Origin of the sequence: Streptomyces bugieae, assembly GCF_036352915.1 — a bacterium.
GTDB lineage: Bacteria > Actinomycetota > Actinomycetes > Streptomycetales > Streptomycetaceae > Streptomyces > Streptomyces endophytica.
Genome location: NZ_JAZBJP010000003.1, coordinates 1 through 112,339, shown reverse-complemented (window position 1 = coordinate 112,339; position 112,339 = coordinate 1). Strand labels below are relative to the sequence as shown.

General features: G+C 73.5%; 105 protein-coding genes and 1 pseudogene (1 of these 106 cut by a window edge). 60 read left to right on the top strand and 46 right to left on the bottom strand.

What is annotated here, in order from left to right; translation table 11 throughout:
* A protein-coding gene (locus V2J85_RS10685; RefSeq protein ID WP_330821476.1) for a zinc-binding dehydrogenase crosses the window boundary here: on the bottom strand, positions 1-882 show its 5' portion. It extends 39 nt beyond the left edge of the window; 882 of the gene's 921 nt are visible here — the first part of the coding sequence; its start codon is at positions 880-882; its stop codon lies beyond the left edge, outside the window.
* A 152-nt stretch (positions 883-1,034) separates the two neighbouring features.
* On the opposite strand from V2J85_RS10685, the gene V2J85_RS10680 reads away from it, so the two are divergent.
* Positions 1,035-1,985, top strand: coding sequence for a LysR family transcriptional regulator (locus tag V2J85_RS10680; RefSeq protein ID WP_330821475.1), 951 nt, complete (start codon positions 1,035-1,037; stop codon positions 1,983-1,985).
* 58 nt (positions 1,986-2,043) lie between these two features.
* Positions 2,044-2,940 (top strand): IS982 family transposase, encoded by an 897-nt coding sequence (locus V2J85_RS10675; RefSeq protein ID WP_330821474.1) that lies wholly within the window; start codon positions 2,044-2,046, stop codon positions 2,938-2,940.
* Between the two features lie 30 nt (positions 2,941-2,970).
* On the opposite strand, the gene V2J85_RS10670 is transcribed toward V2J85_RS10675, so the two are convergent.
* Positions 2,971-3,717: a TetR/AcrR family transcriptional regulator gene (locus tag V2J85_RS10670; protein ID WP_261952712.1), complete on the bottom strand. Its 747-nt coding sequence runs from the start codon at positions 3,715-3,717 to the stop codon at positions 2,971-2,973.
* 112 nt (positions 3,718-3,829) lie between these two features.
* Between V2J85_RS10670 and V2J85_RS10665 the strand changes: the two genes are divergently transcribed.
* Positions 3,830-4,912 carry an alpha/beta fold hydrolase gene (locus V2J85_RS10665; RefSeq protein ID WP_261952713.1) on the top strand — a complete coding sequence of 361 codons (1,083 nt, stop codon included), beginning with the start codon at positions 3,830-3,832 and terminating at the stop codon, positions 4,910-4,912.
* A gap of 58 nt (positions 4,913-4,970) precedes the next feature.
* Here V2J85_RS10665 and V2J85_RS10660 read toward each other — a convergent pair whose 3' ends face one another.
* Positions 4,971-5,819 (bottom strand): helix-turn-helix transcriptional regulator, encoded by an 849-nt coding sequence (locus V2J85_RS10660; RefSeq protein ID WP_261952714.1) that lies wholly within the window; start codon positions 5,817-5,819, stop codon positions 4,971-4,973.
* A gap of 148 nt (positions 5,820-5,967) precedes the next feature.
* Here V2J85_RS10660 and V2J85_RS10655 point away from each other — a divergent pair, with 148 nt between their 5' ends.
* The 4 genes from V2J85_RS10655 (at position 5,968) to V2J85_RS41280 (ending at position 9,336) form a co-directional block, all read left to right on the top strand.
* A complete protein-coding gene (locus tag V2J85_RS10655) occupies positions 5,968-6,729 on the top strand; it encodes an SDR family oxidoreductase (RefSeq protein ID WP_330821473.1) in 762 nt (253 codons plus the stop codon).
* 238 nt (positions 6,730-6,967) lie between these two features.
* Positions 6,968-7,795 carry a glycoside hydrolase family 16 protein gene (locus V2J85_RS10650; RefSeq protein ID WP_261952716.1) on the top strand — a complete coding sequence of 276 codons (828 nt, stop codon included), beginning with the start codon at positions 6,968-6,970 and terminating at the stop codon, positions 7,793-7,795.
* Between the two features lie 78 nt (positions 7,796-7,873).
* The gene (locus tag V2J85_RS10645) at positions 7,874-9,082 is read left to right on the top strand and encodes a 4-hydroxybenzoate 3-monooxygenase (RefSeq protein ID WP_261952717.1); all 1,209 of its coding nucleotides are present in this window, start codon (positions 7,874-7,876) and stop codon (positions 9,080-9,082) included.
* A gap of 176 nt (positions 9,083-9,258) precedes the next feature.
* Positions 9,259-9,336, top strand: a complete 78-nt coding sequence (locus tag V2J85_RS41280; RefSeq protein WP_410011335.1) for a 50S ribosomal protein bL37 — start codon at positions 9,259-9,261, stop codon at positions 9,334-9,336.
* Positions 9,337-9,494: 158 nt separating this feature from the next.
* Here V2J85_RS41280 and V2J85_RS10640 read toward each other — a convergent pair whose 3' ends face one another.
* The gene (locus tag V2J85_RS10640; protein ID WP_330821472.1) at positions 9,495-10,709 is read right to left on the bottom strand and encodes a serine hydrolase domain-containing protein; all 1,215 of its coding nucleotides are present in this window, start codon (positions 10,707-10,709) and stop codon (positions 9,495-9,497) included.
* A 219-nt stretch (positions 10,710-10,928) separates the two neighbouring features.
* Here V2J85_RS10640 and V2J85_RS10635 point away from each other — a divergent pair, with 219 nt between their 5' ends.
* A complete protein-coding gene (locus tag V2J85_RS10635; protein WP_261952719.1) occupies positions 10,929-11,252 on the top strand; it encodes a putative quinol monooxygenase in 324 nt (107 codons plus the stop codon).
* A 101-nt stretch (positions 11,253-11,353) separates the two neighbouring features.
* Here the strand turns inward: V2J85_RS10635 and V2J85_RS10630 are convergent, their stop codons facing one another.
* On the bottom strand, positions 11,354-12,709 hold the full coding sequence (locus V2J85_RS10630) for a phosphoribosyltransferase family protein (RefSeq protein ID WP_261952720.1): 1,356 nt from the start codon (positions 12,707-12,709) through the stop codon (positions 11,354-11,356).
* Between the two features lie 154 nt (positions 12,710-12,863).
* Between V2J85_RS10630 and V2J85_RS10625 the strand changes: the two genes are divergently transcribed.
* Entirely contained in the window at positions 12,864-13,697 is an 834-nt protein-coding gene (locus tag V2J85_RS10625) for an HAD-IIA family hydrolase (protein ID WP_261952721.1), read from the top strand.
* Here V2J85_RS10625 and V2J85_RS10620 read toward each other — a convergent pair.
* Positions 13,654-14,391 (bottom strand): histone deacetylase, encoded by a 738-nt coding sequence (locus V2J85_RS10620; protein ID WP_419836765.1) that lies wholly within the window; start codon positions 14,389-14,391, stop codon positions 13,654-13,656. The genes V2J85_RS10625 and V2J85_RS10620 overlap by 44 nt on opposite strands.
* Before the next feature lie 253 nt (positions 14,392-14,644).
* On the opposite strand from V2J85_RS10620, the gene V2J85_RS10615 reads away from it, so the two are divergent.
* The 4 genes from V2J85_RS10615 (at position 14,645) to V2J85_RS10600 (ending at position 19,140) form a co-directional block, all read left to right on the top strand.
* On the top strand, positions 14,645-15,673 hold the full coding sequence (locus V2J85_RS10615; RefSeq protein ID WP_330821471.1) for a hypothetical protein: 1,029 nt from the start codon (positions 14,645-14,647) through the stop codon (positions 15,671-15,673).
* Between the two features lie 180 nt (positions 15,674-15,853).
* Positions 15,854-17,401 carry an ATP-dependent DNA ligase gene (locus V2J85_RS10610; RefSeq protein WP_261952723.1) on the top strand — a complete coding sequence of 516 codons (1,548 nt, stop codon included), beginning with the start codon at positions 15,854-15,856 and terminating at the stop codon, positions 17,399-17,401.
* 3 nt (positions 17,402-17,404) lie between these two features.
* Positions 17,405-17,878 (top strand): NUDIX hydrolase, encoded by a 474-nt coding sequence (locus V2J85_RS10605; RefSeq protein ID WP_261952724.1) that lies wholly within the window; start codon positions 17,405-17,407, stop codon positions 17,876-17,878.
* 248 nt (positions 17,879-18,126) lie between these two features.
* Complete coding sequence (locus V2J85_RS10600; RefSeq protein WP_330821470.1) at positions 18,127-19,140, top strand: winged helix-turn-helix domain-containing protein; 1,014 nt, start codon at positions 18,127-18,129, stop codon at positions 19,138-19,140.
* Between the two features lie 14 nt (positions 19,141-19,154).
* Here the strand turns inward: V2J85_RS10600 and V2J85_RS10595 are convergent, their stop codons facing one another.
* The 5 genes from V2J85_RS10595 to V2J85_RS10575 form a co-directional block, all read right to left on the bottom strand.
* A complete protein-coding gene (locus V2J85_RS10595; RefSeq protein ID WP_330821469.1) occupies positions 19,155-20,147 on the bottom strand; it encodes a zinc-dependent alcohol dehydrogenase family protein in 993 nt (330 codons plus the stop codon).
* A gap of 13 nt (positions 20,148-20,160) precedes the next feature.
* Positions 20,161-21,009 carry a carbohydrate ABC transporter permease gene (locus V2J85_RS10590; RefSeq protein ID WP_261952727.1) on the bottom strand — a complete coding sequence of 283 codons (849 nt, stop codon included), beginning with the start codon at positions 21,007-21,009 and terminating at the stop codon, positions 20,161-20,163.
* Complete coding sequence (locus tag V2J85_RS10585) at positions 21,006-21,989, bottom strand: carbohydrate ABC transporter permease (RefSeq protein WP_330821468.1); 984 nt, start codon at positions 21,987-21,989, stop codon at positions 21,006-21,008. Before V2J85_RS10585 ends, V2J85_RS10590 begins: the two co-directional genes overlap by 4 nt.
* Complete coding sequence (locus tag V2J85_RS10580) at positions 21,970-23,349, bottom strand: ABC transporter substrate-binding protein (RefSeq protein ID WP_419836764.1); 1,380 nt, start codon at positions 23,347-23,349, stop codon at positions 21,970-21,972. The genes V2J85_RS10585 and V2J85_RS10580 overlap by 20 nt, the downstream gene beginning before the upstream one ends.
* Before the next feature lie 154 nt (positions 23,350-23,503).
* Positions 23,504-24,265 (bottom strand): DeoR/GlpR family DNA-binding transcription regulator, encoded by a 762-nt coding sequence (locus V2J85_RS10575; RefSeq protein WP_261952729.1) that lies wholly within the window; start codon positions 24,263-24,265, stop codon positions 23,504-23,506.
* A 292-nt stretch (positions 24,266-24,557) separates the two neighbouring features.
* On the opposite strand from V2J85_RS10575, the gene V2J85_RS10570 reads away from it, so the two are divergent.
* Entirely contained in the window at positions 24,558-24,965 is a 408-nt protein-coding gene (locus V2J85_RS10570) for an STAS domain-containing protein (RefSeq protein WP_410011180.1), read from the top strand.
* An 8-nt stretch (positions 24,966-24,973) separates the two neighbouring features.
* Here the strand turns inward: V2J85_RS10570 and V2J85_RS10565 are convergent, their stop codons facing one another.
* Positions 24,974-26,179, bottom strand: a complete 1,206-nt coding sequence (locus V2J85_RS10565; protein WP_261952730.1) for a sialidase family protein — start codon at positions 26,177-26,179, stop codon at positions 24,974-24,976.
* 293 nt (positions 26,180-26,472) lie between these two features.
* Here V2J85_RS10565 and V2J85_RS10560 point away from each other — a divergent pair, with 293 nt between their 5' ends.
* From V2J85_RS10560 to amaB, 3 genes are read left to right on the top strand one after another with little or no spacing between them, the layout of a single operon-like run.
* A complete protein-coding gene (locus V2J85_RS10560; protein WP_330821467.1) occupies positions 26,473-27,669 on the top strand; it encodes an NAD(P)/FAD-dependent oxidoreductase in 1,197 nt (398 codons plus the stop codon).
* 43 nt (positions 27,670-27,712) lie between these two features.
* Positions 27,713-29,149, top strand: coding sequence for a 2-oxoadipate dioxygenase/decarboxylase (hglS, locus tag V2J85_RS10555; RefSeq protein WP_330821466.1), 1,437 nt, complete (start codon positions 27,713-27,715; stop codon positions 29,147-29,149).
* Positions 29,150-29,185: 36 nt separating this feature from the next.
* Complete coding sequence (amaB, locus tag V2J85_RS10550) at positions 29,186-30,745, top strand: L-piperidine-6-carboxylate dehydrogenase (protein WP_330821465.1); 1,560 nt, start codon at positions 29,186-29,188, stop codon at positions 30,743-30,745.
* Between the two features lie 18 nt (positions 30,746-30,763).
* Here amaB and V2J85_RS10545 read toward each other — a convergent pair whose 3' ends face one another.
* Both V2J85_RS10545 and V2J85_RS10540 read right to left on the bottom strand, forming a co-directional pair.
* Positions 30,764-31,525 carry a hypothetical protein gene (locus tag V2J85_RS10545; RefSeq protein WP_261952734.1) on the bottom strand — a complete coding sequence of 254 codons (762 nt, stop codon included), beginning with the start codon at positions 31,523-31,525 and terminating at the stop codon, positions 30,764-30,766.
* Between the two features lie 2 nt (positions 31,526-31,527).
* Positions 31,528-32,172 (bottom strand): RNA polymerase sigma factor, encoded by a 645-nt coding sequence (locus V2J85_RS10540; RefSeq protein ID WP_330821464.1) that lies wholly within the window; start codon positions 32,170-32,172, stop codon positions 31,528-31,530.
* Between the two features lie 393 nt (positions 32,173-32,565).
* Here V2J85_RS10540 and V2J85_RS10535 point away from each other — a divergent pair, with 393 nt between their 5' ends.
* Positions 32,566-33,384: an SAM-dependent methyltransferase gene (locus tag V2J85_RS10535; protein WP_330821463.1), complete on the top strand. Its 819-nt coding sequence runs from the start codon at positions 32,566-32,568 to the stop codon at positions 33,382-33,384.
* A gap of 51 nt (positions 33,385-33,435) precedes the next feature.
* On the opposite strand, the gene V2J85_RS10530 is transcribed toward V2J85_RS10535, so the two are convergent.
* The 3 genes from V2J85_RS10530 to dhaK all read right to left on the bottom strand — a co-directional run bounded on the left by V2J85_RS10530 (position 33,436) and on the right by dhaK (position 35,595).
* Positions 33,436-33,885 (bottom strand): PTS-dependent dihydroxyacetone kinase phosphotransferase subunit DhaM, encoded by a 450-nt coding sequence (locus V2J85_RS10530; RefSeq protein ID WP_330821462.1) that lies wholly within the window; start codon positions 33,883-33,885, stop codon positions 33,436-33,438.
* On the bottom strand, positions 33,882-34,490 hold the full coding sequence (gene dhaL, locus V2J85_RS10525; RefSeq protein ID WP_330821461.1) for a dihydroxyacetone kinase subunit DhaL: 609 nt from the start codon (positions 34,488-34,490) through the stop codon (positions 33,882-33,884). Before dhaL ends, V2J85_RS10530 begins: the two co-directional genes overlap by 4 nt.
* 112 nt (positions 34,491-34,602) lie before the next feature.
* On the bottom strand, positions 34,603-35,595 hold the full coding sequence (gene dhaK, locus V2J85_RS10520; protein ID WP_261952739.1) for a dihydroxyacetone kinase subunit DhaK: 993 nt from the start codon (positions 35,593-35,595) through the stop codon (positions 34,603-34,605).
* Between the two features lie 166 nt (positions 35,596-35,761).
* Here dhaK and V2J85_RS10515 point away from each other — a divergent pair, with 166 nt between their 5' ends.
* From V2J85_RS10515 to rpsN, 3 genes are all read left to right on the top strand, one after another.
* Positions 35,762-36,784, top strand: coding sequence for an alcohol dehydrogenase catalytic domain-containing protein (locus V2J85_RS10515; RefSeq protein ID WP_330821460.1), 1,023 nt, complete (start codon positions 35,762-35,764; stop codon positions 36,782-36,784).
* Between the two features lie 150 nt (positions 36,785-36,934).
* On the top strand, positions 36,935-37,171 hold the full coding sequence (gene rpmB / locus V2J85_RS10510; protein ID WP_330821459.1) for a 50S ribosomal protein L28: 237 nt from the start codon (positions 36,935-36,937) through the stop codon (positions 37,169-37,171).
* Entirely contained in the window at positions 37,171-37,476 is a 306-nt protein-coding gene (gene rpsN, locus V2J85_RS10505; protein ID WP_261952742.1) for a 30S ribosomal protein S14, read from the top strand. Before rpmB ends, rpsN begins: the two co-directional genes overlap by 1 nt.
* A 100-nt stretch (positions 37,477-37,576) precedes the next feature.
* Here the strand turns inward: rpsN and V2J85_RS10500 are convergent, their stop codons facing one another.
* Together V2J85_RS10500 and V2J85_RS10495 are read right to left on the bottom strand one after the other, a co-directional pair.
* Positions 37,577-38,737 carry an adenosine deaminase gene (locus tag V2J85_RS10500; RefSeq protein WP_261952743.1) on the bottom strand — a complete coding sequence of 387 codons (1,161 nt, stop codon included), beginning with the start codon at positions 38,735-38,737 and terminating at the stop codon, positions 37,577-37,579.
* A 79-nt stretch (positions 38,738-38,816) separates the two neighbouring features.
* Complete coding sequence (locus tag V2J85_RS10495; RefSeq protein ID WP_261952744.1) at positions 38,817-39,563, bottom strand: GntR family transcriptional regulator; 747 nt, start codon at positions 39,561-39,563, stop codon at positions 38,817-38,819.
* Positions 39,564-39,692: 129 nt separating this feature from the next.
* On the opposite strand from V2J85_RS10495, the gene V2J85_RS10490 reads away from it, so the two are divergent.
* From V2J85_RS10490 to V2J85_RS10475, 4 genes are all read left to right on the top strand, one after another.
* The gene (locus V2J85_RS10490) at positions 39,693-41,657 is read left to right on the top strand and encodes an aconitate hydratase (protein ID WP_330821458.1); all 1,965 of its coding nucleotides are present in this window, start codon (positions 39,693-39,695) and stop codon (positions 41,655-41,657) included.
* Between the two features lie 339 nt (positions 41,658-41,996).
* The gene (locus V2J85_RS10485) at positions 41,997-42,788 is read left to right on the top strand and encodes a SigB/SigF/SigG family RNA polymerase sigma factor (protein ID WP_261952746.1); all 792 of its coding nucleotides are present in this window, start codon (positions 41,997-41,999) and stop codon (positions 42,786-42,788) included.
* Between the two features lie 105 nt (positions 42,789-42,893).
* Positions 42,894-43,322, top strand: a complete 429-nt coding sequence (locus tag V2J85_RS10480; protein WP_261952747.1) for an SRPBCC family protein — start codon at positions 42,894-42,896, stop codon at positions 43,320-43,322.
* A gap of 75 nt (positions 43,323-43,397) precedes the next feature.
* Positions 43,398-45,026 carry a phytoene desaturase family protein gene (locus V2J85_RS10475; RefSeq protein WP_330821457.1) on the top strand — a complete coding sequence of 543 codons (1,629 nt, stop codon included), beginning with the start codon at positions 43,398-43,400 and terminating at the stop codon, positions 45,024-45,026.
* An 81-nt stretch (positions 45,027-45,107) separates the two neighbouring features.
* Here V2J85_RS10475 and V2J85_RS10470 read toward each other — a convergent pair whose 3' ends face one another.
* Both V2J85_RS10470 and V2J85_RS10465 read right to left on the bottom strand, forming a co-directional pair.
* Positions 45,108-46,007, bottom strand: coding sequence for a universal stress protein (locus tag V2J85_RS10470; protein ID WP_261952749.1), 900 nt, complete (start codon positions 46,005-46,007; stop codon positions 45,108-45,110).
* A gap of 78 nt (positions 46,008-46,085) precedes the next feature.
* Positions 46,086-48,230, bottom strand: coding sequence for a SpoIIE family protein phosphatase (locus tag V2J85_RS10465; protein WP_330821456.1), 2,145 nt, complete (start codon positions 48,228-48,230; stop codon positions 46,086-46,088).
* Positions 48,231-48,489: 259 nt separating this feature from the next.
* Here V2J85_RS10465 and V2J85_RS10460 point away from each other — a divergent pair, with 259 nt between their 5' ends.
* The 9 genes and pseudogenes from V2J85_RS10460 (at position 48,490) to V2J85_RS10420 (ending at position 53,038) form a co-directional block, all read left to right on the top strand.
* On the top strand, positions 48,490-48,876 hold the full coding sequence (locus V2J85_RS10460; RefSeq protein WP_261952751.1) for a gas vesicle protein GvpO: 387 nt from the start codon (positions 48,490-48,492) through the stop codon (positions 48,874-48,876).
* An 89-nt stretch (positions 48,877-48,965) separates the two neighbouring features.
* Positions 48,966-49,400, top strand: coding sequence for a gas vesicle structural protein GvpA (locus V2J85_RS10455; protein ID WP_261952752.1), 435 nt, complete (start codon positions 48,966-48,968; stop codon positions 49,398-49,400).
* A 3-nt stretch (positions 49,401-49,403) separates the two neighbouring features.
* Positions 49,404-50,117: a GvpL/GvpF family gas vesicle protein gene (locus V2J85_RS10450; RefSeq protein WP_261952753.1), complete on the top strand. Its 714-nt coding sequence runs from the start codon at positions 49,404-49,406 to the stop codon at positions 50,115-50,117.
* Between the two features lie 69 nt (positions 50,118-50,186).
* The gene (locus V2J85_RS10445; RefSeq protein ID WP_330821455.1) at positions 50,187-50,438 is read left to right on the top strand and encodes a gas vesicle protein GvpG; all 252 of its coding nucleotides are present in this window, start codon (positions 50,187-50,189) and stop codon (positions 50,436-50,438) included.
* Between the two features lie 72 nt (positions 50,439-50,510).
* Positions 50,511-50,816 (top strand): annotated as a pseudogene (locus V2J85_RS10440) (gas vesicle protein); the annotation flags it as partial.
* 431 nt (positions 50,817-51,247) lie between these two features.
* Complete coding sequence (locus tag V2J85_RS10435) at positions 51,248-52,057, top strand: GvpL/GvpF family gas vesicle protein (protein WP_261952755.1); 810 nt, start codon at positions 51,248-51,250, stop codon at positions 52,055-52,057.
* Positions 52,054-52,338, top strand: a complete 285-nt coding sequence (locus V2J85_RS10430) for a gas vesicle protein (protein ID WP_261952756.1) — start codon at positions 52,054-52,056, stop codon at positions 52,336-52,338. The genes V2J85_RS10435 and V2J85_RS10430 overlap by 4 nt, the downstream gene beginning before the upstream one ends.
* A complete protein-coding gene (locus V2J85_RS10425; RefSeq protein WP_261952757.1) occupies positions 52,335-52,745 on the top strand; it encodes a gas vesicle protein K in 411 nt (136 codons plus the stop codon). Before V2J85_RS10430 ends, V2J85_RS10425 begins: the two co-directional genes overlap by 4 nt.
* A 98-nt stretch (positions 52,746-52,843) precedes the next feature.
* Complete coding sequence (locus V2J85_RS10420) at positions 52,844-53,038, top strand: CsbD family protein (RefSeq protein WP_261952758.1); 195 nt, start codon at positions 52,844-52,846, stop codon at positions 53,036-53,038.
* Positions 53,039-53,137: 99 nt separating this feature from the next.
* On the opposite strand, the gene V2J85_RS10415 is transcribed toward V2J85_RS10420, so the two are convergent.
* From V2J85_RS10415 to V2J85_RS10405, 3 genes are read right to left on the bottom strand one after another with little or no spacing between them, the layout of a single operon-like run.
* On the bottom strand, positions 53,138-54,118 hold the full coding sequence (locus V2J85_RS10415; RefSeq protein WP_330821454.1) for a Rieske (2Fe-2S) protein: 981 nt from the start codon (positions 54,116-54,118) through the stop codon (positions 53,138-53,140).
* A gap of 5 nt (positions 54,119-54,123) precedes the next feature.
* Complete coding sequence (locus V2J85_RS10410) at positions 54,124-55,116, bottom strand: SRPBCC family protein (protein WP_330821453.1); 993 nt, start codon at positions 55,114-55,116, stop codon at positions 54,124-54,126.
* Between the two features lie 6 nt (positions 55,117-55,122).
* The gene (locus V2J85_RS10405; RefSeq protein WP_330821452.1) at positions 55,123-55,821 is read right to left on the bottom strand and encodes a histone protein; all 699 of its coding nucleotides are present in this window, start codon (positions 55,819-55,821) and stop codon (positions 55,123-55,125) included.
* A 362-nt stretch (positions 55,822-56,183) separates the two neighbouring features.
* Here V2J85_RS10405 and V2J85_RS10400 point away from each other — a divergent pair, with 362 nt between their 5' ends.
* Positions 56,184-57,863, top strand: a complete 1,680-nt coding sequence (locus tag V2J85_RS10400) for an alpha/beta hydrolase (RefSeq protein ID WP_330821451.1) — start codon at positions 56,184-56,186, stop codon at positions 57,861-57,863.
* Positions 57,864-57,891: 28 nt separating this feature from the next.
* Here V2J85_RS10400 and V2J85_RS10395 read toward each other — a convergent pair whose 3' ends face one another.
* From V2J85_RS10395 to V2J85_RS10385, 3 genes are all read right to left on the bottom strand, one after another.
* Complete coding sequence (locus V2J85_RS10395; protein WP_261952763.1) at positions 57,892-58,122, bottom strand: DUF6458 family protein; 231 nt, start codon at positions 58,120-58,122, stop codon at positions 57,892-57,894.
* Positions 58,123-58,261: 139 nt separating this feature from the next.
* Positions 58,262-59,242 carry a non-homologous end joining protein Ku gene (gene ku, locus V2J85_RS10390; protein ID WP_330821450.1) on the bottom strand — a complete coding sequence of 327 codons (981 nt, stop codon included), beginning with the start codon at positions 59,240-59,242 and terminating at the stop codon, positions 58,262-58,264.
* A gap of 146 nt (positions 59,243-59,388) precedes the next feature.
* On the bottom strand, positions 59,389-59,793 hold the full coding sequence (locus V2J85_RS10385) for a DUF7144 family membrane protein (protein ID WP_261952765.1): 405 nt from the start codon (positions 59,791-59,793) through the stop codon (positions 59,389-59,391).
* A gap of 609 nt (positions 59,794-60,402) precedes the next feature.
* Between V2J85_RS10385 and ligD the strand changes: the two genes are divergently transcribed.
* The gene (ligD, locus tag V2J85_RS10380) at positions 60,403-61,404 is read left to right on the top strand and encodes a non-homologous end-joining DNA ligase (RefSeq protein ID WP_330821449.1); all 1,002 of its coding nucleotides are present in this window, start codon (positions 60,403-60,405) and stop codon (positions 61,402-61,404) included.
* A gap of 16 nt (positions 61,405-61,420) precedes the next feature.
* On the opposite strand, the gene V2J85_RS10375 is transcribed toward ligD, so the two are convergent.
* Positions 61,421-62,542 carry a cation diffusion facilitator family transporter gene (locus V2J85_RS10375; RefSeq protein ID WP_330821448.1) on the bottom strand — a complete coding sequence of 374 codons (1,122 nt, stop codon included), beginning with the start codon at positions 62,540-62,542 and terminating at the stop codon, positions 61,421-61,423.
* Between the two features lie 151 nt (positions 62,543-62,693).
* On the opposite strand from V2J85_RS10375, the gene V2J85_RS10370 reads away from it, so the two are divergent.
* Complete coding sequence (locus V2J85_RS10370) at positions 62,694-63,350, top strand: HhH-GDP family DNA glycosylase (protein WP_330821447.1); 657 nt, start codon at positions 62,694-62,696, stop codon at positions 63,348-63,350.
* Positions 63,351-63,393: 43 nt separating this feature from the next.
* Here V2J85_RS10370 and V2J85_RS10365 read toward each other — a convergent pair whose 3' ends face one another.
* From V2J85_RS10365 to V2J85_RS10320, 10 genes are all read right to left on the bottom strand, one after another.
* Positions 63,394-65,208 carry a complex I subunit 5 family protein gene (locus V2J85_RS10365; RefSeq protein ID WP_261952769.1) on the bottom strand — a complete coding sequence of 605 codons (1,815 nt, stop codon included), beginning with the start codon at positions 65,206-65,208 and terminating at the stop codon, positions 63,394-63,396.
* A complete protein-coding gene (locus tag V2J85_RS10360) occupies positions 65,205-65,552 on the bottom strand; it encodes a sodium:proton antiporter (RefSeq protein WP_261952770.1) in 348 nt (115 codons plus the stop codon). Before V2J85_RS10360 ends, V2J85_RS10365 begins: the two co-directional genes overlap by 4 nt.
* Positions 65,549-66,301 (bottom strand): MnhB domain-containing protein, encoded by a 753-nt coding sequence (locus V2J85_RS10355; protein WP_330821446.1) that lies wholly within the window; start codon positions 66,299-66,301, stop codon positions 65,549-65,551. The genes V2J85_RS10360 and V2J85_RS10355 overlap by 4 nt, the downstream gene beginning before the upstream one ends.
* Positions 66,298-66,567 (bottom strand): hydrogenase subunit MbhD domain-containing protein, encoded by a 270-nt coding sequence (locus V2J85_RS10350; protein WP_261952772.1) that lies wholly within the window; start codon positions 66,565-66,567, stop codon positions 66,298-66,300. The genes V2J85_RS10355 and V2J85_RS10350 overlap by 4 nt, the downstream gene beginning before the upstream one ends.
* A complete protein-coding gene (locus V2J85_RS10345; protein ID WP_330821445.1) occupies positions 66,557-67,051 on the bottom strand; it encodes a monovalent cation/H+ antiporter complex subunit F in 495 nt (164 codons plus the stop codon). The genes V2J85_RS10350 and V2J85_RS10345 overlap by 11 nt, the downstream gene beginning before the upstream one ends.
* Positions 67,048-67,224, bottom strand: a complete 177-nt coding sequence (locus V2J85_RS10340; RefSeq protein ID WP_261952774.1) for a hypothetical protein — start codon at positions 67,222-67,224, stop codon at positions 67,048-67,050. The genes V2J85_RS10345 and V2J85_RS10340 overlap by 4 nt, the downstream gene beginning before the upstream one ends.
* A 122-nt stretch (positions 67,225-67,346) precedes the next feature.
* On the bottom strand, positions 67,347-69,758 hold the full coding sequence (locus V2J85_RS10335) for a phosphoketolase family protein (RefSeq protein ID WP_261952775.1): 2,412 nt from the start codon (positions 69,756-69,758) through the stop codon (positions 67,347-67,349).
* A gap of 42 nt (positions 69,759-69,800) precedes the next feature.
* Positions 69,801-70,766 (bottom strand): LLM class F420-dependent oxidoreductase, encoded by a 966-nt coding sequence (locus V2J85_RS10330; protein WP_330821444.1) that lies wholly within the window; start codon positions 70,764-70,766, stop codon positions 69,801-69,803.
* A gap of 61 nt (positions 70,767-70,827) precedes the next feature.
* Positions 70,828-71,013, bottom strand: a complete 186-nt coding sequence (locus V2J85_RS10325; protein WP_261952777.1) for a hypothetical protein — start codon at positions 71,011-71,013, stop codon at positions 70,828-70,830.
* 165 nt (positions 71,014-71,178) lie between these two features.
* A complete protein-coding gene (locus V2J85_RS10320; protein ID WP_330821443.1) occupies positions 71,179-75,423 on the bottom strand; it encodes a bifunctional nitrate reductase/sulfite reductase flavoprotein subunit alpha in 4,245 nt (1,414 codons plus the stop codon).
* A gap of 213 nt (positions 75,424-75,636) precedes the next feature.
* On the opposite strand from V2J85_RS10320, the gene V2J85_RS10315 reads away from it, so the two are divergent.
* From V2J85_RS10315 to V2J85_RS10290, 6 genes are all read left to right on the top strand, one after another.
* Positions 75,637-76,791: an FAD-dependent oxidoreductase gene (locus tag V2J85_RS10315; RefSeq protein WP_261952779.1), complete on the top strand. Its 1,155-nt coding sequence runs from the start codon at positions 75,637-75,639 to the stop codon at positions 76,789-76,791.
* Positions 76,792-76,897: 106 nt separating this feature from the next.
* Positions 76,898-77,662, top strand: coding sequence for a VOC family protein (locus V2J85_RS10310; protein ID WP_261952780.1), 765 nt, complete (start codon positions 76,898-76,900; stop codon positions 77,660-77,662).
* A 114-nt stretch (positions 77,663-77,776) separates the two neighbouring features.
* A complete protein-coding gene (locus V2J85_RS10305; protein ID WP_330821442.1) occupies positions 77,777-78,202 on the top strand; it encodes an SH3 domain-containing protein in 426 nt (141 codons plus the stop codon).
* A 197-nt stretch (positions 78,203-78,399) separates the two neighbouring features.
* Complete coding sequence (locus tag V2J85_RS10300; protein WP_261952782.1) at positions 78,400-79,578, top strand: acyl-CoA dehydrogenase family protein; 1,179 nt, start codon at positions 78,400-78,402, stop codon at positions 79,576-79,578.
* Between the two features lie 9 nt (positions 79,579-79,587).
* A complete protein-coding gene (locus V2J85_RS10295; protein ID WP_330821441.1) occupies positions 79,588-80,484 on the top strand; it encodes an oxygenase MpaB family protein in 897 nt (298 codons plus the stop codon).
* A 33-nt stretch (positions 80,485-80,517) separates the two neighbouring features.
* Positions 80,518-82,458, top strand: a complete 1,941-nt coding sequence (locus V2J85_RS10290) for a serine/threonine-protein kinase (protein ID WP_330821440.1) — start codon at positions 80,518-80,520, stop codon at positions 82,456-82,458.
* A gap of 6 nt (positions 82,459-82,464) precedes the next feature.
* Here the strand turns inward: V2J85_RS10290 and V2J85_RS10285 are convergent, their stop codons facing one another.
* Positions 82,465-83,775: a glycoside hydrolase family 27 protein gene (locus tag V2J85_RS10285; RefSeq protein WP_330821439.1), complete on the bottom strand. Its 1,311-nt coding sequence runs from the start codon at positions 83,773-83,775 to the stop codon at positions 82,465-82,467.
* Between the two features lie 179 nt (positions 83,776-83,954).
* On the opposite strand from V2J85_RS10285, the gene V2J85_RS10280 reads away from it, so the two are divergent.
* The 5 genes from V2J85_RS10280 to V2J85_RS10260 all read left to right on the top strand — a co-directional run bounded on the left by V2J85_RS10280 (position 83,955) and on the right by V2J85_RS10260 (position 90,844).
* Entirely contained in the window at positions 83,955-85,532 is a 1,578-nt protein-coding gene (locus tag V2J85_RS10280) for a phytoene desaturase family protein (RefSeq protein ID WP_261952786.1), read from the top strand.
* A 110-nt stretch (positions 85,533-85,642) separates the two neighbouring features.
* Positions 85,643-86,746: an NAD(P)H-dependent flavin oxidoreductase gene (locus tag V2J85_RS10275; protein WP_261952787.1), complete on the top strand. Its 1,104-nt coding sequence runs from the start codon at positions 85,643-85,645 to the stop codon at positions 86,744-86,746.
* 19 nt (positions 86,747-86,765) lie between these two features.
* Positions 86,766-88,322 carry an acyl-CoA synthetase gene (locus V2J85_RS10270; RefSeq protein ID WP_261952788.1) on the top strand — a complete coding sequence of 519 codons (1,557 nt, stop codon included), beginning with the start codon at positions 86,766-86,768 and terminating at the stop codon, positions 88,320-88,322.
* A 41-nt stretch (positions 88,323-88,363) separates the two neighbouring features.
* Positions 88,364-89,875: an acyl-CoA synthetase gene (locus tag V2J85_RS10265; RefSeq protein ID WP_330821438.1), complete on the top strand. Its 1,512-nt coding sequence runs from the start codon at positions 88,364-88,366 to the stop codon at positions 89,873-89,875.
* A gap of 168 nt (positions 89,876-90,043) precedes the next feature.
* Complete coding sequence (locus V2J85_RS10260; protein WP_261952790.1) at positions 90,044-90,844, top strand: VOC family protein; 801 nt, start codon at positions 90,044-90,046, stop codon at positions 90,842-90,844.
* Between the two features lie 4 nt (positions 90,845-90,848).
* Here the strand turns inward: V2J85_RS10260 and paaK are convergent, their stop codons facing one another.
* Complete coding sequence (paaK, locus tag V2J85_RS10255; RefSeq protein ID WP_330821437.1) at positions 90,849-92,177, bottom strand: phenylacetate--CoA ligase PaaK; 1,329 nt, start codon at positions 92,175-92,177, stop codon at positions 90,849-90,851.
* 122 nt (positions 92,178-92,299) lie between these two features.
* Between paaK and V2J85_RS10250 the strand changes: the two genes are divergently transcribed.
* Together V2J85_RS10250 and V2J85_RS10245 are read left to right on the top strand one after the other, a co-directional pair.
* A complete protein-coding gene (locus tag V2J85_RS10250; protein ID WP_330821436.1) occupies positions 92,300-92,998 on the top strand; it encodes an alpha/beta fold hydrolase in 699 nt (232 codons plus the stop codon).
* A gap of 124 nt (positions 92,999-93,122) precedes the next feature.
* On the top strand, positions 93,123-93,752 hold the full coding sequence (locus V2J85_RS10245; RefSeq protein WP_261952793.1) for a chorismate mutase: 630 nt from the start codon (positions 93,123-93,125) through the stop codon (positions 93,750-93,752).
* Between the two features lie 54 nt (positions 93,753-93,806).
* Here V2J85_RS10245 and V2J85_RS10240 read toward each other — a convergent pair whose 3' ends face one another.
* Entirely contained in the window at positions 93,807-95,435 is a 1,629-nt protein-coding gene (locus tag V2J85_RS10240; RefSeq protein ID WP_330821435.1) for an acyl-CoA synthetase, read from the bottom strand.
* 189 nt (positions 95,436-95,624) lie between these two features.
* Here V2J85_RS10240 and V2J85_RS10235 point away from each other — a divergent pair, with 189 nt between their 5' ends.
* The 5 genes from V2J85_RS10235 (at position 95,625) to V2J85_RS10215 (ending at position 99,934) form a co-directional block, all read left to right on the top strand.
* On the top strand, positions 95,625-96,425 hold the full coding sequence (locus V2J85_RS10235) for a crotonase/enoyl-CoA hydratase family protein (RefSeq protein WP_261952795.1): 801 nt from the start codon (positions 95,625-95,627) through the stop codon (positions 96,423-96,425).
* Between the two features lie 15 nt (positions 96,426-96,440).
* Positions 96,441-97,391 carry a Zn-ribbon domain-containing OB-fold protein gene (locus V2J85_RS10230; RefSeq protein WP_330821434.1) on the top strand — a complete coding sequence of 317 codons (951 nt, stop codon included), beginning with the start codon at positions 96,441-96,443 and terminating at the stop codon, positions 97,389-97,391.
* Complete coding sequence (locus V2J85_RS10225) at positions 97,388-98,437, top strand: thiolase domain-containing protein (protein WP_261952797.1); 1,050 nt, start codon at positions 97,388-97,390, stop codon at positions 98,435-98,437. The genes V2J85_RS10230 and V2J85_RS10225 overlap by 4 nt, the downstream gene beginning before the upstream one ends.
* The gene (locus tag V2J85_RS10220) at positions 98,434-99,600 is read left to right on the top strand and encodes a thiolase domain-containing protein (RefSeq protein WP_261952798.1); all 1,167 of its coding nucleotides are present in this window, start codon (positions 98,434-98,436) and stop codon (positions 99,598-99,600) included. The genes V2J85_RS10225 and V2J85_RS10220 overlap by 4 nt, the downstream gene beginning before the upstream one ends.
* 94 nt (positions 99,601-99,694) lie before the next feature.
* Positions 99,695-99,934 carry a DUF397 domain-containing protein gene (locus V2J85_RS10215; RefSeq protein ID WP_261952799.1) on the top strand — a complete coding sequence of 80 codons (240 nt, stop codon included), beginning with the start codon at positions 99,695-99,697 and terminating at the stop codon, positions 99,932-99,934.
* A gap of 23 nt (positions 99,935-99,957) precedes the next feature.
* Here the strand turns inward: V2J85_RS10215 and V2J85_RS10210 are convergent, their stop codons facing one another.
* Both V2J85_RS10210 and V2J85_RS10205 read right to left on the bottom strand, forming a co-directional pair.
* A complete protein-coding gene (locus tag V2J85_RS10210; RefSeq protein WP_330821433.1) occupies positions 99,958-100,686 on the bottom strand; it encodes a leucine-rich repeat domain-containing protein in 729 nt (242 codons plus the stop codon).
* 111 nt (positions 100,687-100,797) lie between these two features.
* The gene (locus V2J85_RS10205) at positions 100,798-101,532 is read right to left on the bottom strand and encodes a maleylpyruvate isomerase family mycothiol-dependent enzyme (RefSeq protein WP_330821432.1); all 735 of its coding nucleotides are present in this window, start codon (positions 101,530-101,532) and stop codon (positions 100,798-100,800) included.
* A 157-nt stretch (positions 101,533-101,689) separates the two neighbouring features.
* On the opposite strand from V2J85_RS10205, the gene V2J85_RS10200 reads away from it, so the two are divergent.
* The 3 genes from V2J85_RS10200 (at position 101,690) to V2J85_RS10190 (ending at position 103,307) form a co-directional block, all read left to right on the top strand.
* Positions 101,690-102,298, top strand: coding sequence for a CGNR zinc finger domain-containing protein (locus tag V2J85_RS10200; protein ID WP_261952802.1), 609 nt, complete (start codon positions 101,690-101,692; stop codon positions 102,296-102,298).
* A gap of 10 nt (positions 102,299-102,308) precedes the next feature.
* On the top strand, positions 102,309-102,704 hold the full coding sequence (locus V2J85_RS10195) for an ACT domain-containing protein (protein ID WP_261952803.1): 396 nt from the start codon (positions 102,309-102,311) through the stop codon (positions 102,702-102,704).
* A gap of 102 nt (positions 102,705-102,806) precedes the next feature.
* Positions 102,807-103,307, top strand: coding sequence for a hypothetical protein (locus tag V2J85_RS10190; RefSeq protein ID WP_261952804.1), 501 nt, complete (start codon positions 102,807-102,809; stop codon positions 103,305-103,307).
* Between the two features lie 81 nt (positions 103,308-103,388).
* Here the strand turns inward: V2J85_RS10190 and V2J85_RS10185 are convergent, their stop codons facing one another.
* Together V2J85_RS10185 and V2J85_RS10180 are read right to left on the bottom strand one after the other, a co-directional pair.
* Positions 103,389-105,392, bottom strand: a complete 2,004-nt coding sequence (locus V2J85_RS10185) for an N-acetylmuramoyl-L-alanine amidase (protein WP_330821431.1) — start codon at positions 105,390-105,392, stop codon at positions 103,389-103,391.
* 335 nt (positions 105,393-105,727) lie between these two features.
* Positions 105,728-106,861 carry an aminoglycoside phosphotransferase family protein gene (locus tag V2J85_RS10180; protein ID WP_261952806.1) on the bottom strand — a complete coding sequence of 378 codons (1,134 nt, stop codon included), beginning with the start codon at positions 106,859-106,861 and terminating at the stop codon, positions 105,728-105,730.
* 285 nt (positions 106,862-107,146) lie between these two features.
* On the opposite strand from V2J85_RS10180, the gene V2J85_RS10175 reads away from it, so the two are divergent.
* Positions 107,147-108,676, top strand: a complete 1,530-nt coding sequence (locus V2J85_RS10175; RefSeq protein WP_261952807.1) for a DNA-binding protein NsdB — start codon at positions 107,147-107,149, stop codon at positions 108,674-108,676.
* Positions 108,677-108,867: 191 nt separating this feature from the next.
* Here the strand turns inward: V2J85_RS10175 and V2J85_RS10170 are convergent, their stop codons facing one another.
* Entirely contained in the window at positions 108,868-110,334 is a 1,467-nt protein-coding gene (locus V2J85_RS10170; protein WP_330821430.1) for a PP2C family protein-serine/threonine phosphatase, read from the bottom strand.
* A 309-nt stretch (positions 110,335-110,643) separates the two neighbouring features.
* Here V2J85_RS10170 and V2J85_RS10165 point away from each other — a divergent pair, with 309 nt between their 5' ends.
* Entirely contained in the window at positions 110,644-112,068 is a 1,425-nt protein-coding gene (locus V2J85_RS10165; RefSeq protein ID WP_330821429.1) for a HEAT repeat domain-containing protein, read from the top strand.
* The last annotated feature ends 271 nt before the right edge of the window (positions 112,069-112,339 follow it).

Below are 112,339 nucleotides of genomic sequence, written 5' to 3'. Positions count from 1 at the left end.
CTCGCGCAGATCGGTCAGGGTGGCCGCGGTGTCGGCCCAGTCCGTGACGCGGCCGATCTCCGGGTGCAGCCGGCCCTCGTCGGTCAGCCGGACCAGCGCCGCCAGGTCGTCGTCGAGGCGGGTGTCCGCGTCGAGGTAGTGGAAGTGCCGGAGCACGGCCGATTCGGGGCCGCGGAAGAAGTCGAAGAAGTCGAGCGTGGCGGGGGTGCGGCTGGCCTGGCCGAACCAGATGAGCGTGCCGCGCCGGGCGAGCCGCGCCAGGGCGAGCGGCAGGTTCCGGCCGCCGGTCGACTCCAGCACGAGGTCGTACGGACCGTTCGCGTCGGCGACGTCGTGGACGATCTCGGCGGCGCCGAGTCCGGCCAGCCGGGCGCCGCGTTCGGTGTCCCGCGTCACGGCGGTGACCTGCGCCCCCGCCGCGGCCGCGAGCTCGGTCACGTAGTGGCCCACGCCGCCGGACGCACCGGTCAGCAGGACCCGCCGGCCCACCACGGGCCCGGCGGCGCGCAGCAGCCGCAGCGCGGTGAGCCCGGCCAGCGGCAGCGCCGCGCCCTGGAGCACCGGGACCCCGTCCGGCAGCACGGCGAGCGCGTCGGTCGGCACCGCCACGTACTCCGCCCAGCCGCCCGCCATGGGATGGCCGACGACCCGGGTGATCCCGGACGGTCCGCTTCCGTCGGCGGCCGGCTGCACCACCAGCCCCGCGACGTCCTTCCCGGGGCGCTCGCCGGGTACCGGCCGCTCCAGCTTGAACGTCTCGCCCCGGTTGACCGAGAACGCCTCGACCTTGACCAGCGCCTCATGGGGACGCGGGCTCGGCTCGGGGACGTCGGCGAGCGCGACGGGCTCGGCGGGATCCCCGGTCGGTATCAGGGCTTTCATCGTGGTCGCTCCTCCTCGGTGGCCTCCGGGACCCGTCCCCGGTGCGGCGCCTGGTGCGGCGTCGGGAACCATCTGACCGGGCGGTGCGGCGGCCCGGCCAACAACCGGACCGCCCGGCCGACAACGCGCGGTTGTCGCATAAGGTCAGCGGCATGGATCTCGACCTCGCCCTGGTCCGCGCGTTCACCACGACCGCCGGGACGCTGCACTTCGGGCGGGCCGCCGAGGAGCTGAAAACCAGTCAGCAGGCGCTGTCCAAACGCATCGCACGGCTGGAGGAACTGCTGGCCGTGCGGCTCTTCGTGCGCGAAGGGGGCGTCCGGCTGACCGAGGCGGGCGAGCGGTTCCTGCCGGCCGCGCACGAGGCGCTGGCGGCGGGCGGGCGCGCCGTCGCGGCGGTGAGCGGGGCCGGCCCGGCCGTACGGATCGACACCTGGGGCCACCTCTACGCGCCGATGCGCACCGTCGCCCAGGCCGCGCAGGCGCTCGGGCCGGTGCGGCTGGAGCCCGGCCCGGGACGCGACTGGCCCTCGGTCGCGCAGGCCCTGCTGCACGGCGGGACCGACCTGGGCTTCGGTCGGGTGCACCCGCTGCCCGGCGGCCGGGACGCGGGGCTCACCCAGCGGCTGGTGCGGCTGGAACCCGTCGACGCGGTGGTCGGCCCCGACCATCCGCTGGCCGGCGCGGACGCGCTGCGCCCGGCCGACCTGCGCGAATACACCCTGTGGTGCCCGGCCGAACTCACCCGGCTGGACTTCCTCCGCCGCTTCGCCGACGCCTTCGGCATCGCCCGGCGGCAGGACGGCCCCAACCTCGGCCTGGACCACCTCGTCCAGCACCTCCGCGGCGACGCCGGGTGCTTCACCCTCTTCCCCGCCGACGCCCCGCTCCCGGACCACGCGGGCCTGCGCGCCGTCCCGCTCGTCGAGCCGGTCCCGCTGTACGCCTGGTCGCTGGCCTGGCGCGAGTCCGCCCGCCACCCGCTGCTCGACACCCTGCTCCGCGGCTTCACCGAAACCGGCCGCGCCCACCGCTGGCTGGACTACGCCCCCCGGCGCGACTGGCTGCCCGACACCGACCACGCGAAGCTCGCCGAGCGCTAGACGAGTAGTTCCGAATGCGGGGTTCTCAGGCGGAGGGGAGGGTGTCCAACATCGGGTTGTGACGACCGAGTTAGACACCCTCTTGACCGCACTGTACGTCCACATCGACGACCGCTTGAAGACCTCGCGGTGGCGTGGCCGGCCGCCCCGGCTGACCGACGCGGAACTGGTAACCCTGGCCGTGGCCCAGGCCATGCTGGGCTTCCACTGCGAGGCCCGCTGGCTGCGCTTCGCCCACGCCCACCTGCACGGAGTGTTCCCCTACCTGCCCCAGCGGCCCGCCTACAACAAGCGTCTGCGAGCCGCGCTGGGCTTGGTCAAGCAGGCCATCCGGTCCTTGGCCGCGGACACCGACCTGTGGCTGGACCCGCTGTGGATCGTGGACTCCACGCCGGTCGAATGCGCCCGATCGCGTGAGACCGTCAAACGCTCCGACCTGGCCGGCTGGGCGAACTACGGCTACTGCCGCTCCCACTCGCGTTTCTACTGGGGGCTGAAGCTGCACCTGGTGTGCACCCCGGCCGGTCTGCCGGTCACCTGGGCCCTGGCCGACCCCAAAATCGACGAACGGCACGTGCTGGCTGCCCTGATCGACAATGAACCGCACCTGGGATCCGACCGGCCCGGCCTGCTCATCCTGGCTGACAAGGGTTACATCGCCACCGAACTCGACCGCTTCCTGGCCGCCCACAGCATCGCCCTGCTGCGACCCTCCTACCGCAACCGCGGCACCCCGCACCCCGCCGAGCCCCTGCTCAAGACAGTGCGGCAGCTGATCGAGTCAGTCAACGACACCCTCAAGGGCCAGCTCGATCTCGAACAACACGGCGGCCGCACCATCGAGGGTGTCGGCGTCCGAGTGGCTCAGCGGATCTTGGCGATGACCTGCGCGATCTGGCACAACCGCAATACCGGCGCACCCATCACCAGGTCACTCATCGCTTACGACCACTGAGCCACATCGGAACTACTCGTCTAGGCATACCTAGCCGGCGCCCGGGCCCTCGCGGTCGATCAGGGTCTGCACCCCGTCGAGGATGCGGTCCAGGCCGAAGGTGAGCGGGTCCTCGGCGGCCGGGCCGAATGCCCCGGCGGCGACGGCCCTGGTCAGGGCGGGGAAGCGGTCGGCGTGCCGGTCCAGGAGCTCGCCGGTGAGGCGGTTCCACTCCTGGTCCTGCTCCTCGTCGAAGTCGAGCAGCTGCTGGGCGAGGTTGCGGATCAGCCCGACGACGAGCAGGAAGACCTGGTGCCGCTGCGCCGCGGTCAGACCGGTCGGCTCCAGGGCCGCCAACGCGGCGTCCAGCCAGTCCAGTTGATGGGGTCCCATGGCCTGGCGGCGCATCGCGGTGGCCGCGAGCAGCCAGGGGTGGGCCTGGTAGACGCCCCAGGACCGGCGGGCCCACTCGGTCAGCCGCGGCCGCCAGCCGTCTCCCGCCGCAGAGAGGTCGGGCCGCTCCGCGAGCACCGCCTCGATCATCAGCTCGACCAGCTCGGCCTTGCCGGGGACGTAGCGGTACAGCGCCATCGCCGAGACGCCGAACGTGCCGGCGACCTTGTTCATGGAGACGGCTTCCAGGCCCTCGGCGTCGGCCAGCGCCACGGCGGACTCCGCTATGCGGTGGGGGGTGAGGCTGGGCTTGGGCCCCCGGGTGGGGCGGTCCTGCTCGCCCCACAGCAGCGCGAGGCTCGCGCGCACGTCCCGCGCCTCCTTGGCCTTGGTGGTCCTGGCCACGGCGGTCCTCCTTCTCCTCGCAGTCGACGGAAGCCGGTTGACGTCCGCCCCAACTGTATATACCGTAAAGCTCACTGCTGATGGCATAAACAGTTTAGGGGGATCACTCACCATGCTTGGAACCGTTCTCGGGGTTTCCGCTGCCGCTGCTGTCGCCGGGCCCGCTGCGGGGCTGCTGGGGTACCGCCAGGTCAAGCGCGCCTCCCTGGCGCGGCGGCTGCACATCACCGCGCCCGAGGGGATCGACGAGGCCGGCTTCGTCCGCATCGGGGGCCTCGACCAGTACGTCTCCGTCCGCGGCGAGGACCGCCGCAACCCGGTCGTCCTGGAGCTGCACGGCGGCCCCGGCGCCTCCAACCTGATCTACGCCCCGCGCACCCGCGCATGGGAGAAGCACTTCACGATCGTGCGGTGGGACATGCGCGGCGCCGCCAAGACCTTCGGCCGCGGCGGCCCGGCCGGGCAGGGCGAGATGAGCCTGCAGCGGCTGCAGAGCGACGCCCTGGAGCTGACCGAGCACCTCCGCGCCCGGCTCGGCGTCGGCAAGGTCCTGCTGGTCGCCAACTCCTTCGGCACGTTCGTCGGGCTCCGCCTGGCCCGCAGCAATCCGGAGCTGTTCTCCGGCTATGTCGGCACCGATCAGAACATCGTCGCCGGCGGCCGCGACCTGCCCGCCCACCGCGCCCTGTGCGAGCGGCTCAGGGAATCCGGCAAGCGCAAGGAGCTGGCCGCCGTCACCGCCATGGGGTCCGACGCCACCGCCTGGAGCGCCGAACAGTGGTCGCAGTACGCCAAGTTGGTCGTCACGTCCGACCCGCTCACCTACGACACCATGAAGACCGTGGTGGTCCGCTCGCTCTGGTTCTCCCCGCTGCACACCCTCCGCGAGCTGCGCACGTACTTCGCGGGCATGACCTTCTCCGAGCAGCTCGGGCCCGAGGCCATGGGCATCGACGAATGGGCCGAGGGGACCGCGTTCCAGATCCCGTTCTTCCTCTTCCAGGGGGACCGCGATGTGCTCACCCCGCCCGAGCCCGCCCGGCGGTTCTTCGACGACGTCACCGCGCCGGTCAAGGACTTCGCGCTCATACGCGACGCCAGCCACTTCGCGTCGTTCCGCCACCCGGACCAGTTCCTGGACCTGATGCTCACCAAGGTGCGGCCCCAGGTCACCGGCCAGTTGATCGGCTGCTGAGCGCGGGTGTGCGGGCGGGCCCCGGTGAGGCCCGCCCGCACGGATCCGGCCGCAGGGCTCAGACCGCCGGGGTCGCCGCCCAGCTGGCCAGCAGCCGCAGGCGTTCCTCGGTCTGCGAACCGGGCTCCGGCGTGTAGACCACCAGCATCTGGTCCGGCTCCCCGGACACGGTCAAGGTCTCGTACGGCATGGTGAGTTCACCCACCACGGGATGCCGCATGCGCTTGGCCCCGGCGGTCTTCTCCTTGACCAGGTGGTCCGCCCACAGCCGGCGGAAGTCCTCGCTGCCCAGCGACAACTCACCCACCAGGGTGGCCAGTTGCCGGTCGTGCGGATGGCTGCCGGCATCCAGGCGCAGATAGGCCACGGTCTCCGCGGCCACCGCGGGCCAGTCCGGGTACACCTCGCGCGCCTGCGGGTTGAGGAACACCTGGCGCGGCATGTTGCGCTCCCCGGGCGGCATCTGCGAGAAGCCGACGACGGCATCGCCCAGCGCGTTCCAGGCGAGCACGTCCATGCGCCGGCCGAGGATGAAGGCGGGGACCTTGTCGATGCTGTCCAGGAGGAGGCGCAGACCCGGGCGGACCTTCTGGGGCGCGGAGACGGCGGCGGCCTTGCGGCGGGCGGCGGGCCTGGCCACCGTGCGCAGGTACTCCTGCTCGGTGTCGTCCAGGCGCAGCACGCGCCCGATGGCGTCGAGCACGGCATCCGAGACGGAGAGGCCCCGGCCCTGTTCGAGGCGGATGTAGTAGTCGACGCTGACGCCCGCGAGCTGGGCGACCTCCTCACGCCGCAGGCCCGGCACCCGCCGCCTGCCGTGACCGGGCAGTCCGACTTCCTCGGGCTGGATACGGGCGCGCCGCGAGCGCAGGAAGTCACCGAGTTCCCGGTCCGGGGATATGTCCATGACGCGATCCTAGGCGCCGGACCTGATCCGTTCCTGGTACTGCCAGACCCAGGAAAACGGCAACCCTGGGTAAGGGCGGCGGACCGCAGCAAGGTGGGGTCATCGCCGGGAGACGCCCGGCGGCGACCACCGCTCACCAGGAGTCCCCATGTCGTACGACACCCTCACCGGCCGTACCGCCGTCGTCACCGGAGCCGCCAGCGGGATGGGCGAGGCCACCGCCCGGCTGCTCGCCTCGCACGGCGTACGGGTGGCACTGCTCGCCCGCCGGGCCGAGCGGCTGACGGAACTGGCCGCGGAGATCGAGGCGGCGGGCGGGCAGGCCCTCGCGGTCGCCACCGACGTCACCGACCCGGCGTCCGTGGAGGCGGCGAGGGAGCGGGTGCACGCCGCGTACGGCCAGGTCGACCTGGTCGTCAACGCGGCCGGCGTGATGCTGCCGAACCCGATCACCGAGGGCCGCGCCGACGAATGGCAGCGCATGCTCGACACCAACGTGACCGGCGCGCTCCGCGTCATCGGCGCCTTCACCCCCGACCTGATCGCGGTGGCGGAGTCCGGCCGGACCGCGGACCTGGTCAATATCTCCTCGATAGGCGCGCACGTCCCCTTCCCGAATTACGCGGTGTACGGCGCGACGAAGGCCGCGCTGACGTACCTCTCGCAGTCCCTGCGCACGGAGCTGGGCCCGCGCGACGTCCGCGTCACCAACATCGAGCCGGGCCTCACGGACACCGAGCTGGGCGGCCACATCGACAACGCGGAGCTGTCCGGCCAGCTGGACGGGATGTTCGACGCCCTGATCGGCCTGTCCGCGGACGACATCGCGGACCTGATCGCCTACACGACCAGCCGCGCCCGCCACGTCAACCTGCGCCAGGCCATCGTGCTGCCCACGCGCCAGGCGTGAGCCGGGAAGGCGGGAGAGGCCCGATGTGAGACCCCGCACATCGGGCCGGTGATTCTGGCCGGTACGCGCTCTTTCCGTGTATGCCTGGTATTCGCTCTCGCCCGGTTTCGGGGTGGAGTGATCGGGATTACCCCGTGGTGCGTCGATAGCACAGCGCAATCATCGAGATCCCGTATCCGCATTTCTTTGTCGAAATTCCGTATTCATTGGGGGATTTTCCGAGAGGGGCAGCAGAATCGTGCATCGTCTGAAGGTGGCCGCGACCGTACTTGGCATCGGGGCACTCGTCTCCGTCCCGGCGATCGCCGAGGGCGCCGCGAAGTCCTCGTCCCAGCCGTCCATCACCACCCGCCCCTTGGCCGCCACCGCGCCCCGTCCCGCATCGGCCGGGCCGGCCGGAATTCCCGGCAGCTGGACGACGAAATTCGCCGATGAATTCAACGGGACGACGCTGTCCCGCACCTGGACGCCCGGCTGGTTCGGCACCGGGGTCACCAAGCCGGTCAACAGCAAGGAACAGGCCTGCTACGACTCCCGCAATGCCACGCTGCCCGGCGACGGCGCCCTGCATCTGAAGGTCAAGGCGGGCCGTTCGACCTGCGGCGGGCAGACCAAGCCGAACACCGGGGCGCTGGTCAGCAGCAACGGCCGGTTCTCCTACACCTATGGGGCCGTGGAGTGGCGTGCATACCTCCCCTCCGGCGGGACGCAGCTGGCCAACTGGCCCGCCCTGTGGTCCAACGGCCAGAACTGGCCGACGGACGGCGAGAACGACACGATGGAGGGGCTCGGCGGAAAGGCCTGCTTCCACTTCCATTCGCCCTCGGGTGGCCCCGGCGCTTGCGTCCCCGGCAACCTGAGCGGGTGGCACACCTTCGGCGCCGACTGGGAGCCGGGCAGCGTCACCTACTACTACGACGGCGTGAAGGTCGGCCGGATCGCGACGGGCATCACCACGTCCCCGCAGTACCTCATCATGGACCACACCGTGTCGTCGTCGATCGGCGGACCGACCGTCCTGCCGGCGGACATGAAGGTCGACTACGTCAGGGTCTGGCAGCACTGAGCCCCGCCGGGCGGGGCGACCTGACCAACCGCCATACTGCGTGCGATCTTTCTCCCCGCCCGAAGGGAATCGCACGACGTGAACCCGCCTGCCTCCGCCTCCTTCACCCGCACCTCGGTCGCCGTCGTCGGCGCCGGGCCCGCCGGGCTCACCGTCGCGAATCTGCTCCGCGCGGCCGGCATCGACTGCGTGGTACTGGAGGCGGAGAGCAGGGAGTTCATCGAACAACGGCCGCGCGCCGGCTTCATCGAGGAGTGGGCGGTACGCGCCCTGGCCCGGCACGGCCTGGCCGGCCGGCTGCTCGAAACGGCCGAGACCCAGGCGCAGTTCGAGTTCCGCTTCGACGGGCGGCGGCACACCTTCCGGACGGCCGAACTGTCCGGCCGCCGGCACTTCGTCTACCCCCAGCCGTTGTTGGTCACCGACCTGGTCGCGGCATACGTCGACGAGGCGGGCGGTGACGCCCGCTTCGGCGTGCGCGACGTCCGGCTGCACGACATCGACGGCGACCGGCCCGCCGTGTCGTACACCGATCCGCTGACCGGCGCGCGGCACCACATCGCCTGCGACGTCATCGCCGGCTGCGACGGCGCGCGCGGCGTGACGCGGGCAGCGATACCCGCCGGACGGACCGTCCTGACCCGCTACGACCACGGCGTCGCCTGGCTCGCCCTGCTCGCCGAGGCCCCGCCGTCCGCCGAGGGCGTGGTCTTCGGCATCCACGAGCGCGGGTTCGGCGCGCACATGGCCCGCAGTCCCGAGGTCACCCGCTACTACCTCCAGGTCCCTCCCGGTGAGGACGCCGACGACTGGCCGCACGCCCGGGTCTGGGAGGAACTGCAGACCCGGCTCGCCGCTGCCGGGGCCCCGCCCCTGACCGAAGGGCCCCTGCGGGAGAAGGTCGTCCTGGACATGCACAACTACGTCGTGGAACCCATGGCGTACGGCCGGCTCTACCTGGCGGGCGACGCCGCGCACCTCGTCGCGCCGATCGCCGCCAAGGGCATGAACCTCGCGATCAACGACGCCCTGCTGCTCGCCGAGGCGCTGATCGCGCACCACCACGGCGACGACTCCGGCCTGGCCGGTTACTCGGACGCCTGCCTGCGGCGGGTCTGGCAGTACCTGGAGTTCTCGCAGTGGCTCTCCGAGGTGCTGCACGGCGCCTCGTCCGGCGACCGGTTCCGGGCCGGCACGGCCGCCGCCCGGCTGCGGCGGCTGCTGGGTTCCCGTGCGGCGGCCGAGGCGTTCGCCGGTCTGTACCTCGGTGAGGAGGCCGATCTGTGAGGCGCCGTCCGACGGACCGGGCGGGACGGCTCCCGGTGGTATGACTCACAGGGAGCCGGAGGGTGATGCCCCGGAACGCTGGGTACGGGCCTCATGATCGCCGGGCGGGATACCGCGCCGAAGTGGTAGAAATTCGGCGAAACCATCGATGAGCCGCCAGGGAGAAGGGAGACGCCATGTCCTCGAAGCGCCGTCGCAAGAAGAAGGCACGCCGCAAGAGCGGAGCCAACCACGGCAAGCGGCCGCAGTGCTGAACTGAGGGCACGACCGCCCTCGTCCGTAGCCGGCACCCCTGGGGACGACCCCGTCAACCCCGCGGGGCGCCGGCTACGCCTTCGTGGGGCGGGTCATGGCGGATCATGGCGCGTCAGTCATGACCCTCGCGGCTTCGCCGGCCCGCGTCAGCGCCCGGTCAGGGCTTCGTCAGGGCGTTGGCTATCCGGAGGGTGGCCTGGACCTGGGTGGCGTCGCGCCGGACCGGGTTGAACGACAGGACCGCGCGCCGCTGTTGGTCCCGCGTGGCGACCATCGCCGAGGCGTAGCCGAAGCGTTCGCCGGTCTTCCCCCAGAAGGTGATCCCGTTCACCGTGACCGTCTGCAGCCCCGCGGCGTAGCGCGCAGGGGTGCCGTCCAGCATCCGCACCTCCTCCGGCGGCAGCGTGAACATCCGGTCCAGCTCCCGGGACGGCAGCAGCTCACCGGAGAACAGGGTGGTGAGGAAACGGTCCAGATCGCCCGTCGTGGAGATCATCTCGCCCTCGCCCCAGGCGGCCGACTGGTCGAAATCGGTGATGTCCAGCAGGGTGCCGTCCGTCATCTTCAGATAGCCGTGCACATGCGGGCCGTGGATCCGCGGGTCGTTGCCCGGCACGCAGGTGTGGCGCAGGCCGAGCGGGCGCAGTATGCGGTCGGCGACGACCTCTCCGTAGGGCCGTCCGGTCAGCCGCTCGATGAGCAGCGCCAGCAGGACGTAGTTGATCCCGCGGTACTCCTGTTTCCTGCCGGGTGTGAACTTCATCGGGCCCTGCGGGAGGAGGGCGACGAGCTGCCGGGGTGTCCACCGGTCGTAGCGGTGCCGGGCGACGGCCTCGGGAGTGGACAGGTCCGGTGCGCCCTTCTCGTCGGGGAGTCCGCTGGTGTGGTTCAGCAGCTGCAGCACCGTGATCGGCGGGAACCCGGCGGGCAGCAGCCCGGGCAGCCGGCGCTGGATCGGCGACTCCACCGCGACCCGGCCCTCGGCCGCCAGCTGGAGCACCACCGTGGCGACGAAGACCTTGGTGATGCTTCCGATGCGGAAGGTGTCGTGGGCCCGGACCGCCCGGCCGGTGTCCCGGTCGGCGACGCCCGCGGTGCCGTACCACCGGCCCGCCGAGCCGCTCACCCGCAGCTGCGCCGCGGTCAGCTGCGGATGCTCCAGATCGCCGATGGCGGCCCGCAGGGCGGGGACGTTCAGCGGCGGCACCGGGGGAGCGGGAGGGGTGGACGGAGCGGCGGGCACGGGCCGGTGCACCGGCCGCGGGGCGGGCACGCGGCCGGCGGCCCGGGCGGGGCCCGACGCCGCCAGGACCGCCGCGCCGGACAGCGCCGCACCCACAACTGCCCTGCGGGACAAGGAAGAAGAACTCATGTGACTCAGCATGAGGAAAGTCCGCCGCGATTCCGTCAGGGCTTTCCCCGACCCGTCCCTGATCTGTCCCTGATGTGTCCCTGATCCGCCCCTGAGGCAGCCTCGGCCCGGCTGTGATCACGCTCCATGGCGCCGCCCGAAAGGGCGTCACAGACCATGACACTCACGCTGAAACCCTCGGCTAACAGGAAACATCAGCATGTGATCTAGAATCGACGGATGATCTTCATTGTCGTCAAGTTCCCCGTGAAGCCCGAGTACGCCGAAGAGTGGCCGCAGCACGTCCACGCCTTCACCGGTGCCACCCGCGCCGAGCCCGGCAACCTGTGGTTCGAGTGGTCGCGCAGCCTGGAGGACCCCAACACCTATGTCCTGGTCGAGGCGTTCCAGGACGACGCCGGCGAGGCGCACGTCAACTCCGACCACTTCCGGGCCGGTCTGGAGGCCATGCGCCCGCTGCTGCGCCGTACCCCCGAGATCGTGAGCACCACCATCGAAGGCGCCCACGGCTGGAGCGCGATGGGCGAACTCACCATCGACTGACGGGACCGGCGGGACCGACGGGACCGACGACGAGCGACGAGACCGGCGGGACCGACGACGAGCGACCCCACCGGCCCCGGCCCGCTCGGCCGGCCGGGCCGTCAGCCGACCAGATGGTCGAGGAACCAGTCCCGGGCGAGTTCCGAGACCTGGTCCAGGGCGCCGTGCTCCTCGAAGAGGTGGGTGGCGCCGGGGACGACGTCGAGGCGGGTCTCGCAGCGCAGGGCGGATTCCGCCTCGCGGTTGAGGTCGAGGACCAGCGGGTCGTTGCCGCCGACGATGAGCAGGGTCGGGGCGCGGACGCCCGCCAGCAGCGGCCCGGCGAGGTCCGGGCGGCCGCCGCGGGAGACCACGGCGCCGATGTCCGCACTCGGGGAGGCGGCGGCCCGTAGCGCGGCGGCCGCCCCGGTGCTCGCGCCGAAGTAGCCGATGGGTACGGGGACGCGGCCGCGCAACCACTCGGTGGCGTCGGTCAGCCGCTCGGCCAGCGTCTCGATGGCGAAGACGTTCGCCCGGTTGGCCTCCTCCGCCGGTGTGAGCAGGTCGAAGAGCAGGGTGCCCAGGCCCGCCCGGTTGAGGGCGGTGGCGACCAGGCGGTTACGGGGACTGTGCCGACTGCTGCCCGAGCCGTGGGCGAACATCACGACCGCCTTGGCGCCCGCCGGCAAGGTCAGATCGCCGGTCAGCCGGACCCCGGCGGCGTCGATGGCCACCTCCTCCTCGACGTCCACGTCCGCCACGGGGGCCGCACCCTCCCCCGAGCCCAGATCGTCCCCCGCGCCCGGATTCCCGTCGGCGGTCGTGCCGCCACCCGTACCGGACCGGGCGGCGGCCTGCGCCAGCAGCGAGACCACTTCGTCGTCGGGGGTCTGGGAGAAGTCCTGGTACCACTCGCCCACGGCGGAGAACCCGAACGGTGTGGAGAGACAGACGAATTCATCGGCACTGCCGCGGAGCCGATCGGCCGCGTCCGGAGGTGCCACCGGCACGGCCAGCACCACCCGGGCCGCGCCCTGCGCCCGTACCACCTCGCAGGCGGCGGCCGCCGTGGAGCCGGTGGCGATGCCGTCGTCCACCAGGATCGCGGTCCGCCCCTCCAGGGACAGCCGGGGGCGTCCGGCGCGGAACTTCTCCGCCTGGCGCACCAGTTCCGCCTCCTCGGTGCGCTCGACGGACGCCAGGTCCGCCTGGCCGAGGTGGCCGCGGCGGACGATGTCGTCGCTGATCACCCGCACGCCGCCCTCACCGATGGCGCCGAATCCCAGCTCCCGCTGGTACGGAACGCCCAGTTTGCGGACCACGATCACATCGAGCGGCGCGTTCAGCGCCCGCGCCACCTGGAAGGCCACCGGAACCCCGCCCCGCGGCAGACCCAGCACCACGGGCTCTTCCCCCGCCAGCTGCTGTAGCGCTTCGGCAAGGCGCTGACCTGCGTCGACGCGGTCGGTGAACAGCACGATGCGCACCCCCTGCCCAGGGGACGGATGTCACGTCCATACCTGTCTCGGACCCCGTACACCTGTCTCCGACGTAACCGCAAGTGGGGGGCGGACGCAAGTCGGGCCGGTAGCCGTCGGCTGCGCCTCGTCGACCGTGGTTACCGTCGTGTACATGGAACACATCCGGGCGGTGCTGATCGATATCGACGGGGTGCTCACGGTGTCCTGGAAGGCACTGCCGGGCGCCGTCGAGGCCATGGAACGGCTGCGCGCCGCGGACCTTCCGCTGGCCCTGGTCACCAACACCACCTCGCGCACCCGCGCGGAGATCGCCCGGCGACTGACCGGACAGGGGTTCCCGGTCAGCGCCGACGACATCCTCACCGCGCCCGCGGTCACCGCCGCCTACCTGCGGGAACACCATCCCGACGCGCGCTGTCTGCTGATCAACAGCGGAGACGTCCGGGCGGACCTGGAAGGCATCGAGATCGTGTCGGAGCCGGACCGGCCGGAGTCGGAACGGCCGGAGGGGGACCGGCCGGCGCCGGGCTCCGGGGCGGCGCCGGATGTGGTGGTCTTCGGCGGGGCGGGCGAGGAATTCGGCTATACGGCGCTGAACGCGGCGTTCCGGCATCTGCAGTCCGGTGCCCGGCTCATCGCCATGCACCGCAATCTGTACTGGCGCACGGCACAGGGGCTGGACCTGGACACCGGCGCCTTCCTCCTGGGGCTGGAACGGGCCGCGCGGGTCGAGGCCGTGGTCACCGGAAAGCCGTCCGCGGCGTTCTTCGGCGCCGCACTGGCGCACCTGGGCACGTCCGCCTCCGACACGCTGATGGTGGGCGACGACGTCGAGTCCGACGTGCTGGCGGCCCAGCGCTGCGGGATCACCGGCGTGCTGGTCAGGACCGGCAAGTACCAGCCCGAGGCCGTCGAGGCGGCCGACGGGACGCCGGACCGGGTCATCGACGCGTTCGCCGATCTGCCGGAGCTGCTGGGCCGCTGAGGAGCGCGGCGATCTCCGTCGCCGTCCAGTGACCGCGGGCGCCCGGGCAGCCCGCCAGATAGTCGGCGGCCCGGCGTGCGCTCCACCCGTGGGAGGCGATGATCCCGGCCGCGATGTGGCGCAGATAGGCCGCGGACGGCGGGTTCAGGTCGACGGTGCCGTCGTCGCTGCGCCAGGGGGCCGTGAAGGTCAGCACCGGCAGGCCGTCCAGCCGCCCGGCGCACACCAGGGTCTCGTAGCGGCCCGGGCCGATCCGCGCCCTTCCCTCGCGCAGCACCTCGGTGAGGTCGAGCGCGCCGCCCGGTTCGCGGTACATCTCCTGGGCGGCGATGTCGGAGAACTGCTCGGCGGTCAGGAGGTGGAGCCGCGCGGGGAGTTCGGGGGTCCGGCCGTCGTCGCCGTGCGGCGGCCGCGGGGCGCGGTGGTCGGGGTCGTAGAAGGCGCGGCCGCCGGTCCACACCTGTGAGGTGGTGGCGAAGTACATCCGGCCGGGCAGCATGCCCGGCTCGGAACGGGCGGGCGGGCGCGGGTCCCGGCAGCCGGGATAGCTGCGCAGCCCGCCGGGCGGACGGCCGCCGGCCAGGTAGTACGTCAGCCGGTCGAGGTGCATGTTGGAGCCGTAGGCGGCGTACCACAGGTGACACGCGCCGTCCGGACGGGCGGTGGCGTCGTCGAGGCGTCGGGGCCTGGTCACGTCTTCACGCTACGCGCAGCAAGCGGCGTCGTGCGTGCGCCGCCCTCGTGCGTTCGCCCGGGGGCCGGAAATGGCCGGACCCGAGCGGGTCGGCGAAAGGAGTGCGGCGGCGCGGGTTTTGCGCGGAATCGGCTGGAGAAGCGCACTGGACGGACAGGGTCGCCCGAAGGACGGAGGCAGTGTGCCGGACACCGCGGCAGGAACCGGAACGGACGGGACAGCACGGCGGACAACGGACGGGGTGCCGGGGAGGGTGGCGGGTGTCGGTCGCCGGGAGATGCTCGCGGCGTCCGCGGCGGCCGGCCTCACGCTGCTCACCGGCTGCGGGGAGGCGCCGTCCCCCGGCCGCTCGGACGCCAAGCCCGCCCCCCGGCCCTCGCACACCTCGCCCACCCCCTCCAGCACACCCGGCTCATCCGGCCCGTCCGGCTCGCACGGCTCCCCCGCCCCGGCCCGGACACCCCACCGCCCGCACCGTCCCCGCCCCGAACTCCCCCGAGGCGGACGGGAGTTGTTCCCCCGATACCGGATGGTCGGCTTCTGCGGTCTGCCCGGTGCGGCGGCCCTCGGCCGGCTCGGGACCGGGGATCCTGCGGAGCGCGCCGACGAGATCGAGAAGACGGCCCGCCGGTTCGCGGCGGGGCGCGAACCGCTGCCCGTACTGGAACTGCTGGCCGTGGTCGCCAACTCCACCCCCGGCCCGGACGGCACCTACCGTTCCCGGACGCCCGCCGCGACGATCGCCCGCTTCCACCGGCTGGCGCGCCGCCGGCGGGCGATGCTGCTGCTGAACGTCCAGCCCGGGCGGGCGGCGGTGCTCGACGAGGTCAAGGCGCTGCGCGAGTGGCTGGTCCACCCGGACGTGGGGCTGGCGCTGGACCCCGAATGGGAGATGGGCCCCGGCGAGGTGCCGGGTGACTCCTTCGGCCGGACCGACGGCCATGAGCTGACCTCGGTGGCCCGCTATCTGTCGGGCCTGGTCGAGGCGCACGATCTGCCGGAGAAACCGCTGGTCTTCCATCAGGTCGCCACCTCCGTCGTACGGGAGCAGTCGGCGCTGCGGCCGCAGCCGGGGGTGGCGCTGATCAAGAGCGCCGACGGCATCGGCTCGCCGGGGCTCAAGCGCGGTACCTGGAGGCGGCTGGTGCGCGATCTGCCGGACGGGCTGCACACCGGGTTCAAGCTCTTCTACGAGGAGGACGCACAGGGCGGCGGCCGCCTGATGACGCCGAAGGAGGTGCTGGCGCTCAGGCCGCAGCCGGAGTACGTGATGTACGAGTGAGGAGGCCGTCCACGGGCCGGACGGGCACCCGGGTCCCGTCCCGGTCCGCCCGGGGCCGCCAGGCGTCCCGGGCGCGGGCGCCCGGCTCCGGGGGAGGTGCGGCGCGGAAAGTGCTTGTGCGTGCGGCCACTTCACGGCGGCCCACCTGCGCCGCGGGCCGTGCGGAGGCACCATGGCCCTATGTTGCTGGCCGCGCTCGCACAGGTGTCAGGGGAGGTGGCCGCGACCTCGGCGCGGTCGCGGAAGATCGCGCTGCTGGCCGGGCTGTTCCGGGCCGCGGCGCCGGAGGACGTCCCGGTGGTCATCCCGTATCTGGCCGGGAGGCTGCCCCAGGGGCGGATCGGGGTCGGCTGGAGCGTGCTGCGCGAGCCGGTGGCGGCGGCGGAGCGGGCCACGCTGACCGTACGGGAGGCGGACGCGGCGCTGACCGGGCTGGCCGGGGTCGCCGGGGCCGGGGCGCAGGCGGAGCGGCGCCGGCGGGTGCGGGAGCTGCTGGGCGCGGCGACCGCCGAGGAGCAGCGGTTCCTGGTCGGGCTGCTCACCGGCGAGGTGCGCCAGGGCGCGCTGGACGCCCTCGCGGTCGAGGGGCTGGCCGCGGCGACCGAGGTGCCCGCCGGTGACGTCCGCCGGGCGGTGATGCTCGCGGGCTCGCTGCAGGACGTGGCCCGGGCGCTGCTGGTGGAGGGGCCGGCGGCGCTGACCCGCTTCCGGCTGACCGTCGGCCGGCCGGTCGGGCCGATGCTGGCGCACAGCGCGAAGTCCGTGGCCGAGGCCATCGACAAACTGGGGGCCTGCGCCGTGGAGGAGAAGCTCGACGGCATCCGCGTGCAGGTGCACCGGGACGGCCCGGACGTACGGATCTACACCCGCACGCTGGACGAGGTGACCGGCCGGCTGCCCGAGGTGACCGCCGCCGCCAAGGAGCTGCCGGCGGGTCGCTTCATCCTCGACGGCGAGGTGATCGCCCTCGGCCCGGACGGCCGTCCGGTGCCGTTCCAGCAGGTCGCCGGCCGCTTCGGATCGCGGGTCGATGTCGCCGCCGCGCGGGCCGCGCTGCCGCTCTCCGCGGTCTTCTTCGACGTCCTGGCGGTGGACGGCCGGGAACTGCTGGAACTGCCGGGCGCCCGCCGGCATGCGGAGCTGGCGCGGCTGGTGCCGGAGCCGATGCGGGTGCGGCGCCGGGTGGTCGAGGACCCGGCCGACCCCGCGGCCCGCGCGGCCGCCGAGGAGTTCTGGACCCGGACGCTCGACCGCGGCCACGAGGGCGTGCTGGTCAAGGCGCTCGACGCCCCGTACAGCGCGGGCCGCCGGGGCGCCGCCTGGCTGAAGGTGAAGCCGGTGCACACCCTCGACCTGGTGGTGCTCGCCGCCGAGTGGGGGCACGGCCGGCGCACCGGGAAGCTGTCCAACCTCCACCTGGGCGCCCGCGACCCGGACGGCGGGTTCGTGATGCTCGGCAAGACCTTCAAGGGGCTCACCGACGCCGTCCTGACCTGGCAGACCGAGCGGCTGCGGGAGCTCGCGGTGTCCGACGACGGATACGTGGTGACCGTGCGGCCGGAACTCGTCGTGGAGATCGCCTACGACGGGCTGCAGACGTCCTCGCGCTACCCGGCCGGGGTGACGCTGCGGTTCGCGCGCGTGCTGCGCTACCGGGAGGACAAGACGGCCGCGGAGGCGGACACGGTGGGCACCGTCCTCGCCGCGCGTCCCGGCGGGCAGGCGTAGGCCGTGGCGGCGCGGCGCAGCGCCGGGCTGCTGCTGTACCGGGGCGGCGGGTCCGGTGTCGAGGTGCTGCTGGCGCACATGGGCGGACCGCTGTGGGCCCGGCGGGACGCGGGCGCCTGGACCGTGCCCAAGGGGGAGTACCTGCCGCCCGAGGAGCCGCGGGCCGCCGCCCGGCGGGAGTTCGAGGAGGAGCTCGGGGTGCCGCCGCCCGACGGCCCCTACGTGCCGTTGGGGGAGACGCGTCAGGCCGGCGGCAAGGTGGTGACCGTGTGGGCCGTCGAGGGCGATCTCGCCCCGGAACGGATCGTGCCCGGCACCTTCACCATGGAATGGCCGCGCGGCTCCGGCACGGTCCGCAGCTTCCCGGAGATCGACCGGGTGGCGTGGTTCTCCCCGGACGAGGCGTACGCGCGGCTGGTGACGGGCCAGCGGGTGTTCCTGGAACGCCTCGCCGACCGGCTCACGGCCGGCGACTGAATCTCCGGGCCCGCGGAGTGCGCCGCGCGCCCCGGCCGGAACCGGCCGCGGGGCCCCTGGCCGGAACCGGCCGCCGGGCCGCCGTGGACCGCGCCCCGCGCTCCCCGCCTTCACCACCTGCGCACACGGCAGGGCCCCTGTCGCCCTGGACACCCCGTGCCCGGCCCGGCAGTCTGACGGCGGGGCCCGGGGGAGGCCCGGAACGGCGGGCTCCGGCAACGGGGTCATGAGCATGCCGCGGGGGCCGCATGTTGCGCATCCACTTCGAGGACCGGGACATCGCGCGGGTGCAGATCGCCGCGGAACCCGATCCCCTCTGGGAGACGGTGCTGGCGATGCACCAGCTGGTGCCGGCCGGTCCCACCGTGCCGGTGTACGCGGCCTGGCGGGCCCGGGCCCGGCGCGAACTGGACGAACGCGGGCTGGTTCGGGCCGCCCGGCTGATCAGCGCCCTTGCCCCGGCCGGCGCCCGCTACTTCCCGGACTTCCTCACCCCCGACGCGGCGCGCGACGGGCTCGCGGCGGGCCTGGCGGCGCTCCGCGACACCCCCGCCGCGCGGCTGCTCGCGGAGGCCGACCGGGCCGCGCTGCCGGCCCGGCTGCCGCGCTGGACCGGCGCGCTGGCCGCGGGCAGCCGGCAGCCCCTGGACGAACTGGCCACCGCCCTGAAGGAGGTGCACCGTGCGGTGGTCGCGCCCGACTGGACGCAGGTGGCCGCCACGGTCGGCTGCGACCGCGGCACCCGGACCGGCGCGTTCTGCCGGGGCGGGGTGGACGGCATGCTCAACTCCTCTCGCCCGTGCGCGCGTTGGGACCCGCCGGTGCTGTCCGTGGACTATCCGTACGAGCGCGAGCTGCATCTGCGCGGCCGCGGGCTGCGGCTGATCCCGTCCCACTTCTGCTGGCGCCGGCCCATCGCGCTCGCCGACCCCGGGCTGCCGCCGGTCCTCGTCCACCCGGTGGCACACACCACCGCCTGGGCTCCGTCCGCCACCCGCAGCTGCCGCCCGGAGGCCCTGTCCGCCCTGCTCGGCCGGACCCGGGCCCGGATCCTCGCCGCCCTCGACGCGCCCGCCACCACCGGCGAACTGGCCCGCCGGCTACGGGTCTCCGCGCCGTCGGCCAGCGAGCACGTCAGCGCGCTGCGCGAGGCCAACCTGGCCCGCAGCCGGCGCGACGGCGGCTGCGTCGTCCATGCCCTCACCCCGCTCGGCACCGCGCTGCTGCACGGCGAGCTCGCGCCGGCCCGCCTGCCGGAGTGAGGGCCGGACACCTCCTACGGGCAGACCTGGATCTTGCGGCCCTGCCCGGCCCGGAACCGGCCGAGCGCCGCGGCGTAATCCCCCAGGGGGAGGCGGTCGCTGATGAAGACCTCCGGGTCGAGGACGCCCGCCGCGAAGAGTTCCGCGGCGCGTTCGTAGCTGTGCAGGACGGCCATCGAGCCGGTGATGGTGATCTCCTGGTTGTAGATCCGGTACGGCTCGATGACGGCGCGGGCGGCGTAGTCGGCCACCCCGAACTGGAGGAACGTGCCGCCCTTGCCGACCCGGCCGAGCGCGTCCTGGATGGCGCGTTCGTTGCCGGTGGCGTCGATGACCACGTCCCAGCCGCGCGGCCGGTCCAGCTCGTCGGCGGAGCCGGCGGCGTTGCTGCAGCCCAGCGTGCGGGCGGTGGCCAGCCGTTCGGGGTTGATGTCGACGACGTCCACGCCGGCCGCACCGGTCCGCTTGGCCAGCTCCAGCATCATCAGGCCCATCGTGCCCGACCCGTAGATCAGCACCTGGCTGCCCAGTTGCTGGGAGCGCAGGATGTCGTAGCCGCGGACCGCGCAGGACAGCGGCTCGATCAGGGCCGCGTCCTCGGTGCGGACGTGGTCGGGCAGCTTGACGCAGTTCGCGACCGGGGCCACCGCGAACTCGGCGGCGCCGCCGGCCGTGGTCACCCCGATCGCGGCCCAGCGCTCGCAGAGGTTGTTGCGGCCGATCCGGCAGTAGTGGCACTCGTGGCAGTACAGGGACGGGTCGACGGCCACCCGGTCGCCCTCGGCGAGCTCGGTGACCGCGCTGCCGAGGGCGACGACCGTACCGGCGAACTCGTGCCCCGGGACGACCGGCAGGGTGGGCGCGAACTCGCCCTGGAGGATGTGCAGATCGGTGCCGCACAGCCCGCAGGCGGCGACCGAGACCACGACCTCGCGGGGCCCGGGGGTGGGGTCGTCGACGGTGGTGACCTCGACCTTGCCGGGGGCGCTGATCAACGCGGCCTTCATTTCACGGTTCCCTTCACTTCACGGCTCCGAGCGACAGGCCCTGGACGAGTTTGTCCTGGGCGGCGAACCCGGCGACGAGCACCGGGAGCGAGATGACGGTGGCGGCGGCGCACACCTTGGCCAGGAACAGGCCCTGGCTGGTGACCAGTCCGGTCAGGAACACCGGCGCGGTGCCGGCGACGATCCCGGTCAGGACCCGGGCGAACAGCAGCTCGTTCCAGCTGAAGATGAACGAGATCAGCGCCGTCGCGGCGATGCCGGGCAGGGCGACCGGAGCCACGATGCGGGTCAGGGTGGTGGTCAGCCCGGCCCCGTCGATCGAGGCGGCCTCCAGCATCTCCACCGGCACCTCGGCGAGGAACGAGCGCATCATCCACACCGCGATCGGCAGGTTCATCGACGTGTAGAGGATGACCAGCAGCCAGACGCTGTCGAGCAGCCCGGTGTTCTGCGCGACGAGGTACACCGGCAGCAGCCCGGCCACCAGCGGCAGCATCTTCGTGGAGAGGAAGAAGAAGAGGACGTCGCTCCACTTCCGAACCGGCTTGATGGCCAGGGCGTACGCGGCCGGGACGGCGAGCGCGAGCACGAGCAGGGTGGAAACCACCGAGGCCGTCAGGGAGTTGATCAGCGGCGGCCAGGGGCTGACGCCGCTGTCGGCGCCGAAGAACTCCCGGTAGCCGTGCAGGCTCAGTCCCGCGCCGAGGCTCGGCGGGTTGGTCGCCGCGTCCGCCTCGCTGTGGAAGGACGTCAGCACCATCCAGGCGACGGGCAGGAAGAAGGCGATGCCGCACAGCCAGGCGGCCAGGCCCAGCAGGCTCCCGGTCCGCCGTTGGCGCCGGGTCAGGGGTGCGCGGTTCATCGGGTGACCTCCTCGCGCAGCAGGGACGAGACGGTACGCAGCGCGAAGGTCGCCACGAGCAGGGAGCACACGACCACGACGACGCCCTGCGCGGACGCCCGTCCGTAGTCGTGGGCCTGGTAGAAGGTCTGGTAGATGGTGTACGGGAGGTTGGCGGTGCCCAGCCCCCCGGACGTGATGGTGAACACCGCGTCGAAGTTCTGGACGACGTAGACGGTGCCCAGCAGCGCGGCCAGTTCGAGGTAGCGGCGCAGATGCGGCAGGGTGAGGTAGCGGAAGATGTCGAAGGCGGTGGCCCCGTCCATCCGGGCCGCCTCGACCGCGTCGGCCGCCCGGCTCTGCAGCCCGGCCAGCAGGATCAGCATCATGAACGGCGTCCACTGCCAGATCAGCGACACCTCGACCGAGGCCAGTGGCACCGCGGTCATCCAGTCCGGCTGCGGCGCGTTGTCACTGCCGAACAGCCCCCATATCCAGGTCAGCGAGCCGTTGATCAGCCCGTACGAGGCGTTGTAGAGGGCGTGCTTCCACAGCAGCGCGGAGGCCACCGGCACGACCAGGAACGGCGTGATGAGCAGCGTCCGGACGATGCCGCGGCCGCGGAAGCTGCGGTCCAGCAGCAGCGCCAGGCCCAGCCCGAGCACCAGGCTGACCAGCACCACGGTCACGGTCAGCAGCACCGTCGTGCCCACCGAGGACCGCAGTGCCGGATCGGTGAAGACCGCCCGGTAGTTGGCGAAGGCGGCGAAGCCGCGGTGGTCGGGGGCCAGCGCGTTCCAGCGGGTGAAGGAGATCACCACCGTCGCCACGAACGGGAGTTGGGTGACGACGATCAGGAAGACCAGGGCGGGGAGGAGCGGGGCGCGGCGGGCCCAGTCCTTGGCCCGCCCGGTGCGGCGGGCGCGGGCGGCCGTCGCACCGTCGGGCCGTGCTCCCGGGCTCACGGCCTCCCGGGCCGGCTCAGTGGTCTGCGTAGGCATCGGACACCTCCTGCGCCAGTCGCTGGCTCGCGGTAAGGGCCTCGGGCACGCTCTGCTTGCCGGCGATGGCCGCGCTGATCTCGTGCGAGACCTTGGTGCCGAGGTCGGAGAATTCGGGGATGCCGACGAACTGGATCCCGGGGGCGGGGCGTTGCTGGACGCCGGGGTCGCCGGGCCGGGCCGAGCCGATGGCCTGCTGCGTGGCCGCGGCGAAGGCGCCGGCGGACCGGGTGTAGTCGGGGTTGCGGTAGAGCGAGGCCCGCTTGCCGCCGGGCACCCTGGACCAGCCCAGTTCGTGGCCCACCAGGCGTTCGTACGAGGCGCTCGACGCCCAGCGGATGAACTTCCAGGCCGCGTCCTGGTGGGTGCTGGCCTTCTGCACGCCCCAGGCCCAGGTGTAGAGCCAGCCGGAGTTGCGGGTGCGTTCGACCGGGGCGGGGGCGTAGCCGATCTTGCCGGCGACCTTGGAGCCGGCGGTTTCCAGGGATCCGGCGCCGGCGGTGGCGTCGTACCACATGGCGACCTTGCCCTGCTGCATGTCGTTGAGGCACTCGGTGTAGCCGGCCTGCGGGGCGCCCGCCTCACCGTGCTTGCGGACCAGGTCGACGTAGAACCGGGTGGCCCGGGTGAATTCCGGGCTGTCGACCCGCGCCTTCCAGTCCTTGGTGAACCACGTCCCGCCGAAGGTGTTGACGACGGTGGTCAGCGGGGCGGCCAGCTGGCCCCAACCGGGCTGGCCGCGCAGGCAGATGCCCTTCATGCCCTTGCGGAAGCCGTCCAACTTGGCGGCGAGGGAGGCGACCTGGTGCCAGGTGGGGTGGGCGGGCATGGTGAGGCCGGCGGCCTTGAGGAGGTCCTTGCGGTACATCAGGAAGGACGATTCGCCGTAGAACGGTTCCGCGTAGATCTTGCCGTCGGCGGCGGTGAGGGAGCTGCGGAGCGGCGGGAGGACGTCGTTCTGGTCGAACGTCCGGTCCTTGGCGGCCCGCGTGCCGAGCTCCGCGAGCCAGCCGTTGCGGGCGTAGATCGGGGTCTCGTAGTTGCTGACGCTGGCGACGTCGTACTGGCCGGCCTGGCTGGAGAAGTCCTGGCTCATCTTGTCGCGCAGGTCGTCCTCCGGCAGCACGGTGAAGTTGACCTTGATGCCGGTCTCCTTGGTGAAGTGCTCGGCGGTGAGCTTCTGGAGATCCACCATCTGCGGGTTGTTGACCATCAGGACGTTCAGGGTGTCGCGGCCGCCGTTGCCCGCGTCACCGGCGCCGCGGTAGCAGCCGGTGGTGGACAGCGACAGGGCCAGGGCCAGGGCGGTGAGCCCCGCCGCGCGGGGGCCGCGGCGTGGCGCGGGGGATCGTGCTCGCACGGCTCATACCTCTCTTTTTCACTACATGTCGGCATATCAGGGATACGGAGTCGTGCCGTGGCACGGTGGGGGAACCGCACGAGGGCCCGCGGTGCGGTGCGGCCTCGGCGGCGGCTGGTGGTGTGGTGCGGACCGGCTCCGGCCGGGCCCTGGGTCAGACCCGGAGCACCTGCGGCCCCAGGAGGGAGTAGCGGTGGGCCTCCGGCGCGGACAGCCCGGTGTCGGTGACGATCGTGTCGAAGTCGCGGACCTCGGCGAACCGGCAGAAGCTGCTGGCGCCGAACTTGCTGTGCACCCCGACCAGCACCCGCCGCCGCGAGGAGCGGACGGCCTGCTCCTTCACCTCCGCGACCGCCGGGTCGGGGGTGGTCAGTCCGTGCTCCCGGGAGACGCCGTTCGCCCCGAGGAACGCCAGGTCGATCACGAACCCGGAGAGCATGTCGCGGGCCCAGGACCCCACCGTCGCCTGCGTGCCGGAGCGCACCCGGCCGCCGGCCAGCAGGACGGTGGCGGACTCCGCGGCGGAGACCAGGGAAGCGGTCCGCAGCGAGGCGGTGATGACGGTCAGCGGGCGGTCGGTGGGCAGCAGCATGGCGACCAGCTCCGGGGTGTAGCCCTCGTCGACGAACACCGTCTCGGCGGAGCCGACCAGTTCCGCGGCGGCCGCGGCGATCCGCCGCTTCTCGGCCACCTGCTGGGTCTCCCGCCGGGCGAGCGTGGTCTCGAAACCGGCGCTCTCGACCGGGTACGCCGCGCCGTGCGTCCGCCGGACCAGGCCGCGGCGCTCCAGCTCGCTCAGGTCGCGGCGGACGGTCTCGCGGGCCACGCCGAACTCGGACGCGGCGTCCGCGACCTCGACCCGGCCGGACTGCCGGGCCAGCGCGAGGATGCGGTGCTGGCGTTCCTCGGCCCTCATGGCTCACTCCTGCCCGGTGGTCGGCGATTTCCGGTGGCTTCCGTTCGGTCACGGGACTGCCCGTTTCCGCCCGCATCAGGTTTATAGCAACCGGGGCCGACCGAAGTGCTGCCCGTCGTGACAGAAAAACTGCCCGTTTTTGCCCGCTTCAGACCGCTCCTTTACCGGCCGGCTCCCCGGGCGGCTGCCCGTACCGCTCCCGTGGGGTGCCCGTGACCCACCGGGACCGCCCGATCCTTTCCGGCCGCCCGCAGCGGTGGTGCGGGCGGCGGCGCCGCATAGTCTGGACGGCATGAGCTCGGAGATGCGGTCGTTGGCGGTCACCTCGGTCGTGGAGGCGGAGGAGTGCGCGGTGCTGCGGGTCAGCGGGGAACTGGACCTCCGCACCGAGCAGGCGTTCCTCGCCGAGGCGCGGTCGGTGGTCTCGGCCGGGCACCGCTTCCTCGTACTGGACCTGACCGCCCTGCGCTTCTGCGACTCCCGGGGGCTCAGCTGTCTGCTGGCCCTGGAGTGGCTGTGCCGCCGCCTGGAGGGCCGGCTGCTGCTGGCGTCCCTCGGCGTACGGATGCTCCGGCTGCTGGTCGGCACCCAGTCCCTCGGCGTCTTCTCCTGCTACCCGACGGTCGGCCATGCGCTGGCCGCCGTCCCCGACGGCGCCCGCCCGGCCTGGCCGCCCGCCGTCGACGACCCGTCCGTGTGAAGCGGCGTTCACCCGGGTGACGGCCCCGGGCAGCGCATCCCCAGCCAGGCCCCGTCGAACCGGGCGAAGGTGATCTTCCGGTACGGCCCGGACTCGTAGAGCAGCCCGAACGTGCCGTCCGGCAGCCGGGCCAGCGTCGAGTACGCGGCCGGCCCCGGCACCACGGTCCGGGACACCGGCCAGCTCTCCCCGTCGTCGCACGACCCCCGCACGGTGAGGTTCTCCCGCGCCCGGGCGCTCGCCGTATTGCTGAACAGCAGCCAGTGCGCCCGCGGGCGGCCGGCCGGCGCCGCCGGGTCGTAGCGCAGGATCGAGGCGTTGTTGGCCGGATCGGGCAGCTCGTCGTCGGCCGCCGGGGCGCTGTAGGACAGCCCGCCGTCCCGTGAGTGCGCGACCAGCCGCCGGCGCGTGCTCGTGGTGCGGCTGTTGAGCAGCACCCGCCCGTCGGCCAGTTCGACGGTCTTGTTCTCGTCCATCCGCGGCCCCACCGGCGTCCCCAGGCGCCAGGTCGCCCCGTGGTCGTCGCTGTACGCGCTCGCCGCCCACATGCTGCCGTCCGCCTTGCGGAACGCGTACTGCTGCAGCAGCCGCCCGCCGGACAGCTGGCTGCCGGAGCCGGACGAGGCGAAGATGCCACGCCAGGACGGGTCCTTGAGGGCGCGGGTGAGGCGGCGGTGCCGCCAGCTGCGGCCGCCGTCGTCGGAGTAGCTGCAATCGGTGTGCAGCACGCTGGTGCTGTCGTGCGCGTTGCCGGTGCCCGCGGTGCCGAAGCCGACCCCCTTGGGCGCGTACGCGTGGAAGAGGAACACCCGCCCGGTCGTCCGGTCCACCAGCAGGCTCGGGTCCCCGGCACCCACCCCGCCGTCGTAGTCCACCGCCGCCCGCGGCGCGCTCCAGGTACGTCCCTTGTCGGAGCTGCGCCGCACCATCACGTCCACGTCGCCCGGCAGATCGGCCGCGCTGTCGTTCCGCCGGTCGTACGCCGCGATGAGCGTGCCGTCCGGCAGCGTGGCCAGCGCGGGGATGCGGTACGTGTGCGCGCCCTGCCCGGACACCGCCAGATCCGTGGTCTCGAACAGCGCCCGCCGGGCGGCACCCCGGACGGCTTCCGGGACCGGTGCGGCGGCGGGCGCCCCCGGCGCGGTCGGCAGGGCCGCGCCGACGCCCGCGGCGAGCAGCACGGCCAGGGTGCGGGAGCGGGCGGCTGCGGGCACCGGTACCTCCAGGCGGACACGACGGGGGCCGCTCCAGCGTGCGCGAGGGCGTCCCGGCGGGCGCGCTGACCGGCCCCGTCGGGGTGACCGCACCGCGTGCCAGGAGCGGACGGCCACCTTGCGCAACCCCGCCCCGCCCAGAACCCTGGGACCGGGAACCCAGCGGTTGCGGAACCCGGAACACCGCGTCCGGGCCCGCCCCATGGACGCGCGACGGCACGCCCGTCATCCTCTGCACCACCGGTGCCCGACCGGCATCGGCTCCCGCACCTCGACACGGGAAGGCGGACCGGATGGCTTCCACCGCGGCACCGGACACGGCCACAGAGCCCCTCCCCGAACGGGCCGACGTGGTGATCGTCGGCGGCGGGGTGATCGGCGCCAGCATCGCCTTCCACCTGGCCGAGGCGGGTGCCGGCCGGGTGCTCCTGCTGGAGCGCGACCGGCCCGCGTCCGGGTCCTCCGGCAAACCGATCGGCGGCGTCCGCGCCCAGTTCTCCGACCCGCTCAACATCCGGCTGGGCCTGCGCAGCCTGGCCGCCTGGCGGGACTTCGCCCGCCGGCCCGGCGCCGACATCGGCCTGACCACCGTCGGCTACCTCTTCCTCCTCGCCGACGACCGCGAACTGGCCGTCTTCACCGAGGGGGTCGAGACCCAGAACCGGCACGGCGTCCCCAGCCGCCTCCTCGACCCGCGCGCCGCCCGGGAGCTGTGCCCCTACGTCGACCCCCGCGGCATCGTCGCCGCCGCCTACTCACCCACCGACGGCCACGCCCTGCCCCGCGCCGCGGTGACCGGCTATCTGCGCGCCGCCCGCCGGCTCGGCGCGACCGTCCGCACCCGCTGCCCGGTGACCGCCGTCGACACCGCGGACGGCGTGATCCGTGCCGTGCACACCCCGCACGGCACGGTCCACACCTCCACCGTCATCTGCTGCGCGGGCGCCTGGTCCCGGGCCGTCGGCGCGCTGGCCGGGGTCGCCCTGCCGGTCACCCCGCTGCGCCGGCAGATCGCCTTCACCGGCCCGCTGCACCCCGCCCCGCCCCGCATCCCCTTCACCCTCGACTTCGGCTCCACCCTCTACTTCCACAACGACGGCGCCGGCGGATTGCTCATGGGCCTCTCCGACCCCCGCCAACCACCCGGATTCGGGCGGGAGTTCAGCCGCGAATGGCTGGCGCCGCTGCGCACCGCCGCGGCCCGCCGGGCCCCGGACCTCGCCCGCCTCCCGGTCGTCGACGGCTGGGCCGGCCTCTACGAGATGACCCCCGACCGCAATGCGCTGATCGGCGAGACCACCCGCCCGGGCCGGTTCCTGTACGCCACCGGCTTCTCCGGCCACGGCTTCCTCCAGGCGCCGGCCGTCGGCGAACTCGTCCGCGACCTCTACCTGGGCCGTGAGCCGTTCCTCGACATCGGCCAGCTCGCCGCGAGCCGCTTCGACGGCGGCGCGGTGCCCACGCCCCGCCCGGAGGCCCACATCATCTGACCCGCCCCGCACCCGTCCCCCTCCCCGTCCCCCGGAGCTGCGTATGGTCCCCACCTGGCAACTGCGCGCCGCGTTCGCCCGCCGGCTGTCCGGCATGTACGGCACCGAAGTCCCCGCGTACACCACGCTGCTGGAGGTGACCGGGCAGATCAACGACGAGGTCGCGGCCCGGGACCCGGAGGCCGCCCGGCTCGGCGGCCCCGGCCGGGTCGGCGTGGAACGGCACGGCGCCATCCGCGTGGGCACACCGGAGGAACTCCGGCAGGCCGCCCAGGTCTTCGCGGCGCTCGGCATGCACCCGGTGGGCTTCTACGACCTGCGGGACGGCGGCGAGGGCGCGGTGCCCGTCGTCTCCACCGCCTTCCGTCCGACCGCCCTCGAGGAACTGGAACGCAACCCCTTCCGGGTCTTCACCTCCCTCCTGACCACCTCCGACCGCCGCTTCTTCGGCCCGGACCTCGCCGCCCGGCTCGACGCCTTCCTCGCCCGCCGGCAGCTCTTCCCGCCCGAACTCCTCACCCTGGCCGCCCGCGCCGAGGCGGAGGGCGGGCTCCCCGACCCCCAGGCCGAACGTTTCCTCACCCTCGCGGCCGCCGCGTTCGCCCTCTCACCGGAGCCGGTCGACCGCGCCTGGTACGCCGAACTGGAACGGGTCTCCGCCGTCGCCGCCGACATCGGCGGGGTGACGACCACCCATCTCAACCACCTCACCCCGCGCGTCCTCGACATCGACGCCCTCCACCGCCGCATGGGCGAACGCGGCATCACCATGATCGACCGCATCCAGGGGCCCCCGCGCTGGGAGGGCCCCGACGTCCTGCTGCGCCAGACCTCCTTCCGGGCCCTGGCCGAGACCCGGACCTTCCGCGAGCCGGACGGCCGGCTCACCCGCGGCGCGCTGCGCGTCCGGTTCGGCGAGGTCGAGGCGCGCGGGATCGCCCTCACCCGCGCCGGCCGGGCCCGCTACGACCACCTCATGGCCGAGACCGACCGCCGGACGGTGCTGCGCCCGGGCGCCGACCGGCAGCAGACCGCCCGCTGCCTCTGGCTCCAGGGCTTCCCCGGCACCGAACACCAACTCGCCGTCTCCCACCTGGCGTTCTTCACCTACCGTCCGGTGCCCGCCCGCCCCCGGGACGGCCGGCGCCCGCCCGCCGACCTGGCCGGCCTGCTCACCCACGGCTGGCTCACCGCCCACCCGATCGTCTACGAGGACTTCCTGCCGCGCTCCGCCGCCGGCATCTTCCGCTCCAACCTGACCGGAGCAGGCCGCCACGACGCGGACCTGGCCGGCGCCCCCTTCGACGCCCACCGGCTGTCCGAGGCGATCGGCCGCCCGGTGGCCGACCCGTACGCCCGCTACGCCGAGCAGCAGGACCGCTCCCTGCGGCAGGCGCTGTTCACCCTCCGGGCGGGTGCCGCGCTACGCGCCCTGGACCACGGGGAACTGATCGACGCGGAACCGGTCCCCGCCCCCTGAACACCCCTTGGCCCCTTCGCACCCCAGGAGCGCGACATGCCCGCCGCCACCCCCGCCGGCCCCCGGCTCCCCGCCACCGCCGAGCTGCGCGCCCGCGCGGCCGCCGCCCTGCGCCGCTGCGGCGCCGACCTCGACGCCGTCACCGCCTCCACCGGCGAGACCCTCCCCGCCCGTACGCCCCTCACCGGCGGCACCCTCGCCGAGCTCGCCGCCACCACGCCGGAGCAGATCGACGCGGCCGTCGCCGAGGCGCACCGCACGTTCCGGCAGTGGCGCACGGTGCCGGCGCCGCGGCGCGGGGCGCTGGTCAAGCGGCTGGGCGCGCTGCTGACCGCCCATCAGGAGGACCTCGCCGACCTGGTCACCATCGAGGCCGGCAAGATCCGCTCCGAGGCGCTCGGCGAGGTCCAGGAGATGATCGACATCTGTGACTTCGCGGTCGGCCTGTCCCGGCAGCTCTACGGCCGCACCATCGCCGGCGAACGCCCCGGCCACCGGCTCTCCGAGAGCTGGCACCCGCTCGGCGTGGTCGGCGTGGTCTCCGCCTTCAACTTCCCCGTCGCCGTGTGGTCCTGGAACACCGCGATCGCCCTGGTCTGCGGCGACCCGGTGGTCTGGAAGCCGTCCGAGCTGACCCCGCTCACCGCGCTGGCCTGCGACGCGCTGCTCGCCCGGGCCGCCGCCGACACGGGCGCGCCCGCCGGGGTGCACCGGCTGCTGCTCGGCGCCCGGGACTGCGGGGAGCGGCTGGTCGACGACCCGCGGGTGGCCCTGGTCAGCGCCACCGGCTCGGTCCGCATGGGGCGCGAGGTCGCGCCCCGGGTGGCCGCCCGGTTCGGCCGCTGCCTGCTCGAACTCGGCGGCAACAACGCCGCCGTGGTCACCCCGTCGGCCGACCTGGACCTGACCGTCCGCGGGGTGGTCTTCTCCGCCGCCGGCACCGCGGGCCAGCGCTGTACGACGCTGCGCCGGCTGATCGTCCACGAGGACGTCGCCGAGCCCCTCCTCGCGCGGACCGTGCGGGCGTACCAACAGCTGCCGCTGGGCGACCCGTTCGACCCGGCCACCCTCGTCGGCCCCTTGATCGGCCCGGCCGCCGGCACGGCGATGACCGAGGCGCTGGCCGCCGCGCAGCGGGCCGGCGGCAAGCTGTTGACCGGCGGCGAGCGGTGCCTGGCGGACGAGGCCCCGGACGCCGCCTACCTGCGCCCGGCGATCGTGCGGATGCCCGAGCAGACCGAGATCGTCCGCACCGAGACCTTCGCGCCGATCCTCTACGTCCTGACCTACCGCACCTTCGACGAGGCGCTCGCGCTGCACAACGACGTGCCGCAGGGGCTGTCGTCCAGCATCTTCACCCGCGACCAGCGCGAGGCCGAGCGCTTCCTCGCCGCCGACGGGTCCGACTGCGGGATCGCCAACGTCAACATCGGCACGTCGGGGGCGGAGATCGGCGGCGCCTTCGGCGGGGAGAAGGAGACCGGCGGCGGCCGCGAGTCCGGCTCCGACGCCTGGCGCGCGTACATGCGCCGGGCCACCAACACCGTCAACCACTCGGCGGACCTCCCGCTCGCCCAGGGCGTCAGCTTCCTGTGACCACCCCCGGCCGCCCGGCTACGGGGTCCGGCCGAGGTCCCGGACCAGGGTGGGGGAGGGGCGCGGGATCTCCCCGAAGTCCTCGTCGTCGCTGTCCACGACGAGCTGGTTGATCACGTGCTCCAGGGCGGCCGGCAGGGTCGGGGCGAGCCCGCTGTGCCACTGGACCAGGAGTTGGTGCCGGGCCGCGTCCGGGAGCAGCTGCTTCTCGTCGAACGCGGCCACCGGGGGACGCTCCTCGTCCGGCCCGTGCGCGGCCTGCTCCCGCCAGTACGCGGCGTCGCGGTACTCGCCGTTGCGGCGGTGCGAGAGGTACAGGCAGTAGGCGGCGGTCCGGCTGCCGGCGCCGGCGCCGAAGTGCCACCAGAAGTGCGCCGCGTCGGTGCGGCCCGTGATGTGCAGCAGACAGGCGAAGACCAGCGCGCCCTCGGGGTCGATGCGGTGGTCGTCGACCAGCCGCTCCAGGCTGGCCGCGGCCGCCGCGGCGTTCACCACCAGCGCGCAGGCCAGCTGGAGTTCATGGGTGGCCTCGTCCCGGGCGCTCGGATAGCCGCTCGGCGCCGCCCGGTCGGCCCGGCCCGGAAGCCCGGCCGGCCCTGCCCCGTCCGCCGCGAGGGCGCCCGCCGGTACGGGGACGCCGATCCGGCGGGGGCCGCCGGGCGGCGTCGGCCCGCCGAGACCGTACAGGCCCGCCGGCCCGTCGATCCCGGCGACCGCGGCGGCGGCGCTGAGCAGGGTCTCGACGGTCTCCCGTCGGCCGGCGGAATGGGTGTGCGACATGGTCAGTTCCCCCTGGGATTTCCCTGATCGATACCGAGTGCCGCGGCGAGCTTGCGCTTGCCGCGGCTCGCGTAGGAGCGGACGGTGACTTCGTCGACGCCGAGCAGGGCGCCGATCTGGGCGTCGCTGTAACCGATGACGTGCCGGAGCACGATCACGTCGCACTGCCGCTCCGGCAGTCGGGCGATCGCCGCGTACAGCCCCAACTGGCTTTCCAACATGGCGAATTGCTGCTGGCACTCGCGCAGCAGGGCATGGGTGACGACGGCGAAGGCGGCGGTCTCGGTGAGGGCGGTGGGCTGCTGGTGGTCGTAGAGCCACTCCACCACCCGCTCCTTGAGCACCGGCCAGGCGTACGCCTCCACCGACGCCTGCCGCAGCGCGTGCGGCCACAACCGGCCGAGCTGCTCATAGGCGGACAGGGCGACCTCGCGGGCCGCGGCCTCGCTGCCCGTGTGCAGATAGGCGTAGGTCAGCCACTTGCGGGCATGGGTCGCGAGGAACGCCTCGAACGTTATGGACAGTTGGTGGTCGGACCGGGCCGGTGTGACGGACGGAAGCGGGCACCGGGGGAGCGCGGCTAACTCAGTGATGAAGGTGTGCGCCGGGGCGCACGCCGGTAGAAGTCGGTCCCGGTCTGCGCTCACGAGCAGTCCTCGTTCCGTTCGCCGTGCGCCGCTGGCCGGGTGGCGGGGGCCCGAGGGCAGCGGGAGGACGGTTTGCCCTCACCCTCCAATGAACAGGAAACAGGGCCCATTTGTGGCACGAGGGGCGCAAAAATCTTCCGCTGCGTATTCATATGACTACCCGTGACAATGGCATGTGACGAATCGTGACACCCACTTGGCGGACTGTCACTGCCTGCGCGGGAGTGCGCCCCGCATGATCCGGCCGTCACCGGGCAGAGCTCCCACAGTCCAGCGCACAACGGCCGAAAGCGCGCGCTGGGGGCGCACGCTTGCTTCGCATGCGCCCCCGGTCCGCCCCGCCCGGTGGCGCTGTACCCGAGTGGTGAGCCGTACCTGGGGAGGCAGCGGACGATGAACGAGCACGAGCCCGTGGTGGATTTACAGCTGGACCGGGCCCACTCGTCCCGGATCTACGACTACTTCCTGGGCGGCAAGACCAACTTCCTGGCCGACCGGATGGCCGCCGGCAGCGTGCTCGGGGTCTTCCCCGCCGCGCTGGTCGCGGCCCGCATCAACCGCGAGTTCATGCACCGCGCCACCCGCTTCCTCGCCGAGTCCGGCCTGCGCCAGTTCCTCGACATCGGCACCGGCATCCCCACCCCGCCCAACCTGCACGACATCGCCCAGGGCAGCGCCCCCGACGCCCGGATCGTCTACACCGACAACGACCCGATCGTCCTCGCGCACGCCGCGGCCCTGCTGCTCAGCACCCCCGAGGGCCGCACCGCCTACGTCCAGGCCGACGTCACCGACCCCGGGGGCATCCTCACCGCGCCACAACTCCTCGACACCCTCGACCTGTCCCGGCCGGTCGCCCTCAGCCTCAACGCCCTGATGCACTTCGTCCCCGACGACGGCCGGGACCGCGCCCACACCATCGTCGAAACCCTCAAGGCGGCGCTCCCCAGCGGCTCCACGCTCGCCATGAGCCACGCCACCGCCGACTTCGCCCCCGAGGCGATGCGGAAGATCAGCAAGATCTACGGCGACGCCGGGACCCGCCTGCAGTTCCGCACCCGCCCCGAGTTCCTCCGCTTCTTCGACGGCTGGGACCTGCTGGAACCGGGCGTCACCCTCTCCCACCAATGGCGACCGGACGACCCCGCCGACGCCACCCACGTCACCGACGCCGAGGCCGCCTGCTACGCGGCCGTCGCCCGCAAACCCTGACGCGAGGAGTACCGGGGGCCGGAAGCGGCCGAACGGGGCCGCCCCGCCCGCTCATTCCTTCCGGTACCCGTACGCCTCCCCGGCCGCCGCCGCGACCGCGTCCAGGTCCGCCCCGGCCGAGGCGGTGACCACCGCGGCCACCGCACCCTCCACGAAGGGGGCGTCCACCAGCCGCGCGCCCTCGGGAAGCTCGTCCCCCTCGGCGATCAGCGCCTTGACGGTCAGCACCGCGCTGCCCAGATCGACCAGGAGCGCCACCCCCGCACCCCGGTCCACCCGGTGGGCCGCCTCGGTGATCAGCTCCGCGCTGGTGCCCAGCCCGCCGTCCGGGGTGCCGCCGGCGGCGGCCACCGGCGCCTTGGCGCCGCCCCCGGCCAGCCCGACGGCCAGCGCGGCCACGGACTCCGCGACCGGTCCGCTGTGCGACACCAGCACCACCCCGACCAGCGCCTCCGCACCGCCGGCCGGGCCCTGGCCGTTCACTTCGCCACCGCCGTTCACTTCGCCACCTCGGCGAGTGCCGCGAACAGCAGTGCCGAGGACGTCGCCCCCGGGTCCTGGTGCCCGATGCTGCGCTCGCCGAGATAGCTCGCCCGGCCCTTCTTGGCCAGCATCGGCACCGTCGACCGCGCGCCCTCCTCGGCCGCTGCGGCCGCCGCCTCGAAGGACGCGGCCAGTGCCTCCACGGCGGGCACCAGCGCGTCCAGCATCGTCTTGTCGCCCGGCGCCGACCCGCCGAGCTGCCCGACCGCCTCCACCCCGGCGCGCAGCCCGGCCCGCAGCTCCTCCGCGGACACCTGCGCCGCGTCCCCCAGCGTCTTGCCCGTACGCCGCAGCAGCGTGCCGTAGAGCGGTCCGGACGCCCCGCCCACGCTCGAGATCAGCTGCCGACCGGCCGTGGTCAGCACCGCCCCGGGCGTCGCCGGCGGCTCCGTCTCCACCACCTTCACCACCGCCGCGAAACCACGCTGCATGTTCGTGCCGTGGTCGGCGTCACCGATGGCCGAATCCAGCTCGGTGAGCCGCTCCGCCTCCCGGTCGATGGCGGCGGCCGCCGCCGTCATCCAGCCTACGAAGAACGCGGCATCCAGGGCCGTTCCGGACACGGACCACTCTCCTCAGATCGAGTTGCTCTTGGTTCACCTGCGGCAACGGGTACCCAGCTACATACACGGGCACCAGGACGGGTAAACGGACCGGCGCCGCCCGGGGGATCCGCTACCGGCCCCACCGGAGCCCGGCCGTCTGCACCGGCGCGTCCCACAACCGCAGCAGCTCCCCGTCCACCTGACACAGCGTCACCGAACAGCCCGCCATGTCCAGCGACGTCACGTAGTTGCCGACGAGCGTACGGGCCACCGCCACCTTGCGCTCGTCCAGCACCCGGCGCACCTCCGCGGAGAACCCGTACAGCTCCAGCAGCGGTGTCGCGCCCATGCCGTTGACCAGCACCAGCACCGGCAGCCGCGGTTCGAGGTCCTCCAGGACCGCGTCCAGCGCGAAGTCCGCGATCTCCCGCGAGGTCATCATCGGCCGCCGCTCCCGCCCCGGCTCGCCGTGGATCCCCACCCCCAACTCCAGCTCACCGGCGGGCAGATCGAACGTCGGGGAGCCCTTGGCCGGCGTCGTGCACGCGCTCAGCGCCACCCCGAAGCTGCGCGAGGACCGGACCACCTGCCGGGCCACCGCCTCCACCCGCTCCAGCGGCATGCCCTCCTCGGCCGCCGCTCCGGCGATCTTCTCCACGAACAGCGTCGCGCCCGTGCCGCGGCGGCCGGCCGTGAACGTCGAGTCCGTCACCGCCACGTCGTCGTCGACCAGGACGCTGGCGACCTGGATCCCCTCGTCCTCCGCCAGCTCCTCCGCCATCTGGAAGTTGAGCACGTCCCCCGTGTAGTTCTTCACCACGAAGAGCACCCCGCGTCCGCTGTCCACCGCGGCCGCCGCCCGCACCATCTGGTCCGGCACGGGCGAGGTGAACACCTCCCCGGGGCAGGCCGCGTCCAGCATCCCGGGCCCGACGAAGCCCGCGTGCAGCGGCTCGTGCCCGCTGCCGCCCCCGGACAGCAGCGCCACCTTCTCCGCCACCGGCGCGTCCCGCCGCACCACCACCCGGTTCTCGGCGTCCACCACCAGCTCCGGATGCGCGGCGGCCATCCCCCGCAGCGCATCCCCGACAACGGTCTCCGGCACGTTGATCAGCATCTTCACGGGTACCTCCTGGTGGGCGGGCCGGTCCGGCGGTTCAAGTATCGGCCCGCGGCGGCCCCGACGGCACCGGCACGCGCCGGTCGCTTCGGCGCGCGTGATCGGCCCGGAGGTGGTCTGCTGGAACGGGGGCCGTCCGTACGTCCCGCCGTACGTCCCGGAGAGCCGTATGAGCAGCTATCGCGTCGCCCAGGTCGCCACCGCCGGAGGCTCGTTCGAGATCGTCGAGCGCGAGGTGCCGGAGCCCGGCCCCGGTCATGTGCGGGTGTCCGTGGACGCCTGCGGGGTCTGTCACAGCGATGTCGTCTTCGTGGACGCCCAGGTCCCGGGCGTCCGGTTTCCGCTGGTCCCCGGGCACGAGATCGCCGGGCGCATCGAGGCGCTGGGCGAGGACGTGGACGGCGGCTGGCAGGTGGGCGACCGGGTGGCCGTCGGCTGGTTCGGCGGCAGCTGCCACCACTGCCGGCCGTGCCGGCAGGGCGACTTCGTCGTGTGCGAGAACCTCAAGGTCCCGGGCTGGGCGTATGACGGTGGTTACGCGGAGGCGGTGATCGCGCCGACCGACGCGCTGGCCCGCATCCCGGAGGCGCTCCCGGCGGCCGAGGCGGCGCCGATGGCCTGTGCCGGGGTGACCACGTTCAACGGGCTGCGGCGCAGCTCCGCCCGGCCTGGCGATCTGGTCGCCGTCCTCGGCATCGGCGGGCTCGGTCACCTGGGCGTGCAGTACGCGGCCGCGATGGGCTTCGAGACGGTGGCCATCGCCCGTGGGGCGGCCAAGGCCGACTTCGCCGAGCAGCTCGGCGCGCACCACTACGTCGACAGCACGGCGGACACCCCCGTCGCGGACGCCCTGCAGTCCCTGGGCGGCGCCAAGGTCGTCCTGGCCACCGCGGCCAGCTCCGAGGCCATCGCCGCGACCGTGGACGGGCTGTCGCACCGCGGCGAGTTGGTGGTCATCGGTGTCTCCGCGGACCCACTGGGGATCAGCCCGCTGCAGTTGCTCCTGACCGGCAAAGCCGTCCGCGGCCATCCGTCGGGCACCGCACAGGACGTGCAGGACACCATGGCCTTCAGTGTGCTGCACGGCATCCATCCGATGATCGAGACCGCGCCGCTGGACCGGACCGACGAGGCCTACCGGAAGATGCTCTCCGGAACGGCCCGCTTCCGGATGGTGGTCACCCTCCGCTGACGCGCACCCTCGCCGTCGACGCAACCGCCGACGACCCCGACGACCCCCGACTGGCTCTCGCGCCGCCCGCATGCCCTAGTATTGATAATGGTTTCCATTGCCGTTAAAGGTGTCGACGAGAGACCGAGACCGACGAGAGGTAGTCCCCGCATGTCCGCCCACTGCCAACTGACCGGCGCCCAGCCGGGCTTCGGCAAGACCATCTCCCATTCGCACCGCCGGACGTCCCGCCGGTTCGACCCGAACATCCAGCGCAAGCGCTACTGGCTGGCGAGCGAAGGCCGCCATGTCCGCCTCACCCTCAGCGCCAAGGGGATCAAGACGGTCGACGTCATCGGGGTCGAGGCCGCGGTGGCGCGCATCCGCGCGCGAGGGGGGAGGGTCTGATGGCCAAGCAGAGCAAGATCGCGAAGAACGAGCGGCGCAAGGTGATCGTCGCGCGGTACGCCGCCCGGCGCGCCGAACTGAAGGAGATCATCCGGCGGCCCTCGTCGACCGAGGGCGAACGCGCGGCCGCCCAGGCCGAGTTGCGCCGGCAGCCGCGCGATGCGAGCGCGACCCGGGTGCGGAACCGGGACGGCGTGGACGGCCGGCCGCGCGGGCATCTGCGGAAGTTCGGCCTGTCCCGGGTGCGGATGCGGCAGCAGGCGCACGCCGGGTTCCTCCCCGGGGTCACCAAGTCGTCCTGGTAGGCGGCGGGAACGGCGTACCGGCGGACGAGGTGGCGGCCCGGGCAACTGCCCGGGCCGCCGGGCCGTGGGGGAGTCCGCCCCGCCGACTGCCGGCTAGCTGTCAGACAAGGCTGCCCGCGCCGGCCGGGACCCGGCCGAGTTCCTCGGCGCGCAGCCGGGCGTAGCCGGGCAGCACGACCTCGTTCAGCAGCGCGGTGCGCTCGTCGAAGGGGAGGAAGGCGGCCTTGACCGCGTTGACCGTGAACTCCTCCAGTTCGGCCGCGCCGTAGCCGAAGGTGGTGGCCAGGTGCTGGAACTCCTGCGTCATCGTCGTGCCGCTGACCAGGCGGTTGTCCGTGTTGAGGCAGACCCGGAAGCCGAGCCGGCGGAGCAGGTCGATCGGGTGCTCGGGGTAGCTGCCGGCGGCGCCCGTCTGGAGGTTGGAGGTGGGGCACACCTCCAGCGCGATCCGCATGTCGCGGACGTACGAGGCCAGCCGGCCCAGCGTGACCCGGCCGTCGGGCCCGGTCGAGAGGTCGTCGGTGATCCGCACGCCGTGGCCGATGCGGTGCGCGCCGCAGCGCAGCACCGCCTCGTGGATGGATTCCATGCCCACCGCCTCACCGGCGTGGACGGTGACCCGGGCGCCCTGGGCGCGGAGGTAGTCGAACGCCTCGGCGTGGTTGCTCGCCGGGTTGCCGATCTCGCCGCCCGCGATGTCGAACCCGGCCACCCCGCGGTCGCGGTGCGCGACCGCGAGCCGGGCGATCTCCGAGGAGCGGTCCGCGTGGCGCATGGCGCAGAGCAGGGTGCCGACCCGGATGCGGTGGCCGGCGGCCGCGGCCCGGCGCTCGCCCTCCCGGAAGCCGGCGTTGACCGCGTCCACGACCTCGTCCAGGGACAGCCCGCCGGCCAGGTGCTGCTCGGGGGCGTAGCGCACCTCGGCGTAGACCACGCCGTCGGCCGCGAGGTCCTCGGCGCACTCGGCGGCGATCCGGAAGAGCGCCTCCGGGGTCTGCATGACCGCGCAGGTGTGCGCGAAGGTCTCCAGGTAGCGCTCCAGCGACCCCGAATCGGCGGCGTCGCGGAACCAGCGGCCCAGCGCGGCCGGGTCGGTGGTGGGCAGGTTCCGGTACCCGATGTGCTCGGCCAGCTCGATGACCGTGGCGGGGCGCAGACCGCCGTCGAGGTGGTCGTGCAGCAGCACCTTGGGAGCGCGCCGGATCTGCTGCTCATCGAGGACGTGGGGAGCCGCCAGCGGCAGCTTGTCAGACAAGGTCATGGGGCGGGAGTATGACACGACTTCCCGGGGACGGCGAACGCGTCCCGGCGGGCGAGGGGGGACAAGGAGTGCCGGCCGGCTACCGGGCCTGCCAGACCGGCAGGGCGGGCGCGCCCGGCGGCAGCATGTGCTTGGCCGCCAGCAGCGGCGTACGGTCCAGCCGGACGACCTGGGTGATCAGCACCGCGGGGGTGTCCGCCGGGCGGCCCAGCTGCGCCCCGCGCTGCCGGCCGAGGGTGGTGGCCACCACCGTGCTGCCGCCGGTCAGCGGCAGCTCCCGCCCGGCCGCGAGCAGCAGCCGGAGCATCGACGACGAGCCCGCCGCCGGCCCGTCGAACGCCTCCGCCGCCGCCGGCAGCAGCTCCGCCAGCAGCTCGTCCCGCGCCGCCCACTCCTGCGTCAGGCAGGAGGGCAGCCCGGCCACCTCGACGAGGCTCTCCCAGAAGCGCACCCGGCAGGTGCCCGGCAGCAGCAGGTGCTGGGTGGAGAAGTCGGTCGGCTCCTCGTACGTACGGGCCAGGGCGGTGGTGGCGACCTGGCGGCCCTCGCCCAGCAGCTCCTCGACCGGCTTGAGGTACTCGAAGCCGCGCGGCGGCAGGTGGTGGCTGACCGTGCGGCCCACCCCGCGCCGCACGTTGATCACGCCGTCCTCCTGGAGCAGGATCAGCGCCTCGCGCAGCGCCGGCCGGCTCACGCCCAGCTCGGCGGCGAGCCGGGGCTCGGTCGGCAGGGTGCAGCCCGGCGGGTACGTGCCGTTCCGGACGGCCTCGACCATGCGCTCGTAGAGCGCGACGACCGGTCGCCGCTGCGGTTGCCTGCCGGCCATGTCGATCTCCCTCTCCCGCGGCATCCCACCCTGTCCGACAAGTCTGCCCCACGCGCGGAGGATCATGGGCCGGTGGCCGGCCGACGTCGGGGCGGGGCCGGCACGGCAGGGGAGGGCTAACATGAACAAATGGGGCGTTCGCATGGGACCGTGACGCAGCGGTTGATCGGCGACCATCTGGTGTCCGGCCGCATGGCACCGGGCGAGGAGATCGCGCTGCGGGTGGACCAGACGCTCACTCAGGACGCCACCGGCACGCTGGTGATGCAGGAGCTGGACGCGCTGGCGCTGGAACGGGTGCGGACCGAGGTCAGCGTGCAGTACGTCGACCACAACATCCTGCAGGCCGACGAGCGCAACGCGGAGGACCACCTCTTCCTCCGCTCGGCCGCCCGCCGTTTCGGCCTGTGGTTCTCCAAACCCGGCAACGGCGTCTCCCATCCGACGCATATGCAGCACTTCGGAATTCCCGGGAAGACCCTGGCCGGTTCGGATTCCCACACCTGCGCCGCCGGATCCCTGGGAATGCTGGCGATCGGCACCGGCGGGCTGGAGGTGGCCCTCGTCATGGCCGGACGGCCGCTGCACCTCACCATGCCGGAGATCTGGGGAGTCCGGCTGACCGGCGAACTCCCGCCGTGGGTGAGCGCCAAGGACGTCATCCTGGAGATGCTGCGCCGCCACGGCGTCCAGGGCGGCGTGCATCGCATCCTCGAATACCACGGGCCCGGACTGGCCTCCCTCACCGCCATGGACCGGCACGTCATCGCCAACATGGGCGCGGAACTCGGCGCCACCACCACCGTTTTCCCCGCCGATGACGCGGTACGGGCATTCCTCGACGCGGTCGGGCGGGGCGCCGACTTCACCGAGATCGTCGCGGCACCGGACGCCGCCTACGACCTGGCGGAGGAGATCGACCTGGCGTCGCTGGAACCGCTGATCGCCCGGCCGACCTCGCCGGGCAATGTCGTCGGCGTACGGGAGGTCGCCGGGGAGCCGGTCGGCCAGGTCGTCATCGGATCGTCGGCGAATCCCGGATTCCGCGACTTCGCGGTGCCCGCCGCCATGGTGCAGGGGCGGCAGACCGCCCCCGGCGTGAGTTTCGACATCAATCCCACTTCCCGGGAAATCCTCCAGGACCTGACCCGGTGCGGGGCCACCTTCGCACTGATCGCGGCCGGCGCCAGAATCCACCAGCCGGGCTGCCTCGGCTGTATCGGCATGGGACAGGCGCCGGCCGCGGGGCGCAATTCGCTCCGTACCTTCCCGCGGAACTTCCCCGGCCGCTCCGGCACCGACGACGACGCGGTCTGGCTGTGCTCGCCGGAGACCGCCACCGCCTCCGCGCTGACCGGCACCATCACCGATCCCCGCGAATGGGCCGCCCGCTCCGCCATGGACCACCCGGCACCCGAGGCCCCGGACCCGGTATCGGTCAACGACGCCATGCTGGAACCGCCGTTGCCCCCGGACCGGGCGCTCGGGGTGGAGCTGGAACGCGGCCCCAACATTTCCGCGCTGCCCGAACTCGACCCGCTGCCGGACGAGTTGGAACTCCCCGTTCTCCTCAAGGCCGGTGACGACGTCTCCACGGACGAGATCTCCCCGGCGGGCGCCAAGGCACTGCCCTACCGGTCCAACATCCCGAAACTCGCGGAGTTCACCCTGACCCGGCTCGACCCGGAATATCCGCGGCGCGCGAAAGCGGTCCGGGACGACGGCGGCCACGTCATCGTCGCCGGGGAGAATTACGGGCAGGGCTCCTCGCGGGAACACGCCGCCATCACTCCGCGCTATCTCGGCCTACGTGCCGTCATCGCGAAGTCGTACGCCCGGATCCACTGGCAGAACCTCGCCAACTTCGGCGTCCTGGCCCTGGAATTCGACGATCCGGACGACTACGGGCGCATCGAGCCCGGGGACCGGCTCCGGCTCACCGGGCTGCACGAGGCGCTCGCGGAGCAGGGCCCGCCGGCCCTCCGCGTCCGCAACACCACCCGCGACGAGGAGTATCCGGTCCATCACCGGCTCTCGCCCGGGCGTCGCCGGGCGGTCCTGGCGGGCGGCGTCATCCCGGCCCTGGCACGGTGAGACCGGGGCGCGGCGCGGTCGGGCCGGGGGAGTCGGGCGCTGCGTGCCGAGCGGCCGACCCCGTGCCGGGGAATCCCCGGCACGGGGGCCGCTGAGCCGAGCCGTTCCTCACCGGGGCACCGCGGCGGCTCCCTCACCCACCGCCTGCGGACCGGGGTGCGGCTCGCCCTCCCTGCCATTCTCCCACCCGGGCCCGGCACGGGCGGCGCGACGCAGTGGCCCCCGGTCGTCTCGCGCGCATCCGCCCCTGGCCGCACAGTGGAATCGATGAGCTGGACGAGCGGCGGGCGGGCAGCCCGCGGGCAGGGAGAAGTGGCTGATCGGGAGGCGTGAGGCGCGATGACCAGCGGTGCCGGTTCCGGCCGGTACGCGCACCTGGACCCGGACACCGGGCCGGCCTTCGAGGAACTGGCCGCACTGGCCGACGGTGACCGCAGGGAGAGGCTGCGCGAGGAGATCCTGCGGGCCTGGCTGCCGATGGCCCACCGGCTGGCCCGCCGCTACACCGGCCGCGGGGAGAGCGACGAGGACCTGCGGCAGGTGGCCGCGCTCGGCCTGCTCAAGGCGATCGACGCGTTCGACCCGCGGGCGGACACCCCGTTCGGCGCGTTCGCGGTGCCCACCATCGTCGGCGAGCTCAAGCGGCACTTCCGCGACGCGATGTGGGCGGTGCACGTCCCACGCAGCGTCAAGGACCTGCGGACCAAGGTCTTCCACGCCCGCGAGGAGCTGGCCGCCCGCGCCGGTCAGCAGGAGGTCACCGTGCGCGACCTGGCCGCCCACACCGGCCTGACCCAGGAGGAGGTCCTGCTCGGCCTCGACGCCGAGAACACCTTCACCGCGCTGTCCCTGGAACGGCCGCTGGGCGGCGACGGCTCCGACACGCTCGGCGAACTCGTCGGGCAGGAGGACCCGGCCCTGGCCCTGGTCGACGACCGCGCGGCGGCCACCGCGGGGCTGCGCATGCTCCCGGAGCGTGAGCGGCGCATCCTCTACCTGCGCTACTTCATGGGCCTCACGCAGAAGGAAATAGGCGACCGGGTCGGCCTCTCCCAGATGCACATCTCCCGCCTGCTGCGCCGCTCCTGCGATTTCGTCCGCGAACAGACCTTCGCCGCGCCGCGGACGTAGGAAATCCGCTGCGCGCGGCGCCCCTCGGCCGGGTCGCCGCCCCGGTCCGGGCGGGGCACTCTGGAAGCGTAATCGCGTGCCATGAGCCGAGCTGTGAGGTGCCTGATGAGCACTCTCGAAGAACACATAGACATCAGCGTTCCCCTTGATACGGCATGGGAATGCCTGCATCGCGCGGAGACCTATCCGCAGTTCCTGGAAGGGGTGCGCGCGGCGCGGTCGGAGGGGGAGCGGACCCGCCTGGACGTCGAGGCGGGCGGCCACACCCGGGAGTTCGAGGTGCGGATCACCGACCGGGGCGGGGAGAACGTGATGACGTGGCGGACCACGAGCGGACCCACCCTGGGAGGCGCCTTCTCGCTGCAGTCCCTCGACGACGGCCACACCCGTCTGCAGGCCCGGTTCGAGTACGAGCCGGGGACCATCACCGAGACCTTCGGCGGGCCCAAGGGCTTCGCCCAGGCCGCCGTCATCGAGCGGGGCCTGCGCAGCGATCTGCAGCAGTTCAAGCAGCTGGTGGAGCACGGCGGGTGAGCCGCGCCGGTGCTTCCTGACGCGGAGGGGGCGGTTTCCTGACGCGGAGGGACGGTTTCCTGACGGGAGACGGCGATGCCGGACGCAGTGGTGATCGGTGCCGGGCCCAACGGGCTGGTCGCGGCGAACCTGCTGGCCGACGCCGGGTGGACGGTCGAGGTGCTGGAGGAGCAGGAGGAGCCGGGCGGCGCGGTCCGCAGTGACCGCGGCGTGCACGCCGATTACGTCAGCGACCTGTGCAGCTCGTTCTACCCGCTGGCCGCCGCCTCCCCGGTCCTCGCACGCCTGGACCTGTTCGAGCAGGGGCTGGTGTGGAGCCACGCGCCCCGGGTGCTGGCCCACCCGCTGACGGACGGCCGCTGCGCGGTGCTGGACCGCTCGCCCGGGGACACGGCGGCCGCACTGGAGACGTTCGGCGCCGGTGACGGGGTCGCCTGGCAGGGGCTGTGCGGCATCTGGGACCGGATCGGCCCGGACCTGCTCCGGGCCCTGTTCACCCCGTTCCCCCCGGTCCGGGCGACGGCCCGGCTGGCCGCCCGGCTCCGCGCGGCGGGCGGACTGCGGCTGGCCCGGCAGCTGCTGCTGCCCGTACGGCGCCTGGGCGACGAGGAGTTCCACGGCGAGGCCGGGCGGCTGCTGCTGGCGGGCAACGCGCTGCACGCCGACCTCGGCCCGGAGACGGCGGGCAGTGGTGGGTTCGGCTGGCTGATGTCGATGCTGGCGCAGGCCTACGGCTTCCCGGTGCCGGCCGGCGGGGCGCAGCAGCTGACCTGGGCGCTGGTCCGGCGGCTGCAGCGGCGCGGCGGGGTGCTGCGCTGCGGGGAGCGGGTGGTCGGGATCGTGGTCCGGGCCGGACGCGCGGTGGCGGTGCGCACCGCGATCGGCGAGACCGTGCCGGCGCGCCGGGCGGTGCTGGCCGATGTGTCCGTCCCGGCGCTCTACGGCCGGCTGATCGACCCGCGTGAGCTGCCCGGCCGTCTGCTGGCGGATCTGCGGCGCTTCCAGTGGGACTTCGCCACGTTCAAGGTGGACTGGGCGCTGGGCGGTCCGGTGCCGTGGGCGGCCGAGGCCGCCGCCACCGCGGGCACCGTGCACCTCGCCGACGGGATGGACGAACTCACCCGGTTCGCCGCCCAGATCGCCATGGGGCAGGTCCCGGACCGGCCGTTCGCGCTGTTCGGGCAGATGACCACCGCGGACCCCACCCGCTCGCCGCCGGGCACCGAGTCGGCCTGGGCCTACACCCACGTACCGCACCGGGTCCGCGGGGACGCGGCGGAGCGGGGAACGATCACCGGCGCCTGGGACCCCGGGGAGCAGGAGACGATGGCGGACCGGGTGGAGGCGCAGGTCGAGCGGTTCGCCCCCGGTTTCCGGGGACGGATCAAGGCCCGGCGCATCCTCGCCCCGCCCACCCTGGAGGCCATGGACGCCAACCTGCACGGCGGCGCGATCAACGGCGGCACCACCGCCGTCCACCAGCAGCTGTTCTTCCGGCCGCTGCCGGGCCTGGGACGTCCGGAAACCCCCGTCGAGGGGCTCTACCTGGCCTCGGCCGGCGCGCATCCGGGCGGCGGGGTGCACGGCGCACCGGGGGCCAACGCGGCCCGGGCGGCCCTGCGCCGCGCACCGGGCAGCCTGCTCGCCCGCAGCCGGCGCGCCCTGGGCCGGGGCGCCCCGCTCCACGCCGGCACCTGGCCGTGACACCCGCCCGTGCCCGGCCCGCCGGACGCCGTCCGTCACGACGTGGTGGACGACGCGGTACGCCCCGTGCGGTGCGCCGCCCTATGCCGCCCGGTGGTCGCCGTCCCGTCCCGGCACGACCAGGACGGGCGCGGCCGCCCGGTGCAGCACCTCGCCGCTCACCGAACCGAGCATCAGCCGGCGCAGACCCCCGCGGCCGTGGGTGCCGACGACCAGCAGGGCCGCGTCACGGGACGCCTCGGTCAGCATCGCCGCCGGGCGGACGCGTTCGACGCGGGCGTGCACCGTGACGTCGGGGAAGCGGTCGAGGCGCTTGGCGGCCTCCGTGCGGAGGATCTCCAGCGCGGCCGCGTCGAGCGCCTCGTAGTCCGGCGCGACCAGACTGGGGCCGGTCGGCACCTCGCCGGGATGGAAGGTGGCGTGCAGCAGCTGCAGGCTCGCCCCGCGCGCCGCCGCCTCCTCGTACGCCACGTCCAGGGCCTGCGCCCCGATGTCGCCGAGGTCCACCCCGACCACCACCCGGTTGTCCGGGTCCGCGGGGGTCTCCCCGGGCCGTACGACGATGACCGGGCAGTCGGCGTGGGTGGCCACCTGCTGGCTGACCGACCCCAGCGACAGCCGCGGGAAGCCGCCGCTGCCGCGGTGGCCGAGCACGAGGAAGGCGGCCTCGGCGGAGCGCTCCAGCAGGACCGGCGCGGGCCGGCCGGGGACCGTCTCCGTGGTCACCGTGATGCCGGGGAACTCCGAGCGGGCGAGCTCGGCGAGCCGTTCGGTGACGGGTGCGTCCGGTGTCGGCGGCCCGTGCCCGTCCTCGTCCGCGGTGGTACCGGTGGGGTCGTCCGGGTGGCCGGTGACGTGCAGCAGATGCAGCGGGGTGTGGTGCAGCCCGGCCTGCCGCGCGGCGTGCCGGACCACCGTCCGTTGGTCGCTTCCTTCGTCAACTCCGGCCAGGACCGGGCGGATCGGTGAGACACCGGACATCGGGTCACTCCTGTTCGGGTCGGGCATGCCGGGGCCGGGCGGTCCCGGGGGAAGGGCGGCTACCCCGCGGCGGAGCGGTCAAGCGGGCCCGCCCGGTCCGATCGAGTCCGGGGCCAGCAGCATGAGCGCCACGTCGTCCTGCCGGTCCGCGCCGGAGTACCGGTTCTCCAGCAGGACGTCCGCGAGGGCGTCGGGCTGCCGGGGCGGTGCCGCGCTCAGCCGGCCGGCCAGCTCGGCGACCGCACGGTCCAGGTCGACGCCCGGCTGCTCCACCAGCCCGTCGGTGTAGAGCGCCAGCACGGAGTCCGGCGGCAGCTCGATCTCGGTGGCCTCGTACCGGGCGTCGGGGTCGATGCCCAGCAGCAGCCCGTGCGGCACGTCCAGCACCTCGGTGTGCCGGTCGGGATGACGGAGCAGCGGCGGCGGGTGGCCGGCACTGGCCAGACAGGCCCGGCCGGAGCGCAGGTTGATGTGGACGTACAGGCAGCTGGTGAACAGGTCGGGGTCCAGGTCGGTCAGCAGCCGGTTCGTCCGGGCCAGTACCTCGGCCGGGGAGGCGCCCGCCGTCGCGTGGGCGTGCACGGCGGTACGGGCCTGCCCCATCAGGGCGGCCGCCGCAGCGTTGTGGCCCTGCACGTCACCGATGACCGCGGCCACGCTGTCCTCGTCGAGACGGATCAGGTCGTAGAAGTCGCCGCCGATGTCCATGCCGCGGGTCGACGGCAGATAGCGGGCGGCGACCGCGAGGCCGGGCACCGGCGGCAGACCGTGCGGCAGCAGCCCGGCCTGCAGGTCGTGGGCCAGCTGCTGTTTGGCGTCGTACAACCGGGCCCGGTCCAGCGCCTGGGCGATCAGCCCGGCCAGCGAGGTGAGGACCTGGCGCTCCTCCATGCTGAAGGTGCGGGGGCGGGTGTACGAGAGGATGCAGCAGCCGACCGGGCGGCCGGAGACGATCAGCGGCAGCACGGCCCGGGCCGCCTTGCCGGTCAGCTGCGGCAGCCCCGGGTACTCGACTTCCATCTGCTCGGGGGTGGTGTAGAAGCTGGGCTCCCCGGTGGACAGGGCGTGCACGGCCGGGCTCTTCGCGGCGCCCAGCGCGAGACCCTCGAAGGCGGCGACGGCCTCGGCGGGGTAACCACGGTGGCCGATGGTCCGCAGCCGGCCGCCTTCCGTCGCGTACATGAGCATGCCCTGGGCGCCGAAGGCCGGCACGATCTGGTCGGCGACGAGGTCGACGACGTCCTGGACGCCCACCGCCTCGGTGAGCGCGGCCGCCAGGTGCAGCACGTGGTAGATCTGCCCGGCCCGGGGCGGCACCGCCTCTCCCGGGGCGGGCACCGGCAGCGGGCCGTACTCCTTGCCGGCCGGGACCTCCGAGGGCGCGATCCACACGCTCAGGCCGCGGCCGTCCGGGAACAGCTGGAAGGTGAGCCACCGGTCGGGCGGACGGAGGGCGACGAAGGACATCGGCTGACGGCTGATCACCGCGGCGCGGTAGCGGTCCTCGAACACCGGGTCGCGCAGCCAGGGCAGCGCCTCCCAGGGACGCGCCCCGATGAGCCGGTCCGGCTCCGCGCCCAGCAGTTCCGCCGCGCCGGTCGTGACCAGGGTGATGGAGCCGTCCAGGTCGAGCGCGCACGCGCCGCCGGGCAGGCGTTCGGCGAAATCGACCGCCGCCCGCGCCTCCTCGGGGCCGACGGTCCGGGCCGGCGGCGGGGTCAGCACCCGCGGCTCGACCGGCCGCGGCGGGTGCCCGTCGGACCCTCGGGGGTGCCGCGCCAGCACCGCCGCGAGCTGCCGGCAGCCGTGCTCGACGCGCTCCCGCTCGTCCTCCGACAGGTGCGGCGGATGCCCGGCCGGCCACAGCAGCAGCAGCGCGCCCCGTGCCCCGTCCGCGTCCCGGTCGCCGATCGGCGCCGCGGCCAGCGCGAAGTCGTACGGCACGGCCACCGCGGTACGGGGGAAGTCACGGACCAGCTGCTGATGGCTGCCCGCCCACACCAGGTGCCGGCGGCGGACGGCGACCGCGACCGGGATGGGGGCGGCCAGCGCCACCCGGCTCCACGGCTCCAGGAACGGCGCGGGCACCCCGCTCATGACGGTCAGCTGCAGCACCGGCTCGTCGTCCGCGAGCACGTACACACCGCCCGCGGACGCCCCGGCGGCCAGCATCACCCGGAGCAGTGCCCGGTCCAGCGGGTCGGTCCCGGTCCCGCCGCTCATCTCGCACCTTCACACCGCTGTCGTCGTGGCATGTACGACCCACTCCGGCCCGCCGTCGGTCCGGAACAGTGCCGACGTTACGCCGACGGCCGGGCCGCGGCATGCGAGCGGCCGCTGGGTGGCCGACGGGGCCGGGGAGCCGCGGAGAGCCTGCCCCGAGAGCTCTCCCGAGAGAGGGTGCAAATCGCCGTATATCATGTAATGGCGCCTCTTGAACCTGGCGCGGGCAGCATGTCGCCTCCGCATTCGGAGAGGAAACATGGCCGCAGACGAAGAGGACGAGGAAACTCCGGACCGGCGCCCGACCCGAAAGAAGACGGCCGGGAAGAGCAGAGACGCCGATGCCGGCGACCGGACGAGCGACCGGGGTACGGAGCGCGCCGCCCGCCGCGTTTCCGCGCCGCGGGCCATGCGCTACGCGGCCGAGCAGCTCCAGGAGCTCCTGGGCCGGGCCCCCGAATCCGTCTCCGCGGTCCAACCGACCGAGGACGGCTGGATGGCCGACGTAGAAGTCCTGGAACTCGAACGCGTCCCCACAACGAGCAGCGTGATGGCGAGCTACCGCGTGACGCTCGACGAAGAGGGCGAGCTGATGTCCTACGAGCGCACCCGCCGCTACACCAAAGGGCAGGTCGGCCAGGGCTAGGCCGGGTGGCGCCGACATCACCGTTCGCCAAGTGAACAAACACGGCCGCTCCAGTGCGCTCTGGAGTGCGCCGGTGAAAGGAAGGCACCGTGAGTGTAGTGCCGCAAGGAGGAGGGGCCGTAGCGACGGGTGGCGGACAGGCCACCGGCAACCTCTACGACGTCGTGGAACTGCTCCTGGACCGTGGTCTGGTCATCGACGTGTTCGTACGCGTCTCGCTGGTGGGCCTGGAGATCCTCAAGGTCGACGCCCGCATCGTCGTCGCCAGCGTGGACACCTACCTGCGCTTCGCCGAAGCCTGCAACCGCCTCGACCTGGAGTCCGGGCGCAAGGCCCCCTCCAAGCTGACGGACGTCGTCGGCGAGGTCACCGAGGGCGGCGCGCGCGGCAAGACCAAGGGAGCCCTGAGCGGCGTCGCGGAGTCCGTGGCGGACGCCCTCAAGGCAAGCACCCAGGAGACCGAGGAACGGCACAAGGAGCCCGCGAGCAAACGCGAGCGACCGGTGAGGCACCGAAAGGACTGAGCCATGCCCGTCTACGTCTACTCGATCGTCTCCCGCAGTCATCCGCAGAACCTGGACGGTCTGCACGGAGTGGGTGACCCACCGTCAGAATTGCGCACGGTGGTCGGCGAGAAGCTGTCCGCGGTGGTCAGTGACGCTCCCGAAGGGCTGCGGCCCAAGCGCCGCGACCTCGCCGCCCATCAGGCCGTGCAGGAACGGCTGATGGCCGACGGCACGGCCCTGCCGCTGCAGTTCGGCTTCACGGCCGACGACGAGGACGCGGTACGGACCGTGCTGGAGGAACGCGCGGAGGAATTCGCCGAGCGGCTGCAGACCCTGGAGGGCTGCGTCGAGTACCACCTCAAGGCCGCCCAGAGCGAGGAGGCGATGCTGCGCGAGATCCTCACCGAATCGGACCAGGCGCGCCGGATGAACGAGGAGGTCAGAAGCGGCCGGGGCGGCCCGGACCTGCCGCTCGCACTCGGCGAACTGGTCGCGAAGGAGGTCGAGACGCGCAAGGACCGGCTGAACGCCGCGGTCGCCGAGGCGCTGGGTGGGATCGCCCGCGAGGAGACCGGCTACAAGGCGGCCGGGGACGACTTCCTGAGCGTGTCCTTCCTCGTCGACCGGGACCAGGAGGCCCGGCTGCGCGCCGCGGTGCAGAAGATCGCCGACGAACTGGGCGAGGACTTCGACCTGCGGCTGCGCGGTCCGCTCCCCGTCTACAGCTTCGTCTGATCCGTCCGGCCCGGCCGGTCGTCCGCTCTTTCCGGCGTCCGGTTCCGCGGCCTCGTCCAAGGAGTTCCCATGAATCTGCTGGGAGAGATCGCCGCCCTCCCGGTCGCCCCGGTGCGCGGTGTCCTCTGGGTCCTGCAGCGGGTGGTCGAGGCCGCCGAGAACGAGTACTACGACCCCGCCCCCGTGGAGCAGGAACTCGCCGCGCTGGAACGGCAGTTGCTGGCCGGTGAGATCGACGAGGAGACCTTCGACCGGCGGGAGGACGAACTGCTGGACCGACTGGAAGAGATCCGGGCCCACCTTCGGGGTACCGGTGGCTGACCGGGGCCGGAGCAACGCCCGGGCCCCGGGGAAGCGAGGTGCAGGGCCGTGAGCGAACCCGTCGCCAGGAGGCTGGGTGACCAACCCTCCAGGGCCGCCCCGCCCGGCCAGGGCGGCACGTCCGCGAACCTCGCCGACATCCTGGAACGGGTCCTGGACAAGGGCCTCGTCATCGCCGGTGACATCCAGATCAACCTCCTCGACATCGAACTCCTCACCATCAAGCTCCGTCTGCTGATCGCGTCGGTCGACAAGGCGAAGGAGATGGGCATCGACTGGTGGGAGCACGACCCCACACTGTCCTCCCGGGCCTCCGACGGCTACCGCTCGCTCGCCGAGGAGAACCGGCGGCTGCGGGCCGAACTCGCCGCGGCGCGCGGCCGGCCCGGGGTCGACGAGCTGCCGCCGGGCGACTCGGCGGTGGAGCCCGGAAAGATCGATGCGGCAGAGGAAGCCGAGAAGGCCGAGGCGAACGAGCAGGCCGCGGTGACCAAGCAGGCCGGGCAGGCCAAGCGGGCCAAGGCGGCCGAACCGGCCAAGGCGGCCGAACCGGCCGAGGTGGCCCAGGCGGCCGAGGCGGCCGAACCGTCCGAGGTGGCCCAGCCGGCCGAGCCGGCCAAGGTGGCCGAGCCCGACAAGGCGGCCGAGGCGGCCGGGCCCGGCAAGGCGGCCGAGCAGAAGGACCGCCCGGCCGCCCGCAGCCGGCGCAGCGTGAGCGGCAACCCGGGCACGTCGGGCCGGGCCCGCGCCTCCGGCACCGCACGCAAGCGGGCCGAACCGCGCTCCCGGGGCAAGAAGCGGGACGAGCCATGACCGAGCTCATCAGCTATGCCTACGCGGTCGCGCGGGACGCCGACGGATCGCTGGAAGCGGAGCTGTCCGGGCTCCCGGGCGTGGCCGACGCACCGGTCCGCCTGGTACGCACCGGCGACGACGCCGATGTGGTCGTCGCCGTCAGCGCGGTGCCCGCGGCGGACTTCGACGAGCGGGCACTCCGCGCCCACCTGGAGGACCTGGACTGGCTGGAGGCCGTCGCCCGCGCCCACCACCGGGTGATCGAGGCGCTGGCCGCCCGCAGCACCGTGCTGCCGCTGCGCCTGGCCACCGTCTACGTCGACGACGAGAGCGTCCGGCTGATGCTGGCGGACCGCCGGCGGGCGTTCGCCGACCGGCTCACCGAGCTGGCCGCACAGACCGAGTGGGGGGTCAAGATCTACGTCGACGCCGCGGCCGCCGAGACCCCCGAGGAGCCGCCCGCCGAGGACGTGAGTCCCGGGCGGGCCTACCTCAGCCGGCGCAGGGCACAGCGCCACGCCCGCCAGGACGCCTACCGGCACGCCGAGGAGGCGGCCCGGCGGGTCGAGGACACCGCCCGCACCTACGCCGTCGACCAGGTCAGGCACCGGGCGCAACAGGGCGAACTGGCCCAGGGCCCGGGGGAGAACGTCGTCAACGACGCCTATCTCGTGCCGCAGCAGGACGCCGATGACTTCCGCGCCGACGTCCTCCGGGCCGGCGAGGGCTTCCCCGGCGTCCGCGTGGAGGTCACCGGGCCCTGGGCGCCCTACTCCTTCGCCGTCCCCGCCGAGGCCGATCCCGTGCGGAGAGCCGCGCCGTGAGGCCCGTGGGCGGGCCGCCGGCCAGGGCGGACGAGCCGCTGCCGAACCAGCAGATCGCGCTGATCGACCTGCTGGACCGGCTGCTCAGCGGCGGTGTGGTGCTCACCGGCGACGTGGTGCTCTCCATCGCCGACATCGACCTCGTCCGCATCACGCTGCGTGCGCTGGTCGTCTCCATCAGCGCCGCGAACCCCTCCCCGTGGCCCTCGCGCGAGGAACTGGCGCAGCGCGACGAGTTGACGTACCGGGAGGACCTGACGCTCCCGGAGGGCGGACCATGACGGAGGACGCCCGGTGGCCGGCCGGCGCCCGCTTCGACGAGGTCGCCGACGCGGCGGCGCGCGCCTTCCGCCTGCTGCCCGCGGCACCGGAGGACGACCTCCTGCGCACGCCGGGCGGTCCGTCGCCCCGGCCCGCACACCGGATCGCCACCGATCCCGACACGGTGGAACGCGACCTCATGAAGCTCGTCCTCACCCTCGTCGAGCTGCTGCGGCAACTCATGGAGCGCCAGGCCCTGCACCGGGTCGACGCCGGGGACCTCTCCGAGGAGCAGGAGGAGCGGCTGGGCGAGACGCTGATGATCCTGCACAGCCGGATGGTGGACCTCTGCGCCCGGTACGACCTGTCACTGGAAGACCTCAATCTGGACCTCGGACCCCTCGGGACCCTGCTGCCACCGTCCTGACCGGCGCCGTCCCGAACCGGCGGCCCGGACCGGGCCGCACCCCAAGGAGCACGACAAGGACCACAGGAGCACGACAAGGACCACGACAGGAGCGCGAGATGGACATCAAGAAGAAGACCCGGGAGCTCGGCGGCACCGCCGCCGGAAAGGCCAGGGAAGCGATCGGCAGGACCAAGGAAGCGACCGGCAGGGCCCGCGGTGACACGGAGCTCGAACACAGGGGCAGGGCCGAGAAGGCCATGGGGAAGGTCAAGCAGGCCGTGGAGAAGGGCCGGCACACCCTGAAGCATTGAGCCCGCCGCCCGGCCACCGGCCCACACCGGTCCCCGCCGCCCGTGTCTCCGTGCGGGCGGCGGGGACCGGTGGCACAAGATCCCGGCCTCGGCCGGGGGTCAGCCGGCCTCGGGCAGCCGTACCCGGACGGTGCCGTCGGACTCCACGCTCACCTGGAACGCGGGCTGCGGCGCGGTGGCCGGCCCCCGTACGTTGGCGCCGTCCGCCAGCCGGAAGACGCTGCCGTGCCAGGGGCACTGCACACAGCCGTCCGCGACCTTCCCCTCCGACAGCGGTCCCGCCATGTGGCTGCACCGGTCGGCCAGGACATGGATGTGGCCGCCCGGCTGCCGCACCACCACGAGGGGCACCTCGCCCAGCTCGCGGCGCACCGCCTCGCCGACCGGGAAGTCCGTCACCCGGCCCACGGTGTGCCAGCCCGCCGCCACCAGGTGCGGCACCGGCTGGGCCTTGTTGGGGCCCGCGGCCTGCCGGTAGGCGAGGTGGCCGCCCAGCAGCCCGCCGGTACCGGCCGCGCACAGTCCCGCGAGCCCGAGCGCCTTGCCCAGCGCCGTACGGCCGCGGCCGCGCTGCACCCAGGAGTTCGCGTACAGGCCGATGGCCGCGGCGATCGACCCGGCGTGCACCAGCCCGGTGCGCATCTGGTCCTCGTGCTGCTCGGCCCAGTCCACCCAGCCGGCCAGCGCGGCCGGTACGGCGGACAGCACGCCCACGCCCACCAGCACCCGGGCGCCGCGCCGGGTGCCGGGCACCAGGTCCAGCACCGCGGCGGACATCCACGAGCCCAGCGGGAGCTGTACCAGCGCCGGGTGCAGCGGATGGCCGATCGGCAGCCCGTGCAGCACATCGCGCCAGCGCCCCAGCGGCAGCCCGCGGACCGCCCGCTGGAGCGGGCCGATCACCCGGTCCAGCTGCTCCAGGCGGCCCAGCTCGTCGAGGGAGCGCAGGAACGTGGCCTCGGTGCGGGCCGCGGCGCCATTCAGTGTGCCGGTGTCGCCACCGGAACCGGTGGCGGTCTGCAGGACGCCCGTACCCGGGGCGAGGACGGCGAATTTCGTGTACCGCGCGGAGAGCCGCATCAGCCTCACTCCTCTTCGGTCTCTTCCTCGTCCTCTTCGGCGGGCTCTTCCTCGTCCTCCTCGTCCGCTTCCTCTTCCTCGTCCGCGGACTCCTCGCCTTCCTCCTCCTCTTCGCCCTCTTCCTCCTCTTCTCCTTCTTCGCCCTCTTCCTCGCCTTCCTCTTCTTCGCCTTCCTCGGCCGCTTCGCTCTCCTCTTCCTCGACGGCCTCCTCATGGGTGCGTACGACCTCGCCGTCGCGGATCTCGCCGCGCCAGCCCTCGGGTTCCTCGGTGGTGAGGGTCACGTAGCGCTGGAAGTGCTTGAAGTCCAGCCGCAGCCGTCGTCCCTGCGCCCGCCAGATGTTTCCGGTCTTCTCGAAAAATCCCGAGGCGTAATACTCGACGACCAGCACGATGCGGGTCAGATTGGGCGCCAGCTCGTGGAAACTGACCGCGCCCCGCGTCGAGCCCTTGGCCCCCTCCGACGTCCAGACGATCCGGTCGTCCGGTATCTGTTCCTGGACGGTCGCCTTCCAGCCCCGGGTCGACGGCCCGACCTTGGCCTTCCAGTCGCTGGTCGTCTCGTCGTGCGGCGACACATTCCGCACGCCTTTGGTGAAGCGGCTGAATTTGTCGTACTGCGTCCAGTGGTCATAGGCGGCACGCACCGGCACACCGACGTCGAGGACCTCGATGATGTTGGTGACCTTCTTGTCGCCCGAGGAGCGTTTCTTTCCGCCTCCGAAGGCCTCCTTGGCCTTTCCGATCACCTTGTCCTTGATGCTCCCCGCCGTTCCGGACAGCACCGCCTTGAGGGGGGAATCACCGCTCAGCAGGCCCGCGCCGATCTTGCCCAGGGACCCGCCGTGCTCGGCGACATCGGTGAGCTGGTCCGTCACGTCCGCCAGCTTGTCGCCGGCCCGTTCGGCGAGGTTTCCCACCAACGCCGTCATGAGGTTGCCGAACTCGTCACGCAGTTGGTCCATCCCCGAGTCCGGGGCCTGTTCCGACTTCGCCATGACCGGTCACCTCCCGCCTCTGCCACGCGACGTGGTCTTCTTGGCGGCGGTCTTCTTCGCCGGAGCCTTCTTGGCCTTCTTGGCCGCCTTCTTTCCCGCCGGGGCCTTCTTGGCGGTGGCCTTCTTTGCCGGGGCTTTCTTGGCGGCTTTCTTTGCCGGGGCCTTCTTGGCGGTGGCTTTCTTCGCCGGGGCCCGTGCCGCTCGGCCCCCGCCGCCGCGGCGGGGCCGCTCCTCGGCCTCTTCCTCCTCCGGCTCTTCTTCTTCCTCCTCCGGCTCTTCCTCCTCCTCGTACTCCCCTTCTTCTTCCTCTTCCTCTTCCTCGTCTTCCTCCGGCTCTTCCTCGTACTCCTCTTCTTCTTCCTCTTCTTCCTCTTCCTCGTCCCCCTGCGGGCCGAGTTCGAGGCGGCTGGTCCGGTCGCGGAGCGTATCGGCGAGCGAGACCAGTTGCCGGTTGGCGGCGGTCGCCAGGGCCTTGCGGCCGGCGTCCATCACCTCACCGCGCAGCTGGTCGCCCAGCTCCGCGACCTGGGGTATCTCCCCGAGCTTGCGGACGCTGTCGGACACCAGCTGACGGGGGTCGAGACCGGATTGGCGCCCGGCGAGATAGGACGCCGCCGTGAGGGCGAGCCGGCCCTTCTTGGTACGGCCCAGCACATAGCCGCCGGCCACCGCGGCGGCGAGCATGATCTTCGTTCCTTGGTTCATGGACGTGTCACCTTTTCCTGGGCAGCCGACCGATTGGCGCCATATCTCCAGAGTGATCCCTGTGGTGACCTGCGCATCTCGGGCGCCCATCGCGGATGCGGGGGCGCAGCTGCGCCCGCGGGCATGCCGAGGGAGCGGGTTCGCCCGCCGTGAGGGGCGGCCCGTTCTACGGGTTACCGGTGGTCCGGAAGAAAAACACGCGAGGCGGTCAAAGTGGCGTCGATACGGTCAAAAAGCGGTCAAAGGACCGCAGGGTGTCCGTCCGGCCGCCGACCGGCACGTATGCGGACGGAAGGCGACGGTCCTAGGCTCGAAATATGCCGGGATCACGCCGTGCCCCGCCTCGTGCGGGAGCAGACCGTGTGGGAGTCGGGGGAGCGCGGCGTGCCCGCCGGTGGGCGGCCGCGGCCCGGCTGCCGGCCGTGGCGGCGGTGGTGGCCCTGCTCGGCGTGCCGGCCGGCACGCCCGCCGCCCTGGCGGGAACTCCCGCGCCGGCGGCCGTCGGTGACCCGTCCCCCGCCCCCGGGCTGGCACGCTTCTACCAGCAGCGGCTCTCCTGGGCGCGGTGCGGCCCGGACGTCCAGCAGAGCGCCCGCAGCCAGGGCGACACCGCGCCGCCGGGCTTCGCCGACCGGCTGGAGTGCGCGCGGCTGACCGTACCGCGGGACTACGGCCATCCCGACCGGACCGCGCTGCGGGTCCAGCTGGTCCGGCTGCCGGCCACCGGGCCCGGCAAACGGCTCGGCTCCCTCGTTCTCAACCCCGGCGGCCCGGGTGCTTCCGGCGTCGACTACCTGATCGGCAGCGGCAGCGCCTTCGCGCGCCCGAACCAGCGCTACGACCTGGTCAGCTTCGATCCGCGCGGCACCGGCCGCACCGAACCCGTCTCCTGCGGCAGCCGGCTCGCCCCGCCGCCCGGCAACGCCGCCGACGACACCCTCGCGGCGAAGGAGAAGCGCATCAACGAGGCGTGCGGGCGGTACTCCGGCGGGCTGCTGCCCTGGGTCGGCACCACGGAGGTCGCCCGGGACATGGACGTGCTGCGTGCCGCGGTCCACGACGGCAAGCTCAACTACCTGGGGTTCTCCTACGGCACCAAGCTCGGCGCGGTCTACGCCCATGAATTCCCGGACAAGGTCGGCCGGATGGTGCTGGACGGCGTCGAGGACCCCACCAAGAACACCTGGCAGACCGCGCTCGCCCAGGCCCGCGGCTTCCAGCGGGCACTGGACGACTTCACCGCCGACTGCGTCCGTGCCCCGGACTGCCCGCTCGGTACGGACGACGGCCGGGCGCAGGACCAACTGCTCCGCTGGTACCAGCAGTTGACCGATACGCCGCTGACGGTGCGGGGGCGTACGGTGGACGAGACCACCTATGTCTACGCGCTGCGCGAGGCCCTCTACAGCCGCAGCGACTGGCCGGCCCTGCGGCAGGCCCTGGCGCAGCTGCGGCGCGGCGACGGCGCGGGCATCCTCCGGCTCAGCGACAGCGGCGGCAGCCGGGCACCCGAGAGCGGCAGGGCTCCCCACAGCGAGAAGGCCCGCGGCGGCACGGCCGTTGCCGTACCGCCGCGGGCCGGAATCCCGCCGCGGCGGACCGGGCAGGACGACGAACTGCCGCCGCAGGACCAGCTGGCCCTGCGCGCGATCTCCTGCCGGGACACCTCGGAGCGCTACGGCGCCGCCGACTACCCCCGGGCGGAGCGCGAACTCACCCGGGCCTCACCGCTGTTCGGGCCGGACCTCGCCCCGACCCTGCTGGACTGCTACGCCTGGCCGGCCGCGGGCGACGACTCCTCCCGCGACGTCGCGGCGCCGGACGCGCCGCCGATGCTGCTCGTCGCCACCACCAACGATCCGGCGACCCCGTATCAGGGCGCCGTCAACATGGCCCGGGCGCTGGGCAATTCCAGCGTCGTGCTGACCTTCCGCGGGGAGGGGCACGCCGCCTACGCCACCGGTGACACCTGCGTCCAGGACCACGTCGACCGCTTCCTGATGGACGGCGTGCTGCCCAAGCCGGACACCAGCTGCGGCTGAGCGGTCCGGTGGACGGCAGCCCGGTGGACTACCTCCGGTAGTAACGGTTGTCCTCGACGTCGACCACGGGAGCGCCGGGGGAGGGCGGCTGGGTGCGCCGCCGCTTGAGGATGCTCACGTACGTCGCGAGTCCGATGATGCCGACGATCATCATGATGATGCCGACGAGGTCGAGATTGATCCCGGCCATGTGCCAGTCGGTGGCGAACGTGAGGATCGCCCCCACGGCCAGCAGACCGATGCACCCGCCGATACCCATGGTGTTTTCCTCCATAACTGGTGTGACGGTCAGGTCTGTTGAGAATGCGGTTACCCGGCGGCGGGGGCCTTATGTCCGTGCCGCGGTCGACGTCCGGCGCGGGTGGGCCGGGGAGGGGCGCCGGGGGCCGGCCGGGCGCTCAGCCGGCGCGCCGGCCGCCGCGGCCCGCGGTCTTCTTCGCCGCGGCCGGCTTCTTCGCGGCGGCCTTCTTCGTGCCTGCCGTCGTGCCGGCGGTCTTCTTCGCGCCCGCCGTCTTGGCGGCCGTCTTCTTCTCGGCGCTCTTCCGGCCCGCGGTCTTCTTCGCGGCCGTGGCCGGGCCGGTCTCCTCGTCCTCGCCGCGTGACCGCTTCGCCGCCCGGACGCTGTCCTGCAGCGCCGCCATCAGGTCCATCACCCGGCCGGCCGGGGGCTCCTCGCCGGTCTCGAACTCCGGCTCGCGGTCGGCCAGCTTCGCCGCCACCAGCTCTTCGAGCGCCTCCCGGTAGTGGTCGTGCACGTCGTCCTCGGACAGTCCCCCGAAGGAGTCCATCAGCGCCTCGGCGGCCGCCACCTCATTGGCGTGCACCGGCGCCTCGCGCTCGGGCAGCACCCCCTGCAACGGGCGGATCTGGTGCGGCCAGAGGAGTTGCTGCATCACGAGGACGTCGCCCATCGGCCGGATCATCGCCAGCGTCTCCCGGCCGTGCAGGGCGATCTTCCCCAGGCCGACCCGCTGGTGCCGTTCCATCGCGTCGCGCAGCAGGACGTACGGCTTGGCCGCGGCCGGGCCGTCGATGCCCAGGTAGTAGCCCTTGCCCAGCTGGAGCGGGTCGATGTCACCGCCGGCGACGAAGGCGAGGATGGTCAGCGTCCTGGCGGTCGGCAGCGGGAGGGCCTCCAGGTCCTCGTCGCTGAGCGGGACGACCGTGTCGCCGTCGCCGGGCCGGTAGCCGCGGCCGATCTCGTCGGGGGAGACCTCGGCGCCCTCCAGGGAGCACACCGGCTGGTTGCGCACCCGCCCGCCGTCCTTGGTGTGGATGCGGACGAAGCTGACCGACGCGGAACTCTCCGTGGCGTTGTACGCGGCGACCGGGATCGTGACCAGGCCGAAGCTGATGGCGAACTTCGCCGTGGGACGCATGGGGGCCGCCTTCATCGGTGCGTTCGGCTCCATGCTAAGTGGGCCGGGCGAACCGTACATCCCGGGTCATACCGGGCATGGCTCGATCGGGTCGGGCGGCGGCCGCGGGGGCCGCCGGATCCCGGCGGCCCCTGGGTCGGGTCAGGTCATGTCACGGAGTGTCGGTGGTTATGGTCACCCGCACAGAGCGCCCAGATGATGAAGATGTCGATGGCGACCAGCGTCAGGGCCCAGAACGGGTAGTACGGGATCCACAGGAAGTTCGCGAGCGCGCCGAGACCGGCGAGGACGACACCGAGGACGCGTGCCCACGTCGCCCCGCTGGCGATCAGGGCGACGCCCGCGGCCAGGATCACGATGCCCAGGATGAGGTGGATCCATCCCCAGCCCGCGAGGCTGAACGAGAACACGTAGTTCCGCGTCGTCAGAATGACGGTGTCCTTCGCGATGGCGGAGATGCCCTCCAGGAGGGTCATCGCGCCACCGAAGATCATCAGGACGCCCGCGAAGGCCGTCCATCCCCCGACAATGGTGGGTTTCTGCCTGGCCATGGCTCACTCCTCACATGAGAGACCCGGCCGGCCGCCGGCACGATCCCGGCGGGGGTCATGTGGTCATGACCTGTTTCCACGTTTCCACAGGGATCGGCCGGCCGCATGCCAGGGGTGAGGAGCCCGCATTGAGGGGGGATCAGCGCCGGCCGGCCCCGGGGCGCGGCGCCGTGGCCGCTCCCGCGGTGCCCGGCGCGGGCAGCGGATCGGGCGCCGGGCCCGGCTCCGGCCCGGGCGTGGGCGGTGCCGGATGCGGCGGGATCGGATCCGGCTCGGGGGCCGGTGCCGGGGGTGGAACCGGATCCGGTCCGGGGGCGGGGACCGGGCCGGGGCGCGGACCTGGGGTGGGTCCGGGTGGTCCGGGCCCCGGTCCCGGCGTCGGTGGTACGGGGTCGCGCGCTGCGCGCCCCCACTGGCGGCATGGTGCGTCCGGTACGAGACCCGGCACGAGACCTCCTTCGCTTCGGCCCCGCGGGCGGTTGACGCCCCGTGAGGCCCCTTGGGCACACCACCCTTGTTGCCGCTTTCGTGCCCGGCATGCGGCGTGGCGGGCGGCCACCACCCGGACGCCGGAGCGTACGGCGGCCCGCAGCGGGTACCCCCGCCCGCATGGAGGCCACCGACAGGGACACGGACACCGGCGGGAAGCAGACCGGCCGGGGCGGCGCCACCGGGAAGGCCGCCGGCAGGGCCCGCGGGGGCGGTACGAAGACCGTGCGGGCGGGCGGCCGGACCGTGGAGGTGCACCGCCCGGACAAGGTGCTGTTCCCGGACGACGGGCTGACCAAGGCCGATGTCGTCGACTACTACCGCCGGGTGGCCGCGGCCATGGTCCCGCACCTGCGGGACCGCCCACTGATGCTGGAACGGCTCCCGGAAGGGCTGGACGGGCCGCACTTCATGCAGAAGGAGACCCCGGACCACTACCCCGACTGGATCCGCCGCGAGGAGGTCGCCAAGGAGGGCGGCACCGTCACCCACCCCGTCTGCGACGACAAGGCCACCCTGCTCTACCTCGCCGACCAGGCCTGTCTCACGCTGCACCGCTGGCTGTCCCGGGCCGGCCGGCCCGACCACCCGGACCGGCTGGTGTTCGACCTCGACCCGCCGGGCTCCGGCTTCGAGCCCGTACGGGAGGCCGCGCGGCAACTCGTCGGGCTGCTGGACGAACTCGGGCTGCCGACCATGCTGATGACCACCGGTTCGCGCGGGCTGCACGTCATCGTCCCGCTGGACGGCCGCGGCGACTTCGACACCGTGCGCGGCTTCGCCCAGGACGTGGCGGAGGTGCTGGCCGGGCGCCATCCGGACCGGCTCACCACGGCCGTGCGCAAGAAGGCCCGCGGCGACCGGCTCTACCTGGACGTCCAGCGCAACGCCTACGCACAGACGGCCGTCGCCCCCTGGTCGCTACGGGCCAGGCCCGGCGCCCCGGTCGCCGTGCCGATCCGCCACGAGCAGCTCGACGACCCCGAACTGACCGCACGCAGCTGGTCGTTGAAGGACGTGGCGGGGGTCGTGGAGCAGGCCCGGGCCCGGCCGTGGTCGGCGGTGCCGGCCCGCGGGCGGTCGCTGCGCGCGGCCCGCAAGCGGCTCGACGCCCTGCGCTGAGGGGCCGCCGGCCCGGTCAGTTGGCCGGCGGCCCGCTGTCCGGAGCGTTCGGTTCGCCGGGCCGTCCCTCGACGTTTCGTCGCGGCCCGTGCCGTTCGCGGTCGGCGAGCACCGCCTCGTCGAGCAACTCGCGCTCCCGGCGGGCCCGTTCCCGGTCCCCGGCCGAGGCCTCCGTGACGTCCAGGAAGATCTGGTCGGCGACCGGCCAGCGCCGCCGGATCTCCGTCTTCACCCGGACCAGCACCTCCTCGACCTCCTCGCTGTCCAGCCCGCCGACGAGGTCGATCCGGGCCGCGATCAGCGTCGACCGGGTGCCCAGCCGCATGGTCAGCAGCGTCGTCACCGCGTCGATCTCCGGCTGCCGGTCCAGGAACCGCGCGATCGCCTGGCGCAGCGCCGGGTCGGCGGCCTCACCGATGATCCGGCCGCGGGACTCCTTGGCGAGCTGGTAGGCGACGTACATCAGCAGCGCCCCGATGACCAGCGACGCCCAGCCCTCCCACGCCACCTCGCCGGTGAGCAGGTGCAGCCCCACCCCGGCCATCGCGACCACCACGCCGAAGCAGGCGGTGGCGTCCTCGGCCAGCACCGTCCGCAACGCCGGGTCGTCGCCCGCACGGATGGCGCCCAGCATGGTCCGGCAGCTCTGCCGCGCCTGGCCGCGGACCTGCGCCAGCGCGCGCAGCAGCGACGAGCCCTCGGCGAGCAGCGCGACCAGCAGGACGACCAGCCCGACCGTGTAGCCCGTACGGCTCTCCGAACCGCCCGAGCGCAGCGCCTCGACGCCCTGGAAGAACGAGAAGCAGCCGCCCATGACGAAGATCCCCACCGCGGCGAGCAGAGACCAGAAGTACCGCTCCTTGCCGTAGCCGAACGGGTGCCGGGAGTCCGGCGCGCGGGTGCTGCGCTTGAGGGAGGCGAGCAGGAAGAGCTCGTTGAGGCTGTCGGCGACCGAGTGCGCCGCCTCGGAGAGCAGCGCGGGCGAGCCGGCGAGCAGCCCGCCGACCACCTTGGCCACGGCGATCACCAGGTTCGCGCCGAGCGCCACGAACACGGTGACCGCGGTCCTGGCGTCCGCCCCGTCCTGCGACCCGTCGTGCGTCTGGTCCTGCGTCTCGTCCTGAGTCCCGTTCGACACCGCGTGCCTCCGGTGGTCGGTCGGCCGGCCGACGCGAAGCGTAACCGCCCGCGGCCCGGCGCGCACCCGGGCCGACCGGTTGGTTCCGGTAGGGCGGAGGGGCAGCCTGGAAGGGGCGGAGCCCCGCGACCCGACGACCGAGGAGCCGGCCATGGGCGGACCATCCGACCGGGCCGTTGCCCGCACGCTGCTGGAGCGGCACGGCACCACCTACGCCGAGGAGAGCGGCATCCGGCTGCGCAACACCCCGCAGCCGCTCTACCAGGTACTGGTGCTGGCCCATCTGCTCAGCGCCCGGATCCGCGCCTCCGTGGCGGTGGCGTCCGCCGTTGCGCTGTTCGAGGCGGGTCTGCGCACGCCGCGGCGGATGGCGGACGCGACCTGGCAGCAGCGGGTCGACGCGCTGGGGGAGGGCGGCTACCGGCGCTACGACGAGCGGACCGCCACCCAGCTCGGGGACGCCGCCCAGCTGCTGCTGAACGAGTACGGCGGGGATCTGCGGCGGATGCGGGACGCGGCGGACGGCGACGCGGGCGCGCTGCGTACCGCGCTGCGCAAGGTGCCCGGCCTCGGGCCCGCGGGCTGCGACATCTTCCTGCGCGAGGTGCAGGGCGTCTGGCCCGAACTCGCCCCCTGCGTGGACGGCAAGGCCGTCCAGGGGGCCGGGCGGCTGGGCCTCCCGGGGGACGGCCGCGAGCTGGCGCGGCTGGTGGGGAGGGACGAACTGGCGGCGTTCGCCTCGGCGCTGGTGCGGGCCGCGCTGGACAAGTCCGTGGTGGACGACGTGCGCGCGGCGGCGGACGGCTGAGGAGGCCGGGAGCCCCCCGGCGACCGGCAACCGCCGCCGGCCGTCAGGCGATCAGGGCTCCCAGCAGGGTCACGCCCGCCAGGAACCAGGCGATGTAGTCGCCGACGTGACCGGAGTGCATACGGCGCAGCGGAACGGTCCAGCGGGCCACATCGTCGCGCACCGGCCGCCGTACGGTCCACAGCGCGAGCCCCGCGGCCAGTGCGGTGGCCACCAGGCCCCACAGCACCCCGGAGGCGGTCCAGTGCGGCGGGGGAGTGGGCACCGGCTCCGCCGCCCGGCCGTGCAGCACCGCCGCGAGATAGCCGGCGTGGTCGGTGAAGGCGTCCGCGGCCTGTCCGATGCCGGTCCGCAGCCCGGGGACCAGCCCCACCGCCAGGGCCGCGGCGAGCAGTACCGCCGGCACGGTGAGCATGGTGTCCGGGATCCGGGAGAGCGGACCGCCCCGGGTCTCCGGCTCCTCCTCACCGGCCGTCTCGTCGGCCGGGTGCCGACCGGCGTCGGCCGGCCGGGTGCCCAGCCCGAGGAACACCCGGGCCCCGGCCCGCAGCACCGCGCCGCCGGTGACCGCCGACACCAGCACGAACAGCGCGGTCGCCCAGCCGCCCACGGCCTCCTCGGTGACCGCCTTGCCCAGCGCGGTGCCGAACGGCGGCAGCCCGGCCAGCGCCAGCCCGCCGGCCCCGAACAGCGCGCCCACCCACGGCAGTTCGCGCCCCCGGCCGTGCAACTGGTGCTCGTCGACGCTGGCGAACCGGTCCAGCAGGATGCCCACGCACGCGAACAGCGCCGCCTTCACCCCGGCATGCCCCAGGACGTACACCGCGACCCCGCCGACCCCCGCCGGGCTGAGCACCGCGAGACCCATCAGGAACAGCCCGGCGTGCGCCACCGTGGAGTACGCGAGCAGCCGCTTGAGGTGGCGCTGCTGCCAGCACATCAGCGTGCCCAGGACGGCGGTCAGCACCCCCAGGGCCAGCAGCGCCCGGTGGGCGTCGGCAGCCGGCATCCCGCCCGGACCGGCGAACACCGTCCAGTACACCCGGGCCGCGCCGTACAGCCCCAGCTCGACCATCACGCCCGACATCAGCATGCACACCGGTGTCGGGGCCACCGCATGGGCGTCGGCCAGCCAGAAGTGGAACGGCACCGCCGCCGCCTTGACCAGCAGCCCGGTCACGACCAGGGTGAAGCCGGCGATCAGCAGCGCGTCCGGGGTGCCGGGCGATCCGGCGAGCGCGTTGCCGATCTGTGCGAAGCCCAGCTCGCCCGTGTGCGCGTAGAGCAGGCCGATGCCCAGCAACGTGGTGTAGCCGCCGAGGGAGTTGACGACGCCGAAGACCAGGGCGCCCTGGACGGCCCGCGCCTCCTCCACCCGGTAGCCGGTCAGCGCGTACGCGACCACGCCCATCAGCTCGAAGAACACGAAGGCGTTGAAGAGGTCGCCGGTGAGCGTGAATCCGCACATGCCCGCCTGGAAGAGCAGCACCAGCGCGGGGAACGAACCGGCGTGCCGGCGCGGCGGCTCGGCGAAGTACCGCCAGGCGTACGCGAGCGCCGCCAGCACCAGCAGGGAGACCAGGGTGGCGAGCCCCAGGCCGGTCCGGTCGCCGACCAGCACGATGCCCACGCTCACCCCGTTGTGCGGCCGCCAGCCGCCCACCCACTCGGCGGGCTGCCCGGCCGACGACCCGGTGGCCGCCAGCGCGAGCAGGGCGAGCACCGCGGCACCGGCGGCGAACAGGCAGCCCAGCGTCTCGGCGGCGAACCGGGGCAGCCGCCGGCCCGCCCCCACCAGCAGCGCCGCACCGAACATCGGGGTGATCACGATCAGCGGCAGGGTCTGTGCGACGCTCACCCCCGCAGCTCCGACAGCTCGTCCGGGTCCACCGTGCGGTGGCGTTTGGCGACCTGGATGACCAGGGAGAGCAGCAGCGCGGTCACGGTCGCGCCGATGACGATGTCGGTCAGCGTGAGCGCCTGGACGATCGGATCGACGACCGGGCGCGAGCCCGGGGCGATGTCGGAGAACACCGGCGCGGTGCCGCCGGAGCGGTAGCCGACGGCCAGCAGCAGGACGTAGGTCGACGACTGGCAGACCGCCAGGCAGCCCACCGCGTGGATGAGGTTGCGGCTGGTCGCCAGCCCGTAACAGCCCATCAGGAACAGCCAGCCCGCGACCACGTACGGCGCTGCGCTCATGCCCGGTCCTCCGCCTCCTCGTCCGTACTCACGATCTCCACCGCCTGGTCCAGGAACCGGGCCAGCAGCACCACCACCCCGGCGGCGACCTCCACGCCGATGGCGGCGTTGAGCAGCGGGACGGTGCCGCCCGAGGCGAGGGTGTTGAAGGTGCCGTAGGGCAGGAAGTTGCCCAGGAACGCCCAGCCCGCCGGCAGCGCCGCCGCGCCCACCAGGACGTAGGCCGCCTCGCCCGCGGCGTCCGCCACCTCGTACAGCCCGAGCGGCCGGATCCGTTCCAGCGCCCGGTAGTCCACCGCGATGTACAGCAGGTGCAGCGAGGTCGCCACCACCACCCCGCCCTGGAAACCGCCGCCGGGGCTGAGCTGGCCGTGCGCGACGATGTACAGCCCGATCAGCAGGGTGACCGGCAGGGCGAACAGCGCGTAGCGGCGCACCGACGGCGCGACCCGGGCCGGCTCCGGCTGCTGCCGGTCCTCGTCCCGGGTCTGCCGCAGCAGGACGACGGTGCCCAGGACCGAACCGAAGAGGATGGACTCCTCGCCGAGGGTGTCCAGGGCCCGCTGGTCGAAGTTGACCGAGGAGATGGTGTTGGCGGTGTGCCGGGCGAGCGCGGCGCGCACCGCCCGGTCGCCGTAGGGGTGCCGGTGGCCGCCGAACGACGGCAGGTCGAGGCAGGCCAGGACGTACAGCACCGCCACGCCCAGCCCGCCCAGGGCCAGCACCCACATCCGCAGCCGCATGGTCATTCCCGCTCCTCCCGGCGCTCGCTGCGGGCCTTGCGGCGCACCTTGCGCACGGACAGCAGCACCATCAGCGGCGTCAGCGCCGAGCCGACCGCGAGCTGGGAGAGCGCCACGTCGGGCGCCTGCAGCAGCAGGAAGAGGGCGGCCAGCGACAGCCCGAGCAGGGACAGCACGAACGACTGGCGGACGGGATCGCGCACCAGGACGGCCCCGGTCCCCGCGGCGGCCACCAGCAGCAGGCCCAGCAGCACCGGCAGTTCACCGGTCACCGGACATCCCCTCCGCGGGTGCGCCGCGCCCGTGCCCCATGGCCGCCGCGGCGTGCACGGCCCGGGTCGCCACCCAGGACCCCAGCGCCAGCAGCACCCCGATGATCAGGAGCTTCACCATCGCCCGGCCGGGCCCGGCGGCGGCGCTGAGCGGCAGCACCACCGCGGCCACCGCGACGTAGTTCCCCACCGTCAGGACCCGCAGCCGGCGCTCCCCGGGCGGATGGTCCGCCAACTGGTCGGCGAGCAGCCGCACGAAGAGCAGCGTCCCGGCCGGGCCCAGCACCGAGAGCACCAGCGCGGTGTCGACATAGGCCGGACGGGCGAAGCCCTGCGCCAGCAGCAGGAAGACCAGGCTGAGGAGCGTGGTCGCGACGTTCTGCGCGGGCACCCGCCGGCTCGCCCGCCCGGTGGCCACGCCGCAGGCGGCCGGCGCGAAGCCGCACAGCAGCAGCGCGGTGCCCGCGGCGGTCCACCCGTTCACCGGTCGCCGACCGCACGCCGGGCCCCGCGGGCCGCCGCGGCGGCGAGCAGTCCGGCGCCCGCACCGACCACCCACTCCAGGGTGTCGACGGGACCGATCAGCACGATCCACAGCAGGGTCAACGCGGCCCACCAGCCGAGGAGTTCACCCCCGGCCGTCAGCGCTCGCACCATCCGCCACCCACCTCCCTGCCGACCGGGTACCCGGGCCTCAGGCTCACATGCGACGACGTGGCCGCCCCGTCACCGCGCCGCGCACTACTCCGTCGGGGCGCGCGGCGCGAGCGGGCGGCCGGTCAGCCGGACCAGGTCCAGTCGGCGACCTCGGGCAGATCCGTGCCGTGCTCCCGGATCCAGGCGTGGTGGCGGGTGCGGACGTCCGCCATCGCCTGGCGCAGCGCGACCGCGCGGACGCCGAGGCCGGGCACCCGGTCGACGACGTCCATCACCAGCCGGTAGCGGTCGAGGTCGTTGCGGACGACCATGTCGAAGGGCGTGGTGGTGGTGCCCTCCTCCTTGTAGCCGCGGACGTGCAGGTGGGGATGGCCGGCCCGGCGGTAGCCGAGCCGGTGGATCAGCCACGGGTAGCCGTGGTACGCGAAGATCACCGGCCTGTCGCGGGTGAACAGCGCGTCGTACTCGGCGTCCGCCATGCCGTGCGGATGGGCCCCCGCCGGCAGCAGCCGGGCCATGTCGACGACGTTGACCACCCGCACGGCCAGCTCGGGCAGATGACGGCGCAGCAGGTCGGCGGCGGCCAGCGTCTCCAGGGTGGGGACGTCGCCCGCGCAGGCCAGCACCACGTCCGGCTCGCGGCTGCCGTCCTCGGTGCCGGCCCACTCCCAGGCGCCGGCGCCGCGGGCGCAGTGCGCGTTGGCCTCGTCGAGGGAGAGCCAGTCGAAGCTGGGCTGCTTGCCGGCCACGATCACGTTGACGTAGTCCCGGCTGCGCAGCGCGTGGTCGGCCACCGACAGCAGGGTGTTGGCGTCCGGCGGCAGGTAGACCCGGACCACCTCGGGGCTCTTGTTGAGGATGTGGTCGACGAATCCGGGGTCCTGGTGCGAGAAGCCGTTGTGGTCCTGGCGCCAGACGTGCGAGGTGAGCAGGTAGTTCAGCGAGGCGATCGGGCGCCGCCAGGGCAGCCGGCGGGACGTCCGCAGCCACTTGATGTGCTGGTTGACCATCGAGTCGACGATGTGCGCGAACGCCTCGTAGCTGGAGAACAGGCCGTGCCGCCCGGTGAGCAGATAGCCCTCCAGCCAGCCCTGGCACAGGTGCTCGGAGAGCACCTCCATGACCCGGCCGTCGCGGGCGAGGTGCTCGTCGGTGTCCAGCGTCTCGGCCTGCCAGGCCTTGCCGGTGACCTCGTAGAGCGCCTCCAGCCGGTTGGAGGCGGTCTCGTCCGGGCCCACCACCCGGAAGTCCCGGCGCTCGGCGGTGGCCGCCATGATGCCGGACAGCAGACCGCCCAGGATCCGGGTCGGCTCGTGCAGCGCGGTGCCGCGCTTGTCGACCTCGACGGCGTACCGCTCCAGCGGCGGCACCGGCAGGTCCCGCAGCAGCAGTCCGCCGTTGGCGTGCGGTGTGGCGCCCAGCCGGCGCGGCCCTTCCGGGACGCAGGCCAGCACCTCCGCGGTGGGCCGGCCCTGCGGGTCGAAGAGCTCCTGGGGCCGGTACGAGCGCAGCCAGTCCTCCAGCTGCCGCAGGTGGCCGGGGTTGTCGCGGACGCCGGCCAGCGGGACCTGGTGGGAGCGCCAGGTGTTCTCGACCGGCTTCCCGTCGACCTCGTGCGGGCCGGTCCAGCCCTTGGGCGTGCGCAGCACGATCATCGGCCAGCGCGGGCGGTCGGTGAGGCCGTCGTGGCGGGCCCGGCGCTGGATGTCGGAGATCCGGTCCAGGCAGCGGTCCAGGGCGGCGGCCAGCGCCTGGTGCACCGCCGTCGGGTCGTCACCGGTGACGTGCACCGGCTCGTGTCCGTAGCCGCGCAGCAGCGCGTCCAGCTCCTCCTCGGGGAGCCGGGCCAGCACCGCGGGGTTGGCGATCTTGTAGCCGTTGAGGTGCAGGATCGGCAGGACGGCACCGTCGTGCACCGGGTCGAGGAACTTGGTGGCGTGCCAGGACGCGGCGAGCGGGCCGGTCTCCGCCTCGCCGTCGCCGACGACGCAGGCGACCAGCAGGCCGGGGTTGTCGAAGGCCGCGCCGTAGGCATGGGTGAGGGAGTAGCCCAGCTCACCGCCCTCGTGGATCGACCCCGGCGTCTCCGGGGCGACATGGCTGGGGATCCCGCCGGGGAACGAGAACTGGCGGAACAGCCGGGACATGCCCTCGCCGTCCCGGGTGACGTCGGGATAGGTCTCCGCATAGGTGCCGTCCAGCCAGGAGTTGGCCACCACGGCGGGACCGCCGTGGCCCGGCCCCCAGACGCACAGCGCGTCCAGGTCGCGGGCCTTGATGACCCGGTTCAGATGGGTGTGCACCAGGTTCAATCCGGGGGAGGTGCCCCAGTGGCCCAGCAGCCGGGGCTTGATGTGCTCGGGGCGCAGCGGCGCTTCCAGCAGCGGGTTCGCCATCAGGTAGATCTGCCCGACGGACAGGTAGTTGGCGGCCCGCCAGTGCGCGTCCAGCGCGCGCAGCTCCGCGGCGTCCAGCGGCCCCGGTGCCGCCGACTCCCCCGTTCCGGGCGCTGCCGGGGCGTGCGCGTCGGACATTCTCAGCTCCTCACGATGGTGGTGTGCGACGGACGGTGGGGCTCACAGGTTCCGCAGCGCGGGCAGCAGCTTGGTCTCCGCCCAGTCCAGGAACGGCTCCTGGTGGCCGCCGCCGATCTGCACCAGCGCGACCTCGGTGAAGCCCGCGTCCACGTACGGGCGCACCGCCTCGACGAACCGGCCCACGTCGTCGCCGCACGGAATGGCCTCCGCGACGTCCTCGGGCGTGACGTACCGGGTGGCCCAGGCGAAGCCCTTCGGCCCCGGCAGTTCGGAGTTGACCTGCCAGCCGCCCAGCATCCAGCGGAACTGGTCGTGCGCCCGGGCGACGGCCGCGTCGCGGTCGGGGTCGTAGCAGACCGGCAGCTGGCCGACCCGGGGTTTGCCGGTGCCGCCGTGCCGGTCGAAGGACGTCAGCAGCTCGGCCTCGGGCTCGGTGGCGATGACCAGGTCGCCCAGCCGGCCGGCGATCTCACAGGAGCGTTCGCCCGAGACGGCCACCCCGATCGGCGGCGGCTCGTCGGGCAGGTCCCACAGCCGGGCGTGCACCACGTCGAAGTGGGTGCCGTGGTGGGTGACCTCACCGCCGCCGAAGAGCCTGCGGATGATCTCGATCGCCTCGGCCAGCTTGTCCAGCCGTACGGGTGAGGCCGGCCAGCCGGCGCCCACCACGTGCTCGTTGAGGTTCTCGCCGGAGCCCAGCCCCAGCCGGAACCGGCCGCCGGAGAGCAGCTGCATGGTCGCGGCCTTCTGGGCGACGACCGCGGGGTGGTAGCGGGTCGTCGGACAGGTCACGTAGGTCATCAGCGGGATGCGGCTGGTGGCCTGCGCCGCGGCGCCCAGCACGCTCCAGGCGTACGGGGCGTGGCCCTGCGAGTCCAGCCACGGGAAGTAGTGGTCGGAGGTCACCGAGAAGTCGAAGCCGGCGCGTTCGGCGCCGACGACATGACCGACCAGGGCCCGCGGGCCCGCCTGTTCGGTCATCATCGTGTATCCGATGTGCACCATTCAACACACCTTGCTGTGGCGAAACGGGGCCGGCAACCGGGGCGGGACCAAGGTGGCCGCCTCAGTCGGGCGGCTCGGGCGCGGGATGCTCTCCCGGCTCCGCCCCGGGCGGCTCGGCGGGCGCGGTGCCCGGCTCCTCCGGCTCGGGTGCCGGCTCGGCCGGCACCGGGTCGCGCGGCAGCGGCTCCGGTTCGCTCGGTACGGGCCCCGGACCCTTCGGCTCGGGCTCAGTGCTCAAAACGGTCATGGCGCTCTCCTTCCTCTCCATCCTGCGTCCCATGCGGGTACTCGGCCCGTTCGGGGCGGAAACCTCGTCCGCAGGGAAAAGGGAGAAAGGTGAAAGGGGGAGGGAGGGGGAGGGGGAACGCGGGGCCGTGCGGGGCTCGGCCTTCCGGGTGGGGCGGCCCGGCCGTCAGTACACGTCCCGCACGTACCGCTTCTCGGCCGCGAGCTGTTTGACGTACCCGGTGGCGGCCTCCTCGGTCAGGCCGCCGTGGGCCACCGCGATCTCGCGGAGCGCGCGGTCGACGTCCTTGGCCATCCGCGAGGCGTCGCCGCACACGTAGAAGTGCGCACCGTCCTGCAGCCAGGACCACAGCTGGGCGCCGTGTTCGCGCATCCGGTCCTGGACGTAGACCTTGGCGCGCTGATCGCGGGAGAAGGCGGTGTCCAGCCGGGTGAGCAGCCCGTCGTGGTGCAGCCGGCCGAGCTCCTCCTCGTAGTAGAAGTCCGTGGCGCGGCGCTGCTCGCCGAAGAACAGCCAGTTGGGGGCGCGGTGGCCACGGGCCCGCCGCTCGTCGAGGAAGCCGAGGAAGGGCGCGACGCCGGTGCCGGGCCCGACCATCACCATCGGCGTGGCCGGGTCGGCCGGTGGCCGGAAGTGCGCGCTGCGCCGCACGAAGATCTCCACCGGGCTGCCGGGCTCGGCATCCGCCAGGAACGCGGAGGCCACGCCCTTGCGCGGGCGGCCCTGCCGGTTCTCGTAGCGCACCACGGAGACCGTCAGCCGGAGGAGCGCGGGATCGGTCAGCGGGCTCGACGATATGGAGTACAGCCGCGGCCGCAGGCGGGGGAGGAGCGCGGCCCATTCCTGCGCGTCCGCCCGCACCCGGTGCTCGGCCACCACGTCGACGGCCTGCCGGCTCCAGGCCCACCGGTCCAGCTCGCCCTTGTTGCCGGGCCGCAGCAGTTTCCTGAGCGTCCGGTCCCCCGTCTGTTCGGCGGCCAGCCGGAGCAGCGCGGGGGTGATCCGGGTGATGTCGAGGCAGCGGTGCAGCGCCTCGCCGAACGGCACCGTGCCCGCCCCGTCGAGGTCGACCGGAGCCGCCGGGTCCAGACCGGTCAGATCCAGCCACTCGGTGACCAGCTCCGGGCAGTTCAGCGGCTGCACCCCGAGCGCGTCACCGGCCTCGTACGCCAGCGGCACCCCGTCGGCGTCCCGGGTGTCGAAGGTGAACCGGCGCACCTCCTTGGTGGCGCCGTCCCGGCTGAGCAGATCGTTGCCGACGAGCCGGGCGGTGACGGTCGGGTCCTTGGCGGGGGCGGAGGGGGTGGCGGCGGCCGGCGGCGCCGCGGTGTGCCCGTCGGCCACCGGCTCCGCCGTTCCGCCCTCCTCCAGCGCCCGCAGCACCTGGTCGAGCCACTGCCCGGCCGGCTGCGCGTAGTCCGGCTCGCAGTCCGTGCGCGGCGCCAGCCGGACCGCACCCAGCTCCGCCAGCCGGGCGTCCAGCCGCCGCCCGTGACCGCAGAAGTCGTCGTACGAGGAGTCGCCCAGCGCCAGGACCGAGTAGCGCAGGCCCTCCAGTCGCGGGGTGTCCGGCGCGTTGAGCGTGTCCCAGAAGCCGGAGCCGTTGTCGGGGGCCTCGCCGTCGCCGAAGGTGCTGGTCACGATGAGCAGGTCCGCGGTGCGCGGCAGGGTGGCCGGGGTGCTGTCGGCCATGCTCACCAGCGTCGCCTCCCGTCCGCTGCCCTTGAGCCGGCGGGCGGCGTCCGCGGCGACCTCCTCCGCGTTGCCGGTCTGCGAGGCCCACAGCACGATCACCGTACGGGCAACGGAACTTGACGATCCGTCAGTCGCGTCGGCCGGGTCGCCCTGCGCCGCCGTCCCGGTCCGCTCGTCCTCCGCCCGCGAGAACATCCCGGCCAGCACGCCGTTCACCCACAGCGCGGTGTCCGCGCCGAACGGCGCCTGGGCGGGCAGCACCGGCGTACCGCCGGACGGGCGGGACGCCAGCCCGGTGAGGAAGCCGGACAGATAGCGTCGCTCGTGCTCGGCCAGGGCCGGCGGGGCGGGGTCGGTCAGCCGGAAGAGGTCGGTCAGGACCGCCACCGCGCCCGACGCCCCGCCCCCTCCCGGACCGCCCGCCGGACCGTCCCCCGTCCGGTCCGCCGGGCCGCCCGTCTCCGCGTCCGGCCGCTCCGCCGCGCCCGGGAGCGCCGCGCTCTCCGGGCGGCCGGCGCCTCCCGGCACCCTGGTCAGCGCGACCGCACACGCCTTGAACTCGGGCTGGAAGGAGACCGGGTCGACCGCGTCATGGGTCACGGCGTTGACGCTGAGGTACTCGCCGAACAGGTCGTTCCAGTGGAACGGGGCGAAGCAGTTCCCCGGCCGCACCCGGTCGGTCACCACGGCCGGCAGCACCGCCCGCCCGCGCCGCGAGGCGACCTCCAGCGCATCGCCCTCCTCGACGCCGAGCCGCTCGGCGTCCTGCGGATGGAGCTCCACGAACGGCCCCGGGTTCAGCTTGCCCAGCTTGGCGACCTTGCCGGTCTTGGTCAGGGTGTGCCACTGGTGCGGCAGCCGGCCGGTGTTGAGCAGGTACGGGAAGTCGTCGTCGGGCAGCTCGGCGGCCGGCAGATGCGGACGGGCGAAGAACGCGGCCCGCCCGCTGGCCGTGGGGAAGACCAGCCGGGGGCGGCTGCCGTCCGGCCGTACGACCGGCTCCCGGCCGGCCCCGTCGTTCAGATAGCGCACCGGGTTGCGGTCCGGCCCGTCGGCGGCCGCGCTCGGCCACTGCACGGGCGTCTCGCGCAGCCGCGGATAGCTCACCCCGCTCAGGTCGTACCCGGTCCGCGGGTTGCCCGCCCGCTTGAGCTCCTCGAATATCTCCTCCGCGCTGTCGTAGGAGAAGGCATCCGCATAGCCCATCTCGCAGGCGATCCGCGCGATGATCCGCCAGTCCGGCCAGGCGTCGCCGGGCGGGTCGGCGGCCCGGCCCACCAGCGTCAGATTGCGCTCCGAATTGACCATCACGCCCTCGGACTCGGACCACATGGCGGCCGGCAGCACCACATCGGCGTACGCGGTGGTCTCGGTCTCCGCGAAGGCGTCCTGCGCCACGACGAACTCCGCGGCCTCCAGGCCCTCGATGACGGTGCGGCGGTTGGCGACCGAGGCGACCGGGTTGGTGCAGATGATCCAGCAGGCCCTGATGTCCCCGTCCGCCATCCGCCGGAACATCTCGACGGTGCCCTGGCCGCCGTCGTCCGCCCGCAGCGTCCCCGGTGCCAGCCCCCACAGCTCCTCGGTGAACGCGCGGTCCTCGGCGACCAGCGCCGACCGCTGACCGGGCAGCCCCGGGCCCATGTAGCCCATCTCCCGGCCGCCCATCGCGTTGGGCTGGCCGGTCAGCGAGAACGGGCCGCTGCCCGGGCGGCAGATCGCGCCGGTGGCCAGGTGCAGGTTGATCAGCGCGTTGGTGTTCCAGGTGCCGTGGGTGCTCTGGTTCAGCCCCATCGTCCAGCAGCTGGTCCACTCGCCCGCCGCGCCGATCCACTCGGCGGCCCGGCGCAGCTCCGCCTCCGGGATCCCGGTGATCTCGGCGACCTTCGCGGGCGGGTAGTCCTGGAGGAAGGCGGGCATCGCCTCCCACCCCTCGGTGTGCCCCTCGATGAACTCCTCGTCGAGGTCACCGTTCTCCACCAGCAGGTGCAGCAGCCCGTTCAGCAGCGCCAGGTCCGTGCCGGGCGCGATCTGCAGGAAGAGGTCGGCCTTGGCCGCGGTGGCGGTACGCCGGGGATCGACCACGATCAGCTTGGCGCCGGCCTTGACCCGTTCCAGCAGCCGCAGGAAGAGGACCGGATGGCAGTCGGCCATGTTGGAGCCGATGACGAGGAAGACGTCGGCGCGGTCGAGGTCCTCGTAGGATCCGGGCGGGCCGTCCGCGCCCAGCGACAGCTTGTAGCCGCTGCCCGCACTGGCCATGCACAGCCGGGAGTTGGACTCGATGTGGGTGGTGCGGATGAACCCCTTGGCGAGCTTGTTCGCCAGGTACTGCGCCTCCAGCGTCATCTGCCCCGAGACGTAGAGCGCGAGGGCGTCCGGGCCGTGCGCGTCGACGATCTCGCGCAGCCGGGCGGCGGTCTGCTTGATCGCGGTGTCCATGGCGGTGGGCACCGCCTCGTCGCCCCGGTCGCCGCGGACCAGGGCGCCGGTCAGCCGGCCGGGCGCGGTGAGCAGTTCGGCGCTGGTCGCGCCCTTGGTGCAGAGCCGGCCGTGGTTCGCCGGATGGGCCTTGTCCCCACTCGCCCGGCGCACGGTCCGCCGGCCGTCCCCGTCCGTCGCGACCTCCAGCACGATCCCGCAGCCGACACCGCAGTACTGGCACGCCGTGCGCACCTGCGTGAGGCGCTCTGCCGGTGTTTCCGCTGCGGTCACGGACGGTCCCCTTCGTGGTCGGAAGCTGGGCACCGACCCTACGGAGGGCCCGTTAACCACGTGTCACACGTGGCGATCATCCGTCGTTACGGCGACCACACACCCGCACCCGGGGCCGCGTGAGGCTGCGTCCGGGAGATCCGCATCGAAGGTGCAGCAACACGAAAAGTGAAGTCGTTGTACTTTCGAATCGGATGTGCTTTTCTGGGTTCCATGCTTCCCACCACCCCTCCCCGCATCGCGATCATCGGAGCCGGCCCCGGCGGGCTGACCTGCGCCCGGGTGCTCCAGCGGCACGGCCTGCCGGTCACCGTCCTCGACCGGGACGCCTCCGCCGGGGCCCGCCCGCAGGGCGGCACCCTGGACCTGCACCCCGCCACCGGCCAGGCGGCGCTGCGCGCGGCCGGTCTGTACGAGGAGTTCGCCGCCCTGGCCCGCCCCGAAGGGCAGGAGATGCGGCTCTACGGCCGCGACGCCACCCTGCTCTTCCGGCACGCCCCGGCCGCGGACGCGACCGAGCGCCCCGAGATCGATCGGGGGCAGTTGCGCCGGCTGCTGCTGGACTCCCTCACGCCCGGCACCGTCCGCTGGGGCCACTACCTGCGCGCCCTGCACCCGTTGGGCGACGGCCGGCACAAGGCGGAATTCGACGACGGCCACACCGAGGAGTTCGACCTGGTCATCGGCGCCGACGGCGCCTGGTCGCGGGTCCGCCCGCTGCTCTCCGACGCCACCCCGCACTACTCCGGCGTCACCTTCGTCGAGTTCTCCCTCGACGACGCCGACGCCCGCCACCCCGCGCTCGCCCGGCTGGTGGGCGGCGGCAGCATGATGGCGTCCGCCGCCGACCGGGCGCTGATCGTCCAGCGCAACAGCCACGCCCACCTCCGCGGCTACGCCGCCTTCCGCGGCTCGGAGGACTGGGCCCTGGAGGCCGGGCTGACGATGACGGACACCGAGGCGGTACGGGCCGCGCTGCTCGGCCGGTTCGCCGGCTGGGACGACCGGCTGCTGGCGCTGCTGACGGACAACGACGGCGGATTCGTCAACCGGCCGCTGTTCGCCCTGCCGGTGCCGCACACCTGGGCGCACACCCCCGGCGTGACGCTGCTCGGCGACGCGGCCCACCTGATGACGCCGTTCTCCGGCATGGGCGCCAACCTCGCCATGCTCGACGGCAGCGAACTCGCCCTGGCCCTCGTCGAACACGCCGACCGGGACGCGGCGCTGCGCGCCTACGAGGCCGTGCTGCTGCCCCGTTCCGCCGACGCCGCCGAGGGGGCCGCCCGCGGCCTGGCCAACGCCCTCGCCCCGGACGCCCCGGAGGGCACGCTGCGCCACCTGCGGCGGACGACCCGGAACGGGTAGCGGCCCGACACCCGGTGCGCCGAGCTCCGGTTGCGGCCCCCGCGCGCCCGTCGGACGATCGGCAGCGTACGGACAGCGACGGCACCGCACGGAGACGGAACCCACCGTGAAGATCACCGAGCCCACCCCCGGCGCGCCCTGCTGGGTGGAGCTGGGCACCTCGGACGTCGACGCCGCCGCGGTGTACTACCGCGAGGTCTTCGGCTGGCGCGCGGAGACCGACCCGCGCCCGGAGGCCGGCGGTTACACCGTCTTCCACCTGGGCGCCGCGCCGGTCGCCGCGGTGACGCCGCTGTACGCCCCCGGCCAGCCGACCGCCTGGACCGTCTCGTTCGCGACCCGGGGCGCCGATGCGCTGGCCGCGGCGGTCACCGAGGCCGGCGGGCGGCAGGTGATGGCGCCGATGGACGTCTTCCAACAGGGCCGCTTCGCGGTGCTGGCGGACCCGGAGGGCGCGGTGTTCTCGGTATGGCAGGCCCGGGACTTCCCCGGCGCGGCGCTGCTCAACGCACCCGGTTCGCTGGGCTGGGTCGAGCTCGCCACCCGCGACGAGGAGGCCGCCAAGCACTTCTACACCCGGGTCTTCGGCTGGACCGTGGGCACCCACGAGGACTATCCGCAGTGGGGGATCGGCGGCGCCGACTTCGGCGGGCTGAGCGCGCTGGACGAGTTCTACCCGGACGACGTCCGGGCGCACTGGCTGCCGTACTTCGCCGTCGCCGACGTGGACGACACCGCGGCCCGGGCCGCGGAGTCCGGCGGCATGCTGCTGGTGCCTCCCACGGACGTCCCCGAGGGCCCGCGGATCGCGGTGGTCCGGGACCCGCAGGGGGCCTCCTTCGGTATCCACCGCGTGGGCACCGAAGGCTGACCGTCACACGATCGGCGGCCTGTTCGTCGTTTCACCACATTTCTGGGGTGATTTGCGCGTAATGTCCACTTCGCACCAATGGGTGGCATCGCGCGTCAAGAACAGGAGACCCTCATGTCCACGACCGAATTCCTCGCGGTCCGCGGCAGAAAGCTCGCCGCCGGCGCGGGCGCACTGACCACGGCTGTCGCCCTCGGAGCGACGCTGTCCGCCATGGCCCCGGCCCAGGCGGCGCCCGCCCCGACCGCCAAACCGTACGGTGTCGTCACCACCAAGATGGGGCTGAGTGAGCGTCAGTACCCCAGCACCGATGCCTCGGTGAAGGGCTTCCTCCGGCACCGCGCCCAGGTCACCCTGGTGTGCAAGGTGCGCACCCAGCCGGTCGGCGGCAACAGCGTCTGGTACCTGACCGGCGAGGGGCGCGGGACCTGGGTCGCGGCGAAGTACGTGACCAACACCGGCAACGTCAAGTACTGCAAGGAAGTGCAGCGCAGCCGGATGGCGCCCCACAACAACGCGGCCAAGCACGCCGTGGGCTGATGGCGCCCGGCACCCAGGCCCGGTCCGGTACCCGAAGGTGCCGCACCGGGCCTTCGTGCGCCCGTCCGGCGGGGCCGCGCTCTTCCGTATTACTGGAACAAGTTCTACTCTGCCCCCCGATCCGTGAACCGACGACCCGTCAGAAACACGTGGCCGCCGGCCGGACGACCCGGACGACCGGACGATCTGGAGGGGCCGTGCACCTCGAATACACCCCCGAGCAGCAGCAGTTGCGCGCCGAGCTGCGCACCTACTTCGCCGAACTGGTGCCGGACCACGCCTACGCCCGGTACGCCGATCCGGCCGCGCAGAAGCGGTTCTACCGCGAGACCGTCCGCCGGCTCGGCGCGGACGGCTGGCTCGGCGTGGGCTGGCCGAAGGAGTACGGCGGGCGCGGGATGACCCCGATGGAACAGTTCCTCTTCTTCGACGAGGCCGCCCAGGCCGGCGTCCCGCTGCCGCTGATGGCGCTGAACACCGTCGGCCCGACGCTCATGCGGTTCGGCACGGAGGAACAGAAGGCGTACTTCCTGCCGCGCATCCTCTCCGGCGAGCTCGACTTCGCCATCGGCTACAGCGAGCCGGAGGCGGGCACGGACCTGGCCGCGCTGAAGACGCGGGCCGTACGGGACGGCGACCAGTACGTCGTCAACGGCCAGAAGATCTGGACCACCAACGGCGACACCGCCGACTGGGTCTGGCTGGCCGTCCGTACCGACCCCGACGCGCCACCGCACAAGGGCATCACCATGCTCCTCGTGCCGACCTCCGACCCCGGCTACTCCTGCACCCTGATCAACACGCTCGCCTCGCACGACACCACGGCGAGCTACTACGAGGACATCCGCGTCCCGGTCTCGCGCCGTGTCGGCGAGGAGAACAAGGGCTGGCGGCTGATCACCAACCAGCTCAACCACGAACGCGTCACGCTCGCCGCCCACGGCACCATGGCCATCCGCGCCCTGCACGACGTGCAGCGCTGGGCGACGGAGAGCAAGCTCGCCGACGGCCGCCGCGTCGTGGACCTGCCCTGGGTCCGCCGCCGCCTCGCGCAGACGCACACCAAGCTGGACGCGATGAAGCTCCTCAACTGGCGCATGGTCAACGCCCTCCAGGAAGGCACGCTGACCCCGCAGGACGCCTCCGCGGTCAAGGTGTACGGCTCCGAGGCGCGGCGGGACGCCTACGCCTGGCTCATGGAGGTCGTCGCCGCCGCGGGCGCCCTCAAGGAGGGCTCGGCGGGCGCCGTCCTCCACGGCGAACTGGAACGCGGCTACCGCTCCGCGGTGATCTTCACCTTCGGCGGCGGCAACAACGAGATCCAGCGCGAGATCATCGCCTGGATCGGCCTGGGGATGCCGCGGGTGCGGCGTTAGCCTGACGCCGTGGACACCCCTCCCGCAGGTGACCCCGGACTCTTCGGACCCTCGTCGGTGACCTGGCAGCTGCACGGTGACCCGCTGATGTGGATCGCCGGGATCCGCGCGCTCTACCTGCAGGCGCTCTGCCCGCGCGCGGTGCGCGGCGTCCTTGCGAACTCGGACTTCCGGCGCGACGCCTGGGGCCGGCTCATGCGCACCGCGGACTTCGTCGGCACGACGACGTACGGCACCACCGACGCCGCCGAACGGGCCGGCGCCGCGGTCCGCGGGCTGCACCGGAGGCTGACCGCCACCGACCCGGCCACCGGCGAGCGGTACCGCATCGACGAGCCGGAGCTGCTGCTGTGGGTGCACTGCGCCGAGGTCGACTCCTACCTCCAGGTGCTGCGCCGCTCCGGCTGTCCGCTCACCGACGCCCAGGCCGACGCCTACCTGCGCGAACAGCGCGAGAGCGGCCGGCTCGTCGGGCTGGATCCGGCGCGGGTCCCCGGCGACCGCGCCGCGTTCGCCGCGTACTTCGCACGGGTCCGGCCCCACCTCGCGCTGACCCCGGAGGCCCGGGAGGTCGACGCGTTCCTCCGCCGGCCGCCGACGCCCGCCGTGTTCGTCCCGGCCCGCGCGGTGCTCTGGCCGTGGATCGCCCGGCTCGCCTACGGCGCCCTCCCGGCGTACGCCCACCGGCTCTACGGGCGCCCGGCGCCGCCGCCCGCCGCCGTCACCCGCCGTCTGCGCGCCACCGGCCGCCTGCTTCGCGCCATTCCGCCCACCGTCCGCTGGCAGCTGCCGCCCCGGCACATCCTGCGTGCCGTCGAACGACTCGGGCCCGACACCCGTCCGTCGGCCTACAAGCTCCGCCGCGCCGCCGCAATAATGGACGGGCAGGGGGAGCGGCGCGGCTGATCGCGTGGGCGGGGACGGGGGCGGCGACAGACGATGGCGGAGAACCGGCTGATCCAGGGGCGGTACCGGCTGCTCGACACCATCGGGCGCGGCGGCATGGGCGAGGTCTGGCGGGCCCGCGACGAGTCACTGGGCCGGCAGATCGCCGTCAAGTGCCTCAAACCGCTGGGGCCCCGGCACGAGCCCTCGTTCCTGGACGTCCTGCGCGAGCGCTTCCGCCGCGAGGCCCGGGTCGCGGCCGCGCTCCAGCACCGCGGCATCACCGTCGTCCACGACTTCGGCGAGGACCAGGGCACCCTCTTCCTCGTCATGGAGCTGCTCACCGGCCGCAACCTCAGCCAGCTGCTCGACGACAACCGGCGCCAGCCGCTGCCCGTCCCGGACGTCATCGACATCGCCGAACAGGTCACCGCCGCGCTCGCCTACACCCACGGCCAAGCCGTGGTGCACCGCGACCTGAAACCGGCGAACATCGTCCGCACCGCCGACGGCACGGTCAAGATCTGCGACTTCGGCATCGCCCGGCTGGGCCACGACATCGGCTTCACCGCCCGGCTCACCGGCACCGGCGTCGCGATGGGCAGCCCGCACTACATGTCGCCCGAGCAGATCGGCGCGCACCCCGTCGACCACCGCAGCGATCTGTACTCCCTCGGCTGCGTGCTGTACGAACTCGCCACCGGCGTCCCGCCGTTCGACCTCGGCGACGCCTGGGCGGTGCTCGTCGGACACCGTGACACCGCCCCCACCCCGCCGCGCTCCCTCCGCCCCGACCTGCCCGAGGCCTACCAGCGGATCGTGCTCCAGCTGCTCGCCAAGGACCCCGACGAGCGGCCCCGCGACGCCGACGACCTGGCCAAACGCCTCGCCGACGCCCGCCAGGAACACGGCGCCACCGTCCTCGCCCCGCCGGCCTGGACGGAGGGCATCACCCCGGGCCCACCGGCCGTCTCCGCCCGCCGCGCGCCGCGCTCCGTACCGGACCGCGCCCTCACGGTCCTCACCGACGCCTGGACCGGCGGCGACCCCCGGACCGGCGACGCCGCCGTGGCCGCCGGGATCGCCAGCCCCGCACCACCGGACGACCGCCGCACCGCCCTCGCCGCCCGGCTGGCGTCCGGCCGGACCCTCGGCGACGACGGCCGGTACTTCGAGGCCCACCAGATCTACGCCGAGGTGCTGGCCGCCCAGGAACGCACCCTGGGGCCCGACCACCCCGACACTCTCGACTGCCGCCACCACCTCGCACGCAACCTCGGCCGGCTGGGCCGGCTGGAGGACTGCCGGGCCATGACCCGGGACGTGGCCGCCGCCCGCGCCCGGGTCCTCGGTGCCCACCACCCCGACACCCTCACCACCCGCTACGAACTCGGCTACGTCCTGGGCCGGCTGGGCAAGTGGGCCGAGGCGCTGCGCACCCACCAGGATGTCGCGACGGCCCGTACGGTCGAGCTCGGCCCCGACCATCCCGACACCCTCGACGCCCGTTCCGAGGTCGGCATCGGCCTCGGCCGGCTCGGCCGCAGCGCCGAGGCGCTGACGCTCTACCACGACCTGGTCGCCGCCCGCACCCGCACCCAGGGCGACGACGACCCGGACACCCTGCGCGCCCGGCACGGCCTCGGCGTCAACCTCGGACGGCTGGGCCGCTGGCCGGAGGCGCTCGCCGAGGCGAAGGAGGTGGCCGCGGCCCGCGAGCGGGTGCTCGGCCCGGACCACCCCGACACGCTGGTCAGCCTCCGGGAGACCGCCGTGGCCCTCGGCTGGCTGGGCCGCTGGGACGACGCGCTGGAGCGCTACCGCCGGGTCGCCGACGCCCGCACCCGGGCCCTGGGCGCCGCCCACCCCGACACCCTGGCCAGCCAGAGCGACCTCGCCCAGTGCCTGGAACAACTCGGCCGCCAGGACGAGGCGGCCGCCCTGCACCGCCGGATCGCCGCCCTGCGCCGCGAGCGCGCGACGCACCGCCGCTAGGGCCGCTCAGTCGGCCGGCGTCACCCGGTACAGCACCGTGCCGTGCGCCGGCACGTCGCGCGCCACGATGTCCCCGTCGCTGTGCTTGCGGTGACCGGTGACCAGATCGTGCAGCCGGTACGAGGACGCCTCCGGCAGCCCGGCCGCGCCGGCGGTGACCGACAGCGTGCGCGGCGCGTCACCGGAGTTGAACAGGGCCACCGCCCGGTCGCCGTTCCTCAGCGGCTTGGCCAGGACGGCCGAGTGGTCGTCCTGTGCGACGATGCGCCCCTGGATCCCCAGCGGATCCTGGTCGACCGCGATGACGTGCGCGTTCCCCAGCACCGCGAGGGCCTCCGGGGAGAGCTTGCCGAGGTCCGTGCTGGAGATCAGCGGCGCCGCCATCATCGCCCACAGCGACATCTGGCTCTGCATCTCGTCCCGGCTGAGCCCGGAGTCCCCGGCCAGCAGGAAGTCCGGGTCGTTCCAACGGCCTGGGCGCTGCAGATCGGCGAGGTTCGCGTTGTAGTGGAAGTTGTAGACGATGGAGGACCACTTGGCGGCCGGGGTGCTCTGCTGCAGCGCCACGTCCCGGCCGCCCCGCCAGAGGTTCCCCAGCTCGGACGACCAGCCGATGACCCGGTGCCAGACGCCTTCGCCGTCGAACTGGAAGTAGGCCGGCGCGGACACGGAGAAGGTGATGGGCCGGCCGCTGGCCCGCAGCGCGCGGCTCATCTGGCCGTACAGGTCCCGGTAGGTCTCCTCCTTGCTGTGTCCCGGTGTGGTGGGCACGTTGCAGCCGTCCGCCTTGACGTAGTCCACCTGCCAGCTCGCGAACAGCTTCGCGTCCTCGGAGAAGTGGCCGAGACTGCCCGGGTACTTCTCACAGGTGAGCGTGCCGACGTCCTCGTAGATGCCGAACCTCAGCCCCATGGCGTGCAGTTGCCGCCCCACGTAGGCCATGCCGTGCGGGAACTTCACCGGGTCCGGCAGCAGCTCGCCCTTGGGGCCGCGCTGCTTGGCCATCCAGCAGTCGTCGACCGTGACGGTCCGGTAGCCCTTCTGCGCCAGCCCCGAACGGACCAGTGCCCGGGCGTTGTCGAGCACCACTTTCTCGTCGACGTGGCAGGTGTAGTACGACCAGTTGTTCCAGCCCATCGGGGGCGTGGGGGCCAGGTTCGGGTACGGGCCGGTGGCGGGCGCCGCGCCGGACGCGCGGCCCGGGTCGGGGGTGGCGGAGGCGGGCGCCGGGGCGGCCAGCAGCCCGGCCGAGCAGGCGGCCACGGCGGTGAGTCCGGCGACGGTGCGGCCGATGCGGGGTACCGAAGGACGGGACACGGGTCACCTCACGGGTGTGCGGGACGGCCTGACGGGGGGACAGCCGGGGCGGTGCCGAGGTGGAGCACGGCCGGACGCTAGGAGCAGCCCCGGACCCGGTCAAGAAGCCGCACCGCCAGGAGTGGAGGTTTCAGCCGCGTGCACCTGGCCTCCGCGATCACCGCGTGCTACCAAGGGGCATGCCGGAACGGACTTCGTATGACGCGGTCATCGTCGGTGGCGGGCACAACGGACTGGTGGCCGCCGCCTATCTCGCACGCGCCGGACTCGGCGTGCTGGTGCTGGAGCGGCTGGACCACATCGGTGGTGCCGCCGTGTCGAGCCGGACCTTCACCGGTGTCGACGCCCGGCTGTCCCGCTACTCCTACCTCGTCAGCCTGCTGCCGCCGAAGATCGTGCGGGACCTCGGGCTGCGCTTCGCGGTCCGCAAACGCACCGTCTCCTCCTACACCCCCGTGGTACGCCACGGCCGCCCCACCGGCCTCCTGGTCGGCGGCGGCGAGGCCCGCACCCGCCGCTCCTTCGCCGAACTCACCGGTTCCGACCGGGAGTTCGCCGCCTGGGAGCGCTTCTACGGCACCACCCGCCGGCTCGCCGAGCGGGTCTTCCCCACCCTCACCGAACCGTTGCCCACCCGCGCCGCGCTGCGCGCCCGGGTCGACGACGACGCCACCTGGCACGCCGTCTTCGAGCGGCCCCTGGGCGAACTGGTCGAGGAGACCTTCACCGACGACCTGGTGCGCGGGGTGGTCCTCACCGACGCCCTCATCGGCACCTTCGCCACCGCCCACGACCCGTCCCTGCGCCAGAACCGCTGCTTCCTCTACCACGTCATCGGCGGCGGCACCGGCGACTGGGACGTCCCCCTCGGTGGCATGGGCGCCCTCACCGACGCCCTGGCCGACGCCGCCCGCCGGGCCGGTGCGGAGATCGTCACCGACTGCGCGGTGACCGCCCTCGCCACCGACGGCCGCACCGCCGAGGTCACCTGCGAGCGGGGCACCATCGGCGCCCGCCGGGTCCTGGTGGGCGCCTCGCCCCGGGAACTCGCCCGCCTCCTCGGCGAGGCCCCGCCGCCGCCCGCCGAGGGTGCCCAGCTGAAGGTGAACATGCTGCTCACCCGGCTCCCCCGGCTCCGCGACACCGGTGTGGACCCGCGCGAGGCGTTCTCCGGCACCTTCCACATCGCCGAGGGCTACGACCAGCTGGAACGGGCCTACCAACAGGCCGCCGCCGGCAGCCTGCCCGCCGCCCCGCCCTCCGAGATCTACTGCCACTCGCTGACCGACCCGTCCATCCTCGGCGCCGACCTGGTCCGCCGCGGCTACCAGACGCTCACCCTCTTCGGCCTGCACACCCCCGCGCGGCTGTTCGCCGACGACACCGCCGACAACGCCGCCACCCGCGACCGCCTCCTGGCGGCCACCCTCGCCGAACTGGAGACCCACCTCGCCGAACCCCTCGCCGACTGCCTCGCCCGGGACGCCGACGGCCGCCCCTGCGTCGAGGCCAAGTCCCCGCTCGACCTGGACCGTGAACTCGGCCTGCCGGGCGGCAACATCTTCCACCGCGAGCTGGCGTTCCCGTACGCGGACCCGGAGGCGGAGGCTCCGGCCGGCGCGGCGGCGCGCTGGGGGGTGGCCACCGGCCACGACGCCGTCCTCCTGTGCGGTGCGGGCGCGGTACGCGGCGGCGGCGTGAGCGGCATCCCCGGCCACAACGCGGCGATGGCGGTGCTGGAGGAGGGCGTGGTGTGACGGCCCGAGAAGGCCCGGCGATCCCGGGCCGGGCCGGTCCCCCGGCAATTTTCTGACGCAGCATCAGAAAATCTCTTCCCTCGCCCGGCGCCCTGCGGCATCCTGCGCGCATGCAGACGGAGCTGAGCAACAGGCTGGGCGCGGAGCACGCCGTCTTCGGGTTCACCCCCTTCCCCGCGGTCGCCGCGGCGATCACCCGGGCCGGCGGGTTCGGGGTGCTCGGCGCGGTCCGCTACACCGCGCCGGACGCCCTCGCCCGCGACCTCGACTGGATGCAGGAGCACACCGACGGGCTGCCGTACGGGCTCGACGTGGTGATGCCCGCCAAGAAGGTGGCGGGTGTCAGCGAGGCCGATGTCGAGGCGATGATCCCGGACGGGCACCGCCGGTTCGTCGACGGACTCCTCGACAAACACGGCGTACCGCCGCTCGCCGAGGGCGAGGCGTCCGGCTGGCGGATCACCGGCTGGATGGAACAGGTCGCCCGCACCCAGCTCGACGTGGCCTTCGACTACCCGATCAAGCTGCTCGCCAACGCCCTCGGCTCACCGCCCCCGGACATCGTCCAACGCGCCCACGACCACGGCATCCTGGTCGCCGCGCTGGCCGGCAGCCCCCGGCACGCCCGGCACCACCGGGCCGCCGGCATCGACATCGTCGTCGCCCAGGGCTACGAGGCCGGCGGACACACCGGCGAGATCGCCACCATGGTCCTCACCCCCGAGGTGGTGGCCGCGGTCGACCCGCTGCCGGTGCTCGCGGCCGGCGGCATCGGCACCGGCGAGCAGATCGCCGCCGGACTCGCCCTGGGCGCCCAGGGCGTCTGGCTCGGCTCGATCTGGCTGACCACCCGCGAGGCCGAACTCCACTCCCGGCGGCTGACCGCCAAACTGCTCGCCGCCGGCCCCGGCGACACCGTCCGCTCCCGCGCCCTGACCGGCAAACCCGCCCGGCAGCTGCGCACCGAGTGGACCGACGCCTGGGACGATCCGGCCGGGCCCGGCCCGCTGCCGATGCCGCTGCAGGGACTGCTGGTCGCCGAGGCGAACTCCCGCATCCAGCGGCACGAGGTCGAGCCGCTGCTGGGCACCCCGGTCGGCCAGATCGTCGGCCGGATGAACAGCGAACGCAGCGTCCAGGCCGTCTTCGACGACCTCACCCGCGGCTTCGAGCGGGCCATCGACCGCATCAACCGCATCGCCGGACGCGCATGAACCCGAGGAGGACAGCGGAATGACCAACTCCCCACCGCCCAACGGCTTCTGGGCCCAGGCCGCCGCCGACCCGGACCGCACGGCGCTGATCGCTCCGGACGGCGAGGAGTGGACCGCGGGCCGGCTGCACGCCGCGAGCAACCGGCTGGTCCACGGGCTGCGCGCGGCCGGCCTGGAGCGCGGCGACGCCTTCGCCGTGGTCCTCCCCAACGGCGTGGAGTTCTTCACCGCCTACCTCGCCGCGTCCCAGGCCGGTTTCTACCTCGTCCCGGTCAACCACCACCTGGTCGGCCCGGAGATCGCCTGGATCGTCGCCGACTCCGGGGCGAAGGTGCTGATCGCGCACGAGCGGTTCGCCGACGCGGCCCGGCAGGCGGCGGACGAGGCGGAACTGCCGGCCGCCCGGCGCTATCTGGTCGGCACGGCGGACGGTTTCCGGCCGTACCGCGAACTCCTCGACGGACAGCCGGAGTCCGCGCCCGACGGCCGGACGCTGGGCTGGGTGATGAACTACACCTCCGGCACCACCGGACGGCCGCGCGGCATCCGCCGCCCGCTGCCCGGCACCCCGCCCGAGCAGGCCCATCTCGGCGGATTCCTCGGCATCTTCGGCATCAAGCCGTTCGACGGCAACGTCCACCTGGTCTGCTCGCCGCTCTACCACACGGCCGTCCTGCAGTTCGCCGGTGCCTCACTGCACCTGGGCCACCGCGTCGTCCTGATGGACAAATGGACCCCCGAGGGCATGCTGGCCCTGATCGACCGGCACCGCTGCACCCACACCCACATGGTGCCCACCCAGTTCCACCGCCTGCTCGCGCTCCCCGAGGCGACCCGGGCGGCCTACGACGTGAGCGCGCTGCGGCACGCCATCCACGGCGCCGCACCCTGCCCCGACCACGTCAAACGCGCCATGATCGACTGGTGGGGCGGCTGCGTCGAGGAGTACTACGCGGCGAGCGAGGGCGGCGGCGCCTTCGCGACCGCCGAGGACTGGCTGAAGAAACCCGGAACGGTCGGCCGGGCCTGGCCGATCAGCGAACTGGCCGTCTTCGACGACGACGGCAACCGCCTGCCGCCCGGCGAACTCGGCACCGTCTACATGAAGATGACCACCGGCGGCTTCCGCTACCACAAGGACGAGGGCAAGACCCGGAAGAACCGGATCGGGGACTTCTTCACCGTCGGCGACCTCGGCCACCTCGACGAGGACGGCTACCTCTTCCTCCGCGACCGCAAGATCGACATGATCATCTCGGGCGGGGTGAACATCTATCCCGCCGAGATCGAATCCGCCCTGCTCGGCCACTCCGCCGTCGCCGACGCCGCGGCCTTCGGCATCCCGCACGACGACTGGGGCGAGGAGGTCAAGGCCGTCGTCGAACCCGCCGAGGGCCATGAGCCCGGGCCCGCTCTCGCCGCCGACATCCTGGCGCACTGCGAGCGCCAACTCGCCGGCTACAAACGGCCCAAGTCGGTCGACTTCATCGCCGTCATGCCCCGCGACCCCAACGGCAAGCTCTACAAGCGCAGGCTCCGCGACCCCTACTGGGAGGGCCGGGAGCGCGCCGTGTAGCGGTACTTGACCTCGCACCGGGCCGCCCGCAGGATCCCGCCATGACTGATGTGCGCAGCAGCACGGTGGACGGGATCCTGCGGCGGAGCGCCCGGCGGGTGCCGCACCGCACCGCGGTCCGGTACGGCGACCGGACCTGGACCTACCGGGAGCTCGACGAGGCCGTGTCGGCCGCGGCCGCGGTGCTCCGCGGGACGGGACTGCGCCCCGGCGACCGGGTCGGGTCCTACGGCCACAACTCCGACGCCTACCTCATCGGCTTCCTCGGCTGCGCCCGCGCCGGACTCGTCCACGTACCCATGAACCACCATCTCACCGGCGACGAACTGCGCTACCTCGTCGAGCAGTCCGGCAGCTCCCTCGTCGTCGCCGATCCGCAGCTCGCCGGGCGGCTGCCGGACTCCGCGCGGGTCCTGCCGCTGCGCGGCACCGACGACGCGCTGCTGGCCCGGCTGCGCACCGCGCCCGCGGACCCGGACCCCGCGGCGCCGGACGCCGGCGGCCTGGTCCAGCTCCTCTACACCTCCGGCACCACCGCACTGCCCAAGGGCGCGATGATGACCCACCGCGCCCTGGTGCACGAGTACGTCAGCGCGATCACCGCCCTGGACCTGAAGGAGAGCGACCGCCCGGTCCACTCCCTGCCGCTCTACCACTCCGCGCAGATGCACGTCTTCCTGCTGCCCTACCTGGCGGTCGGCGCGGAGAACACGATCCTCGACGCGCCCGACCCCGGGCGGATCCTCGACCTGGTCGCGGCGGGCCGGGCGGACAGCCTGTTCGCACCGCCCACGGTGTGGATCGGCCTGTCGCAGCACCCCGGGTTCGCCGACCGTGACCTGAGCGCGCTGCGCAAGGCGTACTACGGCGCCTCGATCATGCCGGTGCCGGTCCTCGAACGGCTCCGCGCCCGGCTGCCCGGGCTGGCCTTCTACAACTGCTTCGGGCAGAGCGAGATCGGCCCGCTGGCCACCGTGCTGGGACCGGACGAGCACGAGGGCCGGATGGACTCCTGCGGGCGTCCGGTGCTGTTCGTCGAGGCGCGGGTGGTCGACGAGTCGGGCCGGGAGGTGCCCGACGGCACTCCCGGCGAGGTCGTCTACCGCTCCCCGCAGCTGTGCACCGGCTACTGGGACAAGCCCGAGGAGACCGCCGAGGCGTTCCGCGACGGCTGGTTCCACTCCGGGGACCTGGCCGTCCGGGACGCGGAGGGCTATTTCACCGTCGTGGACCGGGTCAAGGACGTCATCAACTCCGGTGGCGTGCTGGTCGCCTCGCGCCAGGTGGAGGACGCGCTCTACGCCCACCCCCAGGTGGCCGAGGTCGCGGTCATCGGGCTGCCCGACGAGCGCTGGATCGAGGCGGTGACCGCCGTGGTCGTACGGCGTCCGGACGGAGACGTGGTCGGGGAACAGGAGCTGATCGAGGCGGCCCGGGCCCGGCTCGCGCCGTTCAAGGCCCCCAAACGGGTGGTGTTCGTGGACGCCTTGCCGCGCAACGCCAGCGGCAAGGTCCTCAAGCGGGAGCTCCGGGAACGGTTCGCGGCGTCCTGAGCCGGGCGGGCGGGACGCGCCGGGCGGCGCGCGGCGCGCGCGACGCGTGCGGAGGGCGACTGTCAGTGCCCCCTGCCATCCTGAAATCGTGGCCGGAGAACAGCCGGCCGACGGCCCTGCACGTCCCGTTCCGCACGGCACGTCTCGTTCCGCACGACGGAGGACACCATGCTGACCACCCGTTACGTCCCCGGCACCCCCAACTGGCTCGACCTGGGGACGCCCGATGTCGACGCCGCCGTCGCCTTCTACTCCGCCGTCTTCGGCTGGCGCGTGCAGTCCGCCGGCCCGGAGTCCGGCGGCTACGGCTTCTTCCAGCTCGACGGGAAGACCGTGGGCGCCGTCGGCCCGCTCACCGAGGAGGGCGCGAGCCCGGCCTGGACGGCGTACTTCCACACCAGCGACGCCGACGCCACGACCAAGGCGGTGGAGCAGGCCGGCGGCGCGGTGCGGGTCGCGCCGATGGACGTCTTCACGGCCGGCCGGCTGGCCGCCTACACCGATCCGACCGGCGCCGATTTCGCTGTCTGGCAGCCTGGTGACGTCCCGGGCCTGGAGGTGGTCATGGAGCCCAACGCCCTGTGTTGGACGGAGCTGTACACCACCGACGTGGCCATGGCGAAGGGCTTCTACCGCTCGGTGTTCTCCTGGAGCTTCCAGGACCTGCCGATGGGCGGCGACCGGTTCTACTCGATCGTCTCCTCGCCGGGCGGCGGCGAGGGCGAGGACACCGGCCAGGGCGGCGTGCTGCAGCTGGCGGAGGAGAATCTGGCAGCCGGCTCGACCTCGGAGTGGCACCCGTACTTCGGCGTGACCGACTGCGACGCGACCTTCGCCGCCGCCCTCGACCACGGCGCCACGGTCCTCATCCCGCCGACCAACGCCCCCGGCGTCGGCCGGCTGGCGATGGTGACGGACCCGGCCGGCGCGCCGTTCGCCCTGATCAAGGGGGACCCGGAGATGACCTGAGCGGTCAGGCGGTGTCCCGCGGCCGGGCGTCCACGATCCGCTTGATCTTGCCGACCGAGCGCTCCAGCGTCTCCGGATCGACGATCTCCACGGCGACCGAGACCCCGATCCCCTCCTTGACCCCGCGTGCGATCAGCCCCACGGCCGCCGTGCGCGCCTCGGGGGTGGCACCGGGGCGGGCCTCGGCGCGTACGGTCAGATGGTCCATCCGGCCCTCGCGGGTGAGCCTCAGCTGGAAGTGCGGGGCGACACCGGGCGTGCGCAGCACGATCTCCTCGATCTGCGCCGGGAAGAGATTGACCCCCCGCAGAATGATCATGTCGTCGCAGCGCCCGGTGATCTTCTCCATCCGGCGGAAGGCCGGCCGGGCGGTGCCCGGCAGCAGCCGGGTCAGATCGCGGGTGCGGTAGCGGACGACCGGCATCGCCTCCTTGGTGAGCGAGGTGAAGACCAGCTCGCCGTGCTCACCGTCCGGCAGCACCTCACCGGTGACCGGGTCGACCACCTCCGGATAGAAGTGGTCCTCCCAGATGTGCAGCCCGTCCTTGGTCTCCACGCACTCCTGGGCGACCCCCGGGCCCATCACCTCCGACAGCCCGTAGATGTCCACCGCGTCGATCGCGAACCGCTCCTCGATCTCCCGGCGCATCTGCTCCGTCCAGGGCTCGGCACCGAAGATGCCGACCTTCAGCGAGGTCGACCGCGGATCGATGCCCTGCCGCTCGAACTCGTCCAGCAGGGTGAGCATGTACGACGGCGTGACCATGATGATCTCGGGCCGGAAGTCCTGGATGATCTGCACCTGCCGGCCGGTCATCCCGCCGGACGCCGGGACGACCGTGCAGCCGAGCCGCTCCGCGCCGTAGTGCGCGCCCAGCCCGCCGGTGAACAGCCCGTAGCCGTAGGCGATGTGGATCGTGTGGCCGGGCCGGCCGCCGGCCGCGCGGATCGAGCGGGCGACCACGTCCGCCCAGTGGGCGAGGTCGCGTTCGGTGTAGCCGACCACGGTCGGGCGGCCGGTGGTGCCGCTGGAGGCGTGGAGGCGCCGCACCTCCTCCTTGGGGACCGCGAACATCCCGAAGGGGTACTGCGCGCGCAGATCGTCCTTGACCGTGAACGGGAAGCGGGCCAGGTCACCGAGGGTCCGGCAGTCCTCGGGGCGCACCCCGGCCCGGTCGAACGCCGCGCGGTAGAAGGGCACGTGGTCATAGGCGTGGCGCAACGAGGCGCGCAGCCGGGTCAGCTGGAGGTCCCGCAGGGCGTCCGGCGAGAGCCGTTCCGCCTCGTCGAACGCCGTGCTGTCCGTCGCCCCGCCCGTGGCCGCTTCCGGCATGGAGTGTCACCGCCTCGTCTCCCTACCGATCATTCGGTAGCTGCGTGCTGATCCAAGTAATCAGCGCGCGGCGAACACGTCAAGGGGCGTGGCGCAGCAGGCCCCCGGGTAGCGTCCAGCGCATGAGTGACGTCCGGAAAGTGCAGGTAGGTGACGTTCGGCTGGCATACCGGGTGTGGGGAGAGGAGGACGCGCCCCCGGTCGTGCTGCTGCACTGTCTCGGCGAGGACGGCGAGGACTGGCGCGGCGTGGTCGGCCGGCTCGCCGGCACCCACCGGGTCTTCGCCCTCGACCAGCGCGGCCACGGGAGCAGCGACTGGCCGGGGGAGTACGGCTTCGCCCGCTGGCGGGACGACGTGATCGGCTTCCTCCAGGCGCTCGGGCTGAAGCGGGTGACCCTCATCGGCCACTCGGCCGGCGCCCTGACCGCCCTGCTGGTGGCCGCCGACCGGCCCGAGTTGGTGGACCGGCTGGTCCTGGAGGAGGCCGCCCCGCCGCTCCCCGCCGCCCCACCGCAGGAGGCACCGGAGCAGCCGGCCGGCCCGCAGGCGTTCGACTGGCGCGCCAAGACCGCGGTGGTGGCCGAACGCAACGCCCCCGACCCGCGGTGGTGGGAGTGCCTGCCGCGGATCACCGCCCCCACCCTCGTCATCGCCGGCGGCCCCACCAGCCACATCCCGCAGGAACACCTCGCCGAGATGGCCGACGTGATCCCCGACGCCCGCCTGGTGACCGTCGAGGGCGCCGGCCACCTCGTCCACGAGGAGCGTCCGGGCGAGTTCCTCGCCGCGGTCACCTCGTTCCTGCCGGCCCCGCGGTAGCCGGCCGTCCGGACCCGGGACGGCGGGCGCGCCCGTCCCTTAGGCTCGCGGCCGTACGCCTCCCCGCGTACGGCCCGCCGCGGGAACTCCCGCCGGCCGGCCCGAGGTTCGAGAAAGGCCGACCGTGCAGCTGACCCGCTCGATGAGCCGTGCGCTGATCGCCGGCGCCGCCGCGACCCTGCTGTTCACCGGGGCCGGCGGCGCCGTCGCGGCACCCGCCGCCCCCGCACCCGCGGCCCCGGCCGCCGCCCGGGCGCATTCCCCGTACGACCGGCTCCGCCCGCTCGCCGCGCTGTCCGCGGAGCGGCTGGCCACCGGCGACCTGGTGGCCGCGGCGAAGTGGGGCACCGGCAGCCCGATCGACGATCCGGCCCGCGAGCAGCAGGTGCTGGACGCGGTGGCGGAGCAGGCCCGGCAGCTCGGCGCCGACCCGGCCGCGACGGTGCGGATCTTCCGGGACCAGATCGAGGCCAACAAGATCGTGCAGCGCGGACTGCACCGCCGCTGGGAGGCCGATCCCGCCGAGGCCCCGGCCGAGCGCCCCGACCTCGACGAGGTCCGCAAGGAGATCAACCGCATCAACACGGAACTGGTGCGTGCCATCGCCGCCTCCGCGCCGGCCCGCTCCGCACCGTCCTGCCGCCCGCTGCTGACCGTGGCCGGCGCCCGGGTGCGCCACGCACGCCACCTGGACCCGCTGCACACCGTGGCCCTGGCCCGCTCGCTGGCGTCGGTGTGCGGGGCGGCCGGCTGAACGGCGGCCCACCCGCCGGCGACCGGGGCGGCCCGGGCGGGCGCCCCGCGGCCCTCACCCCGCCCGTTCGCCGGCCGCCACCGCCTTCGCCCAGCGGTAGTCGGCCTTGCCGCTCGGGGAGCGCTGGATGCGGTCGGTGAAGACCACCGCGCGCGGGACCTTGTAGCCGGCCAGCCGGGTCCGGCAGTGGTCCTGGAGAGCGGCCAGGTCCAACGGGCCGCTGCCGTCGCGGAGTTGCACCACCGCCGCGACCCGGTTGCCCCACCGGTCGTCCGGGACGCCCGCCACCAGCGCGTCGTAGACGTCCGGATGGGCCTTCAGGGCCTGCTCGACCTCCTCCGGATAGACCTTCTCGCCCCCGGAGTTGATGCACTGCGAGCCCCGGCCGAGGACGGTGACGATGCCCTCCTCGTCGACGGTGGCCATGTCGCCCAGCAGCACCCACCGGTCGCCCCGCGCCTCGAAGAAGGTCTCGGCGGTCTTCGCCGGGTCGTTGTAGTAGCCCAGCGGTACGTGGCCGCACTGCGCGAGCCGGCCCACCTCGCCGGCCGGCACCGGCTCGTGCGTCGCCGGATCGACCACGGCCGTACGGGAGTTGACCCGCAGCCGGAACCCCTTGGCGGGGCCCGAGTCGTCGGTCGCGGTGCCGTTGAAGCCGGACTCCGAGGAGCCGAAGTTGTTGAGCAGCATCACGTTCGGCACCAGCGCGGTGAACTGGGCGCGTACCGTCTCGGAGAGGATCGCGCCGGAGCTGCTGACGCTGAACAGCGAGGAGCAGTCGGTGCCCTTGAGCGGCCCGGCGAGCGCGTCGACGAGCGGGCGCAGCATCGCGTCGCCCACCAGCGAGACGCTGGTGACCCGCTCCCGTTCGACGGTCCGCAGCACCTCCTCGGGCACGTACTTGCGGTGCAGGACGACCTTCTGGCCGAAGTGGAAGGCGATGAACGCGGTCAGGGTCGAGGTGCCGTGCATCAGCGGGGGAGTGGGGAAGAAGACGATCCCCTCGCCGCCGGCCGCGACCCGTTCGGCCAGCTCCTGCGGCCGGGCGACCGGATCGCCGGTCGGGGCCCCGCCGCCCATGCCGGAGAAGAAGAGGTCCTCGTGCCGCCACATCACGCCCTTGGGCATGCCGGTGGTGCCGCCGGTGTAGATGACGATCTGGTCGTCGGCGGAGCGCGGCCCGAAGCCGCGCGCCGGTGAGCCGGACGCCTCGGCGTCCGCGAGCGCGACCGGCGCGAGGGCCGGTTCGGGGGCGCCTTCCGGCGGGGTGCCGACCCGCACCAGGTGCCGCAGGTGCGGCGCCCGCGGCAGGGCGGCGGCCACCCGCTCGGTGAACTCCGCGTCGAAGACCAGCCCCACCAGGTCCGCGTCCCGGTAGAGGTACACCAACTCCTCTTCGACATAGCGGTAGTTGACGTTCACGGGCACGGCGCGGATCTTCAGGCAGGCGTACACCGCCTGGAGGTAGGGGACGCCGTTGTAGAGGTGCAGCCCGACGTGGTCCCCGGGGCCGATGCCCCGGCCGGCGAGGTGGTGGGCCAGCCGGTTGGCGGCGCGGTCCAGCTCCGCGTAGGTCAGCCGCCGCTCCGCGCCGGTCCCCGGGTGGTCGAGGTACACCAGGGCCTCGCGGTCGGGAACGGTGTCCACGATCGACTCGAAGAGGTCGGCAAGGTTGTACTCCACGTCTCCTCCAGACCGGGCGGCGTCGGCGCAGGGGAGCCCGCGGGTCCGGACCCCGGCGGTCATTAGAGCGCCGCGGGCGGGAGCAGGGAAGGGGCCCGGCGCAAGTAATCTGACTACCTGTCAGAAAAGCCTTGAACTCACCGTGCGGCTACTGCAACCTGTTCTCGTTCCTGCAGACGGGAGACCGCAATGGGTGGGACGGAACACCTCACCGTGCAGCGCGAAGGCGCCACACTGGTGCTCACGCTCAACAGGCCCGACGCCAAGAACGCACTCTCGCTCCCCATGCTCGTCGGCCTGTACGACGGCTGGCTGGCGGCCGACGAGGACGACGCGATCCGCTCGATCGTGCTCACCGGCGCCGGTGGCGCGTTCTGCGCCGGGATGGACCTCAAGGCCCTGGCCGGGAAGGGCATGACGGGCCAGCAGTACCGCGACCGGCTCACCGCCGACCCCGACCTGCACTGGAAGGCGATGCTGCGGCACCACCGCCCGCGCAAGCCGGTGATAGCCGCCGTCGAGGGGGCGTGCGTGGCGGGCGGCACGGAGATCCTCCAGGGCACCGACATCCGGGTCGCCGGGGAGTCCGCCACCTTCGGGCTCTTCGAGGTCAGGCGCGGCCTGTTCCCCATCGGCGGCTCGACGGTCCGCCTGCAGCGCCAGATCCCGCGCACCCACGCCCTGGAGATGCTGCTCACCGGCCGCCCCTACACCGCCCGCGAGGCCGCCGACATCGGCCTGATCGGCCACGTCGTCCCCGACGGCACCGCGCTCGCCGAGGCCCTGGAGATCGCCGAGCGGATCAACGCCTGCGGCCCGCTCGCCGTCGAGGCCGTGAAGGCGTCGGTGTACGAGACCGCGGAGATGACCGAGACCGACGGCCTCGCCGCCGAACTCGCCCGCGGTTGGCCGGTCTTCGACACCGCCGACGCCAAGGAGGGCGCCCGCGCCTTCGCGGAGAAGCGACCGCCCGTGTACAAGCGCGCCTGACCCGAGGAGCCACCGATGCCCGCAGTCCTCAAAGCCCCGCTCGTCGTCGAATTCCCCTTCACCCGCTCCCTCGGCCCCGTCCAGAGCGCCTTCCTCACCGGCCTGCGCGAACGCGTCGTCCTCGGCGTGCGGACCGCCGACGGCCGCACCCTGGTCCCGCCCGTCGAGTACGACCCGGTCACCGCCGAGGAGCTCCGCGACCTCGGCGGCCTTGTCGAAGTGGCCCCCACCGGCACCGTCACCACCTGGGCCTGGAACCCCGAGCCCCGCCGCGGCCAGCCCCTCGGCACCCCGTTCGCCTGGGTCCTGGTCCGCCTCGACGGCGCCGACACCGCCCTGCTGCACGCCCTCGACGCCCCCGGACCCGAGGCGGTGCACACCGGCATGCGGGTCCGCGTCCGCTGGGCCGAGGAACGCACCGGCGCCATCACCGACCTCGCCTGCTTCGAGCCGTACGACGGCGACCCGGCCGCACCCACGGGGCACACCGGGGCGTTCGAGGACCCGGTCACCGGCATCGTCGCCCCCGCCCGCCTCGACTACGTCTACTCGCCCGGCCGCGCCCAGTCCGGCTACATCAACGCCCTCTCCGGGCGGCGGACCGTGGGCGAACGCTGCCCCTCCTGCCGCAAGGTCTACGTCCCGCCCAGGGGCGCCTGCCCCACCTGCGGCGTCGCCACCTCCGAACAGGTCGAGGTGGGCCCGCGCGGCACCGTCACCACCTACTGCATCGTCAACATCAAGGCGAAGAACCTCGACATCGAGGTCCCCTACGTCTACGCCCACATCGCCCTCGACGGCGCCGGCCTCGCGCTGCACGGCCGGATCGGCGGCATCCCCTACGACCAGGTGCGGATGGGCCTGCGCGTCGAGCCGGTGTGGACCGAAGGGGGCCGCTACCCCGACCACTACCGGCCGACCGGCGAACCCGACGCGGAGTACGACACCTACAAGGAGCTGCTGTGACCCGTGAGATCGCGGTCGTCGCCTTCGCCCAGACCGACCACCGGCGCACCAGCGACGAGCTCTCCGAGGTGGAGATGCTCCTCCCGGTGCTGCACGAGGTCCTCGACCGGACCGGCCTGAGGACCAGCGACATCGGCTTCACCTGCTCCGGCTCCTCCGACTACCTCGCCGGTCGCGCCTTCTCCTTCACCATGGCCCTCGACGGGGTGGGCGCCTGGCCGCCGATCTCCGAGTCGCACGTCGAGATGGACGGCGCCTGGGCCCTGTACGAGGCCTGGACGAAGCTGCTGACCGGCGACGCCGACACCGCCCTCGTCTACGCGTACGGCAAGTCCTCACCCGGCTCCGTACGCGACGTCCTGACCCGCCAGCTCGACCCGTACTACGTCGCGCCCCTGTGGCCGGACTCGGTCGCGCTCGCCGCGCTCCAGGCGCAGGCGCTCATCGACGCGGGCGAGACGGACGAGCCCGCGCTCGCGGCCGTCGCCGCCCGCAGCCGCGCGGACGCCGGCGCCAACTCCCGTGCGCAGCTGAGGGGTTCGGTGCCGCACGGCGACTACCTCGTACGTCCCCTGCGCACCGGCGACTGCCCGCCCATCGGCGACGGGGCCGCCGCGGTGATCCTCGCGGCGGGGGAGCGGGCCCGTCAGCTGTGCGAGCGGCCCGCCTGGATCCGCGGCATCGACCACCGCATCGAGGCGCACAGCCTGGGCGTCCGCGACCTGACCGACTCGCCCTCCACCCGCCTGGCCGCCGAGAAGGCCGGCGCCTTCGCGCGCCCCGTGGACTGCGCCGAGTTGCACGCGCCCTTCACCTCGCAGGAGGTCGTGCTGCGCAAGGCCCTGCGGCTCGGTGACGAGGTACGGGTGAACCCGTCCGGTGGCGCCCTCGCCGCCAACCCGATCATGGCCGCGGGGCTGATCCGCCTCGGCGAGGCCGCCGCCGCGATCCACCGCGGTGAGTCGGACCGGGCGCTCGCCCACGCCACCTCCGGCCCCTGTCTGCAACAGAACCTGGTCGCCGTACTCGAAGGGGATCCGCGATGAGCAAGGAACCCGTGGCCGTCGTAGGAGTCGGCCAGACCAAGCACGTGGCGGCGCGGCGGGACGTGTCGATCGCCGGGCTCGTCCGGGAGGCGGCCGGGCGGGCGCTCGACGACGCCGAGCTGACCTGGGCCGACATCGACGCGGTCGTCATCGGCAAGGCGCCCGACTTCTTCGAGGGCGTCATGATGCCCGAGCTCTACCTCGCCGACGCGCTCGGCGCCGTCGGCAAGCCGATGCTGCGGGTGCACACCGCCGGCTCGGTCGGCGGCTCCACCGCGCTGGTCGCCGCCAACCTGGTCGCGGCCCGCGTCCACGGCACCGTGCTGACCCTGGCCTTCGAGAAGCAGTCGGAATCCAACGCGATGTGGGGCCTGTCGCTCCCCGTCCCCTTCCAGCAGCCGCTCCTCGCCGGCGCCGGCGGCTTCTTCGCCCCGCACGTCCGCGCGTACATGCGCCGCACCGGCGCCCCGGACACCGTCGGCTCGCTCGTCGCCTACAAGGACCGCCGCAACGCCCTCAAGAACCCCTACGCCCACCTCCACGAGCACGACATCACCCTGGAGAAGGTCCAGGCCTCGCCCATGCTCTGGGACCCGATCCGCTACTCCGAGACCTGCCCGTCCTCCGACGGCGCCTGCGCGATGATCCTCACCGACCGGACCGGTGCCGCGCGCGCCCCGCACCCGCCGGCCTGGATGCACGGCGGCGCGATGCGCAGCGAGCCCACCCTCTTCGCCGGCAAGGACTTCGTCTCCCCGCAGGCCGGCAAGGACTGCGCCGCCGACGTCTACCACCAGGCCGGCATCACCGACCCGCGCCGGCAGATCGACGCGGTGGAGATGTACGTCCCCTTCAGCTGGTACGAACCCATGTGGCTGGAGAACCTCGGCTTCGCCGACGAGGGCGAGGGCTGGAAGCTCACCGAGTCCGGCGTCACCGAGCTCGACGGTGACCTCCCGGTCAACCCCTCCGGCGGGGTCCTGTCCACCAATCCGATCGGCGCCTCCGGCATGATCCGCTTCGCCGAGGCGGCCCTGCAGGTGCGCGGCCGGGCGGGCGAGCACCAGGTCGACGGCGCCCGCCGGGCCCTCGGGCACGCCTACGGCGGCGGCTCGCAGTTCTTCTCCATGTGGCTGGTCGGCGCCGAACCGCCGGCCACCTGACGGCACCACCGACCCGCCCCGCCACGTCCTCTGTCCGTCCCCGGGCACAGTGGTTAGGCTGACCGCGGACGACCGGACCGGGAGGAGCGGCGACGTGGCCGACAGCATCACCGAGCAGCGGCTCGTGGGCGGGCCCAGGCCCGACCTCGACCTGACCCAGGCCGAGTGGCAGTCCAGCAGCCAGGGCGTGGGCGACGTCCAGATCGCCTTCGTCGAGGGCTACATCGCGATGCGCAACCGCCGCAGCCCGGAGATCCCGGCGCTGATCTTCAGCCCCGCCGAGTGGCGCGCCTTCGTCCTCGACGCCCGCGACGGGGAGTTCGACCTCACCTAACCCCCGGGGCGGGGCGGCCGCCGTCAGGTGAGCACCACGCACCCGTTCGCGCGCAGCGCCCGGACCGGCTCCGCACCGTCGTCCACGGCGTTCCAGCGCAGATCCAGCTTCTCCAGCGACGGGAGCCGGGTGATCCACCGCGGCAGCTCCGCGATCCGGTTGCCGCGCAGATCGACCCGGGCCAGCCGGGGGAGCGCGCGCAGCGCCCCCGGCACACCGGGCAGGGCGTTGTCGCGCAGCTCCAGCACCCGCAGTTCGTGCAGCGCGTCGACGCCCGCCGGCAGCCCGGTGAGCGCATTGCCGCCCAGCCACAGCTCACGCAGCCGCCCGAGCCGCCCCAGCGACGGCGGGAGCTCGGTCAACCCGGCCCTCTGGGCCCGGAGTTCGACCAGTGCGGCCATCCCGCCCAGCGTGTCCGGCAGCCGGCCGAGCGGGTTCTCGCCGACGTTGAGATAGCCCAGCCGGTCCAGCCGGCCGAGGGCGTCCGGCAGGGCGGTGAGGCGGTTGTCGTGCAGATAGAGGTAGCGGGTCAGCCCGGTCAGCCCGCCGATCTCCTCGGGGACCTCGGCCAGCGCGTTGTGGCCGAGGTCGAGGGTGTGCAGCGCCCGCAGCCCGCCCAGCGCGGCCGGAACCGAGGTCAGTGCGTTGTCGGCGAGGATCAGCACCTCCCAGTCGTCCCGCCGCCACACCTCGGGCGGCACCGAACTCAGCCCGGCCTGCCAGAAGTTGAGCGTGCGGGGCGAGGCGAGCATGCGGAGTCCCTTCAGGAGGACGAGAACGAGGGCGAGAACGAGAACACGAGGACGAAGGCGGGGGCGGGTGCGGCGCGTCCCGCACGCCGGCGGGGCGGCGGGGCGTCCCCCCTACGGCCAGTCGAGCAGCTCCGGCAGCGCGGCGGGGCGATCCGACCGGCGGCAGTCCAGCGGCCGGTGCGGGTCGCGCCCGGCCAGCCAGGCCGCCAGGTCGGTGAGGTGGCCGCGGACGGTCACCTCCGGCGCGGCGGCGGCACCGTACTCCCGCCGGAACGCCTCGTCCGTGGCCGCCAGCACCAGGTGCACGTCCTTCGGGGCGCGCGGCGCCAGGTGGCTCAGCAGGTGGTGGCAGAACCCGTGCGACCAGTCCTGCGGGCCGGGGCCGAGCCGCGCGTCCGCCGTGTGGATCTCCAGCTCCCGCCACCAGGCCCACAGCACCGTGCGCAGATCGCCGTCCCGGTAGCGCACCGGGCGCGACCAGTCGGCCGGGCCGACCGCCGCCCAGGCCGACGTGGACTCGTCCAGCGCGGCACCCACCGCGTCCCGGAGCGCCGCGGCGTCCCGCACCGCTCCGGCCTCGATCCCGGCCGCCCGCTCGGGGCGCCCGCCGTCGTACAGCTCGACCAGCTCACCGCGCAGCGCGTACCGGGCCTGCCGGGCGGTGGCCCGGGCGATGCCCTCGATGTGCGCGAGGACATGGGCGCGGGACCAGCCGGGCAGCGCGCTCGGCTCACGCACCGCGGTCTCCGTCAGCCCGGGCAGCAGCGCCCGCAACCGCTCCTGGCCCGCCTCGATCGCCTCCCGGACGGCCTCGGCCGACAGGGTGGGTTCCTTCGTCACTGCCACAGCAGCTCCTTCGTCCAGTGCTCGCCGGTCCGGCGGACAGGCCGACCGGGTGCCCAACACCGGTACTCCGCGCCGCAGTTGACGGACAGCGGGCATCCTTCCCCCCGGGCTTCCCCCTCCGGACCTAATGGTTGTTGGTGACGTTACCATTAGCTTCATGACCGCAACACGGCTCGCACTGGATCTCGCCGTCACCATCCGCCACGACGGCCACGGCGGGGTCACCGACGACCTGGCCGACCCGGACGGACTCACCACCTGGATCGCCGAGCGGGCCGCCCTGCTCGACTGCGCCGCCGACCCCGTCACCGACGACCCGGCACTGCACACCGCCGTACGCGAACTGCGCGCCGCGGTCCGCGCGCTCTTCGCCCGCGCCGTCCGCCCCGGACCACCCAGCTCCGCCGACGCCCACCGGCTCCTCCCCGAGGACACCGCGCTGCACCGGCTCAACACCGCCGCCGCCCTCGTCCCCACCTCCCCGCAGCTCAGCTGGGAGCCCGGCGCCCCGCCCGCACTGCGGCAGCACCCGCACGGCACCCCGCCCGCCGCCGACCGGATCGCGGCCGCACTGGCCCGCGCCGCCCTCACCTTCCTCGCCGGCCCCGACCGCGACCGGCTGCGCGCCTGCCCCGCCCCGCGCTGCGTCCGCTACTTCGTCAAGGACCACGCCCGCCAGGAATGGTGCAGCCCCTCCTGCGGCAACCGCGCCCGGGTCGCCCGCCACCACGAGCGGCACAAGGAAGGACGGCGCGACCCCTCGTAAGGTGGGCGGCATGACCCGTGAACGCGATCTTGTGACCCTGCTGCGCGGGATGCGCCCCGAGCTGAACGAGGGCCGGTACGTCTTCACGACCGTGCGCGGCGCGATCCCCGCCGGACTCGCCCCCGTCGTCACCGTCGCCGAACCCGAGGGACTGACCCTCGTCCTGCGCCAGGAGGAAGCCGACCGCGCCGGCCTGCCGTACGACTACGTCGCCGGCTGGATCACGCTGCGGGTGCACTCCGCACTGGACGCGGTCGGGCTCACCGCCGCCGTCGCCACCGCGCTCGCCGACGCCGGCCTCAGCTGCAACGTCGTCGCCGGCTTCCACCACGATCACCTCTTCGTGCCCCACGAGGCGGCCGACGAGGCACTGCGCCGCCTCGGTGAACTGGCCGGACGGGGCTGACCCCCGCCCGCCCCGCACGCCGCCCGCCCCGGCCGTCCGCGAGCCGCCCACCACCCCGACGTCCGGCGCGGCGGGCCCGGCCGGGCCACGTACGATGGCGGCATGTCCTTCCTCCGCCGCCGCAGCGCAGCCACGCCCGCCGGTCCCGACTTCGACGTTCTCGCCATGGACCCGGGGGACTGGCCGGGCAATCTGGGCGCCGGGCTGCTGCCCGCACCCGACGGGAGCTGCCAGGGCGTCTTCCTCCGCTACGACCTGTTCGGCGGCCGCGGCCCCGCGATGATCATCGGCAACCTCCCGGAGGGCTCCCCGGCCCGCGAGCTGGAGGGCGACCAGGTGCCCTTCGAGGTCGCCCAGCTGCTCGCCGCGCTCGGCAACGACGAACCGGTCACGGTCGTCGAGAGCGAGGACACCCCCGTGATGCACGACGACAACCTGCTGATCGTCAAGCGCATCAAGTGCTCCGAGAGCCGCATCTCCTGCGCCCAGTTCGACCGCAGCGACGGCGTCCTGGTCACCATCGCCAGCTGGGACCGGCCGATCACCGACGACCTCTACGCGCTGCTCAAGCCGCTGCCGGCGGAACTCTTCCAGCAGGGCTGACACCCCGCTCGCGCACGAACGGACCGCGCCCGGCGGACGGAACCCCGTCCGCCGGGCGCGGCGTTCCACCCGGTCACCCGGCTAGGAATGCGACCGCCGCACGTCCACGTCGGCCGCCCGCACATAGCCCACCCGGTGCCCCAGCTGGATCTCGTAGTAGACGTCCTCGCCCCGCACGATCGTGTGCTTCGAGACGTCGAACGTCGGCGCGTAGAAGTACTCGCCGGTCACCCGGCCGCCGACCGCGTACCGCTGCCCCGCCGCGATCGTGTACGGCAGCGGGGAGACCGACTGGTACGGCACCCCCGCCGGATAGGCGGCCTTCTCCGGGTACGCCCGCCCGTACACCGGGATCTCCTCCCGGCCGGACTTCGGCGTGGCGACCAGCCCCTTGGCGTTCACCGCCGTGGGCGCACCGTGCGGATTGCGGAACCACGCGACCTGCCCGAGGTACCAGATCGCGGTCCAGTCACCGTCCCGCCCCGCCAGCGCGAACCGCTGCCCCGTCGTGGCCCGGGCGCCGGTGTCGTTCACCCCGTCCGTCGAGTCGCTGCCGTCCTGGTGCAGTCCGATGTCCTTGACCAGCGGAGCGCTCTTGCTCGGCGCGGTGTGCAGCCGCACCGCCGCGGAACCGTGCGGCGCGCAGGGGTCCCCCGGCTTCTCGCAGCCGGAGTAGCGCGGCCGGTTGCGGTCGTAGTCCGGGAGGATGGTGACCAGCCCGCCGTGCTTGCCCGCCGTGGCATGGAACGGCTTGCCCAGCAGCTCGAAGTAGTGCGCCCAGTCCCAGTACGGCCCGGGGTCGGTGTGCATCCCCGGGATCGTGGCCGTCGTCGTGCCGGGCACGTTGTCGTGGCCCAGGATGTGCTGCCGGTCCAGCGGCACGTCGTACTTGCGGCTCAGATACTTCACCAGCCGGGCCGAGGACCGGTACATCGCCTCCGTGTACCAGGCGTCCGGGGAGGCCAGGAAGCCCTCGTGCTCGACGCCGATGGAGTGCGAGTTCACGTACCAGTTGCCGGCGTGCCAGGCGACGTCCCTGCCCGGTACGTGCTGGGCGATCAGCCCGTCCGAGGAACGCACGGTGTAGTTCCAGGACACGTACGTGGGGTCCTTGATCAGCTTCAGCGTGACGTCCCACGACCCCTCGGTGTCATGGATGACGATGGTGTCGACCTTCTGGTCCCGCGGCCGGTCCGCCTTGTCGTGGTTGCCGTAGTCGTGGTCGCCGAACTCCTCGTACGGCGCCGGCACCGACTCGCAGGCCACGTCCCCCGGGCACTCCAACCCGCGGTCGCCACCGGGCGCGGAGGCCCTGGTGGCAGCGCCGCCGAGACGTTTCTGCTGCCCCGCGTCGGGGACCAGCTCGGGGGCCGCGGACAGCCTGACCCGCTGCCCGGCGTCGGTCGTCCGCGCCTCGCCCCGGCGGATCACCGAGAACACCTCGTCCGCGAAGGCCTTGCCGGCGCGCGCATCGTCCTGACCGCCGTAACGCGCCACCGCCGCGTACCAGCGGGCCGGATCGCCCCCGGCGGACAGCCCGAGCCCGCGCTGCTCCGCGGCGAGCAGCGCCGCCCCGCCCAGCACGTTCGCCGCCGGGTCCGTACGCAACCGCTCGGCCGGCAGCCCGGTCAACCGGGCCGCGGCCGGCAACGTACGCAGCCGCGCCGGGAGTTCGGCGGGCAGCGCGGCCTGCTGCGCCGCGCCCTCCGGGACCCGCTTGCGGGCCCGCGAGGCGTCGCCCCGGGCGTCCTCCTTGCCCTCGCTGAACTCCGGCGCCCGCGCCAGCGCCGTCCGGGCGTCGGTCAGATGCATCGGGCCGTAGCCCCCGGAGACACTCGGCGCGCCGCCGTGGCCGTCCCACCGCGACTCCAGGTACGAGACGCCGAGCAGCACGCTGCGCGGCACGTGGAAGCGGGCCGCGGCCTTGGTGAAGGCCCGCTGCAGGGCGTCCGTCCGGGGCTGCCCGGCGCTCGCGGACGGTGCTCCGGAGAGCGGCAGCAGCAGCACCGCCGCCGCCACCGCGGTGGTGGACCTGCGCAGGGCGGGGCGATGGGTTCTCTTGTCTTCCGGGGCGGATCCTCGCAAAGCAGCCTCCTCGAGCCGGCCCGAGCCGGGCGGTGTGACGGATGGTGCAGTGCACCAACGGCCGTACGGGGTGGACCCGAGAGTAGAGCCCCGCGGGGCCGCAGAGCCATAGCTGGGCCGACGGCCCGTCACATACCGCGTCGGTTCGGGATTTCGCATGTCAGAGCATCTCCAGAGGAGCCTTCCCGGACCGCCGCCCGGCCTGCGGGGCGTCAGTGGAATGGACCAATGACCGCGCGGCGCACATGGGTGAGCGGCGCCTCCCGCAAACCGGGTGCGCCGCTCACAATCCCCCTCGGGGAAGTGCCCGCAGACGAGGCACTCCCCCTGGGCGGTCAGCGGGTGCCGACCGCCGCCCGTACCGCACGACGGGCCATCTGGCAGTCGTCGTGCAGCCGGCGCAGGAGCAGCCGCTGCTCCTCGCCCGCCGAGGGGACGCCGGGTTGTCCCGGACCCGGAGTCACCGCCGGCGTGGGTTCGCGCATGGTCCGCTGGACCGCGGTTTCGTAGCGCCGGATCTCCCGGGTGAGGATCAGCATCAGGTTCACCAGGAAGGAGTCCCGCGAAGCGGGGCCGGCGTTCTGGGCGAGCTGGCTGATCTGACGGCGCGCCACCGGGGCGTCGCCGAGCACCGACCACAGGGTCGCCAGGTCGTAGCCCGGGAGGTACCAGCCGGCGCTGTCCCAGTCCAGCAGCGCCGGGCCGGCCGGCGACAGCAGGACGTTGTTCAGCAGCGCGTCGCCGTGGTTGAACTGGCCCTGGACGTGCGACAGACCGTGCATCAGCTTCTGCAGGTCACCCAGGTCGCGGTCGGTGAGCAGCCCCAGGTCGTGGTAGCGGCCGATCCGGCCGGCGTAGTCCAGCGGGGCGTCGAACAGCCCGGCCGGCGGACGCCAGCGGTTGATCTGGCAGACCGCGCCGATCGCGGCGCGGATGTCGGCCCGGGGCGGCGCCTCGGCGGGGTGGCGCGTCATGGCCGCGACCCGGCCGGGCATCCGCTCGATGATCAGCGTGCAGTTGTCGGGATCCGCCGCCACCAGCCGCGGCACCCGTACCGGCGGGCGATGCCGGACGAATGCGCGGTATGCGCTTATTTCCTGCCGGAACCTTTCCGCCCACGCGGGGGACTGGTCCAGTAAACACTTGGCCACCGCGGTCATCCGGCCGGTCGTGCCGACGAGGAGGACGGATTTGCCGCTCCGACGCAGCACCTGCACCGGGTTGAACTCCGGACAGATGCGGTGCACCGAGGCGACCGCGGCGCGCAGCTGTGCGCCCTGGGGCCCGGACAAGTCGAGTCTCCCGCTGAGCGGTTGGGTGCCCGTCCCCTGTGCCCGCCGGGTCCGGCCGCCGGACACACCGGGGACCGCCCCCGCGGAAGGAGCGGGGGCGAGATACGGCCCGCTCCCCGTCGGGTGCGGGCGGTGCGGCCGGGCGGGGGCGGTCACGGCGGACGATGCTGCATACATGGGTGAGACAGATCCCTTCGTGCGCCGACGAGTTGCGTGCGCTCCCCGGCCCGGTGGAGGGAACCCGTGAACGGGCCCCGTGCAGGAGGCCGATCCAGGGTCCCTGTGAAGGGCGCGCACCCTGGGGAATGCGGTCCCGCCACCGGGCCGGGGGCGGCATGTCTACAGAACACTCGGCTGCGGGTGGCAGACCATCTGGCGTGCCCTGGCGAACCCTGGCGAATGGTCGCAGCGCACGTCACCGGCCGTTACTGTCAACTCAGTCGAGGAACCTGGGGGCTTGACGTGGACAGGCAGCCGAACACCCGTCTCGCGGACCTTTTCGGCCTGGCCGGCTGGTCCAAGGGAGAGCTGGCGAGGCTCGTCAACCGGCAGGCGGCGGCCATGGGCCATCCGCAGCTGGCGACCGACACCTCGCGAGTGCGGCGCTGGATCGACATGGGGGAGACCCCCCGGGATCCCGTGCCCAAGGTCCTGGCTTCGCTGTTCACCGAGCGCCTCGGCCGTGTCGTAACCATCGAGGACCTCGGGTTCGCCAGAACCGGTCGCTCGGGGAAGCGGCAGGCCATGGACGGTCTGCCGTGGGCTCCCGAACGGACTGCTGCGGTCCTCACGGAATTCACGGGAATGGACCTCATGCTCAACCGACGCGGCTTGGTGGGTGCGGGCGCGGCGCTCGCCGCGGGCTCCGCACTCACCGGCGCCATGCACGACTGGCTGCACACCGATCCGGCCCCCACCGGCGCCTCCCGCCACGACGACCCGTTCGCTTCCGACTCCTTCGACGACTTCGACCAGATCGGCCTCGACCGCTATGAGGCGGCCCCTGTGGGGTCGCAGGAAATCGACGCGCTGGAGCGCTCGGTGGAGGTCTTCCGCGCCTGGGACGCGGCCCGCGGCGGCGGCCTGCAGCGCAAGGCGGTGGTGGGCCAGCTCAACGAGGTGGGCGGCATGCTCGCCTACCGCCACCCCGACCACCTCCAGCGCCGGTTGTGGGGCGTGGCCGCCAACCTCGCCGTGCTGGCCGGCTGGATGTCGCACGACGTCGGCCTGGAGCCCACCGCCCAGAAGTACTTCATCATCGCCGCCCATGCGGCCCGCGAGGGCGGCGACCGCCCGCGCGCCGGTGAGGCCCTCTCCCGCGCCGCCCGTCAGATGGTCCACCTGGGCCGCCCGGACGACGCGCTGGACCTGATGAAACTCGCCAAGTCCGGTTCCGGCGAGGAGACCCTGCCCCGCACCCGCGCCATGCTGCACACCATCGAGGCCTGGGCGCAGGCGTCCAAGGGCCAGGGCCAGGCGATGCGCCGCACCCTGGGCGAGGCCGAGGAGCTGTTCGTCTCGGACAAGGGCGATGTCCCGCCCCCGTGCTGGATGCAGATGTTCGACGAGGCGGACCTGCACGGCATGCAGGCCCTGGCGTTCCGCACCCTCGCCGATCACGACCCCGCGGCCGCCAAGATCGCCCAGCACCACGCCAAGCAGGCCCTGGCGCTCCGGGAGGGCGGCCGCCAGCGGTCGCAGATCTTCGACTACATCTCCATGGCCTCGGCCTGCTTCATCGGCGACGATCCCGAACAGGCCGACCGTTACGCCAGGTTGGCCCTGGTGTCCATCGGTGAGAACTCCTCCCACCGCACCTGGGACCGGCTCCGCGAAATGTTCCGGCTCACGGGCCAGTACGCGAACTACGCCAAGATCCAGGACCTGCGCGAGGAGATCCAGCATGTCCTGCCCAAGCCCAGGCCCAAGTCCAAGGAATCACGGCTGGGCCCGGGCATCGGCACGGGCCTGGGGCCGAACCTCTCGGTCTGACGTCCCCCGACCGCCGCTGACCCCGCTCCGTCGACCCAGGGCCCCTTGCGGGTCGGGTCCGACGGCCCCCTGGCCCATGCGTCCGACGACCTCATGCCTCATGGGTCCGTCCACCGACGGCTTCCCGCCTCATGCGTGCGGGGCGGCCGGCTCACCTGACGCCGGTCCGCCCTCGGCTACCGCGGTGTGTGTCAGTCGCCGACCCTGGCGATCAGCACACACGCGTCGTCCTCGCGCTCGGCGCTGCCGAACTCCTCGACGACGATGCGGACGCTGTCCTGCGCACTGCGGGCCGCCGCGAACCGCGGTGCCAGTGCCAGGAGCCGCTCGGCACTCTCCAGTCCCGCGCCGGTGCCGTACGCCCGGCAGGGCGCCAGCCCGTCGGTGTGCAGCACGAGCAGGTCACCGGGCTCCAGTTGCTCGGTGCGCTGGGTGTACGTCGCCCCCGACGTCGCCCCCAGCAGAACGCCCTCGGGCGGGTCCAGCGCGCGCCCCGTGCCGCCGCGGAAGAGCAGCGGTGCGGGGTGCCCGGCCTGGGCCCACTCCAGCGTCCGGGTCGCCGGATCGAACGTGCCGCACATCGCACTGCCGAGCGCCGGCTGGGCGGCGGTGTCCAGCAGTTGGTTGAGCAGCCCCATCAACTGCTCCGGCCGGTGGCCGGCGACCGCCATACCGCGCAGCGCGCCGAGCACCATCGCCATCCCCGACGTGGCCGCGACGCCGTGCCCGGTGAGGTCGCCGACGCTCAACAGCGTCCGGCCGTCCGGGAGTTGCATCGCGTCGTACCAGTCCCCGCCGATCAGCGTGTGGGTGCCGGACGGCAGATAACGCCCCGCGAGGTCGAGGGTGACCCGGCCGTCCCGCGGGAACCGCAGGGAGCCCCGCCACGGCGGCAGTACGGCCTCCTGCAGCTCGACCGCGAGCCGGTGCTCGGTCTGCGCGATCTGCCGCTCGCGGTGCAGCGATTCACGGGTCTCGCGCACCGCCTGCTGGTTGCGGCGCAGCTCGCTGACGTCCCGCAGCACGGCCCACATGCAGGCCGTACTGCCGTCGGTGTCCAGCACCGGCTCGCCCACCATGTGCACCGTGCGCAGGCTCGCGTCCGGGCGCACGATGCGGAACTCGCCGTCGATCGGCCGGCCGTCCACCAGGCAGTCGGTGACCATCGTGGCCAGCCCCTCCTGGTCCTCGGCGTGCACCAGGGACGGCAGTTCGTCGAGGGTCAGCGGGCCCTCGGCGGGGGACCGGCCGAAGATCGCGAACAGCTCGTCGGACCAGCTGGCCTCGTCCGTGAGCAGATTCCACTCGGCGCTGCCCACCCGGCGCAGCAGCGCACCGCGCGCAGGGGGCCCGGACTCGGCCGGTACCTCCGGTACCTCGGCCGCCAACTCCGGGGCGTCGTCACTCTCGGTAGGCAGGCCCTCTCTCAGCTGGTCGAGATGGCCCCCGAGATCGTCGAGGTGGTGCACGGCGAGATCGCACAGCGCCCGCTGCCAGCGCAGCTGCGGGTCGGGGGTGAGGCCGGTGTCCACCGTGGACTCCCGGCGCACCGCGTCGAGGCCGCCGCGCAGGCGGCGCGCCTGCGTGATCAGGGCCTCGACCGTGTCGCGCTCGGAGGGCCGGTCGGCTGGGTGGTCCGCGAAGAGGGGGGACGGCATGACGTACTCCGTGATCAGGCGGCGCCGGGCTGAAGGGCCGGTAACGACTGTTGCACAGGCGGCGACCGTGCGTAAGGGATTTGGCACTACCCGATACGGTGGTGCAGCTGACATATGCCTCCGGCCTCCCTTGGCAAGCCGGGGGAATCGGCGGAATCACAGGTTCCAGGCTAGGCTTCGGCCGCCGTACTGCAGGCGTTGCTGCCGATCCATGGTGGGAACGAGGCATACGGCCCGTGGTCACCGGCAAGAATGCCGGTCAGCGGAAATCCCGTTGCCAGCCCGTCCCCCGCACCGGATGCTGACCTCATGTTCGATCCAGACATAGCGCCCAGTGGCACCCTGCTCGGCCTCCTGCAGCGAGGCCGCGGCGACGGGACCCTGCACGCCCTCGCGGCGCCGCGGGCCGAGGCGCTCGCCGCGCTCAACGACAGCGTGCTGCGCGACCCTCGGCGCGACTGGCAGGTGGAGAACCGCTCGCTGTACTACGCGCGCCTCTACATGCAGCTCGACGGCGGGCTCGAGGAGATCGAACGCCACCTCTTCCACCCCGACGACCGCACCGACACCGGCGAGGAGCGCACCGGCCTGGCCCTCGCGGTCCTCGGCCACCTCGCCGCGTACGGCAGGGACGCCGCGCGGCTGCTGCTGCGCAGCTACGCCGCGGTCGGCAGCAACTGGCGCTGGGCGCTGGACGAGCTCGCGCTGCGTGACGACGACGCCGGGCTGATGTCGCTCGCCCCCGCCGTCCTCGCCCGCTTCCCGGAGACCGAGCAGGGCCGGGCCGACCTGGCCACCGCGGTCCGGGACGCCTTCGAGCCCCGGCCCTGGCGGCTGTGGGCCGAGGACCCCGGGTACGGCCCGCGGCTGGCCGCCGCCGGCGAACAGGGCTCCTTCGACCGCTGGCAGCGTCAGCTGCGGCCGCGCGGACCGCGCCCCGGCTGGAGCGTCACGGAAGTCCTCCGGTGGGCCGAGCAGGGCTTGGAGCTGGAGTCCGAGGAGCACCGTTCCCTCGCCGCCGCCCGCTGCCTGGCCGCCGTCGTCGGCCCGGACGACCGCCCCGAGCTGCTCCGGGCGGCGCGCAGCGGCCCGGACGCGGCGCGCGCCGCGGTGCTGCACCACCTCGCCGAGCGCGGCGACCCGGACGTCCTCGACCTGATCGAGACCGCGGTCACCTGCCCGTTCTCCTCCGAGCCGCTGGTCTCCGCCGGACTCGCCGCCTTCGCGCGCATGCGGAGCGTGGCCGCCGTCGAGCGGGCCCGCGGCTGGGCGCCGCGTACCGACCGGCTGGGCGCTTCGGCCGCCGCCGTGCTCGCCCGCCGCGGTACGCAGCGCGACGCCGAACTGGTGCTGGCCGCGCTGCGCCGGACCGTCCGCGAGGAGGGCCCGGACGCCGCCGGCCTGTGGGAGCTGGTCGACGGCACCGGCCGCCTCGGCGTCGCCTGCGCCGCGCCCGTACTGCGGCACATCTACCGCGAGACGTCCTCCTCCCACCTGCGCGGCCGGGCCGCCGCCGCGCTCGCCGTCACCGACCCCGGCTTCGCGGCCGGTTTCGCCGTCGAGTGCCTCTGGGACTGCGAGGAGACCACCCGCGAACTGGCCGCCCGGCATGCCGCCACCGGCGACGACCGGGTCGTCGAACAACTCCGCCGACTCGCCGCCGACCCCGCCGAGGAGGCCGAGGTCCAGACGGCCGTCCGCAGCAGATTCGGCCCCGATGCGTCTGCGGTTTGACGCCCACGTACCCGTCTGTCCCGCCGCGGGTCGTCTCGCCGTTGCGCTTTGCGGCGCCCCGTACGTACCTGTCTGCGGCGTCGCGGGGCGTCTCGCCGTTGCGCGCTTTGCGGCGCCCCGCACGTAACCGTCTGTCCCGCCGCGGGGCTTGTTCGCCGTTGCGCCTGGCGGCGGGCGTTTGTGTGTCGGGTGCGGTGCCGGCCCTCCAGACTTCGTCCTCCGGTCCAGCCCCTCCCGTGAGTGGGAGGTAAGAGGCCGGTGGGGGCGTGCG

Excerpts from the sequence above, each read along its gene's own strand:
- V2J85_RS10680 (WP_330821475.1), top strand. The coding sequence starts at position 1,035 with ATGGATCTCGACCTCGCCCTGGTCCGCGCGTTCACCACGACCGCCGGG.
- V2J85_RS10665 (WP_261952713.1), top strand. The coding sequence starts at position 3,830 with ATGCTTGGAACCGTTCTCGGGGTTTCCGCTGCCGCTGCTGTCGCCGGG.
- V2J85_RS10660 (WP_261952714.1), bottom strand. The coding sequence starts at position 5,819 with ATGGACATATCCCCGGACCGGGAACTCGGTGACTTCCTGCGCTCGCGG.
- V2J85_RS10655 (WP_330821473.1), top strand. The coding sequence starts at position 5,968 with ATGTCGTACGACACCCTCACCGGCCGTACCGCCGTCGTCACCGGAGCC.
- V2J85_RS41280 (WP_410011335.1), top strand. The coding sequence starts at position 9,259 with ATGTCCTCGAAGCGCCGTCGCAAGAAGAAGGCACGCCGCAAGAGCGGA.
- V2J85_RS10640 (WP_330821472.1), bottom strand. The coding sequence starts at position 10,709 with ATGAGTTCTTCTTCCTTGTCCCGCAGGGCAGTTGTGGGTGCGGCGCTG.
- V2J85_RS10635 (WP_261952719.1), top strand. The coding sequence starts at position 10,929 with ATGATCTTCATTGTCGTCAAGTTCCCCGTGAAGCCCGAGTACGCCGAA.
- V2J85_RS10625 (WP_261952721.1), top strand. The coding sequence starts at position 12,864 with ATGGAACACATCCGGGCGGTGCTGATCGATATCGACGGGGTGCTCACG.
- V2J85_RS10610 (WP_261952723.1), top strand. The coding sequence starts at position 15,854 with ATGTTGCTGGCCGCGCTCGCACAGGTGTCAGGGGAGGTGGCCGCGACC.
- V2J85_RS10600 (WP_330821470.1), top strand. The coding sequence starts at position 18,127 with ATGTTGCGCATCCACTTCGAGGACCGGGACATCGCGCGGGTGCAGATC.
- V2J85_RS10595 (WP_330821469.1), bottom strand. The coding sequence starts at position 20,147 with ATGAAGGCCGCGTTGATCAGCGCCCCCGGCAAGGTCGAGGTCACCACC.
- V2J85_RS10590 (WP_261952727.1), bottom strand. The coding sequence starts at position 21,009 with ATGAACCGCGCACCCCTGACCCGGCGCCAACGGCGGACCGGGAGCCTG.
- V2J85_RS10585 (WP_330821468.1), bottom strand. The coding sequence starts at position 21,989 with ATGCCTACGCAGACCACTGAGCCGGCCCGGGAGGCCGTGAGCCCGGGA.
- V2J85_RS10575 (WP_261952729.1), bottom strand. The coding sequence starts at position 24,265 with ATGAGGGCCGAGGAACGCCAGCACCGCATCCTCGCGCTGGCCCGGCAG.
- V2J85_RS10570 (WP_410011180.1), top strand. The coding sequence starts at position 24,558 with ATGAGCTCGGAGATGCGGTCGTTGGCGGTCACCTCGGTCGTGGAGGCG.
- V2J85_RS10560 (WP_330821467.1), top strand. The coding sequence starts at position 26,473 with ATGGCTTCCACCGCGGCACCGGACACGGCCACAGAGCCCCTCCCCGAA.
- hglS (WP_330821466.1), top strand. The coding sequence starts at position 27,713 with ATGGTCCCCACCTGGCAACTGCGCGCCGCGTTCGCCCGCCGGCTGTCC.
- amaB (WP_330821465.1), top strand. The coding sequence starts at position 29,186 with ATGCCCGCCGCCACCCCCGCCGGCCCCCGGCTCCCCGCCACCGCCGAG.
- V2J85_RS10545 (WP_261952734.1), bottom strand. The coding sequence starts at position 31,525 with ATGTCGCACACCCATTCCGCCGGCCGACGGGAGACCGTCGAGACCCTG.
- V2J85_RS10535 (WP_330821463.1), top strand. The coding sequence starts at position 32,566 with ATGAACGAGCACGAGCCCGTGGTGGATTTACAGCTGGACCGGGCCCAC.
- V2J85_RS10515 (WP_330821460.1), top strand. The coding sequence starts at position 35,762 with ATGAGCAGCTATCGCGTCGCCCAGGTCGCCACCGCCGGAGGCTCGTTC.
- rpmB (WP_330821459.1), top strand. The coding sequence starts at position 36,935 with ATGTCCGCCCACTGCCAACTGACCGGCGCCCAGCCGGGCTTCGGCAAG.
- rpsN (WP_261952742.1), top strand. The coding sequence starts at position 37,171 with ATGGCCAAGCAGAGCAAGATCGCGAAGAACGAGCGGCGCAAGGTGATC.
- V2J85_RS10500 (WP_261952743.1), bottom strand. The coding sequence starts at position 38,737 with ATGACCTTGTCTGACAAGCTGCCGCTGGCGGCTCCCCACGTCCTCGAT.
- V2J85_RS10495 (WP_261952744.1), bottom strand. The coding sequence starts at position 39,563 with ATGGCCGGCAGGCAACCGCAGCGGCGACCGGTCGTCGCGCTCTACGAG.
- V2J85_RS10490 (WP_330821458.1), top strand. The coding sequence starts at position 39,693 with ATGGGGCGTTCGCATGGGACCGTGACGCAGCGGTTGATCGGCGACCAT.
- V2J85_RS10485 (WP_261952746.1), top strand. The coding sequence starts at position 41,997 with ATGACCAGCGGTGCCGGTTCCGGCCGGTACGCGCACCTGGACCCGGAC.
- V2J85_RS10480 (WP_261952747.1), top strand. The coding sequence starts at position 42,894 with ATGAGCACTCTCGAAGAACACATAGACATCAGCGTTCCCCTTGATACG.
- V2J85_RS10475 (WP_330821457.1), top strand. The coding sequence starts at position 43,398 with ATGCCGGACGCAGTGGTGATCGGTGCCGGGCCCAACGGGCTGGTCGCG.
- V2J85_RS10470 (WP_261952749.1), bottom strand. The coding sequence starts at position 46,007 with ATGTCCGGTGTCTCACCGATCCGCCCGGTCCTGGCCGGAGTTGACGAA.
- V2J85_RS10465 (WP_330821456.1), bottom strand. The coding sequence starts at position 48,230 with ATGAGCGGCGGGACCGGGACCGACCCGCTGGACCGGGCACTGCTCCGG.
- V2J85_RS10460 (WP_261952751.1), top strand. The coding sequence starts at position 48,490 with ATGGCCGCAGACGAAGAGGACGAGGAAACTCCGGACCGGCGCCCGACC.
- V2J85_RS10450 (WP_261952753.1), top strand. The coding sequence starts at position 49,404 with ATGCCCGTCTACGTCTACTCGATCGTCTCCCGCAGTCATCCGCAGAAC.
- V2J85_RS10445 (WP_330821455.1), top strand. The coding sequence starts at position 50,187 with ATGAATCTGCTGGGAGAGATCGCCGCCCTCCCGGTCGCCCCGGTGCGC.
- V2J85_RS10435 (WP_261952755.1), top strand. The coding sequence starts at position 51,248 with ATGACCGAGCTCATCAGCTATGCCTACGCGGTCGCGCGGGACGCCGAC.
- V2J85_RS10425 (WP_261952757.1), top strand. The coding sequence starts at position 52,335 with ATGACGGAGGACGCCCGGTGGCCGGCCGGCGCCCGCTTCGACGAGGTC.
- V2J85_RS10420 (WP_261952758.1), top strand. The coding sequence starts at position 52,844 with ATGGACATCAAGAAGAAGACCCGGGAGCTCGGCGGCACCGCCGCCGGA.
- V2J85_RS10415 (WP_330821454.1), bottom strand. The coding sequence starts at position 54,118 with ATGCGGCTCTCCGCGCGGTACACGAAATTCGCCGTCCTCGCCCCGGGT.
- V2J85_RS10410 (WP_330821453.1), bottom strand. The coding sequence starts at position 55,116 with ATGGCGAAGTCGGAACAGGCCCCGGACTCGGGGATGGACCAACTGCGT.
- V2J85_RS10405 (WP_330821452.1), bottom strand. The coding sequence starts at position 55,821 with ATGAACCAAGGAACGAAGATCATGCTCGCCGCCGCGGTGGCCGGCGGC.
- V2J85_RS10395 (WP_261952763.1), bottom strand. The coding sequence starts at position 58,122 with ATGGGTATCGGCGGGTGCATCGGTCTGCTGGCCGTGGGGGCGATCCTC.
- ku (WP_330821450.1), bottom strand. The coding sequence starts at position 59,242 with ATGCGTCCCACGGCGAAGTTCGCCATCAGCTTCGGCCTGGTCACGATC.
- V2J85_RS10385 (WP_261952765.1), bottom strand. The coding sequence starts at position 59,793 with ATGGCCAGGCAGAAACCCACCATTGTCGGGGGATGGACGGCCTTCGCG.
- ligD (WP_330821449.1), top strand. The coding sequence starts at position 60,403 with ATGGAGGCCACCGACAGGGACACGGACACCGGCGGGAAGCAGACCGGC.
- V2J85_RS10370 (WP_330821447.1), top strand. The coding sequence starts at position 62,694 with ATGGGCGGACCATCCGACCGGGCCGTTGCCCGCACGCTGCTGGAGCGG.
- V2J85_RS10360 (WP_261952770.1), bottom strand. The coding sequence starts at position 65,552 with ATGAGCGCAGCGCCGTACGTGGTCGCGGGCTGGCTGTTCCTGATGGGC.
- V2J85_RS10355 (WP_330821446.1), bottom strand. The coding sequence starts at position 66,301 with ATGACCATGCGGCTGCGGATGTGGGTGCTGGCCCTGGGCGGGCTGGGC.
- V2J85_RS10340 (WP_261952774.1), bottom strand. The coding sequence starts at position 67,224 with ATGGTGCGAGCGCTGACGGCCGGGGGTGAACTCCTCGGCTGGTGGGCC.
- V2J85_RS10335 (WP_261952775.1), bottom strand. The coding sequence starts at position 69,758 with ATGTCCGACGCGCACGCCCCGGCAGCGCCCGGAACGGGGGAGTCGGCG.
- V2J85_RS10330 (WP_330821444.1), bottom strand. The coding sequence starts at position 70,766 with ATGGTGCACATCGGATACACGATGATGACCGAACAGGCGGGCCCGCGG.
- V2J85_RS10325 (WP_261952777.1), bottom strand. The coding sequence starts at position 71,013 with ATGACCGTTTTGAGCACTGAGCCCGAGCCGAAGGGTCCGGGGCCCGTA.
- V2J85_RS10315 (WP_261952779.1), top strand. The coding sequence starts at position 75,637 with ATGCTTCCCACCACCCCTCCCCGCATCGCGATCATCGGAGCCGGCCCC.
- V2J85_RS10305 (WP_330821442.1), top strand. The coding sequence starts at position 77,777 with ATGTCCACGACCGAATTCCTCGCGGTCCGCGGCAGAAAGCTCGCCGCC.
- V2J85_RS10290 (WP_330821440.1), top strand. The coding sequence starts at position 80,518 with ATGGCGGAGAACCGGCTGATCCAGGGGCGGTACCGGCTGCTCGACACC.
- V2J85_RS10280 (WP_261952786.1), top strand. The coding sequence starts at position 83,955 with ATGCCGGAACGGACTTCGTATGACGCGGTCATCGTCGGTGGCGGGCAC.
- V2J85_RS10275 (WP_261952787.1), top strand. The coding sequence starts at position 85,643 with ATGCAGACGGAGCTGAGCAACAGGCTGGGCGCGGAGCACGCCGTCTTC.
- V2J85_RS10270 (WP_261952788.1), top strand. The coding sequence starts at position 86,766 with ATGACCAACTCCCCACCGCCCAACGGCTTCTGGGCCCAGGCCGCCGCC.
- V2J85_RS10265 (WP_330821438.1), top strand. The coding sequence starts at position 88,364 with ATGACTGATGTGCGCAGCAGCACGGTGGACGGGATCCTGCGGCGGAGC.
- V2J85_RS10260 (WP_261952790.1), top strand. The coding sequence starts at position 90,044 with ATGCTGACCACCCGTTACGTCCCCGGCACCCCCAACTGGCTCGACCTG.
- paaK (WP_330821437.1), bottom strand. The coding sequence starts at position 92,177 with ATGCCGGAAGCGGCCACGGGCGGGGCGACGGACAGCACGGCGTTCGAC.
- V2J85_RS10250 (WP_330821436.1), top strand. The coding sequence starts at position 92,300 with ATGAGTGACGTCCGGAAAGTGCAGGTAGGTGACGTTCGGCTGGCATAC.
- V2J85_RS10235 (WP_261952795.1), top strand. The coding sequence starts at position 95,625 with ATGGGTGGGACGGAACACCTCACCGTGCAGCGCGAAGGCGCCACACTG.
- V2J85_RS10230 (WP_330821434.1), top strand. The coding sequence starts at position 96,441 with ATGCCCGCAGTCCTCAAAGCCCCGCTCGTCGTCGAATTCCCCTTCACC.
- V2J85_RS10220 (WP_261952798.1), top strand. The coding sequence starts at position 98,434 with ATGAGCAAGGAACCCGTGGCCGTCGTAGGAGTCGGCCAGACCAAGCAC.
- V2J85_RS10210 (WP_330821433.1), bottom strand. The coding sequence starts at position 100,686 with ATGCTCGCCTCGCCCCGCACGCTCAACTTCTGGCAGGCCGGGCTGAGT.
- V2J85_RS10200 (WP_261952802.1), top strand. The coding sequence starts at position 101,690 with ATGACCGCAACACGGCTCGCACTGGATCTCGCCGTCACCATCCGCCAC.
- V2J85_RS10195 (WP_261952803.1), top strand. The coding sequence starts at position 102,309 with ATGACCCGTGAACGCGATCTTGTGACCCTGCTGCGCGGGATGCGCCCC.
- V2J85_RS10190 (WP_261952804.1), top strand. The coding sequence starts at position 102,807 with ATGTCCTTCCTCCGCCGCCGCAGCGCAGCCACGCCCGCCGGTCCCGAC.
- V2J85_RS10180 (WP_261952806.1), bottom strand. The coding sequence starts at position 106,861 with ATGTATGCAGCATCGTCCGCCGTGACCGCCCCCGCCCGGCCGCACCGC.
- V2J85_RS10170 (WP_330821430.1), bottom strand. The coding sequence starts at position 110,334 with ATGCCGTCCCCCCTCTTCGCGGACCACCCAGCCGACCGGCCCTCCGAG.
- V2J85_RS10165 (WP_330821429.1), top strand. The coding sequence starts at position 110,644 with ATGTTCGATCCAGACATAGCGCCCAGTGGCACCCTGCTCGGCCTCCTG.